The following is a 115,343-nucleotide window of genomic DNA, read 5'->3' as shown; positions in this document are numbered from 1 at the left end:
CGTAATGGTGCTAATACAGCATATGAATGCCTTACTAAGATAAACGCTAATACAGGTGATCTTAACAATGCTGATCAATTCAGAGAACTCGAAAAAGTAAGTTATGTAACCTCTGCAACAAGATTACTATTTACAGGACCAGAAAAAGTAATAGTTTTAAATACTCCATCTGCAAATGTTGAAATCAAATACTATCAATATAATCCGGTATCTAAGCAATTTGATATCGAGATAAAGAGCACCAATATTGGACCTGTCGAAAATCCTACTAACGCTAATATAGAAACCGTTTTATTGAATTTCTATACCCAAGAAAACATCCCATTTTCAGAAGGGATTTATAAAGTAACTATTAATACACAAGAGGAATACTTGTATTTCAGATTAGAAAATGACTGGAAACCATATTTGGGGCTAATTGACATTCATAATGATACTTTGGCAAGCACAGAAAAATACCGATTCCTAAAAGAAGACGGAACATTCTATATGATCGCTCCGGCTAATACAGAAATAGAAACACGTAACTATAAGATTCGATTTGCACCAGCACAGTATTTATTAAAGTATGTATGTAAAAGTAACAAGGTAACTAACATAACAGATGATGATGGTACTATCGAATTTGATAACCTGGGAGCAAATATATTTCGAAGCAAATTACCTGTGAGAATGAATGAAAAGGCAATTGATACGATCTCTGTTACTTACAATAACTCTGAGATACTGAAGAAAATGGAAATCCCAGGGCATGAGGATTTATCTATCCTGGATGGTGAAAATAAATATATAGTAAGCGAAACATTTTTGAATTTATAAAATAATTAAAATCACACATTATGGCTACAGTTTTTAAAACACCAGGTGTCTATGTTGAGGAAATACCAAAACTACCACCTTCAGTTGCCCAAGTAGAAACGGCAATTCCTGCCTTTGTGGGTTATACTCAGAAAGCAGAAAAACAAGGAGGCTCTCTCCTAATGAAACCAACCCGTATTTCTTCACTATTAGAATATAAAGCATTATTTGGTGGTGATAACCCAATAGATAACATAGAGGTTGTGGTTGATGAAACCAATAATTTTGCTGTTAGCAGTATAAGTATCGGAAATGATGTTCGATATTTAATGTATGATAGCTTACGATTGTTCTTTGATAATGGTGGTGGAGAGTGCTACATAGTATCTGTTGGTAAATATGACACAGCACCAGAGTATGGTGATGAAAACACTGTTCCTGCTACTGGATTAAGAGGAGGGGTAAAGGCCTTAGAGAAGTATGACGAACCCACCATTATTTTGTTTCCAGATGCCACTAATGTACTTAAAGATGGTAATGATGATGCAAGCTTCTATAGTTTGCAACAAATGGCTTTGGAGCAATGTGCAAAATTACAGGATAGAGTTGGTTTATTTGATTTAAAAGAAAATATTACAGGAGATCTTGATAACGCGATAGATAATTTTCGGAATAATATAGGAATCAATAACCTAAAGTATGGTACGGCCTATACACCTTGGGTTGTTGCTACCTATCCCAGAGAAATTGACTTAAGTACTTTTAAAGATAATATTGATGATTCAAACGGTGATGTCTCTTTAAAGGCACTTTCTTCAGATGGTGAACACTTATCTTTAATTGATAGCTATGACCTTGCAAATAAAGAAGGGGATTCGGTTATAGATATTGTTGTTACCATAAAAAGAGCTAATGAAAGTAGTGGAGCGTTCGATGATAATGTTCCATTGGTTGATATACCACCGTCATTAAAAGAAAAGTTTCTGGTTTATAAAAAAGCTGTAGATGCCGAAACCACTTCTGGACCCGCTAAAACGGCTTTAAAAGCATTATTTACCTTTTGTAGAAATACAATCATGGAGTTTCAAAAAGCCGCCGCCGCTTTAGATGCTGGTTCAAGTCAAATACTCAATGATGTAAATACCTATGCAAAATCTGTTAATATGTGGCGAGGTGGTGCAGGTGGAATTATTGCGATCGATAAGAATGCAGAAGTTTTGGCCCTAAATGATTTAGCGAATGAAGCTGCTGCAGAAGCATTATATACCACAGTGCCTGATCCAGCATGGCTCGGGGAAGCTATTGGAGATGTAGACCCTGTTACAGCAGGAACCTATGATGCTGCTACTAATGCAGATAGGGCCAAACAGGTGGCAAATTCTGTATTAGGTGAGTTTGAAAAACTAATTGCCTATGCAGATGCAATCACTAGTGCAGCAAATGGGTATAAAAAAGCAGCCCAAGATGCCTTGTATGAAAAACACCCGGTTATAAGTAATATTGTTAATCATATTAAGAAAAATATCAATACGTTACCACCAAGTGGAGCTATTGCGGGTATTTATGCCAAAGTAGATAATGCAAGAGGGGTATGGAAAGCTCCTGCTAATGTGAGTGTAAATTCTATTAGCGCGCCATCGGTGATGATTAGTCATGAGGAACAAGCCAATATTAATGTAGATGCCGTAGCCGGAAAATCGATTAATGCAATCAGAAGCTTTACTGGTAAAGGTAGTTTAGTATGGGGAGCAAGAACCTTAGCAGGCAATGATAACGAATGGCGATATATTAGTGTAAGGCGCTTCTTTAATATGGTCGAAGAAAGCTGCAAAAAATCTACAGAACCCTTCGTATTTGAACCTAATGATTCTAACACCTGGGTCAAAGTACAAACTATGATAGAGAATTTCTTAACTAACCTATGGCGACAAGGCGCTTTACAAGGAGCTAAGCCAGAACATGCATTTTATGTGGCAGTTGGTTTGGGTAAAACCATGTCTGCTCAGGATATTCTCGAAGGAAGAATGATCGTAGAGATAGGAATGGCAGTAGTACGACCTGCAGAGTTTATTATACTTCAATTCTCTCATAAACTAGCTGAGTCTTAAACCCAGTTAGCATCATAAAATATAAACAAATTCATAATTAAAAAAACAATAATCATGGCAGCATATCCATTACCAAAATTTCATTTCAGCGTCGACTGGGGCGGAAGTAAATTTGGCTTCAGCGAAGTCACAGGTTTAGATGTTCAGATTGAACCCATAGAATATAGAGATGGCAGCAGTCCAGAGTTTCATAAGATCAAAATGCCTGGGATGCAAAAGTTTAGTAACATTACTTTTAAACGAGGCACTTTTAACGAGAATTTTGACTTCTCAGACTGGATCGATACCATAAGCCTTAATCAGGTAGAACGAAGAGACATTACCATTAAGCTATTAGATGAAGGACATGAACCCGTTATGACTTGGAATGTAAAAAATGCATTTCCGATAAAGTGGCAACCAAGTGATCTTAAATCAGATGGTAATGAAGTTGCTATAGAAACCCTTGAAGTAGCGCACGAAGGGATGAAGATTCAAAAACCATAATCTAATCGTTTAATTGTAAATCGTGGCTAAAGAAAGTGTTCATACTGCTGGGGGATACTATCCTCCTGTTGGTTTTCATTTCAGGGTAGAGTTTATCAATATCGGCAATGATAACGACGTTCGTTTTCAAAGTGTCGGTGGGCTCAATATGGAGTTAGAGGTCGAAAACATTAAAGAAGGAGGCCAAAATCTGTTTGAACATAAACTCCCGGGGAGAAGTAAGTTTTCAGACCTCACCTTGAAAAGAGGCTTATTACTCGATTCTGATATTATCAAATGGATCAAAAACGCACTTTATAATAAGGAATTTGAACCTGTAGATATGAATATAAGCCTCTTGAACAGCGATCATACTGCATTACTAACATGGAAAATTTTTAGAGCATGGCCGCGAAAATGGAGTATTAGTGATTTAAATGCTACAGAAAACTCAATCATGGTAGAAACACTTGAGATCGTGTACAATTATTTTGAAATTGAAAAAGGATGATATGTCACTAGAAATAGGAAATCTAACCGTAAAAATATCGGTAAATCAAGGAAAGTCTGAAGGTGGAGATGGTAGTAGTACTCCTTTGACTGATACAGATGTGGGTAAAAAACCGCAGCCCGAAAAAATGGCCAAAGATATTGTAGAGCAGATTATAAAAATTATTGAAGATAAAAACGAAAGATAATGGCTAAAGGTCAATTAGAAAAATTAAAGATCATTGCATTCAAAAATGCAGATTACTCTGATCTGCCCAATGAGCAACAAACTTATACCGCCATGTTAAACCCAGAGACGTACACTTTAGATTATAAGGTAGAGTATCAGGATGGGCAAGGACAGGGAGCTAGTAGTGCGCAGCAAAAATTTACCGTTACAAAACCAAAGGAAGCTAACTACGAATTGTTATTTGATAGTTCAGGAGTTATTGATGGCAACCCAAGAGAGTCAATAGAGGATGACATCAATGAGTTTAGAGATTTGCTATTAAAGTATGAAGGAGAAATTCATGAACCTAAGCATTTTCAGATCATATGGGGGAGCCTAACATTTAAAGGTAGATGTACCGGGCTAAATATCAATTTCAAGCTTTTTAACTCAAATGGTAAACCTACACGAGCAATTTGCAAAGTTTCATTTATTGGTAGTGTCGATGATAAGTTAAGAACTGCAGAAGAAAAAAAGAAATCTCCCGATATGACGCATTATCGAACGCTCAAGGCTGGAGATACTTTACCCATGATGTGCTATAAAATATATGGGAATTCGGGTTATTATTTACAGGTAGCACAAGTAAACAAGCTTTCGAGTTTTAGAAACCTTTCTCCTGGTACAGAAATCTTTTTTCCACCACTTAAGAAAAATACACCTGTAGCATGAGCGAAGTTAATGCCATACCAAGTACAAAGCCTAAATCGGTATCAACATATACGATACTACTCGATGGCAACAAAATATCTGAGCAATTTAGAGTAATGAGTATTGTAGTACAGAAAGAAATAAACAGTATTTCTAAAGCAACAATTTTATTACAAGACGGATCGGCTGCAGAGCAAGGGTTTACATCTAGTAATAGTGAAGAATTGGTTCCTGGAAAACAAATCGAAATCCAAGCGGGATATCAAAATGATGAAGAAACTGTTTTTAAAGGAATCACCATAAAACATAGTATAAAAGTTAGAAAAAGTGTTTCGGTTTTGGTTATCGAATGCAGACACGAAGCTATTAAGATGACTACCAAATTAAAGAATAACTATTTTCATGAGTTAAATGATTCTGACATTGCAGATCAACTTTGTAGGAATCATGGTCTTAGTTTAGATAGTGATTCTTCAGAAATTACCCATAAAGAGATTGTACAGTTTAATTGTACCGATTGGGATTTTATGGCTTGTCGAGCCGAAGAAAATGGATTTTGGATTACTACAGAAGAAGGAACCAAAGTAACGTTTAAAGCCCCAGATTTTAATCAGGAACCAATCCTAACATTGGCTTATGGAGGTACCATTAAGGAACTGGATGCCGAAATTGATGCACGATATCAATATGAAGCACTAAAATCTATTAGTTGGAATCCGGCAAATCAAGAAACCATCAATAGTGAAGCACAAGACCCATCGGTTCCCGCAGCAGGAAATATATCAGCTACAGATTTGGCTGGAGTTGTTGATAACGACCAACTAGAAATAAGACATATGGCTTTATCTGAGGCAGAGCTTCAGAATTGGGCAAATAGCATATTAAAAAAACAACGGCTCTCCAAAATAAGAGGTAAGCTTAAAATCGATGGTATTCATACCCCTAAACCAGGAGGAATGTGTGATTTACAGGATATTGGCGAACGTTTTGAAGGGAAAGTAATGATTTCTGGCGTGAGACATCATATTGAAAAAGGAAATTGGGAAACTTTTATTCAGTTCGGAGAATCTCCACAACGATTTGCAGAGAAATTTGAGATAGAACAACCTCTCGCTTCGGCTCTTTTACCGGCAGCACAAGGACTACAAATAGGGGTGGTTACAAATTTAGAAGACCCAGATGGAGAAGAAAGAATTCAAGTAAGGTTACCTATGGTACATGATAGCGATGATGGAGCATGGATGAGATTATGTGCACTAGATGCTGGAGAAAATAGAGGATGGGTTTTTCGACCCGAAATAGGAGATGAGGTAATAGCAGGGTTTCTAAATTCTGACCCCAGATATGGTGTTATCCTCGGAAAAGTACATAGTAGTAAACATACTGCACCTTACGAAGCAGCAAATGATAATCATGAAAAAGGATATCTGTCCAGAGAAGGACTAAAACTTTTGTTCGATGATGATAAAAAAGTAATTACAATTGAAACATCAGGGGGGCATAAAGCCATCCTTGATGATGATGACACCAGCATTACATTAGAGGATAGTAATGGAAATAAAATTGTAATGAACAATGAAGGAATCGAAATAAAAAGTATAAAAGATATAAAACTAGAAGCATCTGTAGATATTAAGATGGACGGAGGAGCAAATGTCGAGATCGGGGGTGGGGCAAATGCAAAATTAGAAGGAGGAGCAGGAGCAGAACTTTCATCGGGAGGTTCTACTGCGGTAAAAGGAAGTACAGTAATGATAAATTAAAAAATATGGGAGCACCAGCAGCAAGAGTAACAGATTTTCATGTTTGCCCTATGGTAACAGGAGTAGTGCCACATGTTGGCGGTCCGATTTCTATGGGTAGCGGTACCGTAATGATAGCAGGAATGCCTGCCGCACGCGTAGGGGATATGTGTACTTGTGTAGGTCCTCCAGATACAATAATGGCAGGATCTGGAACAGTAATGATAGAAGGTAAACCAGCAGCCAGAATGGGTGACTCGACAGCCCATGGAGGTACAATTATATTAGGAGCACCAACAGTTTTGATCGGATAAGAATAAAATTATGAATAAAGCAAAAGACTTTATAGGAGTGGGTTGGAGTTTTCCTCCAACATTTAATCGAGAAAAAGGCCAATTAGAAACCACAGAACTATTTGATGATATCCAGAAAAGCTTAGAGATATTATTAACAACAAGACCTGGAGAAAGAGTAATGCAACCAAAATATGGTTGTCATATGGAAACCTTATTATTCGAATCGTTAGATACGGGGACTAAAACCATGATCAAAGAACGAATAAGAATTGCCATACTATATTTTGAACCGAGAATTGAAGCAAAAAAAATTACACTCGATGATTCCAGACAAAACGAAGGAGTATTATTGATTTCAATAGAATATATCGTTAGCTCCACAAATAGTAGATTCAATTTTGTATTCCCATTCTATAGTGAAGAAGCAACCGAAATGAATATTTTAACTACAAACCATCCATTAGCTGTATAAAATGAGTGATTGTCCTGAAAATAGAAATCCACTAATTCGAAATGGCACTAGCCAAGGACAACGAGTATTGTCAAAACTCAGTCCATCATCTGTAGAAATAATTGATAAATCTACGGAAGATTGGATGGTATGGGCAGGTAAATTTTCGGATAATATTAGATATACGGCATTAAATAATGCTGCTGTTGGAACAATGAAACCTTTTTTTACTTCCAATATTAGTGCGCAGTTGGCATTGGCCGCAAGCTATCCTCCCGAAATGTTGTCACAGTATATCAGAGAAATATTGTTGTATATAGAAACAGAAGATACTGGACTTAAAAAAGCATACACCTATCTTTTTGATATCATTTTCTCGTATTTTGTTATAGTAGATAAGTTGTTTCAATTAACCCAAGAAGATAAAGAATATAATAGCATTCTTCTTAATCATATTCAGGCAAAATTATTACCTCTGGAGCACAGAGCTTTTGCGTATTATAAAGCATCTTTAGCAGGAACTCCTGCTCAAAAATTAATAGTAAATAGTACTTCAATTGATTTGAATATCTTTCATGAGCCAATTACAGGGCATGAAGAAGCTATTAATTCTGGATTGTCCGGTCTTGCAGGAAAAAGATATTTGGATTCATCAGATTTTAGTACCTATTATAGTGCTATTTCTTCAGATCCTTCAATCTTTGGAGGTTTGTCCGGTTTTGCTAAAAAAATAAAGTATGTAAGCCAACATAACTTCTTTACCAGTATTTTGGATGAGATTAGCGCTTCGGCAACATTTATCAGTAAACTTTCTCAGAAGTACCTTAATACATATTTAAGTGACTGGCCAAACCATCAGCCAAATTATGCACTTTATCTCGCTTGGTTAGAACTTCTGGATGCCACTAAGGGGCATTTGAATGAACTTACAGGACGACATCTTGATTTTTATTACAAAAATGTTTTGCAACTTAAACCTCTGTCGCAATCTCCGGATAAGGCATTTTTAACGTTAGAGTTAAATAAAATAACCTCTTCTTATGCGATAAAAGGTGATACACTATTTATAGGCCCCAAGGACGATACAGGTAATACTATTACTTACAGCAGTAACAAAGAGACAGTTCTTAATAAAGCAAAAATAAAGCATTTGTCTGCTCTGTATTTTGGCGAAGCAGAAGACAACATTGGAAGTCAGATAAATAACAAAAGATTATTCGCAGCCCCCATCATCAATAGTGCAGATGGATTAGGAGAAAAATTAGAAGAAGATGTTATCGCATGGCATCCATTCCATATTAAAAAATATGAGAACGCAGAACTAGCAGCTATTACTATGCCCAAAGCTGAAATTGGTTTTGCAATTGCTTCACACTTTTTAAGGTTAAAAGAAGGTTTGAGAACTATTACTATGGAAGTCTTTTTGGGAAAAAACGTTTCAACAACTAATTTTAACTACAAGGCATATATTACAACGGAAAAAGAATGGCTGGAAATTGATTTTCCAGACCTAAAAAAAGATACGCTTGATGGTAAAGTGGGATTCACTTTTACATGTACGATACCTGCAGACAAAGACCCAATTGTAGCATACAATAAAGATACGCATTTGGGAAGTCTTACTGCTACAGAACCGGTGTTAAAAATTGTATTAGAACACCAGGATGATCAACCGTTTATTTATGATGAATTAGCTAGCACTGCGGTTAGCAAAATTAAATTGACGGTTAATGTCGGTCAGATTGAAGGTTCATATAATGAAGACGGAATTAAAAATTTAGAATTGCACAATGACTCGAATCCATTGAATCCTTCTAAACCTTTTCATCCTTGGGGACCAGAACCCACAATTGGTAATTCCTTTATTATAGGTAGTGATGAGATATTTTATAAAAAAGGAGCTAAAATTAAATTTAACTTCGATTGGAAAGATTATCCTTTAAACGATGATGGTAGCATTAACTTATCAGCTATAGATCACGACCCTAAGAGTTCGATAAAATATATTTCTTTTCGCAGTACAAATAGAAAAAGTACGGGTGATGATGGTTATGTTCCAAAGGTTGAGATCCTAAAACTAAGTAAAAATAAATGGGTGTCCTTGTATGATGATAAACAGGTATTTAGGGTTAGCAATGATGCAGAATCCGAGATTGTTTCTAAAACTAGCTTGAACATTAACTTATCATCCAATACGCATAAAGATTTATTTCTAAATAAAGATCAATCTTGGAGATCTTATAGTGCTAATTCTAATAAAGGCTTTCTAAAAATCAAACTCAATAATGACTTTGGGCATAGAGATTATTATTTGGCATTACAAAGTTTTTTTAAGCTTAATGATGATAACGCTACTGCACCTGCGTATCCTTATAACCCAACTTTGCAATCGTTCTCGGTTAGTTATGAGGCAAGTTGTACATCACAATTATCCAACAAAGATAAATTTGATGACAGGCCGTTGGAATTTTTTCATATTGGCCCTTTTGGTGATAGCGAACAACATAAGATATTGCAAAATCGACCAATAAAATTAGTAAGCAAATTAATCAGAAGAACAGACGGGATATATAAGTCTCAAGGTAGTTTATTGATTGGTATAGAGAATATACAACCAGGAGATACTCAGGCAATTTTGTTTCAGGTACAAGAAGGTAGTGAAGATCCATTATTAGAAAAGCCAGAAGAACACCTTATTTGGGAATATTTAATGGCTAATAATGTTTGGAAAAAATTTGATGATGATAGTATTGGAGACAATACCAGTGGTTTGATCGAGTCGGGTCTTATAAATTTCATTATCCCTAAAAATGCAAGTCTTGAGCATACCGCTTTTGAAAATGGGCTAATATGGATCAGGTGTTCTGTTAAAGAAGCTCCTGATGCTGTCTGCAAAATAGTTGGTATTTATCCAAATGCAATAGAAGTACAAAGAATTATACCCGAGAAAACAGCATATGAATCTATGATTTCATCTCCTGGTGAAATCAAGAAATTATTTACTCCCGAGGCTAAGATTAAAAAAATTGAACAACCATTCACAAGTTTTGACGGAACTCCTATAGAGAATGATGAAGCTTTTTACTTAAGAGCTTCAGAACGATTACGTCATAAAAATCGGGCAATTACCATCTGGGATTATGAGCGTCTGGTACTACAGGCATTTCCCGAAATATATAAAGTAAAATGTCTTAATCACACAAAAATTGGAGGATCATTAAGCGAAGGTAATTTGGTCTATAATGAAGTAGCACCTGGGAATGTTTCAATAATTACAATTCCCAATTTAGCCAATAGAAATGATATTGATCCACTAAAACCATATACCAAAAAAAGCACATTAAAAAAGATTGAAGAATTTCTTAATGAACGAACCTCATGCCAGGTTAGCATTCATACAGCACAACCTGACTTTGAAGAAGTCAAAGTGAAATGCACAATAACGCTTAGAAATGAATTTCCGGATATTAATTACTACAAAGAAGTAATCCAAAAAGATATTACCAATTTCTTAAGTCCATGGGCGTTTGCTTCTGATACTGATTTAAATTTTGGAGGTCGTATTCATCAATCTGTGTTAATCGACTTTATTGAAGAATTACCATATGTAGATTTTCTAACGGATTTTGAGTTATTCCATATAAAATCATCTGGTGAAATCACTAAAGTAGATGAGGCCGTTGCTTCAACAGCAAGATCAATACTGGTTTCTGTTCCTGCAATTAAACATGATTTGCATGTAATTCTTAAAACTATTAATACAACCGAAGCAATAGATTGTAACGATGAATGAGCACATTACCATATTAAAAAATCCCGGTTTTAGGGAAAGTGAAGATTATATAGCTCTTCGAAAAAAAGGTATTGAACTAATTGAAAAATTAGGAAGCACGTATTGGACAGATTATAATATTCATGATCCGGGAATTACATTACTAGAACTTCTTTGCTTTGCTCAAACAGAAGTTGGTTTTAAACTTGGTTTTTCAATTGAAGATTTGTTGGCCTATCAAACAAACCAAGAAGTGAAATGGGATGATCAATGTTTCTATACTGCTCGTGAGATATTAACAATTAATCCTTTTACCAATAATGACTGGCGTAAAGTGCTAATTGATCAAATCGGAATAGCAAATGCATGGATGAGTTGTACTCCTTGCCCTTGTCATCCAGATTTTTATGCAGATTGTAAAGAAAGTGAGTTAACCTATGATGAAACAGAACATCCAATAGTGATAAAAGGCTTTTGGGATGCTTTATTAGAGTTGGAAGTAGATTCTCAATATGGAGATTTAAACGGAGGAAAAATCTTTCATCAATTTGGCTTTGATACGAACAAACATAGAGCAACTGCAGAAATTAGATTTAGTCCTTGGCACAAAGCGCAATCAGATCTGGGTCTAATGAATATAGTTCAGGCGAATGAAATAATTGCCATAGAGTTAACCAACTATCATTTAGATGTATCCGATGAGAAGTTCTACAGAGCTCTTAGAGATCCTTTAAGAATTGATGTAGACTACAAAGTCACCACATCTGATGGAGTAGAACATATTAATCTCTTAGAACTACCTGTAAAAATTTGGTTCAAAACAGATGATGGAAGAGCGGCAATTAAAAAAGCAGATATAAAAACGGTTTTTGAAGACGTCAATCAAACGGGACCTTTTAGTCAATATTTATTTCAGCTTAAGAAGGCCAATGAAGCTGTCAAAAAAGCAAAAAAAACTTTAAATATACATAGAAATTTGGCCGAAGATTACTGCAAAATATCAACAATCCCAATCGTAGACGTTGGGTTATGTGCAGACATAGAAATGTCGGCAGATGTAGATATTGAGGTAGTATTAGGAGAGGCTTATTATCTAATAACTGAATATCTAAATCCTGTAGTAAAATTTTATACGTTAAGTGAATTACTATCGGATGGAAAATATACAGAAGAGATATTTCACGGGCCTAAATTGGATCATGGTTTTATACTTGATGAAGAACTAGATCATTCGAATTTACGAACCACATTGTACACATCAGACATCATTAATATTTTGATGGATGTTAAAGGAATAGAGGCCGTAAAAAATATAACACTTACACGATATGATGAAGCCGGAAAATTGGTTGAATCTCAACCTTGGGAACTAAAAATAAAATCAGGACATCAGCCTCGATTATACATTCATGCTTCTAAGGTTTTAGTCTTTAAAGATGATTTGCCATTTCTTCCGTTTCAGGACGAATTGCACGATACGTTGCAAATGTGGAGAGGTATACGACAACAAAATAAAGTGATACAAACTGACAATGACTTAAAGGTGCCCGAAGGAGAATATTTAAATCAGAAAGGACATTACCCTCTTCAATATTCATTACCAGAAACCTACGGAGTGGGTATCCATGGTCTAAAAGAACCTTCAACCATACAAAGAAAAGCTCAAGCCAAACAGTTAAAGGCATATCTGTTGTTATTTGAACATTTATTTTCAGTATATCTCAAACAATTAGAACGATTCAAGGATATATTATCTATTAATCCAACGATTTCGAAAAGTTATTTTGCCAGTTTGTTTAGTGAGAAAGAAATGAAAGGAGTCTCAGATTTATATGTAAATATTGATGATAGCGGTTTTCATGATTTATTAGAAAACAGAAGTCAATTTCTGGATAGACGAAATGGGTTTTTAGATCACTTACTGGCACGGTTTTCAGAATCATTTAGCGAATATGCTCTAATGCTTTATCAGGCATATGGATCAGAAGAAAAGGCCGAAGAAGAACTTGTTTTCGATAAAATTAATTTCTTAGAAAAATTCCCTGTTATTTCCTCTAATCGTGCGAAAGCAATTAATTATAAGGATGAAACAAAAGTTTGCGATATAGAAAATTCATCTGGATTAAGTGAGAGAATAAAAGTAGTATTAGGGTTAAACGGCGCAAATTCATTCATTAGATACCAGGTCAAAAAAAATACTGATGGTAAATGGAATGGAAACTGGTTCTTAGATGATTATGAAGGAGAGAATATACTGGTTGGCAGTGAGTTGATAGACATAGATCAAGAATATGATTTACGAAATCAATTAAAGAAAGCTGTTAATCTGGCAATAGAACAATTAACATTAAAAACGCATCTCAAGGTTATTGCAGAAGGTCCAGAATTTGCAATACAATTAGAAGATAATAATGGAGATTTGATAGCATCTGGACCTACTACCTTCCCGTTAGAACCTGATGCAAATACACAAAAAAATAGTATAGAGGCATTTATTGATCAAATAGTTCTTAGCGAAAAAGTATACGTTGTAGAACATATTCTATTACGTCCACGCAATCTTCCGTCCCTTACCATTCCAGAAGGCGATTCGTTTCTTCCCATTTGTATCCCAAAAGACTGCAAGGTATGTGGGGAAGAAGATCCTTATTCCTTCAGAATAACAGTGGTTTTAAATGGGGAACAAGGCGTATCTAATAGCGGAATTGCCTTTAGGAAGTTCGCAGAAAAAACAATTCGTATGGAAACTCCAGCACATTTGGGTGTCAAGATTTGCTGGGTCTCAGAAGAACAATTACAAGAATTTGAAGAAGCCTATTGCAATTGGTTATTAGAGTTAGCAAAGCCTGAATCAGATGAAATCATTTTGCACGATAGACTAAAAAAAGTACTAGAAATATTTAAAAATTTAAAAAGTGTTTACCCTCAAGCCACCTTACATGATTGTGAAGATGGGGATGATGAAAACAGGGTTAGGTTAAATAGCACTATCATTTAAAAATTATTATTATGGGGCAATCTATTCAACATGATCGGTATCCAAAATTTGTAGCAGATCAAGTGCTTACAGAGAAAAGCCTTAATCAGATGTTTGGCTATTTGGAGGAGCAACAACGACTTACCAGAACTACCTTAATTGGTATTGGAGTAATGTGTGGTATGCAAGTTAGTGTAAATGCAAGTCGGACGGCTTTAACAATATCGCAAGGCGTTGGAGTGACTTCAAAAGGATATTTGGTACCTTTTCCCGAAACCACGTATACATTTTATAATGATGAGTTTTCTGCCGAGCAGGAGTTCATGTACCCTCCTTTTATAAACGCTATAACTAAGAAACAAAAGTTCCCGCTGTATTTGTTACATAACAATGGAGCTGCAGAAATAAAAAAAACTATTAATGCTAGTTTTCTTGAGGACAAAGCGGTGGTTATTTTTGTTGAATTACTGAGGGTGGATAACAAAAATTGCGACCCTGATTCTTGTGATGATAAAGGTTGTACGGTAGAAGTAACACATAGACCACTATTGGTTGATCTTGAGAATCTAGACGAACTCATATTTAGTGGTGCAAATAAAAAACCATTTTTGCATGAGCCATCATGTGTAGAGTGGCCTTCGATAAAGATGCCCAGGTATAATGTACCTAGTACACTATTGCTTAGTTCTGAAGAAGTGTTGAAGAACTTTCTTAAAGTATTGGATAGTGGTTTTATCTTAGAAATTGAAAAAATACTAGAGGCTGCTTACAGTTCATTTGGATATTACATAAAAGATGAATTTCCTAGTAATCCATTTTCAGGACTTAAAAATAAGTTCAAATTTTTGTTTGATGGAAGCCTAACAGCTCAACAATTACTTCATGTACAGTATTATTATGATTTCTTCTCAGATTTAATTTATGCTTATGAAGAGCTGCGAAAAATGTGTAATGAATGTTTAATCCTTTGCAGTCCTAACCAGGATTTATTTCCTAGACATTTGATATTAGGAAATGCAATTTCTTCTGAAGACGAATTTAGGCATCACTGGATTCAATCTCCTGCTTTTTCTTGTAATTGCTGTTCAGAAGGAAAAATAAAATTCTTATTAAAAAAGATAGCGCTATTAATTAAGAAACTGGAAATTCCATTCTCATCATTTACTGAAGATCGAAGAACTGTAAAAGTTACACCTAGTAACTATGGAGATATCACTCTTTCGGATAAAGCAATACCTTATTACTATGATATTGTAAATGGACCAGATGAATTGTATAATCACTGGAATTTCAAAAAAACAAAACTCAAAAAAGGAGATACTAACTTATCGTATGATGCAAATAAATATGGAGCAAATAAATATATCAAAGATCCTTTAAGCTATGATATCGAACCATACAATTTTTTTAGAGTTGAAGGGCATTTGGGCATGAATTGGAAAAGTGCCTTAGCTCAAGTCAATAAAGTGAAAAATGAAAAACGACTGCCCATTGATGTTGTGGCATTGAATGGGGATGTATTTGAACTTTTTAGAAGTCTATTGTCGAACAAAAATAGCTTAGCCGAAATTATTTCGGGCAATAAGGATATTGTTGAAGAATTGATATGCTATTTTGCTGATATAGAATCACAATATGATGCACATGCAGCCGAGTTGAGGTGTACAATACTTAAAGTAATGGTGTATTTCTACAATTTACCCGTTGTGGCTGGCACACCTATAACAGAGACCAATAATTTTCCGGAATCGGATATGGTCAGAAAAAAATTCCCAAATTATAAAACAAAAACAAATACATATGGAGAAGCATTTGATAAATTCTATGCCCCATTAAAAAATGCAGAGTACATTACTCCATTGGCATTTAGCACTACAATAGGATTTGCGGGTATTCCTGTAGCAGCAAATAATCAGATATTTTTACTCAACCCGGTCTATCTCATGTATTATTTGGAAAAAATTCATGAAACACTAGCAGATGGTTTGGTAGATCTCAAAATAAATGTACTTACTCAAAGATTAGAAGATGCCTCTAATGTTGCGGCTTACATGTTATTATTAGTTGATAATCTCTCGGGTAGTGATAATAATATAGAATTACCTTCTTTATGGGAAGAAAGCCTGGCAGCTGTGACATGGATTTGTAAAGCGGATGTGTTTAACGTACTTTATAGAAATTTCCTTTTCAACTATGCGCTTTTTATAACCAATCAAACATTTGCAATGTATGCTTTTAGAAATAGTGGGATACAGCATAAAGCAGGGGTGACTACCGGAGGTACTTTTATATTAGTATATAATGATAAACGAGAAATAAGAACATCAACAATTACGGGCACTATAACCGATGTTACAGGAGCTTCTTTACCAGGAGCAAATATAATTGTAAAAGGCACGACACAAGGCACAACCTCTGATTTTGATGGTAACTATTCAATTACTGTATCAGATCCGGATAAGGCAGTTTTGGTCGTTTCTTATGTTGGTTATCAAACAAAAGAAGAACAAGTTAAAGGTAGAAGTAATGTTAATATAACACTGGCAGGAAGTTCAACAGTTGTAACTATTGATGAATTTGCCGCAGCCGAAAATGTGTCAAGAGCTGCAATAGATACTGCATCAAGAGATTTCAGAGAATTTGTAAGCGCTAAAGAATATAAGAGAGCAGCGAATACGAGTAATCCTATTTCGGAGGTAAGAAATAGTAAATCTGTAAAAGGCCTTGAATTTAACAGAGTTTTTGAGGAGTTTGAAACCTTGCAAAAGAGTGATAGGCTAACAAGCGATGAGTTAAAATCGCTGGTGAATCAATTTCCTGATGGTACAGTAATTGCAGATTTTTTTGTTCCTAATATGTGTAAAGCATCCTGTATGCCCATGAATTTTCTGGTTATTGGAGGTGAGACAGAACCTGATCCAATTGATATTCGATTAGAAATAGAAAAGAGAGAGTATTGTGATGATGATGATACACCCTATCCTATAATAGCAGAACCAGAAGGGGGTGAGTTAGAGATAGATGGTACTATGGTGAGTACTAATGAATTTATACCATACAATTTCAAAGCTGAAAATAGCGCTTTTAGAGAAGTTGAGATCACGTATTACCCAAATGAAGATAGTAAAAAAAGTATAACAGTGAAAGTTTATAAGAACCCAGAGGTTTCTATTGCTGCTAATCTTATTGATCGAGTGAAACACATCATCGAGTTTGAAAGTGCGACAGAATTTGTAGATAGTTATTTTTGGGATTTCGGAAATGGGCAAACTTCAACTGAAAAAAAACCGGGACCTATTACTTTTGAAAGCTTTCCGGCGACAGTAACATTAAAAGTGGTAAATGGTATTTGTGATGCATCCGAAACGGTAACGTATAATTTCCAAAATGAAGGTCAAACAGAAACCAGACTATGTACTCCAATAGATGAAATTGCAGCAGAATTTAAAATTCTTGATAAAAATAGTACCGATAAATTTAAAAGTGGAGAGCAATACATAGCCTTGAAAACCATATTCATTGACAAGTTTTCAAGTATTCAGGCCTTACCTCAGAAAGAGCAATTCAAACTGTTAACAGGACAAATGCCGGTCTCTACAATTTTAGAAATCCTTAAATCTCTGAATTCGACTATAACTTCTGATTCAAAGCAAAGAAGGTCTGCACTTTTATTATATGAAATTTTATTAAAACTAACCATGTTCTATGCTTGCTGTCAAAAAGCAGATGTAAACAAGGCAAAAGTAAAAACAGAAAAAGTACTAGGTATGATGATCCGGCAGATAAATTCCTGGAGAAACTCTATCAAATTTACAAATCCAGAAAAGAAAATCTTAGATAGTATGAAAAAAATAACCACTGGGGAACTTACTAAGACTTCTTCAGAGACACCAGATAAGACGACTTATATTCAATTACTAAAAAAATTAGATGATGTATTAACACAATTATTATCCTAGTGGCAAAGAATCATATACATAGAATACATAATGCATTCATTGAGTTTGATTTCAAAACTCTTACGAGTGATGAATTAAAAGGAAATGATTTTGTGGATTGGGCAAAAAAAAATGTCCTGGAAACTATTGATCACCATGCCAATAATTTGACAGATATTCATACCATTATTCATATTCCTGAAATAAGTATAGAACTAAATCTTAATGTAGAAGATCACTTTTTTAAGGATGATGAAGATTTACTTTCTGTGATTAGTGACCAAATTCTTAGTGCTTTAAAAAAATCAATACACCAAAATCAATCTTCAAAAGTTTCTATAGAACAATATAGTGCCAATATTGTATTAGAATACATAATAAGTGGCCAGATAAACCAATATTATTCTAATGAGAAATGGAACGATCTGGTCGCTACTTTTTTTGAAGAGATTATTGCGAATAAAGAATTATACATGCGATGGCAAAATCGGATACAGAATAAGAGTGTATTTGTCAGGTTTTTTGAACTCGTACAAATTAGTGAGTTGAAAGAATTTATAAGGAAATGGTTAGGAGAAAAAAACGCATTAAAATGGCTTACTGCGGTAATACAATTACAGGTTGTTAATCCAGATTATTTATGGCCCATTAATCAGGTTGATTTTTATTTTAAGATCTTTAGATTGTTACCTAAAAGCGAAATGTCGTTATCGTTAACACTACAAAAGGTTATTAGACAACAAATTAAACAATCAAAAGCAGCTATAGTTAAGCTTAAAATCCCAAAACAAATTGAAAAAGAATTGTCTGCAATCTTTGATCATAGTGATATTAAAAGAGAATTAAATTCTCTTGCCATTGAAGAATATAGTGTTGGTAAAGATCCTTCAAATGAAAAAAGTACAGATAAAGAAAAAAACACAAGTGAAGAAGTTATTATAGATGTTAAAGGGGATAGCGCATATGTAGGTCAGGCAGGACTTGTTTTGTTAGCTCCGTTTCTTTCAATGTTTCTAAAAAACCTGGGGTATATCGACACAAAAGCAGGAGTGTTAAAACAACAAGAAATACCAATGTTGTTTCATTATATAGCAACTGGAGAAACCACAGCGCCAGAATGGAAACTAACCTTACCAAAAATCTTATCTGGATTAAAACCCGGACAACATTGTGATACCGAAATAAAATCAAATAAAAAATTAGATTCTCACATAAACGAACTATTAGATTCTGTTATTGGGCATTGGGAAGCGTTAAAAAATACAACTCCGGATGGTCTAAGAGAAACCTTTTTAATTCGGGAAGGAGAATTAAAATTCAAAAATGGATTTTACTATTTATATATAAAAGAGCAAACAGTAGATATTTTACTATCCTATGTTTCATGGAACTATACGACCATAAAGCTAGATTGGATGCAGAATATTCTATTTGTAGAATGGAATAAAAATTAGAATTTGTTTTCTACAACAGCAGATAAGACAGCGAAACCCTCTGTGAGCGTACAACGCAAGACAGAACAAACTTTTTTTGGATCTCAAAAAGAGCAGAGGACAACTGCGTCAGAACCTACCTTTTTTAAGCCAGCCATTCAGACCAAATTACGAGTGAATCAACCTAATGATGTCTACGAAAAAGAAGCAGATCTTGTAGCAGAAAGAGTGGTAAATATGTCGGATCAGCAGGTTGGTTTGCAAAATACTGCTCCTCCCGAAGTGCAACGTCAGGAAGAAGAAAAAGAAGAAGAGGAAACTATCCAGACAGCTGCTATTTCTGTACAAAGAATGGCAGATGAAGAACAGGAAGAATCTCCTTCTATACAAACCAAACAATACACTTTTATACAAAGAGAAGAGAATACAGATATGCAAGCATCATCTAGTGATGAGGAAGAATCCTTGCAGAGATATTCGAATGAGCGGTCACCTTCTATGTATCATTCAGATGTTATACAAAGAAGTGGCCGCGGTCCGCCCGCTACGGGTGTGCGATTTCAGAATCAATTGCACAATTCAACTTCAGGTGGCCGACCCATGTCTAAATCGGTCAGTAGTTTTATGGAATCCCGCTTTGGGGCAGATTTTAGTGCAGTAAAAATACATACTGACACGAGCGCTCAGCAAATGAGTAAGCAAGTAAATGCACATGCTTTTACTTACGGAAATCATGTCTATTTCAATAGCGGAAAATACGATCCGGATTCAAGTTCGGGTAAAACGTTACTTGCGCATGAGTTAACACATACCATTCAGCAGGGAGCATCTCCTGTTGCCCAATCCAAAGTACAGCGAAAACACGCATTCACAGCTGTACAGAAAAAGTCTATTCTTCAAAGACAAGTAGCACCACAACTAACAAAAGCTGTAGAACTTGCAGAGGGTGAAAAAGGAAAAGTTATTGCCAATAAAGAGGGGGCAGATGGGTATCGTTACGGTTGGGAAAGATTAATGGAGTATTTTGAAACCACCTTTGGAAAGGACAAAATAGTCTCACAACCAACAGGCGAAAAAAATATAGTTCCTAGAATAAATATCAAAAAACAATCCAAATTCAAAGGAAATATTATTGATCATAATGACAAACTCGGTGTAGGAATGAGAGATGCTATGCCTAGTTGGTGTGGTATATTTGCTTTCTGGGCATTAAACAAAGCCGGTATCCCTATGCCTAAATGGCAATTAGGAGTACCATTTATCCCACCTGAAGCAGCTTATCCACCAGGTTATACTCCAAAACCAGGAGATTTGGCATATAAAAAACTACGCTCTCATTACGGGTTGGTTGTAGGTATGGAAGGCACCAATCGTGTAAAAAGTGTAAATGGAAACACAGCTGGTGATGATAATTTAGGTGGTGAAATCCAAGTACAAACCCACGATATTAGTAACTGGCAAGGCTTCTTTAATCCGATGGTGGCTAAAACCGGAAATTTAAGAGATCCAGAACACGGTGATAAGGATACCAAACCTAAAACCCTGGAAGAACTACTTAAACTTAAGTATGGCGTAAACCGAAAAGCTGAGAACGAAAACGAAGAAGAAGAAATCCAGGCTAAACCAGAAGAAGATCAGAAGGAAGAAGAAATCCAGACCAAAAAGGATGGTGTTAAGAAAGAGGAGGAAGAGGAAATCCAGACTAAACCTGAAGATGATCAGGAAAAAGAGAAAGATGAAGAAATGCTTCAGGCAAAATCTGAAGAGCCAGAAAAAGAAGAAGGCGAAGAAACGATACAGAGAACTGAAATTGGTAGCCCAGGAGGGTTTGCTTCAAACGGGGTAGAGTACGAATCTGATGATAGTGCTGCAGACATACAAACCAAAGCAGAATCGTCGTTAGCAAGCCAGGTGAAAACCAAATCGAATGGTCCAATGATACAGGGTGGATGGCTTGGTGATGCCTGGAATGCTGTGTCAGGATTAGCCTCTGATATGGCGGATCTTATAGAAGAAGGAATCGATAAAGCCAAAGATTTCTTGATCGATAAGGTGCTGGATTTTGTTGGAGAAATACCAGGATACACCCTATTGACCTATATTATGGGTAAAGACCCAATTAAAGGTACCAAGGTAAATAAAACACCGCTTACATTATTAGATGCTATATTGGATATTATTCCAATAGGAGGGGATACCGTGAAATGGGTATTGGATTATTTTAAGGCTACAAATCCGGTAGCAAATTGGTTATTTGATTCTGTAAAACATTTTTCGGGCCTCATAGAAAGTGTGAAATCGAAGTTTGCTAGTTTCTGGAATAGATTAAGTATCAAAGATGTTGGTAATCCCGAACGCGTTATGAATGATGTGGCAAACTTGTTTCAATCTGTGGTTACACAGGTGGTTTCATTTGTGGATGATGTAGGAAAGGATTTCCTAAGTACGGTCAAAGATATTGCTGTTACCAATCTGGTAACCGTGGTTAAGAAATATTTCCCAAATGCTTATGATCTACTAACGGTAATACTTGAGGAAGATCCAATAACCAAGAAACGAGTTGACCGAAATGGAACCAATATTCTTAATGCCGGATTAAAAGTGTTAGGAGATCGAGGAGCACAAATAAAACGCCAGATGATAGAGAATGGCATCTTCGAAAAATGCGCTGGCTGGATCGATAGAAGTATAAATCTGATGCTTTCTTTGGTATCTGATGTTAAAAATATTTTTAGTACTGCTTGGGAACTCATTTCGTTTAAATCACTTTTCACTCCAATAGAAACATTTAATAAAATAGCAGAAGCATTTACAACACCAATAAAACGAATTTCATCTTTTATTACAGATGCAATGATAGAATTATTAGCCCTATTGAGAGAGGTGCTAGTATCAAAATTAAGTGATTTTGCTAAGAAACAGAGAGGGTACTTCTTGGTAACCGTATTGATTGGTAAAGATCCGTTTACTGGTAATAAGGTAAGAAGAAACACAGAAAATATCATTCATGGATTCTTTAGCCTTATGGATGGTGGAGAAGCGCAGTTCCAGCAAATGAAGGAAAGTGGGAAAATTGATCAAATGACCCAAAAGGTTAACAAAGCAGTCAAGCGTCTTGGATTCACGGTCGAATATGTTCTCGGACTCTTCACAAGTTTATGGGAATCCATGAGTTGGAAAGACTTCCTTAATCCGCCAGGCGTTTTCGTGAAGATCTTTAACACTTTCAAATCACCAGTAATACGACTAGTGAAATTTATCATCACTATTGTAAAAATTGCCATTGAAATAATGCTCATTGCTATGAACTTCCCGTTTGATACGGTTAACAATATTATACAACGTTCTCTCGAGGCCTTTGGTAATATAAAACGTGATCCTATTGGATTCCTGAAAAATATACTTAAAGGTATTAAGCAAGGCTTTGTACAGTTCTTTGATAATATTCTCAAGCATTTAATGAGTGGATTAGCTACCTGGTTATTTGGCTCACTAGGTGGTTTAGGTATTAAAATGCCTCCTGATTTCAGCTTCAAAAGCATACTTAATCTTGTGCTTGAGATTTTGGGGATAAGTGTAGATAAAATAATGGAGCGCGTATGGATCAAATTAACCGAGCAAATAGGTGCTGAGAAAGTCGCTAAGATTAAAGGAGCTATAGATAAATTAACGGGTATTTGGGCTTTTGTAAAAGACGTTATCAAAAGAGGACCAATAGCTATTTGGGAATATGTGCAGGAGAAATTAAGCGAATTATGGAATATGGTGTTGGATGCTGCCAAAAACTGGATCATGACCAAGGTTATAGAATCAGTTATCACCAAATTGTTAAGTATGCTAGATCCAACAGGAATCATGGCTGTAATCAATAGTGTAATTGCCATTTATAAAGCGATTCAATCCTTTATTGAGCACCTCAAGGCAATGCTAGAGATCTTAAATTCATTTGTCAATGGTGTGGCAGAAATCGCTGCAGGAAATATTAAAGTAGCTGCCGATTTCTTAGAAGGAGCCATGGCAAAAGGAGTTCCGGTATTGATAGGCTTCCTGGCAAACCAGGTAGGTTTAGGGGATATAGGTAAAAAATTGGCAGAGATTATTGGTAAAGTAAGAGAGAAAATTACCGAAGGTATAGATTGGTTGGTAGGTAAAGCATTAAAAATCGGAATGCCAATTATAAATGGTGTACTTAAAGCTATCGAATTTGGAGAAGGTTTGGTCGAGAAAGGAAAAGAGAAATTGAAAGATATAGCCTCTAAAATAATAGGTTGGTTTAAGTTTAAAGAGAATTTTAAATCGAAGGATGGAGGAAGCCATAAACTATTTATAAAAGAGGTAGGAGGTAAAAAAATATTCTATGTTGCCAGTGAAGAGACTCCAGTTGAGAAATTTTTGAAAGATAAGTCAGGAAAAGAAACTGATACGACAAAAAAAGCAGCTATAACAGGAGCATTAAACTATTACCAGGGAACAGTTGTTACAAAAGAAAAGGATGTGTCAACCAAGGAGGCAGAATACATAGCAGAGCCAGATAAAAAGAAAACTAGAGCAAAAAGATTTCAATATCAAAAAGCTACACAGGAATTAAGATCTATAATGCAAACATTTGCAAACAAATTATCAGATTTAGATTTTGGAAATGAAAATGATGCAACGGTTAGAACAAAAATCAAAAAAACCAAAAAAGGAGCAAGAGCTGGAAATGTTACTGCGTGGCCACTAACTCATTTGCCAGGTGATTTTATAGGATCTTCTCCAAAGCAGAACCCTCCAGGATGGACTGCACATGCACAAGATGCTTCTGACAAATGGGTGCGAGGTCATTTATTGAGTGAACACCTTCATGGTCCAGGTCTAAATTGGAATTTAACTCCAATTAGTCAAAGTGTGAATTCTGGTATGGAAGGAGTGGAAAGTGCAATGATTCCAAGAATTAAAGAACAAGATAAATTCTTTTTTTACATTACTAATGTTACCTATGATGATTCCAGAACTGATGAAAACGTTAATATTCCTACAGACATAAGCATTGAGTCTGGTGAATTAGAAAGAGAAGAAGGGAAGGATGATTCGTTTATCAAGAAAGATACTAATACTGTACCATTCACTGTTGGTATACCTACGATGAGTGGTCCTCCTAATTTAAATAGTATAGGTAGGCCGACTATGGAGATTAAAGGAATTAACTCCCGCTTGGCAAGGGATATTCTAAGTTGTAGAGATAAGTTTCAAGAAACACATGGAGGGTTTGATGATTTGCCTGACCTTATTAACAAACTACAAATGTTTTATGCTGGAACTCTAACACCAAAAGATGGCAATTATCCAAAAAAATGGCTTAGTGAGTTATCTAATGATCACATTACGAGTCTAAATACTATAATAAATACAAATAATGTTATTACTATTTCATGATATGAGGAGTACTATACAAAAATTCGATAAGCTATTAATTGATATGAAAAGGAATCCTTATTTAAGAGTAAGTAATGGGTTAATAGGAAAATCTACAAACATCCGTTTGAAAGAAATTATACTTAAAAGTATTGATTTTAAATTGAATGAGATGATACATGAATTTTACGATTCGATTTCATCTGTTAAAATAAGATGGGAATGTGATCTAAATGCCCATTCAGAGATTCAGAAATATGATAAAAATGATGAACAATTATACGGAGAAATAAATATAAATACCTTAGGTAAAATGGTACTCTTTGATAGTGCTCTTGATAATGAGTATTGGACTGCAAATTTCGAAAAAGATGGTTGGGAAGACCTCAAACAGTTCAGAGTTTTTGAAAAACATGATGAATATAGGAAGGTAGGTTTCTTAATCGAAAACAACTTCATAGATACAAATCTATATTCTCTTGAAAAAGGAGCTACAGGCTTTAGCACATTTCCATTAAATTTTGAAGAATATCTGGATAAACTAATTGAATTCAAAGGTTTTTTGGGATGGCGTTATAACATCATTGATACGAAAGGAGAAGACTACAAGCGTATGATTTACTATTTAAACCAAATATTCTAATTAAAGTAAGAAATCATGAAACATAAATCATTTAGAAAACGAAGGGTAAAAAAACAACAACCTTCTAAGAAAAAGCAACAGAACGATAATTTCTTTGAATCACAAGTACAGCGCAAATGTGAAAAATGTAAGGATGAAGACAAAAAAGAAGTGCAAAAGAAATCTGATGGACAATCAACTACAGCTTCTAAGAACTTCTTTGGTTCTTATATGAATACTATCGATAGTAAAGGAAGTTCATTATCAAAAAACAATCGAGCATTTTTTGAAAGCAGAATGAATGATAATTTTGGAGATGTAAAATTGCATAACGATAAAGAATCAGCTAGTGCTGCCAAAGAAATTGGAGCTAAAGCCTTTGCATGGCAAAATCATATTGTAGTTAATAGTGAGTATTACAAAGAGGGGAGCCTGGAAGGAAAAAAACTATTAGCTCATGAATTAAAACATATTCAGCAGCAAAAAAACGGAAAACATATAATCCAGATGATGCCCGAAGAAGATGCTACAGAACCTGCAACAAAAGAAGAGGAAGAAGTTGCAGAACCAACTACAGAAGAAGGAGTACAACAAACCTCTGCGGCCGATTCTGAAACAATGGAGAAAGAGGCCGAGCAAGAGGAAGAGATGATAATGGTTCCAGAAAGTATTCCAGATTTTCAAACTTTTGGGAAAGCATTTGCCAAAACAGCCTATGCAAATTCTGTAACTTTTGAAGGAAGAACAGATGCTACTTTTGATGGTGGTACAGGTTCGACAAGAAGTTTAAGTAGAACACCCTCAGAAGATTGTGTGAATTGTGCAGAGGGGGATTGCTGGCATTATACCGGGCAGTTACAAGTAGATTATAGTGTATCTACCAATATTACGTTACCAGATGTTCCCGAAGGGCTAACAGAGTGTCAACATGAAAGAGTAAGAAATGCAATCGATAACGTCCTGTCTCCTCATGAGGATGATCATGTAACTGCTTTTAACCAATATAATGGTAGTGTAACATTACCTATCGATTACACAGGATGTAGTGCTGGTATCCAGGAGTATGTAGAGAATTTGCATCATATAAATGCAGCTTCAAGAGAAGCAAGAGTACAAGCGGCCAGCGATGCTTTGGACCCATTTCATGTTGCTGTAGATTTGGATTGTGAAGACGAATCAACTCCAGCTCCTACACCAGACGCAGAGCAATAAGGGGCAAAACACTCTTTTTTAAATATCAAATATGCAGTATCTTGAACAAAATACGTGTTAGCAATATTGTGCTCTATATTGCCAAGTAAGTAGCAATACACTTTATATATTAAGATATGCAAGGAATAAAAGGTAATCTGAAAATAGTTCCCTCTTATGAAGACGATTTTGATAAGTGCCTCGATTCATTAGGTAAAATATTAATAGAGCGAATTACTACAGCCCATAAAAATTCGGAAATCGATCTGGCAAAATATGATGATATTTCGTTTACACCAGTTTTGGATAAGGTTTTACAAATAAACGATGCTTTTTTATTTGAAGAAAAACTGGTGCTTTTATTAGGTATTGCTCCTTATATCAGACCTGGGTTTCTTGAAGATATTATGGCTCAAGCACTTCCGCAGGGAGGTGAATTTATAGCTTTTGGAGGAGTAAAAGGACAACATCATCGAGGTATTTTACCTACAGGAGAAACTGCACTTTTTTTATTAGCAGGTATGAATATCTCTAAAAGATTACATTTTCAGAAAATATTTGGTAGTGATGCTTTATTTGCCAAGTACGGATTATTACAAGTAGATTCTGTGTCAAATAAGGAGCCGAATATGAGTGGACGCCTCACGCCAGACGCAGATTGGTTAGAGTTAATCTTATTAGGGCAAGAAGCTGCACCAGTTCACAGTATAGAATTTCCTGCACGCAAAATCTCTACTTCTATGTTATGGGAGGATTTAGTATTGCATCCTCAAACCAAAGATCAAATAAATGACATTCAAGTTTGGATGAATCATCATGATAAGATATTTAAAGACCCTACATTCGGAAGGAAAATCAAGCCAGGATACCGAGTCCTTTTTTATGGTAAACCAGGAACCGGAAAAACCTTAACCGCATCCTTATTGGGGAATAAGTTTGATATTCCGGTATATAGAATTGATTTATCATTGGTAATATCAAAATATATAGGCGAAACCGAAAAACACATCGAATTAGTGTTTTCAAGAGCAGAGCGTAAACGTTGGATTTTGTTTTTTGATGAAGCAGATGCGCTATTTCATAAAAGAGTTGGGGTCAATACTTCTAATGATAGAGCAGCAAATCAAGAAGTTTCTTATTTGTTACAACGTATTGAAGATTTTGAAGGGCTTCTAATTCTAGCATCTAATTTCAAAAATAACATAGACGATGCTTTCTTAAGACGATTTCATAATATTATTCATTTCCCTATGCCAGGGACATCAGAAAGGTACAAATTGTGGGTACAGAGTATTCCAGGTGATATGAAATGTAATAGTGATATTGACTGGAAAGAAATTGCCGATAAATACGAAATTACAGGTGCAGAAATTATTAACGTAATGTATTATGCTTCTTTAAAGGCTTATTCTAGGAAAGAAAATATAATACTTAAGAATGATGTTTATGAAGGAATTAAGAAAGAGCTTAAAAAACAAGATAAGGCTTTTTCCTATTAGGAGACTTTCCACTTTTACATTTCAAAGATTTCGTCTTTTTGACCTTCAGTTGAACCTTTTCGATGAAAATTTAGGCTTTAGAGGTTCAACGTTGGGTGACCAATGTCTAAATTTAAGCCTATGTTCTCTAAAATTAGGCTTCCTGCACTCAATTTTGAAACCCTAACCTCTAAATTTGAGACTCTCTTGTCTAACCGAACGTCTTTTTGACCCACCGAAAGGTCTTTTTCATCTATTCTTCTGCATTATTCGACTTTGGAGCACTTTTGGTACGATTAAAAAACTGTTTTAGCTCGGTTACTTTTTTGGTAAATTCAATTCGGAGATGGTATAACACATCAAAATACCATTTCTACATTGCATCATGCTCTAGATGATACAGATCTTATTCTTGATTTTTATCCCTTATTATCACTCACTTTATAGCGCTAAACTCACCTGTTTTTACGGTTTAAAAGTAAAAGTTTTGTTGGAATATTTCCTATAAAAATTGGAAATATTCCAAATAAACAAAGTAATTTTGTAGTAGCAATTTTTAGTAAGAATTAGTCAGTTTTAGGTTAAAAAAAAAGAAGTCAGTGATGAAAAACAAGAATTATGAATATGATGTTGCGCTTTCTTTTGCTGGAGAGAATAGAGCATATGTAGAGGAGGTTGCGAATAGCCTCAGGATAAGAGGAATCAAAGTGTTTTATGACCTATTTGAGGAAACAAACTTATGGGGTAAAAACTTATATGAATATTTATCCGAGATTTATCAAAACAGGGCAAGATATACAGTACTATTTATATCAGGGTTTTACAATCAAAAATTATGGACCAACCATGAGAGAGCCTCTATGCAAGCAAGGGCATTTCAGGAAAGTAGAGAGTATATTCTGCCAGCTAGATTTGATGATACAGAGATTCCTGGGATATTGAAAACTGTAGGATATATTAACTTGAAAGATAGAAGTCCAGACGAGTTTGCGGGGCTGATCGAAAAAAAACTAAAAAAAGATCAAACCTTTTTGAAAAGTAAATGGTCAAAAATTTCTACCCTGATCAATCCAAAACCTTTCATTTTTACTATTAAAGTGGTAAATGAAAAAGAAGAATCGATTAAAAATGCCAAAGTGGTCTTAGTCGCTAATAATTCTACATATCTTGAAGGGTTTTCTGATGAAAAAGGATTGGCACATTTTATTATTCGAACACGTAAATTATATACTGTGCTTATTGCTCATCCAGAATATCCGGCAGTACTATTCAAAAATATTAACCCAAAGGAGGATATAGAAGTAACTATTGAAAAATTAAAAGGATCAGGTTCTGTAATCCTTAATAAATCTGGGGAAACACCAGGGATTATGGGTAGGATAAAACCTGTGTTGAAATCAAACAATAGAATATCATTATATGCCGACAACATAGCGATTGAAGGGGGGCAACATCAACCTTATGATATTGAGTTAAATAAATCAATAATTTTAGAAGATAATGGAGGAAATAGTATACATTTAACCTTCAGATTCTTTCAAGGGAGAATCGCTTTAATCGATTATTGTAAACACAAATTATCTTAATTATGAAAAGAGTAATCATCTTTTTTAGTTTTATTTTGTTTTTGGCTTGTAAAGAACAGCCAAAGGAAACAGCAGAAACACCTATTGTCGAAACTGCCAAGGAGGAAATTAAAAAACCAGAGGATAGTTTTGGAATTGTAATTCATGGTGGAGCAGGAACTATCTTGAAAAAGAATATGACTCCAGAAAAAGAAGCAGCTTATAAAGCTAAACTCGAAGAAGCAATAAAAGTAGGACATACCATTCTTAAAAATGGAGGGACCAGCCTTGAAGCTGTTGAGAAAACGATAAATGTCCTTGAGAATTCTCCATTATTTAATGCAGGTAAGGGAGCAGTATTTACTAATGAAGGAACTAATGAATTAGATGCTTCTATTATGGATGGTAGTAACCTTAATGCCGGGGCAGTAGCAGGAGTTAAAACTGTTAAAAACCCAATCAATCTAGCTAGAGAAGTAATGCTTAATTCTCCTCATGTATTATTATCAGGTAGTGGAGCCGAATTATTTGCTAAAGAAAGAAACCTTGAGATTGTTGATCCAGCATATTTCTTTACAGAAGACCGCATGAAATCGCTAGAGAGAGTAAAAGAAAAACTAAAAAACAAAGAAGCAAATAAAACCACGGCTTTTTATGACCCCTTTATAAAAGACTCTAAATTCGGGACAGTTGGCTGTGCTGCATTAGACAAAAATGGAAATTTAGCTGCAGGAACCTCTACAGGAGGAATGACTAATAAAAAATGGAATCGTATAGGAGATTCGCCGATTATTGGAGCAGGAACATATGCTAATAATGCAACTTGTGCGGTCTCAAGTACAGGGTGGGGAGAATATTTTATACGAGCGATGGTGGCACATGATATTTCAGCATTAATGGAGTATAAAGGGCTTTCTCTTGAGGAAGCTGCCAAAGAAGTAATACAGAAAAAGCTTACCGATCTTGGTGGTACAGGAGGAATTGTAGCAATAGATAATAAAGGTAATGTAACTATGGAATTTAATACTGCCGGAATGTATCGTGCAACAATGAACGCTACCGGAGATCTTACTATAGGAATTTATAAAGAATAATTCTCCTGTTTTTAATTTTAAAAATTTACCCTCCTATACTAAGGAGGGTTTTTTATTTTGAAGATATTGTAGAGCAAAAATTCACTATTTTCTGGGGGAAATAGAACCAAAAATCTCATTACTTTTATCCAATAATTACAATTGTATAAATGATAAGCTGATGAAAAGAATATTGATTTTTGTAATAATCTGTATGATGAATAAAGGTATGGCTCAAAATAAAGAAAATATAGTTGGTTTATATGCATTAGGCTCTCATTCTCCAGAAGGAGGAAGTCATCTGTTTGTTTTAGAAAATGGCAAATTTGTGATTACTTATTTTGGAGGTGTGCAGGTGGGAAGTTGGCGTATAGATAAAGATCAAACTTTTTTGTTTACCCCAGACACTAAGAAAAATGAATTCGAACTTTATGGGAGGTATAATAAAAAGATACAAGACAGTTTAAAGATCTTTTTTACAGGTTTTGAAGAATCACGAAGTTTTATGAGTCTAAAAAAATCAAAAGATGATCACTATATCATGAAACAGGTATTTAATGATGACGCTAACTGTTTTGGTTATCCTTATGTAGAAACTTTTAAAAAGGATTCTGATTTGATTTCTTTTATGGCCATAAATGAAAGAATGAATACGGCTATATATAATTTTAATATCAAAGGATTTAATGATTTTATAGCTTGTTTTTTTACTAGAGAAAATGAGGTGTATCCTTTTTATACTACATTAAAAGACAACAAACTATACATAGATGAAAACGAATATTCAGAAAAACGCCCTTTGCCAACAGAAGGAGAGGATATAGAATTTATTAGAGCAATAGCCAATAAGAATACTTCTGAAAACGCGCTCTTTTATAATCCTTCATATAATCCCTTTAAAGAGGACATAAATGCAAGCCATGTTTTTGACAAAGAAAAGCAAGCATATATTATTCCGGGGTTTTATAAAGAAGGAAATGAGGATAGAACAGATGACGAAGCATTTTTCGATATATCGATCATCTATAAATATGAATTGTGTACAGGTACTTTTGCTAAATCAGTCAATTATAAAATTGAAGATAAACCTATTTTTCAGGTTAACTGTAAATAAGTGAATTTATAGATGTTGGATAAGTGTCAAAAAAGACAGATTATAAAGGATTAAAAAATAAAATTGAAATTTACAACTTTAAGCAGATTGAGATGGTGTAGAATACAGTTAATAATTACTACCTTTAATCCGCTAAACATCGACTAATATGAAATTATCACGAATTCTCTATCTGTTACTTTTTGTAGCATTCGCATTTTCTTGTAAAAAAAAAGACGATCAATCTATAGCTGAGGCAAATGCTTCAGAATTAAACAAATATCAAGAATATATCTCAGATGTATCTTCGGGGGTAATTTCGGTTTTGGATAATGTGTATGTCGTATTACAAACACCAGTAGAAGGTTGGGATGATAATCAAGAACTACCAAAAGATATACTCACTGTCTCACCAAAAGTAAAAGGTAAAATTATTGCTGTAAATAATCGAACTATTTCTTTTCAACCAGAAGAAGGGTTTGACGAGGACACAGCTTACACTTTTACTCTAGATCTAGAAGAATTAGTTAAAGATTTTGAGGACGATCTAGATGAAGAATTTGTTTTTACAGTGAAAACATTAAAGCAACAGTTTTCGATAATTACTGATAATCTTCAGTCGTATAGTAAAGATTGGCAATATATAGATGGAACAATAACATCTAGTGATCAAATGAAATTTGATGTTGCAAAGCAACTTATTACTGCTTCGCAAAAAGGAAAGAAAGTAGCCGTAAAATTTAGTGAATCCATCGATAAAAGCCGTCAGTTTAGTTTCAGAATAGATAGTATTCAACGTTATGAAGAAGATTCAGAAGTTACTATTAAATGGTCTGGTAAATCTTTCGATATAGACACAGAAGGCGAGGATGTATTATCCATTCCTGGGAAGAATAATTTTTCTATAATTAGTGTTTCGGTTGCTAATGTAGATAATCAATATGTAGAGATTAATTTTTCTGATCCACTTAAGAAAAATCAAAACTTTAATGGTCTGGTTACCATCTCTGGAGCCAAAAACTTAAAATATACTGTACAAGGTAATGTTCTTAAAGTATATCCAAAACAAGAGCTTAAAGGAACATTAGAGGTAACTGTTTTTGAAGGAATTAAAAGTACAGATAACTATAAATTAAAGAACACATATACCGAAAAAGTATCTTTTCAACAACCAAATCCAGAGATTCGCTTACTGCAAAGCGGAGTGATTTTACCGACTTCGGATAATCTGAAATTTAATTTTGAAGCGATCAACCTTCGTGCTGTCGAAGTACAGGTAGTTAAAGTCTTTGAAAATAATGTCCTTCAGTTTTTACAAAACAATAACCTTAACGGTTCTGGTGATTTAAGAAGTGTAGCAAGACCAATTGCCAAAAAACTAATTAATCTTCAGGAGAATCCATCTTTAAACCTTAGCAAATGGAATGCTTTTGCAATTGATTTAAAAAAGCTCATTACACCAGATCCTGGAGCAATCTATAGAGTCGAACTAAATTATCGTAAAGCATATTCGCTTTACAAATGTGATGGCGCGGCTACAGATGATACTCCAATCGATGAATTAACAGATAATTATGACGAAGAAGAGGAATCTAGTTTTTGGGATAGCTCTCAATATTACTATGATGATTACTACGATTATAATTGGGAAGAAAGAGAAAACCCATGTAGCACTTCTTACTTTAGAGATAAAAAGATTAGTGCAAATGTATTAGCTTCTAATCTGGGAGTAGTCGTTAAAAAAGGGCTTAATAATGCATATATGGTTACGGTTAATGATATTATTACTACCAGTCCTGTATCAAATGCAAAAGTAACTTTTTACAATTATCAGCAACAAGAGATGGGAGTGGCGACTACCGATGCAGAAGGAATAACTGGTTTTGATGCAGATCGCCCGGCATATTTTGCTATTGCCCAATCCGGAAAACAGCAAACCTATGTAAAATTAAATGATGGGAATGCATTATCGGTAAGCAAATTTGATGTTTCTGGAGTGAGATTGCAAAAAGGAATCAAAGGATATATTTACGGAGAACGTGGTGTTTGGCGTCCTGGAGATACTTTATTTTTGTCTTTTATGCTTAATGATAATGCAAATAAATTACCCAAAGGACACCCAGTAAAATTTGAATTACGTGATCCATATGGTAAAGTAACTTACCAGGAAACAAAGACTAATGGGATCAACAATTTCTACAAATTTGTTGTACATACTTCTGATGAAGCGCCTACCGGTAATTGGCAAGCCAAAGTTAATGTTGGGGGAGCTAATTTTAGTAAAACACTTAAAATTGAAACCATAAAACCTAATCGTCTTAAAATCAAAACGACTTTTGATGATGAAGTTTTGGGAGTTAATAAAAACATACAAGGTAATCTCGAAGTATTATGGTTGCATGGCGCAATAGCAAAAAACCTGAAAACAGATATAAATGTTCGATTCAATCCAAAAACAACCAGTTTTAAAACCTTCCCGGGATATGTTTTTGATGATCCAACCCGTAGGTTTGGAACTGAGGAACAAGAAGTATTTCAAGGGCAAATTTCTAACGAAGGAAAAACGAGTTTTAACCTTAGGCCAAAACTAGAAAATAAAGCAGCAGGAATGCTAAAAGCTTCTTTTATTACGAAGGTATATGAAAACGGGGGAGATTTTAGTACCGATGTGATTAGTAAAGAATTTTCTCCATATAGTACCTATATTGGAGTAAATGTTCCTAAAGGAGACAAAGCACGAGGGATGTTGTTAACCGATACAAAACATAATTTTGAAGTTGTCTCTGTAGATGACAAAGGAAACCCTAAATCGGCCAAAGACCTTGAGGTCTTTATCTATAAAGTCGATTGGAGATGGTGGTGGGATACATCAGAAGATAATCTGTCTTCTTATAATAGAGGATCATATCATAACGAAGTATTCAAGACCAAGGTAACAACTAATAGTAATGGTAAAGCCAACTTTAATTTTGAATTAAAATACCCAGAATGGGGAAGATACCTAGTAAGAGTAGTAGACCCAAATGGAGGACATGCTACCGGAAAAATAATGTATATCGATTGGCCAGGTTGGGCTGGGAAATCACGTAAAAATGATCCTTCGGCGGCAACAATGTTATTGTTTTCGACAGATAAAAACACCTATAATGTTGGAGAGAAAGCTATTGTAACCTTTCCGTCTAGTGAAGGAGGAAGAGCATTAGTGACAGTAGAAAACGGTACCGAAGTACTATCTTCACAATGGGTAACTCCGCAAAAAGGAGAAACGAAGTTCGAATTACCCATCGAAGAATTATACACTCCCAATGTGTATATACATATCACATTATTACAACCACATGCAGATACAGCAAACGATTTACCGATACGTTTGTACGGGATCGTTCCAATTTCTGTTGAAGACCCAAATACTAAGGTGCAACCTAAGTTAACAATGCCAGATGTATTACGACCGGAAGAAACAATCACGCTGAAAGTTGGAGAAAATAATGGTAAACCTATGACCTATTCTATTGCTATCGTAGATGAAGGTTTATTAGATTTAACACGATTTAAAACACCAAATCCCTGGAATAGTTTTTATGCACGTGAAGCACTCGGAGTAAAAACCTGGGATGTATATGATGATGTAATTGGTGCCTATGGAGGAAGCATTAATCAGGTATTTAGTATTGGTGGTGATGCAGAAGCGGGTGGTAGCAAATCAAAAAAAGCGAACCGATTTAAACCCATGGTTGTCTTTGAAGGGCCATTTGAACTTAAAAAAGGAGAGACGCGTGCTCATAAAATTAAAATTCCAAAATATGTAGGATCTGTACGTACCATGATTGTGGCTTCAGATGCCGAAAAAGCAGCTTATGGTAGTGTAGACAAGACTACACCAGTACGTAAACCACTAATGGTTCTGACTTCGATTCCTCGTAAAATTACTCCTGGAGAAAAAGTAACCATACCGGTTACCGTTTTTGCAATGGAAAATAAAGTGAAAAACGTAACTGTTACTTTAAAACCTAACAAAGGATTTACAGTAATTGGTGAGGCACAACAAAAACTATCATTTCCTCAACCCGATGAGAAAATGGCCTATTTTGATATCGAAGTGCTAGAAGGAGCTTCACTTACAGATATCGAAGTAGTGGCTAGTGGTGGTGGAGAAAAAGCATCATACAAGGTTCCAATCAATATAGTGAACCCAAATCCAATGACAACAGAAGTTACATCGATTGTTTTAGAACCTAATAGTGAACAGGAAGTAGATTTTGCAGCATTTGGAATTGATGGAAGTAATAGTGCAACAATTGAGTTCTCATCATTACCACCAATGAATTTTGAAAGTAGATTAAGTTATCTAATTCGTTATCCACATGGTTGTGTTGAACAAACAACTTCAGCCGCATTCCCACAATTGTATCTTGGTGATGTATTCAATTTATCATCTGATAAAAAGCAGAAAATACAGAAAAATATAGAAGCCGCAATGTATAGGCTAAAACGTTTTATACAACCTAATGGAGGAATGTCATATTGGCCTGGATATAGTAACCCTAATGATTGGGGAACAACCTATGCTGGTCATTTCTTGCTAGAAGCAAATAAACAAGGATACGTATTACCAATAGGCTTTAAAAGTAACTGGATTAATTACCAACAGCAACAGGCTAAACGATGGAGAAGTGGTAATAATGATCTGGCGCAAGCCTATCGATTATATACATTAGCTCTTGCCGGTAGTCCTGATCTATCTTCAATGAACAGGTTAAGAGAGACTTCGGGATTATCTAATGATGCCAAATTGAGATTAGCCGCAGCTTATGGATTAATTACTCAGACAAAAGCAGCAAACCAATTGCTTAATTCGGCAAATATTGATTTTCAGCCCAGAAATAATAGTCACTATACCTATGGCTCTACCAGTCGAAATCGAGCAATGGCACTAGAGACACTTGTAGCTTTGGACCAAAAAACGAAGGCTCAGAAAGTAGCAGTAGATTTGGCAAAAGAATTATCTTCTAAAAACTGGATGAGTACACAAACTACATCCTACGCATTAATGGCAATGGCAAAATATGCAGCCTATGTAGGTGGGAAAGGAGTAAACATAAACTATATTCTTAACGGGAAATCAACAAATGCCAATACAGATAAAACATTAGCTACCTCTGGTGAACTCTCTATTCTAAAAGACAATAAACTGATTCTTAAAAACAATAAGGATAACACCATTTTTGTGCAAATTGCAACAAGCGGAATTCTACCTGTCGGTCAGGAAAAAGTAATTCAAAGCAAGTTTAAAGCAATTGTAGATTATAAAACAAAAGATGGTAATATTATTAATCCGATACTATTAACTCAAGGAACAGATTTTGTGGCAGAAGTAACCATTACGAATACTACTGGTTCTAAAGTAAAAGATATTGCATTAACCGAAATTTTCCCATCTGGGTGGGAAATAGTCAATACTCGATTTACAGATTTCGGATCGTTTAAAGCCAATGCAGTAACACATACCGATATACGTGATGATAGAGTAAATTTCTATTTTGATCTAAAACCAAATGAAAGTAAAACGATGACCATTTTATTAAATGCATCCTACCTGGGTAAATATTATCTGCCAGGTATCCAATGCGAAGCGATGTATGATAATAGTTATTTAGTAAGAAGTAAAGGGAAATGGGTTGAGGTAGTGAAGTAGATGAATGGGTTTTGATTTATAAATAAGCTCTTTAACCTAAATAAAATGTTACAAATATTATGAAAAAATACCTGCTTAAATATATCATGCTCTTTGTATTAGGGTTGTACTCTACTCAATCCTTTGCTTGTGATTGTGACTGTGATGGGGACTGTTCATTTTCTTCAGTTTCAACAGGAGGGTTTGTTGCTTTGGTAAAAGTAATTGAGTATTCTGAATTTTTAGAATTTGAAGATGATGGGAAATCGAAGAAAATGCCTTTGGCGATGAAAGTAGAAGTTATAAAAAAATACAAAGGTGAAGATACCCGTAAAATCATACAGATTTGGGGGGATAACGGAATGCTATGTCGGCCATATACTGATTATTTTAAAATTGGGAACCATTATTTAATTGCGCCAAACAAAATCTGGAAGAATTCTGAAAATGGAAAAAAAGGAGATTATGATTTCTTTGCATGTGAAGTTGGTTTTTTGGATGTTGATCTCAAAAAAAAGATGGTCTATGGAGCATATGCTAAAAACATAAATAAAATTTCATTTTCTAAAATAGAAACCATTTTAAATAAATAAAAATTAGCTTGATGAACTAATGATTTTAGAACAAGCGATTTTATATATAAAACCAGGAGAATCAGAAGCTTTTGCCAAAGCTTTTAAAGAAGCTCAAAAAATCATTTCTGCTATGAAAGGATATATCAGGCATGATGTATTGAAATGTATAGAAGAAAATGATAAATATTTACTGTTGGTTGAGTGGGAAACGATAGAGGATCATGAAACAGGTTTCAGAAAATCTGAAGAGTATCAGGAATGGAAAAAATTATTACATCACTTTTATGACCCTTTTCCTGTAGTACAACATTATGCATCTATATTATCCTGATATTGCAAAGTGGGTATTTTAACTTAACCATAAAGCAACGTACTGTTTTTTTTATTACCATTGTTGAAAAATCGAAAAATATATGAATACTAAGTTTTATAAGCTTTTACCAGGCCTTTTTTGCTTGATAAGTATTTGTTCCTGTAAGCAACAATCGGTTTCTGTAAATAAGATCTCAGCAATTCAACAAAAAATTGATTCTACAATAATTGCAGATAAAGCTATAGATTCATTTATTGCACCTTTCCGAGATCATTTGAATAAAACTTTGGATGCTACACTGTGTATTGCTCCAGTAGATTTCACTAAACACGATAGAAAATTAGAAAGCAAATTAGGGAACCTTACAGCAGATATTTCTTTACATCAGGTAGAACCGATTTTCAAAAAAAGATATAATAAAGAAATTGATTTTGTATTATTAAATCATGGAGGTCTGCGGGCACCAATACTCAAAGGGCCGGTAACTGCAAGAACAGCCTTTGAAGTAATGCCTTTTGAAAATGAATTGGTAGTAGCAGAATTATCTTATGAAAAAGTACAGGAGCTAGTTTCTTATTTGATCGAAAAACAACAAGCGCACCCTGTTTCTAATTTACAACTCAGTATTGTAAAACAATCAAAAGAAGTACAAAAGTTAGCTATTAATGGAGAACCATTGCAAAAAGATAAAACCTATTTAGTACTTACTACAGATTATTTGCAACAAGGAGGAGATAGTATGAACTTCTTTAAAGATCCTATACAGTTATACAAAACAGATTATAAATTTAGAAATGCACTAATCGATTATTTTAAATCAATAGACACCATAAAAGTACAACTGGATAAAAGAATGAGATATGCAGAATAGGAGAAGATTTATACAGCAAATAGTATCAGCAACAGCTTTAGCTAGTTTAGGAGGGGGAAGTTTAGTGTCCTGTGTTAAACCAGCATCAAAAAAGATAACAGTACTACATACCAACGATGTACATAGCCAGATTGATCCTCTACCAAATAATCATTATAAATACCCAGGATTAGGAGGATTTGCCAGAAGAGCATCGATTATAGAAAAAGTACGAAAAGAAAATCCGAATACTATTTTATTAGACGCAGGGGATATTTTTCAGGGCACTCCATATTTTAATTATTATGGTGGGGAAATTGAATTTAAACTAATGTCAAAACTAAACTATGATCTTGCTACCATTGGAAATCATGATTTTGATAACGGGATAAATGGAATACTGAACCAATTACCTAATGCCACTTTTGATTTTGTATCAGCCAACTATGATTTTAAAAATACGGTGCTAGATGGTATCGTAAAACCATATAAAATATTAGTTAGAGAAGGGATTAAAATCGGAGTTTTTGGTTTAGGAATAGAGTTGGAAGGTTTAGTGAATAAAAATTTATATAAAGAAACCCAATATCTCGACCCTATTGAAATTGCTCAAGATATCACAAGGGTATTAAAAGAAGATCAGCAATGCGATCTTGTAATTTGCCTTTCTCATATTGGGTATGAGTATAAAAATGCTAAGGATAAAATTTCTGATCTTCACCTAGCCAAAAAAACAAAAGATATTGATCTGATTATAGGAGGTCATACGCATACTTTATTGCCGAAACCAGCAGTTGTAGATAATGTGGCAGGAGAGAAAGTACTTATTAACCAATGTGGTAAAAGCGGGGTTTATATGGGACAAATTGATTTTTATTTTGACACCAACGGGAATAAAACAGCAGAAGGAAGATCAATAGAGGTTTAAAATGCTTTTTTGAATAATATATAGATTCATCCATCATACACATTGAACTCATCTTGACTTTTTGTTTTTAACCGAAAATGAAGTGAAATTTGACCAGATGAGATACTTTTTGAAAGTCATAGCAGGGCCTACGGCTAAGAAAAGTAACGAAATATGGGTGAAATTCAACCATTTTTTAGGAAATAGAAAAAGTCAAGATGAGTTCATTGCTTAAAAACATAAAAAACTACATAAAAACCCATCCAAAACGCTTCTTAATTCTTGGAGTAGTGTTAATTGTATATTATTTTTTATTACCAAGACCATTATTTGATGATCCAACTGCAACAGTAATTGAGACCAGAAACGGTGAATTATTAGGTGCTAAAATTGCAACCGATGGGCAATGGCGTTTCCCCGAGACCGATAGTGTGCCCGAAAAATTCAAACGATGTATCATTGCATTTGAAGATCAGCAGTTTTATCGACATTTAGGATTTAATCCTGTTGCGATGGGAGAAGCAATTATCGAAAATAGTAGTGCAGGTAAAGTGGTTAGAGGAGGAAGTACTATCACTCAGCAGGTTATTCGTTTGGCACGAAAAGGTAAAAAACGTACCTATTTTGAAAAACTAAAAGAATTAATACTGGCTACGCGACTGGAGTTTGGAGCTTCTAAAGAAAAGATTTTGAAACTATACGCCTCTCATGCTCCTTTTGGGGGTAATGTAGTAGGAATCGATATGGCAGCTTGGCGTTATTTTGGATTACCAGCCCATCAATTATCCTGGGCAGAGACAGCAACACTTGCAGTACTACCTAATGCACCTTCTTTAATCTACCCTGGAAAAAATCAAATTAAATTATTAAAGAAAAGAAACCGATTGCTTCTTACGCTTTTAGAAGAAGAAACCATTGATTCATTAACATATCAACTATCAATAAGCGAAACACTACCTAAGAAGCCTTATTTTTTACCACAAACAGCTCCGCATTTGTTAGAAAGATTAGCCAAAAAGCATCTAGGTAAAAGAGTGCAAACTACAATTGATCCAATACTACAAAAACAGGTTAACCGAGTGGTTAAAAGGCATTATGAGGTATTAAAACAAAATGAAGTACATAATATGGCGGTTTTGATTTTGGATGTTGATACCAGAGAAGTACTAAGTTATGTAGGAAATTCACCAACAGATAAAACACATCAAAAAGATGTAGATATTATCGAGGCAGGGCGTAGTACAGGAAGTACATTAAAACCATTATTATATGCCGCGATGATGGATAAAGGAGAATTGTTACCAGAACAATTGGTCTCTGATATTCCTACAGTAATTTCGGGGTATAATCCCAAGAATTTTGATGAAGGCTATAGTGGTGCTGTTGCAGCAAATCGAGCTTTGGCACGTTCTTTAAATATACCAGCAGTTCGATTGTTGCAAAAATATGGCCTACAGAGATTTAGAGATGAAATGAACGCATTTCAAATTAGAGATTTGAAATATGGGGCTGACCACTATGGATTGTCATTAATTGTTGGAGGAGCAGAAGGAAACCTTTGGGATCTTAGTAAAACGTATGCAGGTTTTGCAGGTACGTTAAATCATTATCAAAGTACCTCTAGTGAATATTTTACTCGAGAATTTACCGAACCAATTGTTTTGACTGAAAGGGAAGTGGATTTTGGCAAAAGAACACAACAAAAACCAGTATATGGCGCTGGTAGCATCTGGTTGACCTTTGAAGCTATGAAAAAAGTAAACAGACCAGAAGGTGATGAAGCATGGGAGTTTTATGATTCTTCTAGAGAGATTGCCTGGAAAACAGGAACCAGTTATGGTAACAGAGATGCTTGGGCAATAGGTGCTAGCCAAAAATATGTAGTAGGTATTTGGGTTGGTAATGCCGACGGAGAAGGTCGACCAGAACTCACAGGATTAAATTCGGCTGCACCTGTTTTATTTGATGTGTATAACCTATTACCAAAATCTAAGTGGTTCCCTGCTCCTTATGATGATCTGATTACTGTTACGGTCTGTACTAAAAGTGGTTTTTTGGCGGGTAGCAATTGCCCAACCAAATTAATGGATGTTCCCGTTTCTGAAACCAGAACCAAACCTTGTCCATATCATCAATTAGTACACTTGGACAGGACAGGGCAATACAGAGTAAATTCTTCTTGCGAACCTGTTGGTAATATGATTCATGAATCTTGGTTTGTTCTACCTCCGTTGCAAGAGTATTTTTTTAAAACAGGTAATTCTCGTTATCGTTCCTTACCACCATATCGACCTGATTGTATAAAAGAATCTCAGGAACGAATGGATTTTATTTTTCCAAAACCTAATAGTAGTGTATATTTACCCAAAGGATTTGATGGTAAAACTAATGAGGTAATTCTTAAAATTGCACATACAAATCCCGAAACCCGTGTGTTTTGGTATATAGATCATCAATTTGTTGGCACAACAAAGCAGTTTCATGAAATGCCTGTAGCTCCAAAACCAGGAATGCATATTATTACCGTTTTAGACGAAAAAGGAAATGAATTAAAACGGAAAATAGAAATCAAAGATTGATTTTGATTTAATCCCGTAATTCTTCTGTTTTTTTCACGTAAATAACCTCATAATGAGATTGTTAAGAAATATATAAAATACTGCAATTTTGTGTTAAAATAATAAAATTGTTAAATTTTGAACAATTGTCTTGTTATCTTAGAATCAACATTTTACAAACTAGCTAGCGTTAATTATTAACGTATAACTCAAACTTAACTCTTAAAACCAATGAAAAATGCAATTTTATTGCTTGTCATATTTTTATGTTCAAGCATTACAGCCTATTCCCAAATAGGCCAAGGAGGAGAACCTTTGTTCTCGAATGAACGTATTTCAAAATCAAGCCAAATTCCTGGTGTCACATTACCTAAACTGGATGTAGCTAAACTACTAAAAGAAGATGCATTAGAATCAAGTAAAGACGTACCAATGCGTTTTGCGTATGCTCATCAAACGAATCTTAATCCAAAAAATTCTGGAAAATGGTATACCAATTCGAAAGGTGACCGGTATTGGCTGATTGAGATTGAATCTAAAGGAGCACTATCACTTAACCTTACCTTTTCGAATTTCAAGATTCCTGAAGGAGGTAAATTATTTGTCTATAACAGAGACAAATCTGATGTTCGCGGAGCATTTACTTCTGCTAATAATAAGAGCTCAAAGCGATTAGGTTTAGCTCCTGTAAAAGGAGATAAAATTATAGTAGAATATTTTCAACCAGCTCAGGTAAAACAACAACCAGATTTAAATATTTCTACTGTTGCTCATGATTATAGAGGTATAATGAACATGGCAAAAGACTTTGGACAATCTGGATCTTGTAATAACAATGTAGTTTGTTCGGAAGGAGATCCATGGAGAGATCAAATTAGATCTGTTGCATTAGTAATTTTAGGAAACGGAACCAGATGGTGCTCTGGATCCTTAATTAATAACACAGCTAACAACGGAACTCCATATTTTTTGACAGCAAATCACTGTACATCAGGCCGTGACGTGACCAATTGGGTTTTTGTGTTTAACTATGAATCTCCCGGGTGTACCAATAACTCTGATGGATCCACAAGTCAGTCTATTTCTGGTTCGCAGATGATGGATAGCGGATCGAGTTCTGATTATGCATTATTAAAACTGTCTTCTACACCACCTTCAAGTTATAATGTATATTATTCGGGATGGGATGCCACTGGAAGTATTCCTACTCAAACTACGGGTATTCATCATCCTAGAGGTGATGTTAAAAAAATATCATTTGATAATGATGCATCTTCTATTTCTGGATATTTAGGAGGTTCTGGAAGTACACATTGGCAAGTTACTGATTGGAATGACGGAACCACAGAAGGAGGGTCTTCGGGTTCTGCTCTTTTTGATCAAAATAAAAGAATTGTTGGCCAATTACACGGGGGATATGCTGCTTGTGGTAACGACAGAGGTGATTGGTATGGACGTTTATCTGTAACATATCCAAATATTTGCCAGTGGCTGGCTCCTGGATGTACTACCAAAATAGTGGATGGACATAACCCTGGGAGCGGTGGAGATACACAGGCACCTTCTGCTCCTGCAGGATTAAGCGCCTCTAATGTTGCAGCAACCTCTGTATCACTTTCATGGAATGCCTCTACCGATAATGTTGGTGTGACTGGATATGATGTATATCAAGGAAATTCAATTGCTACATCGGTAACAGGTACTTCAGCAAATATTACTGGACTAACGGCTAATACAGCATATCAATTTAGAGTAAAGGCCAAAGATGCAGCTGGAAACATTTCTGGATTTAGTAGTACAGTTAATGTAACCACTACAAGTGGTGGAGTTACCTATTGTTCTGCTAATGGAAATAATGCTTCTGAAGAATATATTAGTAGAGTGCAACTAGGGTCTATTGATAAAACTTCTACCGCAGGAAGCGGAGGATATAGTGATTTTACATCAGAATCTACAAATCTATCCAAAGGAAGTTCAAATACGATTACGGTAACACCAACCTGGACAGGCACGACATATAATGAAGCATATAGAGTTTGGATAGATTATAATCAAGATGGTGATTTTACAGATGCCGGAGAACAAGTCTGGACGCAATCTGCTACCCAAAACACAACGGTAAGTGGAAGCTTTACAGTACCTTCGTCTGCTACCAATGGAACGACTAGAATGCGAGTTATTATGAGGTATAATACATCTCCTTCTCCTTGTGGATCATTTAATTATGGAGAGGTCGAAGATTATACTGTTGTGATTGGTGGATCGGTTGCTGCAAAACAAAATAATAATGTAACACTTTATCCTAATCCGGCCAGAGATATACTTAATGTATCATTCAACTCAGGGTCTGAAGAAGTCTCGTATTCGGTAATAGATATTTTAGGAAAAACAATTATCTCGGAAACAGGTAAAAATAGATCGACTATAAATGTCGGAAGTTTAAAACAAGGAATCTATTTCCTGAAATTTAGCGATGGGAACAATCAATATACTAAACGTTTTGTGAAGCGATAAAGTCAAACTAGCTAGCTTAGTATGTAAAATATGAAAAAGAGAGTGAGATTCCTTAGTTTTATCAGGAACTCACTCTTTTTAATTTACTTATCTCAAAGGAAACCCTTTTGCTGCCCACCACGGATGTATTTCGATAATTAGACGGCCGGATTTTACCATAGGATCCATGTTAGCCAAGCTATCTGCCATTTTTTGTGTTGGTGTATTATAAATTGTGATCCCGCGAATATCACCATCATCCCCAAAAGGCCCCGAAATATCAGCGTATCCTTCTTTATACATTCTACCAAGATGTCCAAGGTGTAATTTTTGCAAACTATCTGCTTCTTCCTTATTTTGAGAACGATTAGGTCCTTTTTTTAAGAAAGCAATAAAATATTGTTGCATAATCACAGTATCTCCAGTTTCTTCATCTATATAATCAAAGATCTTAAACCCGTCTTTTTTCAACTTTTCCTTGATTGATTTTGCTGAAGGTTTTATTTCTTCAGTAACCTCTTTTGTACTCTCTGATTGTGGGATGCTTTCTTCTTTAGACTGCTGTTTACAGGAGAAAAAGAATAGTAATGCAAAAAATATGAGTAGTTTTTTCATTTTAATGAAGCTTTTAGTCATTTCTGGTGTTAAAATAATGAATTTTACTCGAATTGGATAGTGTCTCAATTTTGTAACCAAAATATAATTAGATAGTGATTTTAAATGTAGTCCCCTTACCAAGAGTACTTTCTACATGAACCTTAGCATCGTTCATATCTAAAAAATCTTTGGTGATCAATAAACCTATACCTGTACTACTTTCTCCTCCTGTACCTTCTTTTTTATGAGTCTTATTGTATTCAAAAAGCCTATTTAATTCATCAGGGTTCATACCGATTCCTGTATCTTCGATTTCAATGAGATGTTTGGTTTTGGATTGACGTAGTCGTACTTGAATTTCTCCTTCTTTTTGAGTGTATTTTATAGCATTAGAGATGATATTTCTTAAGCTGGCTAAAATCATATTCTTATCCGCATGAATATAGGTGTCATTGGTAAAATAATGTGTAGAAAACGTTAGGTTTTTTAGATTTATAATAGGCTGAAAATATTCAGTAATGTTTTCAAATAACTCGATAATACTGAATAGAGATTTTTCTGGTTTTAACGCTAATAAATCATTTTTAGACCAACTAATAAGGTTTTCCAAAGTAAAATGAATAGAAGTGGTATTTTGTTCAATAGATTTTATAATTTCTTTTAATTGAGTTTTGTCATAGCTTTCAAAATCTTCTAATACTAGTTTCAGAAGTACATCCATAGTTCCTATTCCTCCTCTTACATCATGTGATATTAGAGACAGGAATTTTGATTTCATGATATTAAGTTGTGTTAGTTGAGTGTTTCTTTTAGAGAAAGAATAAAAAAGTAATACAAGTAAAGAGGTGAATACTACTCCAGCTATTAGAATGATTAAAGGGTAAGATGTTCTTTCGTTTTTTATATATGTAATTGTAGGATTGGCGACTAACACCCATTTTTTCCCCCATAAAATTGGTAAATCAAATTGATGTGTGAAATTTATCTGGGTATCGACTTGTTTAGATTGATAGGTAAATAAGGTATCTTTAGAAATCCCGCTTTTTTGATTTAGTAACGACATCTGAATTTCTTTAGATATATTGGTGTTATTAGCAGCTTCAAAGATTTTCGAAAATTTGAAAACCCCAAGTACAAATCCTTTAAGGTTTTTTGGGTCGTAGTTTTTTTGGGATTCATTTTCAATAAAAATAGGTAGAAAAGCTAAGCATCCTTCTGGATTTGTTTTTTCTTGCACTAATTTCACATTTCCACTAATAAGGGGCTTACCCAGTAATTGTGAGGATTTAAGAGTGTTATACCGCTCTTTTTCTGAAGCTAAGTCATATCCAAAAGCATTTTTATTTTTTGTGAAAGGATCAACATAATAGACAGGAAAATATTCTTTTCTGATTTTTGCATTTACCAATTGATTAAAGCTGTCTTTTTCTGAAAAGCTAAAATCAGAGAATTCTTGTTGATGCTTTTTCTCATAGAATGATCTCATTTCATGTTTTACCCAGGGAACCCATTCTAAAGCCAAAAAACTACTATTTCTTTTACGTATAGATTGAGATTCTGTAATAAACATATGATAACTAGGAATCTCGTTTGATTTGAATAATATGGCTAGTGTGTGTAAGGACTCTAGGTTTAACTCGAATTCTCTGTGCAGAGATGCTGCAAATTGATCAACTTCATTCTTGAATTTGATTTCAATTTTTTTTTGCTCTAGGATATAATAGGATCTTGCCAAAAGTATTGAGAGTGATAACCCTATAGCCCAAATAACAGGAATACAATATTTAGAATCAATAAGGGATTTTAAATAATACCGTTTTCTTTTCATAATTTTTAGAAGCTCAATAGGTCTTTTATATTAATGGGGTTGTAGTAATAAAAAGAAGAACTCTTCAGATGTTTTGAAAAGGAATATAAGCTTCAGAATTCTCAATAGGGGTAACTTTCTTAATAGGGATAATTTAAAGATAGTAATTATTAAGTTGATTATGATGAATAGAAGATGTAAATTTTATTTTTTTTATTATTGATTTACAGTTGTTTATGTTGTGTTATTGTAGTAACTTTAATACAAACATTATATCCCTATTATTCTAATGTTTTACCTTACCCTGAGACCGGTTTTTTAATATCAAAATATTAAAAACAAATAACTACAATGATAGTTGTTTTAGGCTACCTCATTAATAAATTTCAATGTCAAAATTTCATATAATGCTGTAATGACAATACGATGAAAACAAGTTCTGTATATATAAAAAAAAATGTACTTAATAATGATCTTATTACAATAGTAAATGATAATGGATATTTTGTTGAGTCAAACCCTCAGTGGTCTGTTTTATTGGGATATAGTAAAAAGGAATTGTTAAGTATTCCTTATTTAACTTTGGTGCACTATGAAGATAGGAGTAAGGCCAAACAAGCAATCAAGAACCAACTACAAACCCCTAATTCTAAACCATTCATAGTTAGACTTATCAGTAAAATGGGAGATATAATATGGTTAGAATCTATTATAACCAAGATAGGATATGAAGAAGGCTTTTTACTTATCGCAAAAGATATAACTCAAAAAAAGACAGAAAAATCTTCAATAGAAGCAGATTTAATTGCTCTTAAACTTAAAAATAGACAATTAGAAGATTTATTTAATTTAAGTCAGGATTTAATAACCATTTCAAACCCAGAAGGGTATTTTACCAAATTAAACCCGCAATGGAGTAAAATTATGGGGTATACCGAAACAGAATTAATGGATAAGCCTTACTTAGCATTTGTACATCCAGATGATCAACAAAATACTGTTGCAGAAGCAGCAAAACAATTTGATGGGACTACCATATTTAACTTTAGGAATAGATACCTTACTAAAGCAGGAGAAATTGTTTGGTTAGATTGGAACGCCACTGCATTAGATCATACCGGAGAAGTATTTGGAATTGCCAGAAATATTACAAAAGCCATTAGACAAGAACAAAAAATAGAAGCGACATTACAGGAATTGATAGCAAAAAATAAGCAATTAGAGGACTATGCCTATATTACTTCTCATAACTTAAGATCACCAGTGGCTAATATTTTTATGCTTACCAAATTTTTGGAAGAAAGTACGCTTACCGAAGAGCAAATGAATTATACAGATATGATCAAAAACTCTGCAGAGGTACTTAATAAAACAATGAAAGATTTGATAAACGTTGTGCAGATTAACGAATCTACAGATATGACTATTCAAAATATTTCTCTTCAAGAAACATGTATAGAAGTAAAAAGGCAATTAAGTGCAAAAATCATGGAGACTCAGGCAAAAATCATTACTGATTTTAAAGTTGAAGAAATTTCCTATTCGATTGCTTATTTAAGAAGTATATTTCTTAATCTTATTTCAAACTCACTAAAATACTGCTCTTCCAAAAGAAAGCCTGTCATTCATATTTCTTCTGAAAAAGTAAATAATAGAATTCAACTAATATTTAAAGATAATGGATTGGGAATTGACTTAGATAAATATGGAGATAAAGTATTCGGGTTTAGAAAAACGTTTCATAAAAATGCTAGTGCTAAAGGACTAGGGCTTTTCATAATTAAATCTCAAATTGAAGCCTTAAAAGGGACAATAGCTATTGATAGCGAACTTGATAAAGGAACTAAATTTACTATAAATATTGTATTATGAGTAAGGAGAACCATATTTTATGTCTTATAGATGATGATAACATTCACCAGTTTATCATAAAAAAAATCGTACATAAGCTTAGCCCTAATCAAAAACTACTTGTATTCTCTAACGGAGAAGAGGGTATTAATTTCATAAGATCAACAATTGGGAAAATAGAGAAGTTACCAGATTTAATTTTACTAGACATAAATATGCCTGTTATGGATGGCTGGGGATTTCTGGAAGAATTTGTTACAATCACTCCAGAAATTAAAAAAGATATTATTATTTACATCTTATCATCGTCTGATAATCCAACAGATACAGAAAAAGCTAAAGAATTTGAATTGGTTTCTGGATATCTTATTAAACCTATTAATGAAGATCAATTAGAGTCACTATTAGAAAGTGTCTGACTTATACATTAAGTTTCTAGTGTCATCAAACTAATATCTATGTTAGATAACCATAACCCCACCAAGTATATTTGTATTTGATGGGAGTTATTCTTTATCATGTATACTATCTAGAGGTGTATACCAATCCAAATGAAAAAACAGATTCTTTATTATAATTTCTACCATCTAGAGTAGTGCCGTAACCAGCAGAAACACCTAAAGCGTTTTTGTAAATGGGAACATAAAAATCGAAAGAAAGATTAGTGAAATCTACTTCGGTTTCGGGTAAGATAGCGGGCCCTCCTGCATTGCCAAATTCTGGGGTGCCAATATCATATCCCGACATAGAGTTTTGTATGTCAAGTTTAGCATGTACATAAAGAAATTTATTATAGTACCCTATTTTGGCACTGTACAACATAGCATTAGGAATATCAAAATCATTACTGTTACGTATACTATATCCTAATTGTAGTTCACTAAAAATTTTAAACGGAGTGGTATATTGAAATATAGCAGAGCCATTAACAGTGGTAGCTTCATTACCTAGAGAAAGTACGCCTCCTCCTTTATAATTCCCTACAGGAAATGTTACTCCAGAAGCACCTCCTAGAGTTATTAGGGAAGAGTTGTCAAATTTTTTCCCCAGAATTTTGGCTTTTAGAAAAATCCCTAAATCCTGAATACCATCTATCTGTGCTACATTTTGAACGGGATCAAGTGCTCCATCTTCACTTTCGACACTAATATATGGTAAGGTAACGGTTGTAGATAACCAGTTTGTGATGGCATATTGGCTATAAAAAGAGATGATAGATGAAGAAATTTCTCCTAAACCAGCAGGGTTTCCTTCAGATAATGTAGACCCTCGATAGAACTGATCATAACTTTTGTATCCATAACTCGGCGCTAACGTAAAAGAATTCTTTTCAGGATAAAATCCATTTACAGGAACTTGTCCTATCGCATTTAAAAATGGAAAAATACATAATGTGATCCCTATTAGGGATCTTTTAGATTTGTGCAACATAACTGTAATTTTGGTTAATAAATTAGTAGGCTTAGCCGTGCTTATTCAGTTCACCTTACCAATATTACATGTTACTCTTTTGTTAAGATTTACTAAGACAATGTTAATAGAAGTCAAAAACCTATTGACCTTACTTTTTTACCATAAAAAGTGTGGTTTTTACTTGATTGAGAAAGAATATCGAGACGTATACTTGTTTAACAAAATGATAATTAATATAATACTTTTATTTTTATATATTGATAACAATGTTCTTTGAATCCTTCATTTTCGGCATGTTGTAATGACATTATCTTCATGCAAAACTCGTCTTTGTTTATCCAAAAAACGCTATCTTCTTCTTGTGAATGGAACCATCCTTGAAAATTAATCATCAACCTTAATACATACTTGTTTTTTTCTATATCAAATAACTGTAGATCTGTTGGTGCCAAAGTTTGCCCATCTATAGAAGCGGTGATCATTTTTTTCCAATTTGGCGAAATAATTGGTTTTTCTGCAAGAGTATCTTTTCTGGCCGTAGCCTTATTAATTAATAAATGTTCACTATATCCTATATAATCTCCTCGAATCACATAGACGTTTAAACTATCTATAGCTCCTAAATAATGATAAGACGCATCACCCATATCTTTTTCTCGTATATCTAGCAATGTAATAACGCCCTGATCAGTAGGCAAATCTATTTTTCCATTGTTTTTTTTAATCTCTAACGTATCTTCTCTAACCGTTATGAAGTTGTTTTGTCTTTGTTTTAACTCTTCATAAGTTTTTTTTGAGATTAACTCTAAAATAAGATATTTATCTATATCACTATCCTTATTATAGGAACGAGTAGAGTTTAAATCAGTATTAGATAATCGATATGGCATTGGGTTTTCTCTGGTTAAGAATCCATCAAAAACATAGCCTTTTATACTGGTGGTTTCTTTTGAATCTATTAATACCCATTTACCATCAATTGTTTTTGTGCCTTCTTTAACCTGAAAAGTTTGATGAGTCTCTTCAATAATTTTAACTGGAGTCCCGTAATCCAAAGTACTTATCTTTTCGGCATTAATATCAGGCTGTTTTCGTACACTAAGCCCGTTAATAGCTGTTACATAATGAAATATAGTATTGTCAATTTTTTCTGAAGATGCTTCTATGTTGTTTTGACGATCATTTTTATGCTCATCCCGTTTATCTTTTGTACTACTACTATCTTTACAGTTCAAGAAAGACATAACAATAAGTAGTAACATGATCAGATTTAAAAGCTTCCTCATTCTATTAGTTTTTAAAATATTTTAAAGTAAAAGATGATTTACCAGGTTTTGTATGGCTTTTTACTTAATTGAGAATTATAATATCTTCTATCACCTGTAACTTCTTTTCCTAACCAATCTGGTTTTAGGAATGTTTCATTTTCATTGTCTAATTCAATTTCGGCTATGATGAGATCTTTGTTTTCTCCAAAGAATTCATCGACTTCGTAAATGTGATTTCCCAGAGGGATTTCATATCGTATTTTTTCTATAATTCCTTTTTCACATAAAAGCATTAATTGCTCTGCTTCTGATACATCGATTTCTTTTTCCCATTCAAATCGTGAAGTCCCCGAAGTGTTACCAATTCCTTTTACGGTGATAAAGGCATATTCTCCTCTGATTCGTATACGAACTGTTCGTACTGGATCGGTATTTAGAAATCCCTGTATGATGCGAGTACTTTTTTGTGCTTCATTTTTAAACGTTTGAGAGGTAACCAGGAATTTACGTTCGATTTCAATCATGATTAATTATTCGATTATTTCAGAGGATGTGGAAATGTTTTTATAATCAGAGATAAAGATATTATAATTTGAATGATCAATATCTATTATTTTTGTAAAGTGGAAGAGTTGGGTACATATAGAAAAATCATACATGTTGATATGGATGCATTCTATGCTTCGGTAGAGCAGTTAGATAATTCCGAACTTAGAGGAAAGCCGTTAGCCGTTGGCGGAGGAGGAAAACGAGGCGTGGTTAGTGCGGCCAGTTATGAAGCTCGTGTATTTGGCGTACGATCTGCTATGCCTGGTTTTAAAGCGAGGAAACTTTGCCCAGATCTGATTTTTGTTCGACCTCGATTCGATCGGTATCAAGAAATTTCTTCTCGAATCAGGAAAATATTTTTTGAGTATACAGATATGGTAGAGCCTTTATCACTAGATGAGGCCTATCTGGATGTTACCGAAAATAAAAAAGGTAATCCCAGTGCAACGCTTATTGCTCAGGAAATTAGAAAACAGATTTTTGACGAGATAGGATTAACTGCTTCTGCAGGAATATCGATCAATAAGTTTATTGCCAAAGTAGCAAGTGACTATAATAAACCTAACGGACAAAAAACCGTAAACCCTGAAGAAGTAATCGAATTTCTGGAAGATCTGGATGTTAAAAAATTCTATGGAGTTGGTAAAGTCACCCAGGCTAAAATGTATCAAATGGGGATTTATACAGGAAAAGATTTAAAATTAAAATCAGAAGAATTTCTTACTCAGCATTTTGGTAAATCAGGAGGGCACTACTACCGTATTGTAAGAGGAATTCATTTAAGCGAGGTAAAACCAAATCGCGAGCGCAAATCCCTGGCAGCAGAACGTACTTTTAGCGAAAATATAGCTTCAGAAATTTATATGCTCGAGCGGTTAGAAAGTATTGCAGAAGAACTTCAAAAACGTCTTAAACGAAGCAAAGTTGCAGGTAGAACAGTGACTCTAAAGATCAGATATAGCGATTTTACATTACAGACCCGCAGTAAAACATTACCCTATTTTGTAAGTGATACCGATATTTTATTAGAAACTGCAAAAGAGTTATTGTACCAAGACAAAATGAAAAATTCTGTGAGGTTATTAGGGATTTCGCTCTCTAATCTCAATACTGGTAAGGAGAAAAAAAAGGAAAAAGAAAAAGAAGAGGTAGAGATTATTCAGTTACGGTTTGATTTTTAAAACTATATTAAAATAACTTTATTTAGTATAAAAACCACTATTCTCCATAGTCCTACTGAGCTTACCGAAGTACAATTCTTCTTTCGGTCGAATTACTCTAATGGATATGATTTTAGATCAAATTTTACACAAAATCTCTGCTGCTCGTTTTAACGTTTCTTCAGTTTTAGCAAAGCAAAAACGTAGTACGTTATCATCTTTCTGATTTAAGTTAAAAACAGATACCGGGATAGATGCAATTTTATATTCTTTGGTTAACCTTTCAGCGAAAGCGATATCACTTTCATTAGTAATAGCAGAATAATCTAATACCTGAAAATATGTCCCGGATGCAGGAATAAACTTAAAACGAGAATCGGTAATCATAGATAGGAAAAAATCTCGTTTTTGCTGATAAAAGTCCGGAAGGGAAAGATAATGCTCCGGAACTTTTAAATATTTGGCCAAGGCATATTGCATAGGATGACTACTAGAAAAGACATTAAATTGATGTACTTTTCTAAATTCTGTCATTAATTCTTTTGGAGCCAGGCAATACCCCATTTTCCAACCGGTAGTATGAAATGTCTTTCCGAAAGAAGCAGTAATAAAAGCACGTTCGGCTAGTCCAGGAAATAATGCAGCGCTTTGATGTGTCTGGTCATCAAAAATGATGTGTTCATATACTTCATCACTTAATAAAATAATATCTGTGTTCCTTATTAGTTTTTCTAACTGAAGCATATCTTCTTTAGATAAAACACTACCACTGGGATTATGAGGTGTGTTTATAATAACCATTTTGGTTTTAGAAGTGATTTTAGATGCCACTTCTTGCCAATCAACGCTAAAATTAGGAGCAGTTAATTGAATCGGAACGATCGTTCCGCCAAATAATTTGATTGATGGCTCATATGAATCATAGGCAGGTTTAAATATAATCACTTCATCTCCAGGATGTATAAAAGCCGAAATAATAGTAAAAATAGCCTGTGTAGCACCAGAAGTTATAGTAATATCGGTTTCGGGATGGTAATTACTGCCATATAGCGAGTTAGTTTTTTCAGTAATAACTTCTCTTAAAGAGAGCAATCCAGGCATTGGTGCATATTGGTTATATCCATTTTGCATGGCTTGAGTTACCAAATCAATTAGTTTTGGACTTGCTTCAAAATTGGGGAAGCCCTGAGACAGATTTAATGCTTCATGTTTATGAGCTAATTGACTCATCACCGTGAATATAGTAGTGAAAACCTCTGGAAGTTTGGAATTGATATTTTGCATAAGGTAAAATTAGCATAATTGTAAAAAAAAGTATTGTTTTTTGTTTAAAGTTAATCCTATATTTCAAACGTTTTAGTGCTTAGCTATATACAAAGCCTCTTTCTTTTTTATATTCATTATAAATAGCGAAATAAACCCAAGGTAAAGCTTGGCTAAAAAAGCATTGAACCCTATTTTTGCTTCACAACTAATTAAACATTTTAAATAATGGGTGGATTGATAAAATCTTCAATAGCTAGAAAAGTTGCGATGGCGCTTTCAGGACTTTTCTTAGTTTTTTTCTTATTACAACACTTTACTATCAATTTTACTTCAATTTTCAGTGCAGATACGTTTAATGAGCTATCTCATTTTATGGGTACAAATCCGTTAGTTCAATTTGTATTGCAACCTGTTTTAATTTTTGGAGTAGTGTTTCATTTTGTGATGGGGTTTGTATTAGAAATCAAAAACAAAAATGCCAGAGCGATTAAGTATGCAAAATATAATGGAGGAGCTAATGCTTCTTGGATGTCTAGAAATATGATTTATTCTGGATTAGTGATTCTTGCATTTTTAGGATTACATTTCTATGATTTTTGGGTGCCAGAAATAGTACATAAATATGTAGAGTTTGCCCCAGAGGATCCTACACGATATTATTCAGAATTGCTACATAAATTTGAAAGCCCGATTCGTACTGGGTTATATGCGCTTTCATTTGTGTTTTTAGCATTGCACTTATGGCATGGATTTGCATCTTCGTTTCAATCTGTTGGGTTTAATAATAAATACTCGATAGCGGCAACCAAGTTTGCAAAGGCTTTTGCAATAGTAATTCCTGTAGGATTTATTATTATTGCTATAGTGCTTCATTTTACTCATTAAAAACACCACTAGTATGTCAATTTTAGATTCTAAAATACCTGAAGGTCCACTGGCAGATAAGTGGACAAATTATAAAAATAAAATTAACCTGGTTAACCCTGCGAATAAACGAAATATAGATGTTATCGTTGTTGGTACAGGATTAGCAGGAGGAAGTGCGGCTGCTACATTGGCCGAACTCGGATATAATGTAAAAACATTCTGTTATCAGGATTCTCCTCGTCGTGCACATTCGATTGCAGCACAAGGAGGAATTAATGCAGCAAAAAACTATCAGGGTGACGGTGATTCTGATTACCGATTGTTTTATGATACTGTAAAAGGAGGAGATTATCGTTCTAGAGAGGCTAATGTATATCGATTGGCCGAAGTTTCAGGAAATATTATCGATCAGTGTGTGGCACAGGGAGTTCCTTTTGCACGTGAGTATGGTGGATTGTTAGATAATCGTTCTTTTGGAGGAGTATTAGTATCCAGAACATTTTATGCCAAGGGACAAACAGGGCAGCAATTACTTCTTGGTGCATATTCTGCAATGAATCGTCAAATCAATAGAGGAAAAATACAAGCTTTTAACCGTCACGAAATGTTAGATTTAGTGAAGATTGATGGAAAAGCTCGTGGAATTATAGCTCGTAATCTGGTTACCGGAGAAATAGAACGTCATTCGGCTCATGCTGTAGTATTGGCTAGTGGAGGATACGGAAATGTATTCTTCTTAAGTACCAATGCAATGGGAAGTAATGTTATGGCAGCATGGAGAGCACATCGTAGAGGAGCTTTCTTTGCAAACCCTTGTTATACCCAGATTCATCCAACTTGTATACCTGTATCAGGAGACCATCAGTCTAAATTAACGTTGATGTCTGAGTCACTACGTAACGACGGACGTATATGGGTGCCAAAAAGAAAGGAAGATGTAGAAGCAATACGTGAAGGTAAATTAAAACCAACACAGTTGTCAGAAGAAGAAAGAGATTACTATCTAGAACGTCGTTATCCAGCTTTTGGTAACCTGGTGCCACGTGATGTAGCTTCGAGAGCAGCAAAAGAACGTTGTGATGCCGGTTTTGGAGTGAATAAAACAGGAGAAGCTGTATATCTTGATTTCGCATCAGCAATCCAACGATACGGAAAAGAAAAAGCATTGACCTCGGGTATACATAACCCTTCTAAGGAAGAAATTACGAAGATGGGAGAGGAAGTTATCGAAAGTAAATATGGAAATCTATTTCAGATGTATGAAAAGATTGTAGATGAAAATCCATATAAATCTCCGATGATGATCTACCCTGCAGTACATTATACGATGGGAGGTCTTTGGGTTGATTATAACTTACAAACCACCATACCAGGATGCTATGCTGCAGGAGAAGCCAATTTCTCTGATCACGGTGCAAACCGCCTTGGTGCATCAGCATTGATGCAAGGACTAGCAGACGGATATTTTGTATTACCATATACGATAGGAGATTATTTATCTCAGGATATTCGAACAGGAAAAATCCCAACAGATACGCCAGAGTTTGATCAAGCCGAAAAAGAAGTGAAAGATCGTATCGAGAAGTTAATGGCTGGATCAGGAGAGCATTCTGTAGATTATTACCATAAGAAATTAGGTAAAATCATGTGGAACAAATGTGGAATGTCTCGTAATGAGAAAGAACTGAAAGAAGCTATCGAAGAAATCGCAGTATTACGTGAGGACTTTTGGAAAAATGTAAAAGTTCCTGGAACAATCAATAGTATGAATCCAGAACTGGAAAAAGCAGGAAGAGTAGCTGATTTCTTAGAATTAGGAGAATTATTTGCCAAAGATGCATTAAATCGAAATGAATCTTGTGGAGGACATTTTAGAGAAGAATCTGTAGAGCAATCTGGAGAACAAAAAGGAGAAGCTCTTAGAGATGATAAAAACTTTAAGTATGTAGCAGCGTGGGAGTACAAAGGAGAACCTAAAGATGCACAACTCCATAAAGAAGACTTGGTCTTCGAAAATATTGAATTAAAAACACGTTCTTATAAATAAAAAGCTATGAATCTTACATTAAAAATATGGCGTCAAAGTGATGCTAATTCCAAAGGAAAGTTAGTAGACTATAAAATTTCTGGAATAGAAGGGGACATGTCTTTTTTAGAAATGTTAGACGTGTTAAATGAAGACTTGATCAATAAAGGAGAAGAACCTGTAGTTTTTGATCACGATTGTAGAGAAGGAATCTGCGGTGCTTGTTCATTACAGATCAATGGAGAACCTCATGGGCCAGACCGTTTGATAACTACCTGTCAATTACATATGCGTAAGTTTAATGATGGAGATACGATCTATATAGAACCATTTAGAGCTAAGGCATTTCCGGTAGTAAAGGATTTAATGGTAGATCGTTCTTCTTTTGAGCGTATACAGCAGGCAGGAGGATATATTTCTGTTAATACTTCAGGAAATACACAAGATGCAAATGCTATCCCTATTCGTAAAGAAGATGCAGATGAGGCTATGGATGCAGCAACCTGTATTGGTTGTGGTGCTTGCGTAGCAGCTTGTAAAAATGCTTCGGCAATGTTATTTACTTCAGCTAAAGTTTCGCAATTTGCGTTGCTACCACAAGGTCAGGTAGAAGCTACAGAACGTGTACTGGCAATGGTAAACCAAATGGATGAAGAAGGATTTGGTAACTGTACTAATACAGGTGCCTGTGAAATTGAGTGTCCTAAAGGAATATCATTAGAAAATATAGCACGTATGAACCGTGAATATTTAAAAGCAAGTATGAAAGGATAGTTATTTTCTTTACGATTATAAAATAGAAACCGAAGTAGTATACGCTTCGGTTTTTTTAGTACATAATTTTTTTAAAATATTGATAATAAGCTATTTCATAGTAATTATTGATCTCAATTGGCCGTTTTTAAGCATTTAAAGTTGGATTTAAGCCAGTTTCTTTATGAAATAAGACTAATTCTTTTAAATTGTCAAAAAATAGCGATATGCTCACCAAAATCATATTTTTGAGTATGGTGTTTATTCATTTATTTCTTGGGCTTGGATAGGTGTGTTATCCAGTGTGAGTGTTGTATCAATTTTTTTCTCTTGATATTCTTCTATTGCAAAACCTTTTTTGATAACTACAGCATCATTTATTATAAATGGTTTAGGCATCATATTTTTATTTCTCGGTGGGATTGAGAAATGTTCATTGGTAAGCAAATCGTATGAAGATTCATATAAAACAAATTTTGGTAGTGAGTCCTTATGAAACTGCATTTGTAATTCTAACGGTTGATTTTTACTTACATAATAAGTAAGCAGATTTTGACTCCATCTTTTTGTAAATGCATTGTAGGTTTTGCCATTGGAGTAATCAAAATCTATTGCGGTTTCACCATTAACTCGTAAAGCGTTAAAATTAAACAGGGTTTCGGTATATAAATCAATCCTTTCGATATCTCGTTGGGGAGCAATACATAACTCCAGATGTCTCAGGTTTCCGATTATAGTATCTTTACTAATGTCTAATTTTGGTTGTCTTATGCTTTTGATAGGAGCTTGATTGGCATAAGCAAAAGATCTTCGATATTTACTTTGTAGCGTGTTTACATTATAAGTTTCGGCAATATTTTCTTCTGGGTTAATATAATTTTGTGTCCAAGAATCAAGAATATTATCATAAGAAGCCCACACAGCCTTGTTTTGATCAGCATCTAAGATGTAGACAAGACTATTAGGTTTTTGCCTTTTTTCTGTAAAATCTGATTTTATATGAGCAGCAATAAAGAAGACTAAACTTAGGAGGAGGCATAAATTCCCAAATAAATTTTTTCTTTGATAAAACCCAAAAATAGGGATTAATGCGCCAAATAATAGAACCGATAACACAGAAGAAACAAAAAGGATTTTTAAACCCAAAGCTACAGGAAAAGCCGCAATAAAAGGAGATATAATAAAGATAGCAGGTAACGCCAAAACAACCATTAATACTGAATTAGGTCTTTTTTGACGAATAAGAACAACTAATGATATCAATCCAAATAATACAACAATTATAAAATAACTGGCCCCTTTAAGATATAAAGCCGCCATGGTACAAATAACCAACCAAATAAACAATGGCCCTATAAGTAAACTGGCTTGATTTTTACTTTTACTAAGTTTGGCATATACTTTAAAACAAATAGCAATTGATAATAATACAAAAACGGTGATATATTGATAACCATTATACGTAAACCCATGTTGAATTTCATTATAATGAGGATAGATGATCTTAATCAGTTGCCATCCACTAAAAGTTAATCCTCCTGCAAATATCAGGCATAAAAGAAAAGCACCTAATCCTATTAAAGCTTCTTTGAAATCTATTCGATATGCAAATTTTCCGTAAAAAATTAGTACTATAAATAAGATAATTGCAATAATTAATAAAGCATATATCCAACTAAAAGGGTATTTAACAAGATTAAAGATCGGAGCATTAAAATAAATGTAGTCTCGATCAGACTTAAGCACACTTAGGTCGACCTCAGAAAAATAAGAGAGTAAAGGCATTAAGTAGCTTCCTTGATGTTGTAATGTGCTTAGATCTAGATTTTGCCATGTGTCATTGGCAGTATGGTAATCAAAATGATCATCTATAAACGCAAAATTGAAGCCTTCGATATCTCCTTGTTTTCTTAAAACCGTAAGATCGGTATCGTTGGGCAGCATTTTGTAAATACTATATGCAAGAGAATTAGTAACAGGATATTTTACACCAGCTTTAGAGAATTCATCAATCATCTTTCCATTCTTAGCATTAGTTTCTATAAGCATATAAGAATTTCCACCGCTTCCTCTGGCTTCAAAATTAAGAGCAAGTCCAACATTTTTGGCCCAGGGATGTTTTTTTACAAAAAGATCTGCTCCAATAAGCCCAAGTTCTTCTCCATCGGTAATACAAATGATAATATCATTTTTAGGAACCTTATTTGTCGCCAAATATGCTCTGATTCCTTCTAGGATAGTTGCAACACCACTACCGGCATCACTAGCTCCGTATGAAGAATGCGGCGAACTATCATAATGAGACATAAGTACCAGCGACTTTGTAGAATTACTACCCTTAATCTTTGCGATGATATTTTTGGGTCTGCTTATTGCTCCGCCGTTAGAAACAGAAATGCCCTCTTGAATTTCGGGTTGTAACCCTAGTTTTTTTAATTCATTCAGAATGTATGTTTTTGTTTCTTCATGTGCCGAACTACCCAAATAGTGAGATTGTTTAGAGATATTTTTTACATGTTCTAAAGCACGAAGTGTAGAGAATTCCTGTTTAGAAGTCTTGAGATCTGTTATTTTTTGTGGCCTACTGCTGTAAAATGTGTAAACTAATGAAATAAAAATGAGGAGCAACGTAAGTAAAGAGGGAAACTTTCGCATGTGTGAATATTGGTTTAGGCTAAAGGTAAGAAATAAGCTACAATTATTAAAAATATACCTTCCGAAATGATACTTGATGATTTCATTCAATAGTTAAAAAATGATACAGTTAAAGGTATGAAAATTAGATTTTAATTACATTAAAATGAAAGTCTAACTTGATTAAGTTGTTGTAAATCACTATATTTAAGATTCACTAAATCACTAGATATTATGGGAATAATCAGTTTTCAAGGAGCTCGCTCTAAGACGAAGAAGCAGGATGAGACACTAATAAAAGTCTCTGATTATATGACAAGAGATTTGATTACATTTAATCCTGATCAATCGGTTATGGAGGTTATCGAGACATTAGTAAAGCATAAAATATCAGGAGGGCCTGTGGTTGATGATAACAATCAATTATTAGGTATTATTTCTGAAGGCGATTGCATTAAACAATTAAATGAAAGCCGTTATTATAATATGCCTATTGAAGATGCCAGAGTAGAAAAATTTATGGCTAAAGACGTAGAAACAATAGATGGTAATCTCAATATTTTTGATGCAGCCAACAAGTTTTTACAGACCAAAAGAAGACGTTTTCCCATTTTGGAAGATGGTAAGTTAGTTGGGCAAATTAGCCAGAAAGATGTAATGAAAGCAGCATTAAAAATGAATAGCCAAAATTGGAGAAACCGATAACCAAGCAATAATAGAAGCTAAGAATAACGGATTTAGTAACCTTTATTTATTATCAGATCCCGTTATTCTAGTTTCGAAACCATCAATACTAACAGCATTCTTTTCTTTTCGATAATTCTCTAGTCGCTCCTCTCCTTGTTTTTCGGACCAGGATTTTAATTGTGTTCTTTCTTCTTTAAAATCCATAAACGGAACAGCATATCCACAAGAAGTTTGTACCATATCTACCTGCATTTCAATAATTTGTCTTGAACCTATAATCTTAGGGAATAAATGAATATAATTATAATATGTTTCATCTTGTTTATGAGATATGCTAGCAGTTCCGTAAAGCCTTAAGATTAGAGGTTTCCCTTCAAAAGCACAGAATAGAATAGTCATTCTATTATTTTTTATGACATGGGCAGCAGTTTCGTTTCCACTTCCTGTAAGATTTAACCATACAATTTTGTTTGGTCCAATAACCCGAAATGTATCCATTCCTTTAGGAGAAATATTAACCCGTCCTTCATTTGCTGCTGTTCCTACAAAGAAGACTTTTTGTTTTGCTATAAAATCTTTTAATTCTGAACTTATCTCTGTTAATATTTTTGCCATTTTCTTATGATTAGAACCTATTTTGGTCAGAGAATAGGGTTAATTTAATTTCTTTTTACAATTGCATAAAAATCATTTTCTAACGGAAGATATCCTTGATCATACACAAAATAATAGGTGTTTCCGGTTTTGGTAACATAGATACTAGTGAAATGCTGAAAATCAAATCCCTTGGCCATCAGTTTTGTCTTAGTAGTTTTAGTTTTATCCCTTGGATTTAATTCTTCGAGAATGCGATAGTTTTTACGCAATAGATTATTGATATTACGGATCAGATTTTTACTGTCCTTATTGAGTTGATTATTATATGCATTACGACAGTAATCACCACAGAACTTTTTATCTGCTCGACCAACGATTTTATCACCACATACTGGGCATTCTTTTTGCATCAGAATATAATTTGATATGAAGATACGATAAATATCCGTTTACAAATGACTAATACTAAATATCAAAAGAAAATATCTTGCGCTAATCTGTAAGTGTTGGCATGTGCTTCTATTATGGTCTTGATATCTGGAGAATAACCGCCACCCATAGAACACATAATCGGGATATCGAGATCTTTACAGATCTGAAGCACAAATCGATCTCGTTCTGCACAACCAACCAGTGAGCATCCTAATTTTCCTAATTTATCGGTAGATAAGATATCTACACCACTTAAATAGTAGATAAAATCTGGTTTCTGATCTTTAATGAGTTGGGGGAGCGTTTCTTTTAGGATTCTTAGGTATTCCTGATCTTCAGTTTGATTAAGAAGTTCGATATCCAGATCTGATTTTTCTTTTTTGAAAGGATAATTGTTCGCTCCATGCATCGAGAAAGTAAATACAGTCTCATCGTTTTCGAATATTTCTGCAGTTCCGTTACCTTGGTGTACATCGAGATCTATGATCAGTATTTTTTTTGCTAAACCATGTTGCAAAAGATATCTGGCCCCAATTGCCTGATCATTTAATAGGCAAAATGCTTCCCCACGATCTGTATACGCATGATGAGTGCCACCAGCTATATTCATGGCGATACCATGTTGCATAGCATATTGTGAAGCTTTGATAGTACCATCAGCAATAATTACCTCACGATTGATAAGCTCTTTGGATAGCGGAAAACCAATTTTTCTGGCTGCTTTCGGGGCTAATGATAATTCGATAAGACTTGTATAATAATCTTTTGTATGAACCGCCAGAATAAGTTGTGGATCCAGAATTTTGGGTTCAAAGAAGTTCTCTTCTTTACAAGTCCCTTCATAAAGTAATTGTTTAGACAATAACTCGTATTTAACCATCGGAAACCGATGCTTTTCTGGCAAAGGATGCGTATAGATCGGGTGATATGCTATTTTGAGCATATAACTTAACTAATAACTGCCCCGGGGTTTACTCCATCCTCGTCAGGATTTAAGAATACGAGTTTTCCCTCAGGTGTTTCGGTCATTAAGATCATTCCTTCGCTTTCTACCCCACGCAATTTTCTTGGGGCAAGGTTAACCAATACAGTTACTTTCTTACCCACGATTTCTTCTGGAGAAAAGTGCTCCGCAATACCTGAAACGATCGTTCTGGTGTTGATTCCTGTATCTACTTTAAGTACCAAAAGCTTTTTGGCTTTGGGCATCTTCTCGGCTTCGATGATAGTCCCAACGCGAATATCTAATTTGGTAAAATCATCAAAAGTTGCTGTGTCTTTTTGTGGTTCTACCACTTTATTTTCGGCTTCGTTAGCTTTTTTAGTTGCTTCCAATTTGTCTAGTTGTTTTTGGATTTCGGCATCTTCGATTTTAGAAAACAGCAATTCTCCTTTCTCAATTTGATGTCCTGCCGGAAGAAGTACCTCTTTTGTTACAATTTCATTCCATTTGGATTGCTGATCGAGTTTCGAAAAACTGAGAATTGATTTTAATTTTCCTGAAGTGAATGGTAGAAATGGTTCTGATAATGTTGCTAATGCAGAAGCAATTTGCAATGCAACATACATTATAGTTTTCGTACGCTCTTCGTTTGTTTTAATCAATTTCCAGGGCTCTTCATCTGCCAGATATTTATTCCCTAATCGAGCAACATTTAATAGTTCCTGGCTTGCTTCTCTAAATCGATATCGTTCTATAGAACTTGCGATAACCGAAGGATAGGCTTTAAGCTCTGCTAAGGTTTGCTCATCAACTTCAGAAAAAGCATTTGGAGCAGGTACTACACCACCGTAATATTTATTGGTTAATACAACTACTCTATTAATAAAGTTTCCGAATATGGCAACCAATTCATTGTTATTTCGTGCCTGAAAATCTTTCCAGGTAAAGTCATTGTCTTTAGTTTCAGGAGCATTGGCAGTTAATGCATATCGCAATACATCCTGTTGATCAGGAAATTCTTCAAGATATTCATGTAACCAGACTGCCCAGTTTTTTGATGTAGAGAGTTTATTGCCTTCAAGATTTAAAAACTCATTTGCAGGTACGTTTTCGGGTAGGATGTAACTTCCTTCCGCTTTGAGCATACTTGGGAAAATAATACAGTGAAAAACAATGTTATCTTTTCCTATAAAGTGAACTAATTTTGTGCTTTTATCTTTCCAATAAGGTTCCCAGTCTTTTCCTTCTCGTGATGCCCATTCTTTGGTAGAAGAGATATATCCTATAGGAGCATCAAACCAAACATACAATACTTTTCCTTCTGCACCAGCTACCGGAACCGGAATTCCCCAATCCAAATCACGTGTTACTGCACGAGGGCGTAATCCATCATCTACCCAGGATTTGATTTGGCCATATACATTGGTTTTCCAATCTTTTTTATGCCCGTCGAGAACCCATTCTCTTAGAAAACCCTCATATTGATCTAGAGGTAAAAACCAATGTTTGGTTTGTTTTAGAATAGGCTCTGCACCAGAAATTGTTGATTTAGGATTGATAAGATCTGTTGCATTAAGAGAGCTACCACAATTTTCGCATTGATCACCATACGCCTCTTCGTGACCGCACTTAGGGCAAGTACCGACTACAAATCGATCTGCCAGAAATTGATCGGCCTCTGGATCGTATAGCTGTTCTGATGTTTCTTCTATAAATTTACCATCATCGTATAGTTTCTTAAAAAACTCTGAAGCGGTTTCATGATGAATAGGAGCAGAGGTTCTGGAGTAATTATTAAATGAAATTCCAAAATCTTCAAAAGACTTTTTTATAATGGTATGATACTTATCAATAATTACTTGCGGAGAAACCCCTTCTTTTCTTGCACGCATAGGGATAGCAGCACCGTGCTCATCACTACCACAAATAAAAGCAACATCATTGCCGGTCATTCTAAGGAAACGCGAGTAAATATCTGCTGGGATATAAACTCCTGCCAGATGACCTATGTGAATAGGACCGTTGGTATATGGTAAAGCTGCTGTAATTGTATATCTTCCCGTCGTGCTCATAATGCTAAAAAATAAGGCACAAAGGTAATAAAAACACTTGCAAAATGTAACCCTGCATCATCCAATTATTTTGAACGAATGCAGGGATTGTATTCATCTATTTTATGAAATCAAAATTGATTTACTATAATTGCCATTATTGGTCTGAATCTGATATACATAAGGACCAGTACTTAGCCTTGTATTTGCAGATTGTTTTACATCGATAACATGTTCTCCTTCTGTTAACACCTCATTTCTTAAGGTAGCTACTTTTTGTCCTACCACGTTATAAAGTGCAATATCTACATGGGTGGTTTCGGGATTTGCAATATTTATATAGGTTTGACTGTCACTATAGGTAACGATGTGAGTAATTCCTTCTCCATCGATAGGGATATTAGGATTAATACCAGAGCAATTGAATCCTAAATCTAAGGATTCAAAAGAACTACCCAGAAGGACTCTTCCTACAGTATTTTCGTCAATACATAACCAATCTTTCATTACCGTGGCATACACTTGTCTAAAATCGGTAGTATTAAATACATTACCTCCACGAGTTAAGTTAGATAAATCCGGATGTTCTCCGGCAAAGCCACTTCCATTAAGAGCAGAGCCAAAAAACATGGTTGGTGCAGCAGTACCATGATCTGTTCCCAGAGATCCATTTTCTCTAAATCGTCTACCAAATTCAGACATAGTCATAGTAAGTACTTTGTCGTCCCATCCTGCTGCGGTAAGATCTTTATAGAAGTTACTCACGGCTTCAGAAAATGAATTAAGAAGCTCCTGGTGTCTTTGTATTTGATTGTTATGAGTATCGAACCCTCCTAAAGTCACTAAATATACTTTGGTTCCCAGGTTTCCTTTGATTAATCTAGCAATTATACTTAATTGTCTACCCAGACTATCATCAAGATATCCTCCAAAATCGGTAGATCTTTCATAAGCAGAACTAATTACATCGGCATAGGTAAATGTAGTATTCGTAACTTCTCTAAGATGTCGTACTCTATCGTCATACGTACATTCGCCCAGACCATCTAAGCTATAGGAAGTACCATTTTCTGCAATTTGCAATAACCTTCTGGGATCAGAAACGGCAAAAGAGAAGTCATTCTCTGGTCCTTTAAAAATTAAGTTCCCTATACTGCCTATCTGTATAGAAGGAGGACTAGCGGGTGGATTAAAAATATAATCAGGGTAAATTTCTTGAAAATATCTTCCCATAAAACCGGTTCTGTCTTCTTCTTCTAAATTAGTATTGGCATAGATATCAGAACCTCTAAAATGAGATAAAGATGAATCTTCGTATCCTACACCATGAACAACTCTCATTTGACCATCACCCCAAACACTTTCTAGCTTATTCATTGGTTTTGGCATGGCATAATCATCATCAAGTGTAATAAATTCACTTGGAGGGATTTTTATAAGAGGCCTGGCATTGGCATAAATATCATAATCATAAACAGGGATGATAGTATTAAAACCATCATTACCTCCTTGTAATCTAACAAGGATTAGTATATTTTCATTTGGTGCCTGACTAAGGGCTATTGACAATGGAGAAGGTCGAGAAACCGAAAGAGGTGTGTTCCCTAGCATCATAGATCCTCCACCTACCAGACCTAATGCCTGAAGGAAAGATCTTCTGTTCCATTTTATATGATCTTCGGTATTACAAGATCCGTCTTTTTTTATATTCTTGGAGTGATTAGTTTCGCACATAGGATTTTATTTAAGTTGGAATTCTGGGATTTCTGCAACGTAATCTAGTAAAGCAGCAAATTGCTGAGGTACTTGAGGAAAACCTAAGGTCCACGTACCATCTTCATAGTAATTGTCTGGGATACCATCAATTTTGAAAGCCCCTAAGGCTTCAGCAAAAGTAATGAGATCATTAATCCCTCTTGGAAAGAAATAATTTAGAATAGTTCTTACCACAAGATCTACATCTGCGGTGGACACTAACAGATTTCCATCGCTTTGTTCGCCGATTGGCATTCCTACTAAAAAATCTCTAAATTGTTCCTGATTTTGACTCCATGTGCGACTTACAATATATCGAATACTTTCCCAGCGACCGATCAATAAATCGGGGCTAATCCAGTCATCATCACCTTGCCAACCTTCAACATCTATTGGGTTTAATACGTCTTGTCCCAATGTGCGTACTGTATTTCGGTAAAAATCGATATGATCTACATCTGCAGGTAGTGCAAATCCTAATTCATTAAAAAAACTTATGTTTAAATCACATGGGCTTTTGATAATTGCCCCTATAGCTTCTATATTAAAAAAATGTTCACTTTTAAATAACTGGCGCAGTACAGCTGCTATCTGATAACCACTTGTAATAAAAGTTTGTACCATTTGGGCAACAATAGCATCATTACAGGTAGGGCTTACAAAATAGGTGTACAGTTTTGCGCAAATAAAAGTTGCAACTTGATTGCTTCTTTGTTGAAATAAAATATTAACAACATCGTCATAGGTCCAGTTTCCGGTCTGACCGAAAATAGTTTTAGACTCATTGCTAAACTGTCCCGGGTCAAACAGAATATCACCCCAGGTGATATCATTTGTATTAACGTATCCTGTTAACGCTTTTGCCGTTTCCTGGATATCGTCTTCTGTATATCCATTATCTACACCAAGAGTAAAAAGTTCATACAACTCTCGGGCATAATTTTCATTTGGTCTATCTCTTATATTTTCATCACCATTAAGATATACCAACATGGCATTCGATATACCTATATCGTATACAAAATCTCTAAAATTCCCCAAAGCGTGTATTTGAAGAAGATTGTAATACTGAGATTGATACGCGGGGCTACGATAGGTATCATCTTCGGTGACAAAATGATTACTCCAAAATAAGGTAAGACGTTCTCTTACTTTGTTTTGAATCAAATCATTTATCATTTGATTTTTTCCTTGGGTTCGATAAAACCCTATATCGTTATTGGGGTTAGCTGTCTCGGCAGCTTCAAATTGATCTCTATTCCATAAACCCCATGCTGGAGGGGGAGTGGCATTTAGAGCAATAGCATCATCAATAAGCTGATCAACCAATGCAGAAGGATTGTTTTGAGCCAAAGCAGCCAGAACCTCTGCTTTTGATGCTCCAAAAGCAATTCTACGATACAAATGATTTATTTTGCTTACGTTCCAGGGGTTACCTGGAGAAGGCACATATTCTGCTAGGGAAGCAAGATTACATGAAGTATCCGACATCATAGGCAATAGGGTTTAAAAGTAGAGTAATGGGGACAAAATTCCTTACAATATAATAGATTATAACGAAAGTATTTGTTAATTAGTATCTCAAAATTGAAAAAAAACAAAAAATGAACCTTATAAGAAGTCGTTGCTGTCTATAAGATGAATGTTTTTTATCATGATAAATCTATTGCACTACTATTAAAAAAATAAACTCAAGAGTGAAAATACTAGAACCAGATTTTGTTAAAAAAGGAGATAAAATTGCTATTGTTTCTACAGCAAGAAAGATTAATTTAAAGGAAATAAGAGAAGCAGTAGCGCTATTAGAAAAATGGGGGTTAGTCCCCGTGATTGGTTCAACGATTGGAAAAGAAGAAAATCAATTTGCGGGATCTGATCAGGAACGAGCATCTGATTTTCAAAAGATGTTAGATGATAAGGAAATTAAAGGGATTTGGTGTGCAAGAGGAGGCTACGGAACCGTAAGAATCATCGATAAAATTGATTTTTCAGATATGTTGAAATCCCCAAAATGGATTATAGGATATTCTGATGTTACTGTGCTTCACTCTCATCTACATAAACTAGGTATATGCTCGTTGCATGCGCCTATGCCAATAGATATTCATAAAGGAACAGAGGCGTCGATAGCCTCGTTAAAAGATACTGTTTTTGGTAAAAAAGTTAAGTATAACATTTCTTCTTCTAAAAAAAATATTGTAGGAAGCTGTAGAGGTTGGTTAATAGGAGGTAATTTATCTATTTTATATTCTCTATGTGGTTCTGCGTCGTCTATAAACACTTCTGGCAAAATTTTATGTATAGAGGATCTCGATGAGTATCTTTATCATATCGATCGTATGTTACAAAACCTTAAACGCAATGGGTATTTCGACAATTTATCTGGATTGATTGTCGGAGGAATGACCAAAATGCATGATAATAATGTTTCCTTTGGCAAAAAAGCCAAAAGGATTATTCTCGATATTGTACAGGAGTATGATTTTCCGGTAGTGTTTAATTTTCCAATGGGACATGTTGAGGATAATAGAACTTTGATTATGGGCGCAGAAGCTTTTTTACAAGTAGATAAGGATCAAGTAACATTAGAATATATATAGTAGGTATGGCAGAACATAATGCTCTGGGTAAAAAAGGAGAAAAGATGGCAACTGATTTTCTTATCGAGAAAGGATATGAAATTCTAGAACGAAATTATAGATATCTGAAACATGAGGTTGATATCATCGCCAGAAAAGAAAATATTGTCGTAGCAGTAGAGGTAAAAACGCGAAGTACTCCCGAATTTGGTAGCCCTCAGGATTTTGTAAAACCTAAACAAATACAATCTCTGGTCAAGGCTATTGATCATTATATAACAGATAATGACTTGGATGTAGAAGTACGTTTTGACATCATTGCTATTATAGAAAATAAATTAGGCACCAGAATAGAACACTTAGAAGATGCCTTTTATCATTTTTAATAGTGCAATTGTACCCAATCGGTCGAAAAATATTTGGGATTAGAATAGTTTTACATAAAACTTAATACCTTCTTTATGCAGCCTTTCGAATTTATTGATATGGTCCTTTTTTTAGGAATAAGTCAGGGGGTATTTTTAGCAGTGACTATTCAGATCATTCAGAATAAGAATAGACTTGCAAATAGAACATTATCTTTAATGTTGATCATAGCTTCGATAATGTTAACAGGTCGATTTTTCTTTACTATTGAAACTAATAACGAAATTTTCTTTAGACTTGCTCTCTTCGTAGACATATTGGTATTTGTATTTGGTCCTTTATTATACCTTTATTATCGAAGGTTAATATTTAATGAAAAATCAAAATACACATTACACTATGCGTATTTTATTCCTGCAGCGGGAATGTTAGTATATCATTTTTGGACATATCAATTTTCTTATGATGGATTTGTTTTAATGGTTCAAAATGGAAGTCTTACCCTATCTTTTTTAATTATAGAAGCTGTTGGAATTCTTTTCAATCTATATTTTGGACGTCGGTGTTTTCAATTATTAAGAATATACCAAAAAGAAGAAAAAAACAATTTATCATATTCTCAACATCTGGTAGGATATCTTAGTGCAATTTTGATTATTGGGAGTTTGTTTTTATTGTTGTGGATAATAAGCTTTGTGTTGGCGTATGGATTTAATATGTATTCCTCATTTTTAAGCTACAATGCCATATGGATAGCAGTTTCGGTTTTTGTTTATATCATAGGTTTTTATAGCTTAAAACAACCCGATATTTTTAGAATACCTTTATACATAAAAAAACAGATTAAAAGGAAAGAACGGCTTGATGATGAAATGATTAAAGACATAGAAACTAGGCTAGAAAAACTTATGATTAATGAGAAAATTTATCTGAATCATAAGCTTACTCTGGTTGATCTGGCGAATCAATTAAATACATCAACAAATAATGTGTCATGGCTTCTTAATAATATTCATAACAGTAGTTTTTATGATTATGTAAATCAATATAGGATAAAATCGTTTATAGAAAAAATCCAGAATGGTGAGCATCATCATCATACGCTCCTTGCACTATCAATGGATTCTGGATTTAACTCTAAGTCTACTTTCAATAAAACATTTAAAGCAATTGTTAATGATACGCCAAGTAATTATATCAAGAAACTAAATACAATCTAATGTTACTAGATTGGTTAAGTTGTACTCAAAAGATCGATCAACATTAATCTATATCAAAGAACTAGTAAATCTGCTTATATTTATCCTAAAACAAAAACGAAGTTTGTAGATAAACTAACGTTAACAGCAATTGGAGTATAATTAATCTCTATAAAGATTGAATAAAACAATATTAGATTTTGCAATTATTGCCAGTGGTCTTATAGGATATTTTATAAGTATCTCATTAATTACTACTTCTTTTTATAAGAGTCGTGCAAATAACTACCTTTCCTTCTCTCTATTCTTACTAACAAGTTTGACCTTATTAGGTAGATATGGTGCGGGAAATGCCGTTTTGGCATTCTTAAACTATATCATGTTGGATTTTCTAGTTGCTGTTACTTTATTTACATATTTTCTAATTCAAATTGAACATAGGTACCTTAAAAAGAAATGGTATAAATGGCTATACTTTCCTTTCTTTAGCTCTTTGATTATTGAAATTATTCTTCATTTAGATTCTATTTTCAATCTTTATAATTCAGATTTTGCTGTTCAGGTATTTTATATTAAGAATTATACATCGTTTGCCTACAATCTATTTTTAATATTTTGGGGGAGAAATTTAATAAAGAATTCTAATACTATTTCAAAAGAGAAAAGACGCTGGTTGTTAAGATTAAACTTTTTGATTATATGCATTATTGCAAGTTGGCTTTTGTTTATACTATTCAATTCAGAATATGTTGTAAATTTTCTATGGATAATCATTTCTTTTTTTTCGTGGTGGATATTGTATTATGGAGTGTTCAAACTCCAGATAGTAGCACAAAAAGACGAAATACATGAATACTTAGCTTCAAAAAGGACAAATGGCACTCAAACAAAAAAGAAAATAAGCGAAACCACTGTTTCTAAAATTATTACCCAGTTGCATATATTAATGGATGAGGAAGAGTTATACAAAAATCCACTTTTAAGTAGATTAGATCTAGCCACTCGATTAGGAACAAGCGAGGGGTATTTGTCACAGATTATAAATCAGGAACTCAATAAAAGTGTCATTCAGTTTGTAAATGAATATCGAATTGAAGCTGCTAAAAATCTATTGCATGACCCTGTATTTAATAAATACTCTGTTGAAGCTATTGGTATGGAAGCTGGTTTCAAATCTAACAGTGCTTTCTATAATACTTTCAAAACCAGTCTGGCAATGTCCCCGGGAGCCTTTAGAAAGCTTCAAAAAACCTCCTAATTCGTAGAATTCCATTGTTTTAGGAATTCTTCAATCCCAAAATTACTTTTTTATTTTTTTGAATAACATACTTTCACATCAGAAAATCAAAAACATAATTTTAATGAAAAACGTCTTCAAAATATTATTTATTATTCTTTTTACTTTATCTACAACAACGATTCATAGCCAAACCGATAATGGTTGGACGATCATGTATTATGCTGCTGGATCAAATTCTTCGGAACTAGATCTTCTACAAAATATAGAGAAGATGATTGAAGGAAAACAATCGAAAGGCTATGAGGTAATTACACTAATAGATAGAATCGAAGGGTATTCTAAAGATGCAAAGACTCTAGGTGAAAATTTTACGGACACCAAACTTTATAAATTCGAAGCTAACAGCTATCAAGAATTATCAGGAAAAGAGATCCTGCCAGAATTCGAAAAAGAAACATCCTATGAAGCTAATATGGGGGATGCTGATCTATTAAAACGGTTTATTATATATTGTAAGAAATATTATCCTGCCAAACATTATATGTTGATTCTGCGATCACATGGAAATGGCTGGCGCATGTGTCCAGACAGAGAAGCAGGAATCGATGATGCGCTACATTCTACCGAAATCAGTGAAGTCTTATCTAATGATGAATCGGTAGATATATTAGGATTTGATGTATGCTCGATGGCGGGATTAGAAAATTTTTATGAATGGAGGCCCAGCGAGACTTCTTTTTCTGCGAATTATATCCTTGCTTCGGCTCCTGTGTCAGCTTCATGGGATTATAAAAGTATATTTAGTCGCTTACAAACAGATGGAAAAACCAGTAAAGAGAATAATTATTTTGAATCAGGAAAAGAAAAAATCCTTAATCCATTCAAAATGACCCCAGATCAATTCTCGAAACTCCTGATAGAAGAAATATATGATAGTCAAAAATGGTGCTCCTGGGGATTATTTGATAATACTAAGATTACTGATGTTAAGTTAAAAATAGACGAATTAGCAAGACTACTTTCTGTAGAAAAAAATGCTGATATATACTCCATTATAGAACAGGCTTCTGGATATTACAATGAAAAAGGTGTTGAAGAAGTAAAACAAGAAGTAGCCTTTCCTTATATAGATGCTTATGATTTTGCACAGCAAATAGGCAATAATCAAAAATTAGATCAAATAACCAGAGCGAAAGCAAGTGAAGTTTGTGAAATCATAGATCAATTGGTATTATACTCGTATTATGGAGGTAAAGGTCCTCTACCAAAAAAAGATAATTTTGAAGAAGGAAAAAATGGCGTTTATATAATTGCTCCTCAGGGCAATAAGGTGTACCCTCCAACTGGGAAAACTTTTTGGAAACATTCAAAAAAATGGTTTAGTCCATATGATCAAAAGCATATAACAGGCGCTTATGGTTTATATGACTGGTGTAGTGATGGCATGAAACCAGAAAATGAAAAAGTAGATAACTTTTACGAATATTTAGACTTTCTTTTTACAAAATAAGAATAACTTCATTTTTATAGATAGTAAGCTATACGTTAGGATATACTTTCCTTTTTAAAAGTGCGATATGATCCATTCGGTCGAAAAGTATAAGATAATATGGTAGTTTTGTGGTAACCAGTAATTATTTGTTAATGCAATCTTTCGAATTCATCGATCTTATACTTTTTTTTGGGATAAGCCAAGGTGTTTTTTTAGCGGTTACTCTTCAGATTATTAAAAACAAAAACAAAGCAGCAAACAAAACCCTTTCGATTATGCTAATGCTTTCTGTTTTTATGCTTTTGGGCAGAATGATTTTTTTTAAATTTTTGACTGCAAGATTATTTCAATGGGCAATTCTTATTGATTCGGTGATTTTCTTATTTGGACCACTATGTTATATATATAGTAGACGATTAATATTTTCTAAAAATGACACATTTAGACTTTCTCGGTCTCATTATATACCTGTAAGCTTTCATCTTTTATTTTCGTTTTACATTTTTTCTTTTAACGGAGATGAGTTTTTGGATAATTTATCGGCGGGATTCTTTAAAACACCTTTTTTAATTATTGAAGGAGCAGGAATTGTTTCTAATATATACTATTGGATTCTTAATGTGAAAATTTTAAAGACATATATTCATAAAGAGAAAAACCATGTTTCTTATACTCAAAGTTTGGTGTCGTTTTTGAAATTTTTTCAAATCTCAATCTTTATTGTCATTACGGTTTGGATGATCAGTTTTATCTCGATGAACTTTTTTAATTATTCTATAAAATTTATTAATTATAATTCGGTTTGGGGTACAATCTCAATATTCATATTTGTAATCGGATATTATAGCCTTAAAGAGCCAGAACTGTTTAGAATATCATTTCAAAAAGAAAAAACAAAATCACAGCAACGTTTACCACAAGATCAGATTATTTTAATAGGAAAAGAATTAAATACCCTGATCGAAAAAGAAAAGATTTTTCTAAAACCTGATTTAACGCTTCGAGACCTTTCTCTGCGATTAAATACTTCTACTCATAATATTTCATGGTATCTTAATCATGTATCAAAAAGTAACTTTTATGATTATATTAATCACTTTAGGATACAGGAATTTTTATCGAAGATAGATAATAACGAACATCTTCATCATACGATACTTGCCATTGCCATGGAAGTTGGTTTTAATTCGAAATCTACTTTTAATAAGGCATTTAAATTAGAGGTTAAGGATACACCAAGAAATTACATTAAAGGATTAAAGGCGGCTTAAAATAAGTATGAATTGATCCAAACCGTCGATTTTTATGAAGTGCCTAAATATTTTAGAGCAAACTTAAAAATCATTCAACATGAAAACATGTATTAAACACATTAGTATAAAAGCAGTAATGCTTTTTGTTTTATCCTCGATATCAATCACACTAATTTCTTGTTATGGAGATGGATTTGATCCAGACCTCGAGGTAGAAACCGTAGTTTCTCCTTTTTTTGGTAATGATGCTGTTAGTGTAGATAAATACGGCAATATTTATGTCTCTGAGTTTGGTCAGTTTGCAGGAGCAAATGGCAATGGAACGAGGGTTTTTAAAATATCCAAAAATGGTGATGTTACAGAATTTGCATCGAACTTAACGGGTCCATTAGGGAATGCAATTGACCTACAAGGTAATCTATATGTCGTTAACAGTAGTGGTGGTGGATCAGGAGATATTCTTAAAATTACACCAGACGGAACACAAACGATATTGGCGGTTATTAGTGGTTTCCCATCGGGGCTAACTTTGGATCATGATAATAATCTATATGTATCAAATTTTGGAACCCCAACAGTTCATAAAATCACTACAGAAGGAGAAGTAACCGTATATGCATCAGATCCTAAATTAGCAGGTGGTGTAGGGATCGATTTTGATCGTAAAGGAAATTTAATTGTTGGCAATTTTGCTACCGCAGATGTTTTATCTATAGATCCAGAAGGAAATGTATCTCTTATTACGACTATTACCGATGCTGTGGTTAATGGTTTTGGAATTGGTTATATAACCGTAGTTAGAAATTCAATTTTTGCAACCGGTATTGGAGTCAATAAAATATTTAAAATTTCTATGGATGGTACAGTAGAGGAGTTTGCAGGTACCGGAGATGCTGCTCAAACCGATGGATTGCTTAAAGAAGCATCGTTTAATGGTCCTAACGGGATTACTTCTGATCCATTACGTACAGCAATTTATATATCAGAATTTGGAGGAACAGGAGGAGTGAGGAAAATTAAATTTTATTAAAATAACCCGTTGTGCATTTAGGAAGATTATTACGAAAAAAGCGTCAGTTCGAGTGTTTTGTCGTAATGGAATGGAGACAAAATGTATCGAGAATAGCTTTTTTAAGCTAAAATCCTCGTCATCCAGCTCGATACACTTCTCCTAAAGTCGAATCACTCAAATTGAATGCACAACAGGTTAAAATATTACAAAATTGATGTTAATAGGTTTGATTGTATACAAAAGGTCGATTCGTAATATTGATACATCTTAAATTCGGGACCAGCCAAAAAAACAACCACTCAGAAATATGGTATGTGGTTGATATCAGGTTGATCAATATCATTAATTATTCATCTTAAAACTATATCATTATGTTACAATCAATTTTAAATCAAAAAGGTGTACACATGCTAAACAAAGATCAGCAAAGATCAGTTAACGGAAAGGGAGGTATAAACTCAGTTTGTCATTCTGGTAACGATTGTGATTTTGGTTTGGTATGTGCGGGTTGTTATTGCAGGCCAATTGGCGGTGCAATTTGATAGAAAAAGCAGTGAGATTAATTCAATTTTAAGTAATAGCGAGTATTTAAAATTAGTAAAGGCGGGAATCAATGAATTCTCGCCTTTACTAATTTTTCTGCAGTGTAATTAGATGCTTACACCATTGCTTTTAGGATGCTTAAGATGAGTAATAAAGCTGATAAGATTAGACTTTTCATAATATTTAAGGTTTATGGATAAAAAGGTTTACTATGTCATAGGCATGTTTAAATAAATCAGATGAAGAGCCACTTCGATTCATAAGTAAGGAAATACTAATATTGTATTCTGGGAATAAAATTAATACTGATGTGGATCCTAGTGCCGTTCCCCCATGATGAATAATTTGTGTTCCTGATAATCCTTCTATCTCAGATTCTAAATTATCATTACGCCATCCAATAGCATAATTTTGTGTATTGATTTGCCCGTTTTTTAAAACTGTAGGTTGTATAAGAGTACGCATGGTCTCTTTTCTAAATAATGTATGGTTTAGAAAAGCGTTTCCTAGCGTTACCAGATCTGTTGGCGATGCTAAGAATCCACCACCAGCCCATTTATTACTGTTATTAACTTTAAAAACTTCTTTGTATTTTTTGTTTTCAATATCATAGAATTTAGAAAGATACTTTGAGGGATTCATTTCTTTTTCAGCTTCAATATTTATCCCCAAAGGATCAAATACAGATGCTTTCATAAAATCCGGAAAATCCTTTTTTGTTGCTCCTTCAACCATTGCACTGAGTAATGTATAGTTATATGTACTATAACTAAAATCTGTACCAGGCATAAACAATAGGTCGTCATGATTAAATATGCCAACGCTTTCTTCTACAGAAGTGTATTCATCATTATTATAATGTTCCCAAATGGGGAAACAAGAACAGATTCCGTAATTACGTATTCCCGAAGTATGAGAAGCAAGTTGTCTTAAGGTTATTTCTGAAAGCGTTTTACTGGCATACGGGACAAATTCTTTGACTTTAGAATCAAAACTGAGTTTTTTGTTTTGAAGAAGAACTCCTAATCCAATTGAAGTCACTGCTTTTGAAGTACTACCAATCCTAAATTTTGTTTTTAAACTCACTTTTTTGTTTTTTTCTATATCCTCATAACCAATGGCATTGGCCCAAACTATTTTACCGTTTTTACCAACGGCAACAGAAATTGCAGGTGTTTCTATACGAGTAAATATATCTAAGAGAAGGCTATCTGCTTTTTTTGAAATCGAATCTCGATGTTGTACTACTGGTTGTAATTTGGTGTTTTTAGGAAAAACAGACCAGCCCAAATTATATATAAAGATTGGTTCTAACAGGTAAAAAAGTAATGGAAGAACTATAACCAAAATAAGGAGAGTACATATTTTTTTCATGCTAAATATTGATTTAAAATTAAACAAAGGAATTCCTGTCATTGCGTAAATGGCTCAATGCTATTGGTTGGATATTCCAGAAATGATTTTTAAGAATTAATCAGGTGCGATTTCTTTTTGCTTTGCTTTTAGCATTTGAGAAACTTTATAAAGTAGGATGATTTCTAGAATTATTGTAGGAGTAAGTAAAACCAATCCAATAAGAGATAAAATAATGGTAACCATAAAACCATAGGTAATGATTTCAAAAATGCCCGTCACAGTGGCAAGTGTTCCTAGGCCATTTTGCAGACGTAATATCGATATCCCAAATAATATTCCAATAACACCATAAGTTACTGCTTCGGCTCCCAGAACGAACTGATAATCAAAATCAACAATGTATAGTGATAGAATATCATAGATATAAAATAATACTCCAATAAAAATAAAAATGAATGCAGTAATTCGTAATAAGTAATTTTTAAAAATCTTTCCGGTGAGGATGAATCCTCTTGTAAATAGAATAACCGAAGCCAGCATGCCTATTTTTAATACAATATAGACAATATCATTTGTAACCATTAGATCTTCGGTGTATCTGTAATAGTCTACAACAATTTCTGCAAATCCAAGAATAAAATATACAATCCCACTGATCCATGCGATAGAAAGTTGTTTGATTAGAAAACCAACTTCTTTGCTATCATCTATATCGAGAAGAAATAATTTTTTAAACTCTTTAGCTACTCGAGATTCTTCTGTTTGTATTCTTTCGAGGTCATAATCCAGTGCTGATAAAATAGTTTTTATAGTATAACTTCTTGGAGTTACGTCTCCAGCTTCAATACGCTGGATTGTACGAACACTAATATTACATTGTTCTACCAGTTCTTCTTGGGTAAGTCCTTTAGATTTTCTGAGTTCAGAAATTTTTTGACCTAATTCTGGCTGTTTCATGATTTGATTAATTTTCATTTTGTTCAGCAATATTAGTTCTCAGAAATAGGTTCTCAAATTTTTTAGTTTGTATTTCACCCGACATTCACCCGACAATCCAGATATAGCAATACTTCTCAAGGATTTGTAAAAGAATCTCTAGAATCCGAAATATAGGAATTATTCTATTGAATGTATTATGATTTTTTTTAGAAATTACTTTTTATGGATAACATACTTGTGTTTTTAAACACTTTTAAGGTTAGAGATAGCGGCAGTTATGCTAATAGTAATTCTTGTATGTTTTTGGGAAAGTGAATTTAAGGGTATTGATTATTGGTGATGATAATAAGGGGTTGGTAGTTATGCAAATTATTGATTGATTTTAAATACAGATTAAGAACGTTTAAGAGAATACTATGCTGTTATTTTTAGCGCCCTTAGGTAACTTTTAACTTCAATGTACATTGCTTCTTTACTGTATACATCATCAATATTATTATAGCAATGATACCCAAAAGAATAATTCATAGAAAACTCTTCTATATCGATTAATTCTGGATTGTTTTTATAGTTTTCTATTTCTTCTGTAAACCTCTTCTTTAGGTTTGAATAATTTATTGCATATAGTTTATTAGTATTAAAACCATCTATCAATTGACTAACTCGATTATTTATCTTTTGTAGTTGTTTCCAGGAATCTTTTAAAAAACTAAATTCTTCTCTTGTACTCATAATCAATGTTGGTTTATTATTATGATAAAATTAAAAAATATATACTTCGTTAAAAGGTGTTTGTCGGTAAAACACATTAAAACTATCGTTAAAGTGTTATTTTTTATCGACGGATGGTTTTTCTGGATTAGAAAAAAATGTGAAATCAGTGCAGAAATTTTAGATTTCTATAAAAAAGGAGTAACATTTATTTCGGTTAAGACATTTATATTTCGAAGGTATTTATATCATAGAAAACATATTATGAAGAAATTATTATTTTTAGCGTTACTCGCCATTATTGTTAGTTGTTCAAAAGATGATGAGCCCGTAATTAATTCAGATACAAATAACGAAACCGACCCTGTAAATGATAGTATCACTTACTTTACTTTAAAGGTAAATGAATTTTATATCGGTGAAGTAGTGAATTCGGGTTACCTTATTCTTAATGATAACGAGGGAAATATTTTGGCGCACACCCAAATAGAAAATAATAAAGAATACATTTTTAAAGCAAAAAAAGGAGAAGAAAAAGAATCTTTTACAGTTTCTAGATTTATACACAGAAACAGAGAATCTTCACAAGTTAATTTTTTAAGCTCCTTTTTTAATATTAAGAAAGGAACAACTTGGAATTTTGAAGGTTATCAAACTAGTAGTGCTATCACTAATGCTGAGGGAGCAAATAAGGGTTCGAAAAGTTTCTCCTTGAAAATTCAAAATATTAGTGGACATAATAGTGTGCAGATATCGTCAACCCAAGGAGGTATTAGCCGTTCCTCTTCAGAAACTTCCAATTCAATAGATTATGATCCTATTACATTTAATGAGAACCAAAATAAATTTTTAATTACTGTTCATTTCGAGTCAGAAAAATCAAAATATTTTTTTATCGATAATGTACAAGATCAACAAGAAATTATTGTTGATGGAAGTGAGTTAAAAGAATTCGATTCATATATTCCTATTAGTTTACCAAACGACGGTAATACTTATTCTAAAGATTTGAGCGCTAATCTTGCCCCAGAAGAAAGATTTTCAACAACTTGGTTTAGCCAAATTGAAAGTGAGGTAGCATCTAATTTTGGTGTCTTTGAAAATTTTCATGATTTTGAGATATATATAAGTACATCAAATACTGCAGAAAATTATAGTTATTTCTATAGTAGAAACTCTCCTACACTTGAAGCTGTAATTATTTCACCGTACAATACGGATTTCGAACTAATCAATAGTTCTGTAAACGCTTTTGAGTTTACAGGGAATCAAAAATACACTACAAAACGATCATCATGGTCATATCGATTTAATGATTTTGTAGAGAAAAAAATTCGTTATGATAGCTGGAGTTTCCGAAGTAATGAGCTTGCATATCAAACTACGCCAAAACTACCACAGGAGTTTTTTGATCTCTATTCTCATTTTAAAATAGAAAACTTGGAATATGAAGAAACCATTTTTTCAAACGGTTTTACTTATGAAAATCTTTTTATAGATGTGAATTCTTCTGAAAATGGTGGTACGAAGTTTACAGAATCATTGACTTTTAAAAATCCTGATTACAATAATAAGTCCTTTAAAAAGAATGAAGATTTTGAAAAAATTATTAAGGAGCTTTCAAAACTATAATTATTAGTTTTACTAAACCCATTGATACTCTTAAGTAACATGAGTTCGATAGAAAATCATATCGAACTCATGTTACTTATTATTACGTTTCAATATCAATCTTAGGTTGTAACGGTTGCAATACATGCAATGCTTTATCTACTGTGGTAATGTTTTCAAAGGTTAATAATAAGCGTAACCCGTTTCTGGTGTTCTTTTCTTTCATCTTACAAACTCCGGGATTTTTTTGTACAAATTGCAATACATATGTAAATGCCGGACTTTGATAAAAACCAGATTGTTGATCACTAATGAAATAGCCAATCAATTTATCTTGTTTCATAATAATTTTTTCTAACCCAATAGATGTGGCAATCCATTTGATTCGAACCGAATTTAATAAATCTATTGCCTGATCGGGTAATTCGCCAAAACGATCTATCAATCGTTTTTCATACTCCTGCAAGTCTGATTCTTTTTTGATCGTATTAAGCTCGGTGTATAGACTAAGACGTTCGGTAATATTGTTGATGTAATCATCTGGGAATAACAATTCGAAATCGGTATCGATCTGTGTGTCTTTTAAATATACCCTGTCTGTGGCTTCTTCTTTATATAATTCTGCAAACTCATTTTCTTTGAGTTCTTCGATGGCTTCATTTAGGATTTTTTGGTACGTTTCGAAACCAATTTCATTAATAAATCCACTCTGTTCTCCTCCTAATAGATCCCCTGCTCCACGAATTTCGAGATCTTTCATCGCAATATTAAAACCACTTCCCAGTTCAGAGAATTGCTCTAGTGCTGTAATACGTTTACGCGCATCTTCGGTCATAGCAGAATAAGGAGGAGTGATAAAATAACAAAACGCTTTTTTATTACTTCGGCCTACACGTCCTCGCATTTGGTGTAGATCAGAAAGTCCAAAATTATTGGCATTATTGATAAAAATGGTATTTGCATTCGGGACATCTAATCCGCTTTCTACAATAGTGGTAGAAATCAATACATCAAACTCTCCGTTCATAAAAGAAAGCATAAGACTTTCTAGTTTTTTTCCATCCATCTGCCCATGGCCAACACCTACTTTGGCATCAGGAACTAAGCGTTGTACCATCCCCGCAACTTCTTTAATATTTTCGATTCTGTTATGAATAAAAAACACCTGACCACCACGTTGGATTTCATAACTTACAGCATCCCGTATTGTTTCTTCGCTAAATCGTATTACGTTAGTCTCAATGGGATAACGATTGGGAGGCGGAGTAGTAATGGTAGATAAATCCCGTGCTGCCATAAGGCTAAATTGTAATGTTCTTGGGATTGGTGTAGCGGTTAAAGTTAGCGTATCTACATTTTCTTTTATGGTCTTGAGCTTATCTTTTACCGATACTCCAAATTTTTGTTCTTCATCAATAACCAATAATCCGAGATCTTTAAACTTAACATTTTTGTTAACCAGCTGGTGAGTCCCAATAATGATATCTACTTTACCTGCTGCTAGATCTTCGAGAGTCTCTCTTTTTTGTTTTGCTGTGCGAAAACGATTTATGTATTCTACTGTTACCGGGAAATCTTTAAGACGTTCTCTAAAGGTTTTTGCATGTTGAAATGCAAGAATAGTGGTGGGTACCAGAACGGCTACTTGTTTTCCATTATCAACGGCCTTAAATGCTGCCCGAATAGCGACTTCAGTTTTACCAAAACCAACATCTCCGCAAATAAGCCGATCCATTGGGCGCTCACTTTCCATATCGGTTTTTACTGCTTCTGTAGCCGTACTTTGATCAGGAGTATCTTCATATATAAAAGAAGCCTCTAACTCATGTTGTAAATAACTATCTGGGTTATACTGAAATCCTTTTTGCAGTTTCCGCTTTGCATATAACTGAATTAAATTGAAAGCTATATGTTTTACCCGAGCTTTGGTCTTTTGCTTAAGTGTTTTCCAGGCTTTAGAACCTAATTTATATATCTGCGGAGGCTTACCATCTTTACCATTAAACTTCGAGATTTTATGAAGCGAATGTATACTTAAGTAGAGCACATCTCTTTCTCCATAAATTAGTTTGATAGCTTCTTGTTTTTTACCTTCTACATCTATCTTTTGTAATCCGCCAAATTTACCAATCCCATGATCGATATGAGTTACATAATCACCTACATCCAGATTGGTAAGTTCTTTTAGAGTGATCGCCTGTTTTTTGGCATATCCATTTTTGAGATTAAATTTATGGTAGCGCTCGAATATCTGGTGATCTGTATAGCAGGCAATTTTACGATCGTGATCAATAAACCCCTGAAAGGCAGAAAAAACAATAGTTTCGTATTGTTTTACATCAAGGTCTGCATCATCAAAAATATCATGAAAGCGCTTTGCCTGTTGTTCACTTACACAGAAGATATAGTTCTTATAACCCGTTTCATGATTCTCATTCAGATTTTTGATCAGTAAATCAAATTGTTTATTGAAAGAAGGTTGAGGTTTGGTGTCAAATTTTATGGCATAATCTGCTTTGGTAATAGGGCGGTTACCAATTTCGATCAATGCAAACTCTAATAATTGCTTTTTGATAAGCTCTGAAGTAGCAAAAAGCTCTGTTGGGGTACCATGTTTGATATCCTTTGAAAGCGTTTTGAAGGCCTCTTCGGCTTTTTCGAAATTTTTATCAATTCTGGCAGAAAGAAGGTCGATATCTTTTGTGACAATTACTGTTTTTGAAGTAATATATTTTAAGAAACTCTCTCTGGTTTCTTGCAATGCTTTGTTCTCGACATTTGGGATGATAGAGATTTTTTTAATTTGATCTGTAGATAGTTGAGTTTCTACATCAAAAGTTCTAATACTATCAACTTCATCGCCAAAAAATTCGATTCTATAGGGTTCATCATTACTGAAAGAAAACACATCTACAATTCCTCCACGAACCGAAAATTCTCCAGGTTCGGTAACAAAATCTACTCTTTGAAACTGATATTCGAATAATACTTCATTTACAAAATCGAGTGAAAGCGTATCATTAATATTAATTTTTAAGGTATTTTTTTCGAGTTCTTTTCGAGTTACTACTTTTTCGAACAATGCATCGGGATAGGTAATAATTAATGCTGGTTTTTTCCTAGAATTGATGCGATTAAGTACTTCGGCTCTTAGTAATACATTTGCATTATCGGTTTCTTCAATTTGGTAGGGTCTACGATAACTCCCAGGGTAAAAAAGTACATTTTTATCCCCAAGTAGTTGTTCGAGATCATTGAGATAATACGCAGCCTCTTCTTTGTCATTAAAAATGCAGAGAAATGGTTTTTCGGCTTGGGTAAAGCTGTTTTGAATAATAAATGATAATGATGATCCAACACCTCCTTGCAGATGTATTTTTGTTTCAGGCTGGGCAATAGCTTTTCCCAGTTTCTGCATTTGCCGAGACTGTAAAAAGGTTTGCGAGATTAAGGTTGCACTCACGTAGCAGATTTTGAAACAAATATAAGAGCTATTCGATTTCTGGCAAAGGGATTTTAAATTTCTATGTTAGAATGTATTGCGTGAGGGATAGTAGCGGCATCCTTTTGTCTGCTGTATTTTGCAATCCAAGCTGTTATGTTCTGGTAATTATTCTTTTAAAACTGTTCAGGGATTTTTTATAAACAAAAGATATAGCAGATAGCCCGACCCGAGGGGCACGCCAAAAAAATGTATTTAATCTGTTTTAACTTACATTAACCAAATTGTGCTAGTAATCGATTAAAATCTGTTTCAGAATTGTATACATTAGAAGAAACTCGAATGGCATTACCACGAAAAGAAATAAATATATTTTCTTCTTTTAGTTTCGTTTTTAATTTTTCTAAATCGATATGATCTGGTAAATAAATACCAAAAAGATGATGTGCTCTATGATGATCTTCTTCGATAAAACAACCTAAGTTTCTAAGCTGTTGTATGGCAGTTGTAGAGATCGTTTTACAATATTGCTGGATTGCTTCTGGTGACCATTCGATTAATTGTTCTATAGCGCGAATCAACATTGGGGTTAATACAAAATTACTAGATTCTCCAACCGAATATCTGGCAGCCTTTTCCTTATAGCGATCTTCATATTGGGTTAATCTGGTAAAATCCTCACTGTTATAACGATTCATCCAGTTATGCTCTATAGGTGTTCCTTCATTAAAAGCATCTCCATAATATGCTACTCCAGTAGAATAAGGACCAAGTAACCATTTATATCCTGCACAAATTAAGGCATCGGGTTTAATTTCTGAAACAGAGAAAGGAAGTGCTCCTACACTTTGAGTCCCGTCAATGATTAAAAAAGCATTTACATCTTTAGTCTTTGCCCGTATTGTTTTTAGGTCAAACAATGTACCATCTGCCCAGTGTACATGAGACATTGCTACAAGAGCAGTTTTTTGGGTAATCGCGTTCAGGATATTCTGATTCCATAGTGCACCTCGATCTTTAAAACTTTTTGGAGGTTTGATTACCGTTATAGAAGCACCATGTTTACTTGCCACCTCTTGCCAGACATATACATTACTGGGAAATTGCTCATCAACTACTATAATCTCATCTCCAGGGTTGATATGGATATTATTAGCAGCATTAGCAATACCATAGGATACCGAGGGGATAATAGCAATGTTTCTATAATCGGGGGCATCGACCAAAGTAGCAAAACGTTGTTTTAAGATCTCTCTTTGAGTAAAAAAATCTTCTGGCATGATTTCATTAGGTCTGGCTTTTTGGATAACAGTGGCAAGACCAACTTCGGTTACAGATTTTAATTGAGGAGCCATATACGCTCCATTTAAATAAGTGATATTGTCTGATAGATCAAAGAGGTGTTTTTGATGTTGCATGTATTATGTCTGTTATTGAATAGAAAAAAGCAATGAGTATTGCTTTTTGTAAAGGTAGATATTAGAAATATGTGATGATATCGATCAAAGTTAAAACTATCCTAATTATATGAAATTTTAGTTTCGTTAATCAAAAAGTAGCATAAAAGTATAAAATTGAGTCTGCTCGGATGATCAATAAAATAAGGACATAGAGGCCTTTTTTTAAACGATAAGAAAAAATATTAAAAAAAAGCGATTTTTTTTTGCCAGTCCCGAAAAACGAAACTGGCATGCTTTATTATTGCACTATAAAACAATTGCAATAATGACAAATCCAATTTTAAATCCTGATCAGGGTAGGACTAAGTCGGGATGAAATTTTGGACTATGTAGGGTAGGGTTACCCCTTTTATTTTTCAGCTATTAGCTGATTTTTTGCAATTCTTAAAATTCTCCTGTGCCTTGGCATGGGAGGGTTTTATTATCGTAATGTACAAAGAAAATAAATTTTTGATAAGATATATTAACAAAAGTAGCAATGAATTAAGTTTTTGTTAACAATAAAAAGTTCAACATATAGGAATACCTTAAGGTTTCTATATTTGCTCCTTCTTTTTAATGCTTTAGAAAAGAAGATGCATGAAGTAAGATTATTGTATTAAAAGAGATAAAAACAAAAAGAAATGAAAAAAACAATTTTAATACTTGCTTTAACAGGAATACATTTTGGAATGAATTCACAAGCAATAATTGCAAATCCTCAAGATACTGGTAAAGAAGGAGGTGAAGTGAAATTGATGAATAGTAATGCGAACTATAATCCTTGGCATATTGATAACTACGAAGGGTTTTTTAGATTACATCATTCTGGAGCAGCACATTTATTGATGTCTCCTAATGGTAACTTAGGAGTTGGAACATATACTCCAACATCTAAATTACAGGTAGAAGGTCAGGCAAAATTTGGAATGTCTGGTGCTTTAACTGCAGATTGGACATATCAGGCTAATTGGGGAGGTAATTCTAATAATTGGGCAGGATATATTGGATTTAATGCTTATAGAAATAATGATGACACCAAGGATTTCTATTATGGGACTAATAAATATACATCCAAAGGTGTACTTGAAGGATCTAATCATGGGTTTAGGTGGTTGTTTAGAAAAGATACAGCACATGATTCTGATGGTCAACATATACTTACAGAAACTATGCGTTTAACAAGTGATGGTAATTTGGGAATAGGCACCACTTCACCAAACTCTAAACTCACAGTAAAAGGAAAAATTCATGCCGAAGAGGTGAAAGTAGATCTTAGTGTTCCTGCACCAGATTATGTGTTTGCCAAAGCATATGATCTGTTAACAATAGAAGAAGTACAACAACATATTAAAGAAAAAGGACATTTGCCTAATGTTCCTTCTGCAACCGAAATGGAGAAAAATGGTGTAGCGCTAGGAGTTATGAATATGAAGCTTCTTGAAAAAATCGAAGAACTTACATTGTATACCATTGCACAAGAAAAGAAACTGAAAGAACAGCAAAAAGTAAATAAATCGTTAGAGAATCGATTGAAAAAAATAGAAGGTTTATTATTGAAATAAATTTAAAACTTTAAATAATAGAAAAATGTAAACAAAAACAAAAAGCGAGATCAAAATTACCTCGCTTTTTTACATTTTATGTACCAGTCCCGATGAGAGTGGTACGATCCTATATCTTCTCATGGCTTATCGGTGTATAGCATAACTAGAAGAAGCAGGTAGTTGTTTTATAAAATTAATAAATGGCTTAAAGTTTAATCCGAATTTAATGTATAATGTTTTCATGTTTTATCATTTTTAAATTAGTAATACATCTTTGGATATAGTATAAACAATTGCCGTGCCAAAAAAACAAAAACTCTGTAAAGTAAAGAATAACAAGGGATTGTAAGTGTTGGTGTTTTTGAGAATGGATCAATAATACGATTGGAGATCTTACTTTTTTCTAAAGAATTCATAATAATCTCAATACAACTAAATTTAAAATCATTTTAAGAATGCTTAGAGTACGTTGTGAGATAGAGCAGCGTGGTGATTATTTTTTGTCAAATTCACTATAGTTTCGGGGTGTAACAGATTTTCTATTACATAATGAGGATTTAAACTAAAAAATGACAATTATTAATTTTAAAAGGTATATAGTTTAGTTATATTTGCGGCAAATTAAACAAAAGTATACAATGTCAATATCTGATTTATTTGATAGCGGATTTCAGAAAAGAAACCAGGACCATTTTGCAGCAATTGTAAAAATAGCAATGAGTGATGGAGTGATTACTGACGAAGAGAAGGCTTTTTTAGATAGATTAGCCACCAGACTGGGTATTTCTGAGAATGATTACAAAGAAATTTTAAAAGATTATAGTACACATCCTATTAATCCTCCTACAAGTTACGAAAGAAGACTTGAGCGATTGTATGATTTGTCTAGAATGGTTTATGCAGACCATGTAAAAGGTGAAGGGCAGGTAGTTTTATTAGAAAAACTGAGTATTGGGCTAGGATTTAATCCAGCAAATGCAAAATACATTGTTGATAAAGCCTTAAGCCTGGTTGATCAGGGAGTAGATAGTGATACTTTTGAAGAAGAGGTTAAAAATATGAATAGATAATAAGGATCTATTTTTAAATAATAAAAAAAGGCAGCTTAATCGGCTGCCTTTTTTGCTATTTGTTTAGTGATTTTATAAATCAATTCTTCTTGCTCGAAGGGTTTGGCTATAAAGTCATCCATTCCGGATCGTATACATTTATCCCTGGCTGCATCATTGGCTTTTCCAGAAAAACCAATAATAGGTACTTCAGAAATAAATTTGTCTCCATAATTGTTACGAATCATATGCGTGGCCTGATATCCATCGATTTTAGAAACGGTAAGATCCATTAAAATCAAGTCATATTTGCGTCGCTCTATATAATTAATAGCTTCTTCGCCATTAATAGCGATGTCGACAAAAAAGTTACCTTGTGAGATCAATACCTTCATAATTAGATATTGTGTTATTTCTTCATCTTCTACGACCAGAATTCTGTATTTGGTTGCACTTTTTGGCAATTTATATTTTTTCTTTTTTCGTGCTGGGGTCGTTTTTATGATCTCAAATTTAAATGGGAGTTTTATATTAAATGTAGTCCCTTTTTCTGGCTCACTGGTTACTTTTATTTCTCCATTTAAAAGATCTACCAGGTTTTTTACTATTGCGAGCCCCAGACCAGTCCCAGAAATTCGTTTGTCGAGATCAAAACGAGTAAATCGTTCAAAAAGATAAGGGATGTTTTCTTCCATAATCCCAATCCCAGTATCTTCAATTTTAAAATTAAGACTTAGTTTATTGGTACGCTGATAATTTTTGGTTACCGAAAACATTACTTTTCCTTCTTCAGTAAATTTAAAAGCATTGGTTAGGATATTATTTAAAATCTGATATATCCTGGTTCTGTCTCCGATAAGATATTCCTGAATGCCCGGATCTATAGTAGTCTCAAAAGTAATTTGTTTTTCTTCGGCTACCTTAGCATAAGATTCACGAAACCCATCTATTAAATTGTGAAAAGCAAAACGTTCTTCTACAATTTTTAGTTTTCCTGATTCTATTTTAGACAGATCAATCATATCGTCTATAAGAGCGTTAAGATGCAGGCTTTCTCTTTTTATAATCCTGGCAAGTTCTTCTTGCTCAAAGGTTAGTTTGGTTTTTTCTAGGACTTCTACAAACCCTAATATACTTGTGAGAGGTGTTCTTATCTCATGATTGATATTAGCAATAAAACTATTCTTAAATTCTTCTTTTTCCAGAAGATATTTGTTTTTAAGTTCGAGTTCTTTGGCTAATAAAATGGATTCATTTTTTTGCTGCGCTATTTGATTCAGGTCTTTATATTTTCCTGTGTAATCAAAAAGAATAATTATGATTTCTTCTTTTTCAAGAGTAAATGTGATGTCGCAAATCTTTTCTATTTCACCATCTTCTAGGTGAATACACGGAAAGTTTAATGCTTTTTTACCAGAAGAGGTGTTTTTTTCAAATTCTCGCAGGATTTCAAAAAAGGGATGAGCATCAAAAATTAATGTACCTTTTTTCCAATTAAAAAAAGTATGATCACTTTCTGTAATGATATTATCATAAGTAACATGAATGATTTGTACTTGTGGATTAAATTGCGAATGGTCGTTTTGATGTTTCGTCATACTCACTTGGTTATTTCTTCTGCCAAATCTAAAAAGAAACTCTCGACATTTTTATTTGTTTTAGCACTGGTTAGACCATCAAAAGGAATGTTTTTTTCGGTAAGTTGACGCCTGATTTCTTTTTCATTAACCAGGTCGAGCTTATTACCTAATACTCGAGCAGGTACTTTGATGTAGTTTTCTTTAAGGTATTCTAGATCTTTGGTAAGCGTTGCATATGTTTCTTCTCTGGTAAGATCAAAGACATAAATAAAGGCGTGCGAACCAAGAAGATATGATTTTCTGGTGTCTTCTATACTAATAGAATGCCCTTCTGTATCCCAGATGATCATAGATAATTCTCTACCATCGGGTAGTTGTATCAATTTCTTTTTTATTTGGACTCCAAGGGTTACCTTGTATTCTTCAGAAAATTCGTTGTCCATAAAACGTCTGAATAGAGACGTTTTTCCGACACCAAAGTGTCCTAAAAGGACTACTTTTTTAGACAATTTCATCTGCAAAATGTTTTTTTAATTTTTTAGTAAAAAGGGTACTGTTTTCTAAGTCTTTGCTAGAAATATTATTTTTGGCAAAATCTAAAATCTGATCTTCCAGAACTTCTTTAAACATCATGGTATATGCTCCAGAAATTACCGCAGCTACATAATAAGAATAAAAATTTTGTATGTGTATAGTATACAATTCATATTCTATGAGTTCTAAATTTTGATTTCCTCCTTCAAAAGCATCTTCAACAAAACTTTTTATTGCCGTAAGCATTCCGGCAACCATTTCTTTATCTATGGTGCCTTCTGATAATGGGCTGTAATCTGCAATTAGTATACCAGAGTTTTTTTCGATAACAAACATTTGGATTAGCCTTGGTTTTGCGTAATCCGTTATAGCAAGATCTCCTTCGCTAACTCCCTGAACCTTGGCTTTGGTTCTTCTAAACCAGTTTCTAAAGGAAAATGCTTTTTTTGTTTTTCTGCTGATGTTTTCGCTCAATAATTTCATTTCATGAGCGATATATTTCTTGATCATTTTACCGATAATAGGAAATAAAGCTTCTACCACGGCATCTTGAGAGTTTTTAATTTCTTCTCGTAACGTTTCTGTAATAGTTGGCCCCAGGGTTTTAGGGATTTCCTGCACAAATTCTTCTAGTTTATCATCAATAATAGGATCAACTTTATGGGAGAGTTCTTTTTTTTGATGAACAATTTTGGCTAAATCATCAACTTTTTGAGCAATGGAATCGGCAAATTCGTGTTCTTCTGTAAAAAGAAGTTCTTTAAGAATTTTAAGTTTATCCTGCTCTTCCATACTTTTGGATAGATTGGATTATTTTTGGTTGATTTTTTCACCTAGGTTGATAAGGAGATCTCCCAATGTTTTTTTATCAACTTTTTTAGCATCCAGCATATCGGTTTTGTCAGCTAAATTATCTTCTAATTCAGTGATTCTGATATTTATATCTGTACTTAAGTTGTCGATTGCTTGATTTAACTCTTTACGAGTATCATCGATAAAGTCTTCTAATTCTTTCTTTTTTGAAGTAATTTCTTTTTTTACTTTTTCAAACTCTGAATTATAAGCTGCAATATTTTCTCCAAAGATTAGATTCTTTATCGCTTCTATTTTTGAAGAAGGGTCATCAGCAACTTTTTCTTCAACAGCTTTATTTTCTTTAGCCATTTTAATCGGTTTATTAGATTCTTAATTATGAACTTACGTAAAATTAACATAAAAACGTTAAAAAAGCCGCTATAATGGCGATAATGTTAATTTTCTCAATTCAAAATCTTAATTCTTTTAAAAAGATTGTGTTGTACGTTTTATTTTTAAATTTTGGGGTGAGGATATACCGAAGTTTTTTAAAAAACAAATATTCGATATACAAGGATAGTAAAAAATAAGGTTATTTTGATCTATTTAGACTTATTTCATAAATGACTCTACTTTTTCGACCATATTTTTACTACCACAAATAAAAGGAGTACGCTCATGTAGTTGAGTTGGTTTGATATCCATAATTCGTCTGTATCCATCACTAGCTTTACCTCCAGCCTGTTCTGCAATAAAAGCCATAGGGTTACACTCGTATAAAAGACGAAGTTTTCCATTAGGAGATTTTGAAGTACTTGGATACATGTAAACTCCTCCTTTTATCATATTACGATGAATATCACTTACCAAAGAACCAATATATCGAGAAGTATATGGACGATCCTCTTTTTCTTCCTGACAATATTTAATATAATCTTTAATCCCTTGTGGAAAATGTATATAATTTCCTTCATTAACCGAGTATATGTTGCCGTCTTCTGGAAATTTCATATTGGGATGTGATAAATAGTATGTTCCTAATGCAGGGTTTAATGTAAAACCATTAACACCATGACCTGTAGTATATACAAGCATAGTAGAGGTTCCGTAAATGATATATCCTGCTGCCACTTGTAAATTACCGGGCTGTAAAAAGTCATCCAGGGTTACAGGAGTTCCTGTAGGGGTTATCCTGCGATAGATAGAGAAAATAGTTCCCACAGAAACATTAACGTCTATATTAGAACTTCCATCCAAAGGATCCATAAGTACTACATAGTTATTGCGATGGTCGTTTTTTTGCCCTTTTATAGTAATGAATTCATCGTTTTCTTCAGAAGCAATTCCGCATACAATTTCTCTATTTGTTAGTGTATTGATAAAGGTTTCATTAGCTAACACATCTAGTTTTTGCTGATCCTCACCTTGTATATTGGTTTCTCCTGCAGCTCCTGTAATATCTACTAATCCTGCTTTGTTTACCTCGTGATTCACCATTTTTGCAGCTAATCGAATAGAGTTGATCAAACGAGAAAGTTCTCCACTAGCATATGGGAAATCTTTTTGGTTTTCTATTATAAATTCTCCTAAGGTTTGATTTCTTCTTGTCATTTATGGTGAATTTTAGTTGCTGCAAAAGTATTATTTTTTAGGTAACTATAACGTTTTCGGAGGTTTTAATTATTAAACTTCATTAAGAATTGTAAAAACATATTATGTGACCACATAACATTAGAAAATTGTCTGATTTCTAGTTCATATTTTATAGTTTTGATAAACTTTTTTTTATGAATTATGTGATTAGAGATGCCAAGGAGGAAGATATGACTCAAGTACTGGGTTTAATCCAGGAATTGGCGATTTTTGAAAAAGAACCTGATGCAGTAGAAATAACTGTAGAAGAGCTTATACGTGAAGGTTTTGGAGATCACCCGCTTTTTCATTGTTTTGTGGCCGAGGTAAAGGATGAAATAGTAGGAATAGCTCTGGTGTATTATCGATTTTCTACCTGGCAGGGACGTTCTGTTCATTTAGAAGACCTTATTGTTAAAGAATCTATGAGAGGAACTGGTTTGGGTAGTGCGTTATACAAAGAAGTACTAAAATATGCCCAATCAAAAGGAGTGAGAAGAGTAGAGTGGGTTGTTTTGGATTGGAATACTCCTGCTATTGATTTTTATGAAAAAAGCGGAGCAAAGCTTTTAAAAGATTGGTACCTGGTTCAAATGGATCAGAATGGGGTTAGTAAATTCATATCAGAATCATAATGCTTTCAAAATAAGATTATCTAATTTATTAAAGAAACACTTGGTTAATGAGAATTTTTAAATTCGGAGGAGCATCTGTAAAAGATGCTAATGGAGTGAAAAATGTACTTAATGTACTTGATAAAACAGGATTTTCTAATCTTGTTATTGTTATTTCTGCAATGGGTAAAACCACTAATGCTTTAGAACATATTGTCGACTTATACATTAATAATAACAAGGAACTTAAAATATCGCTTCGGGATCTCGAGGTATATCATAACGAAATTCTGGAGGCACTTTTTGAAAACAAACAACATCCTGTTTTTAAAAAAATTGAAAGACTTTTGTTAGATATGCAAACCACGCTAAATAGAAATAAATCAACTCAATATGATTATGTCTATGATCAAATAGTACCTTATGGAGAGTTAATTTCTACTACTATTGTAAGCGAATATCTAAATCATAAGGGGTATCAAAATAAGTGGTTAGATGCACGAGATTTTATTAAAACAGATACAGCTTATAGAGATGCCGAAGTAGATTGGCAAACTACTCAACACCTGATACTCGAGAAGGTCAATAAAAATAGCCTTAGTATTACCCAGGGATTTATTGGGTCTGATGAGAATAATTTTACTACGACTTTGGGCAGAGAGGGGAGTGATTATACTGCCGGGATTTTGGCGTATTGTTTAAATGCAGATAGCGTAAGTATCTGGAAAGATGTGCCTGGTGTTCTTAATGCAGATCCCAGGGTGTTTGATAAAACTCAATTACTGTCTCATATTTCTTATGAAGAAGCTATAGAACTTGCGTTTTATGGAGCATCTGTAATTCATCCAAAAACAATTCAACCTTTACAACGTAAAGAAATACCACTATATGTTAAGTCGTTTCTTAACCCTGTCGATCAAGGTACTTCTGTAAAGAAAGGTCAACCATTAGATCCTCACTTACCTTGTTATATTGTAAAGAAAAATCAGGTTTTAGTCTCACTTTCTTCTTTAGATTTTTCATTTATTGTCGAAAATAATATTAGTGAGATCTTTAGCCTTTTTCATCAATATCATATAAAAGTAGATCTGATTCAGAATTCTGCAATTAGTTTTTCGGTATGTCTTGACGATAAGTTTGACCATTTTGAAAAACTTTTAGGGAAACTTAAAGCAAAATTTAGAGTTACTTATAATACAAATGTGTCTTTATTTACAATTAGACACTTTACAAATGAAGCGATTACCTCTTTAGAAAAAAATAAAGATATTTTGCTAAAACAAATAACCAGAGAGACTTATCAAATGGTATCCAGAGATTAGTGATATCAATTCAAGGATTTTGCTATATTTGCAGTTAGCGCAAATTGTATTTAATGCCCATAGTCACAGCAAGAGAAGTAGCCGCGGGGCTCAAAATGGATAAATTTGGTTTTATAGGCACCTTTATTGGTTGGGTGATTCTTAAGGCTACCCGATTATCAAAAGTAAATCGTCAATACGATAGGATAAGCCACTTAAAAGATTTAGACTTTTTAACTAAAGGTTTAGAAATACATAATGTGAATTATGAAATTCCTGAAGAAGACCTAAAAAGACTACCTAAAGACGGAGCTTTTATTACCTTGTCGAATCATCCATTGGGAGGACTTGATGGTATTTTATTGCTTAAACTTATGTTAGAGCATAGGTCTGATTATAAAATAATAGCAAATTTTTTATTGCACAGTTTTTCACCATTGAAGCCTTATATAATGCCTGTTAATCCTTTTGAGGATAGGAAAGAGGCAAAGTCTAGTCATAAAGGAATTAAGGAAGCTATTTTACACCTTCGTGAAGGTAAACCACTTGGGATTTTTCCGGCAGGAGAAGTATCTACTTTTAAAGAAGGTAAGAATTATGTAGATAGACCGTGGGAACCTAGTGCAATGAGACTAGTTCAAAAAGCAAAAGTTCCTGTAATTCCTATATATTTTCATGCTCGTAATAGCAGGCTTTTTTATCGTCTGGCCTCGATAAGTGATATTTTACGAACAGCCAAATTACCGAGTGAACTTTTTTCTCAGGAAAATAAAGTTATCAAAGTACGAATTGGTAATCCGGTTTCGGTAAAAGATCAGGAGGAGCATACTAATCTTGAGGATTTTACGAACTTCTTACGTAAGAAAACGTATATGCTAGCTAATCCTTTTGAGAAAAAGACATTAAGAGAATCGATTCCTCAAAATTTGAAATTACCAAAATCACCTAAAGAAATAGCTGTTGAAGGTAATATCAATGCAATAGAATCTGAGTTGCAATATTGTAGAGATCATGACAAACGATTATTGATAAGTAAGAATTATGAAGTTTTTCTGGCGAAGAAAGAACATATTCCAAATGTAGTTCATGAAATAGGGAGGCTTAGAGAAATTACATTTAGAGCAATTGGCGAAGGAACTAATAATTCGTTGGATTTGGACCCTTTTGATGAATATTACCACCATATGTTTCTATGGGATAATGAGGCTAAAAAAATGGTTGGAGCATATCGTATGGGAATGGGCTCACAGATTTATGCCAATCGTGGTATTGATGGATTTTATCTTCAGGATTTATTTAGGTTTGAACCAGAGTTACATAAAATGATGAATGAATCTATCGAAATGGGTAGAGCCTTTATTATTAAAGAATATCAACAACGTCCTATGCCATTATTTTTACTTTGGAAAGGTATTGTGCATTGTACACTTCGTTTCCCAGAGCATAAGTATCTTATAGGAGGAGTTAGTATTAGTAATAAGTTTAGTAATTTTTCTAAATCTCTAATGATAGAGTTTATGAAATCTCATTATTATGATCCTTATGTAGCGCAATATGTTAGGCCTAAAAAAGAATTTAAGGTAAAGCTAAAAGATGCAGATAAAGATTTTGTCTTTGATGAAAGTAAAAGTGATCTCAATAAATTTGATAAAATTATCGATGAAGTAGAGCCGGGAAGTCTTCGTATTCCGGTTTTAATTAAAAAATATATTAAGCAAAATGCTAAAGTAGTAGCATTTAATGTTGATCCATTATTTAATAATGCGGTTGATGGTTTAATGTATATTCGTATTGCCGATCTCCCCGATAGTACTGTAAAACCTGTTATGGAAGAATTTCAGGCAGAATTAGAGCAGAAGTATTTTAAAAACGGTGATAAATAAGATTCTTGATACACATTGTTTTTAAGATTAGATTTTTTTGATAATTTTTTCTCGTTTAGTCTTTAAAAAAGCAAAAATTAAAGTAATTTCAGTAGTGTTTCGAATTGACTTAATTAACTAGGTTATGGTTATTGAATACATATATTTTGCTATTGCTCTTGTTGGGGTTTTATTCTTCTTCTATGTAATGCGTAGAGTTTTTAGATGGTTGCAAAAAAAGGCTAGTGCATTAGAGACTAATATTTTTTTTAGTAGTAATAAGGCTGTTCAATTTTTTAAGTTTATCACTCCAAGAAGAGAACGTCATATTCTAAAGGTTGTAATTAGGCTATTTAGAATAACCGTAAGTGTTACCTTTTTGATTTTATATCTTCCTTTTATGTTTAGTTTGGTTCCGCAAACCAAGGTATATGCAGATACTGTTTTGGGATATATAAAAAAGCCATTGTTATTTCTGTATGATGGTATTATCGGATTTATTCCTAATTTATTTTTTATAGTTGTTATTTTTTTTATTACTAAGTACTTACTTCGGTTTTTAAAATATGTTACGAATGAGCTAGAACAGGAAGCCGTTCGATTAGAAGGCTTTCACGCAGATTGGGCGCGCCCGACATTTAATCTGCTAAGAGTTATTATTATTGCTTTTGCGGTAATTATAATTTTTCCATATATACCAGGTTCAGATTCTCCGGCATTTAAGGGAGTATCTATCTTCTTCGGAGTATTATTTTCTTTGGGATCTACTTCTGCTATTTCTAATATCGTAGCGGGAATTGTAATTACGTATATGCGACCCTTTAAAGTAGGAGATCGTGTGCAAATAGGAGATACCATAGGAGATATTACAGATCGAAGTCTATTAGTGACACGAGTAAAAACTATTAAAAATTTAGATATTACTATTCCTAATTCTTCTATTCTGGGAAATCACATTGTTAATTTTAGTAAAAATGCTATTGATGATGTTGGAATTATATTACATACTTCGGTTACTATAGGATACGATGTTCCTAGTAATAATGTGTTGAAAGCTTTAATAGAAGGAGCAAAAAAAACAGATTTGATTTTACCAGACCCTTCACCATTTGTATTGATTAAAAGCCTTGATGATTTTTATGTAAACTATGAAATCAATGCATATACCAAAACTCCCCAAAAAGCAGCATTGATTTATTCGATGCTACATGAGAATTTAAAAAATGCACTTCATGATGCCGAAATTGAAATATTGTCTCCTCATTATCAAGCAATAAGAGATGGCAATGTATTAACCGTACCACCAGAGAATATTCCCGAAAATTATGCGAAACCTGGATTTAAAGTAGAAAAATAATCGATTTTATTTTTTCTAAACATATGTAGAGTATCAAGAATGTGATTGATATTATTTAAGAAAATTTTAAAAAAAGGGCAGCACAAAAGTTAACTTTTGTGCTGCCCTTTTTTTATTTATCCAGAGGGATATAACCTACAAGATTTATAGATGTATCGATTTAGAAACGCTATCAGATAGTTCTAAGTTGTGTTTATTACGATACCGTTTTTGGTATATTTTTCTCTACAAAATCTTCGCAATATTCTTTAATCTGATTTCTGGTTTTTGTAAATGCGATATGGATTTCTTCTTCTGTACCTTCTACCTTTGATGGATCAAAGAAATTATAATGCAATCGTTCTGCCTTACCAGGGAAGAAAGGACATCTTTCTTTAGCATTATCACACACGGTAATAATGAAATCAAATTGTATATCTAGATATTCGTCTAGATTATTAGAGGTATGAGTAGAGATATCAATACCATCTTCTTTCATAATAGCTATTGCTCTGGGGTTTACTCCATGAGTTTCTACTCCTGCACTATAAATAGTTGCATTGTCTTTGGCAAAATGCTTTAAATATCCTTCTGCCATTTGACTCCTACAAGAATTACCTGTGCATAATACTAAAATATTCATAAGTGTTTTTGTTTTTAGTTACTCTCTTTTTAGAAGAGAATTTGTGGTGTTTATTGTGGTTATATAATTATTTTACTTCTCCGTTCCAAGAGGATATTATCGTGCCAGATATGATCTAATTTTGCCACTTTTTCTCGATATCCTATTTCTCTAAATCCTAAAGATTTATGTAAATCAATACTCGCTTTATTATTTCTAAATACCCCAGCCTGTAGAGTCCAGAATCCAGCTTTTTCGCTTTCTTCAATTAATTTGGATAAAAGTAGTTTACCTATACCCAAACCCCTACATTTTAGTGTTATATAAATGCTAACTTCTGCTACTCCTTTATATACTTCTCTTTTCGAGGTTGGGGACAGGGCGGCCCAGCCTGCAATAGTATTTTTACTAATAGCCTTGATTCTACAGGGTTTTAAATGCGAAACATCCCATGCTTTCCAAGTAGGTACCTGGGTTTCAAAAGTGGCAATTCCTGTATCAATTCCTTCTTTATAGATTGCAGAGATCGTGGGCCAATCCTTTTGGGTAAAATATGCTATTTTTATTGGGGTATCCATCTAACAACAACCACTACCTGGGGCGCAAGAAGCAGCTTCTTCAGTATTAGTTTCTGTAATCCCACATACTTCTTTTGCTTTACAGTCTGTAGGATTTACAGTAAGTTTCAGTATTAATTGATCTTTTTTGATTTCAAAATCTGCAATGTGCAATTGTGCGGTATGAAACATAGTATTTCCATATTCTATTTTTACTATAGCGTCCATTTCATAAGACTTCATCTTTCCTACCTTTCTTAATATTGCCAGAGCTTTATAGGTACTCATATAATCTGATTTACCTAATTCACTTGGGCTTTCCCATAGTTGAATAATAGTTTCTTTCCAGAAATCGGTACCAGCGCCGCAATCTACGGCATCTACGGTAATATGTTTTACTTCGGTAATATGGTAATTAGTCCCTACCAGCATTCCCGGAGCATATTCGAATAATAATGATTTATCTTGATGCTCTGCTAATAGAGTTATAAAGTCTGATGTATTCATGATTTTTAATGATTAATAAAGTTTAACAACAATTTTTTTTGGTGGTATTAAAAAATGAATTTAGATTTTTTTGCAAAGCAGTCCATCGATCGATATCGATACAGTAACACATGCTTTTGCCCTCGATTTCTCCTTTGAGTAATCCTATGCTTTTTAATTCTTTAAGGTGTTGAGATATCGTAGCTTGTGCCAATCCTATTTCTTCAACCAAATCATTACATATACATGTATTTTGTTTACTGATATATTGAAGAATAGCAATACGTGCAGGATGCCCTAATATTTTGAAGAACTGTGCCAATTCATTTTGTTGTTGATCAAATATTTGCGTCTTGGTAATTCCCATAATTAATATTATAATATCGCAATATTACGATAACAAAATGAAATAAAAAAGCCAGAAGTTAAAATTTCCAGCTTTTTATTATTAGAACCAAGGCTTTCTACCCACTTGATATGTTTGATAAAACTCGTCATCAGATTTTGTTAAATACATAATCCCTTCTACAAGACCGATAATTGATGGAACGTATATAGTTAATATTCCTATGCCTAAACACATTAGAGGAAATGAGATTAAAGTTATTCCCAGTAGAATAAAACCTTCTTTTTGGTATCCTAAAATGAATTTATGAACTCCAAGCCATCCTAGAAAAATAGCTAAAATACCAGCAAGAACTTTTTTATTATCTGCAGAATTAACAAGTTCTTTAGCCTCTTCGGCAAAATCACTGGCTGCTTCTTTGGCATCATTAGCAAATTCTTTTGCTGCTTCTGCCGCTTCTTCTGCTCCTTTTTTTATATCGTCCCCTAGGTTGTTGTTTTCTTCACTCATGTTGTTAAAATGATTTATTAGTTTGGAGAAAATTACAAAAAAATATCAATTAAAAATCAGAAGATTAATAAGAATATTTGTAGGTGCTAATTATTAGTATATAGGATAACTATAGTAGGGTAAATTTTGATAAGTCATATTTATTGTTATATTTGGTATAACAACTTTGAATAAAAAAACAAACACTAACCTTTTAAATTTGAAAACTATGATATGGGGAATCTCATTAATCGTTTTAAGTATTCTTGCAGTACCATCATTACTATTATCTAAAAAACCAAATGCAAAAGAGCTTTTAGAGAAAATTGAACCTTACCAAGGTTGGATTGGATTTATATTTTGTATTTGGGGTATTTGGGGTATTATTTCTGCAATTTTAAACCTGGGGTGGCTTACAACATATCCTATTTGGTGGATAACCTTGTTAGCAGGAAATATTGTTTCTGCAACATTAGGATTTATGCTTGGATTTGGTCTCATCAGTAAATATTTTTTATCCAAAAGTGAAGAGGCAAAAGAAAAAGCAAATCGCCTTAGAGAAAAACTAGCTCCCAAACAAGGTAAGCTAGGTATCATAGGAATAATAGTTGGCTGCTGGATGATTGTAGCATCTCTTTTATTCTTTATGTAATATTCTAAATGAAATTATATATAAAAAAAGGTTGGCTACATAGCCAACCTTTTTTGTTAGAGTTTTACAAGAATGCTTTATCGACAGGTTCCCAAAGCTCAATTTTATTACCTTCGGGATCTACAATCCATCCAAATTTACCATATTCATATTCTTCTACTTTATCAATAACAGTTACTCCTTCACTTTTAAGAACTTCGAGAAGTTCGGTTAAGTTTTCTACTCTGAAATTCATCATAAATTCTTTCTTACTTGGGGCAAAATAAGTGGTGTCGTCTTTAAAAGGACTCCATTGTGTAGAACAATCGTTACCTTCTTTGTCTTTCCACCAGAATGTACAACCATAGTCATCTGTATTAAAACCTAGATGATCCCTGTACCAATCTTTTGTTTTTTTTGGATCAGCCGTTTTAAAAAATATACCTCCTATTCCTGTTACTCGTTTCATAGTTATATTGTTATTTGTTTTTTACTTTAGATTCATACATTGCAATCCATTCTTGCGGAGTCATTTTACTAGATAGTTCTGCGATCAATTTCATCGGAATCTGATCGATCTTTTTGAAACGGATACAACTTTTACCCATATCTAATTTTGTTTTTACATACTTAGGGTATTCACCAACAAACCAGTCCATTAATTCGGGATTTGCATAAATACCACTATGATAAACTGCTATAAAATTCTTCTGCGAAGCAATATTCATAAAGGGTAAAGGTAATTTAGGATCACAGTGATACCCATCTGGATATAAGCTATGCGGTACAACATACCCTATCATACCATAGCTAATCTCTTCAGAAAATCCTTTAGGAAGATTGTCTTTTATTACTTTTCTAAGCATACTCATGGCTTCCTTTCTTTCTTCAGGAATAACTTCTATATACTCATCAGGTGTTTTGGCTTTGTATTGCATACTATTTTTATTGTATTATTTTTTTAATTACCTGGTATTGGTTTACGTTGTAGTATTAGTGCTGAAATTAATGAAATTATAAATCCAATCAGAAATACCGTTGCAAACATTAAAAAGAAGCTCATAAACCTGTTAGAAAATAGCTCTTTTTGAGCCTCTAACTCTGCCAATTTAGTTTCAAGTTCGGCCTGCGGGAGAGAATTTTTCATTTGCTCAACGTAATGCGAATAGTATTCTGTCACAAAATCTGGATTGATGTATTTGATATAAATTACATCTAATATCCCAAATGCCAAAGCAGCAATAAGAGTGATGAGTATACCTATCAATAATGCTTTTCCGAAGGAAACAATACCATTATTTTCTTTATCCCGATAATGTTTAATGCCAAGGAACACAAAAAGTAACGATACTATTATACCGGCATATCCAATTACTTCTTGAATAGAGTAATCCAGATTTTTCCCTAAAAACCATCCTGCAAGTGCTAACAGACATATAGAAACTGCACTTCGTAACCCATAACGTATAATTGTATTTTTCATTGATTTATATGTATTTATTGTTAGACCCAAATGTAAATTTAGGCTAATAAATAGCATTCATACTAAAGTATGAAATTTAGAATATATGAGGTTGAAATACTTTAAAGAGGTATAATTTGTAGCTCTTTTGCAATTTGTATAGCCTGAGTACGTCTTTTCGCATCTAGTTTTACCAGCATATTAGAAACATGAGTTTTTATAGTGCTTTCTGAAACAAAAAGTTTTTCGGCTATCTCTTTATTTGATAATCCCATAGCAATCTGACATAAGACTTCATACTCTCGTTTACTTAATCCCAGTTCTTCAATTTTTTGATAATTTATTTCCTGTGTGGGCTTTTTCTTTTTGTGCAGAATTCTTCTGTTTATTACAATACCAATTACAAAAAAAATAACCGCGATTATGGCAATTATGGTTTCTATCGATGTATCTCCTGCAATAACACTGTATTTACTTAACTGAAAAAGAGCTAGTATTGCCAGAACTAAAGCTGCAAAAGTAAAAATTGTTTTCTTCACTCTATAAATGTAGTAAAACTGAAATTTAATTTGAAAGCAAATCAATTTCCTGTTGAAGATTTTCTTTCGCTTTCCCTTCAAATTTTTTGTAGAAATATTCAGATTTAAAGATGGCCTGCATATGTATAAAATGATTTAAAACTTTGATTCTTCCTTTGTTGTACATAAAATCAGGATAGTATTTATATTCTTTCCTTACGTTTTTGTAATAAGTCTCATAGTTTTTCCAATCGCTTCCTAATATAGAGAGATCAGCATCGGTAAAATAGTTGATGTCACTGCTTTCAGAATTGTTGTGCCCTTTGGTGGCCAATATCATATCAGAGCAAAGCGTGATGCGGTTTTTGTCTATCGATGATGAATTTAGCACTTCTATTGCTTTCTTTGCACTTTGTTCTTCATTATCCTGTTTTAGGATATTATAAATATAATCATGATAAAACAATGCAAATAAAACCATATCCCAATCTTTGATTTTGTTTTTGACTTCAACCAAATTATGATACAGATGGTCTAGATGTGAAAGATTATGATAGTATCTGGCCTTTTTACTATGTTGTTTAACAATATCGCCCCACAAGGACTCAATATATTCTGAATCTTGAGTGTAGTTTGATAATAATGTAGTAAATACTTGTTTTAACAAAACTCGGCTTTAATTTTATCAACGATTGTCTGTGCTAATTTTTCTTTAGACTCTACAGTCCAACCAGCAACATGTGGACTTAAGATCACATTATTCATTTTAAGGAGTTTCTTAAATTCTTTTGGCATGTCATTTTCTGAAGTAAATAAGTTTTCAAAAGATGATTTTTCGTATTCTAAAACATCTAACCCTGCTCCTAAGATTTTTCCTTCTTCTATACCTTTGACCAGATCTTTGGTAACTACACTTTTTCCTCTGGCAGTGTTGATCAGCCAAAATGGTTTTTTAAATTTATTAATAAATGTTGTGTCGATCATGCCAATTGTTTTAGGGGTTTCTGGGGTATGAAGGCTTAATACATCGGTCTTTTCAAAAAGTTCATCAAGTTCTACTTGCGTTGCATCAATGTTTTCTACATCATCTTTAATGTCATAGCAAATAACTTCGACTGCAAAACCACGTAGTTTTTTGGCAAAGGCTCTACCCATATTACCATACCCGATAATACCCACCGTTTTTCCATCTAGTTCTACACCACGATGCTCTTCACGAAGCCATTGTCCGTTTCGTACACTATGATCTCCATTATTTAATTTATTAAATAACGATAATATCATTCCTAATGCATGTTCGCCCACAGCATTGCGATTCCCCTCTGGTGCGTTAAATAGTTTGATCCCTAGTTTCTCGGCATGTTGGATATCAATATTTTCTAATCCGGCACCTATTCGACCTATAAATTTTAGGTTTTTTGCTTTGTCTAAAAATATTTTGTCAATTTTAAATCTACTACGAATGATAATCCCACTATAATTATGAATTTTGGATTCGATTTCTTCTTTTGTAGAAGTATAATCTTCATCATTTTGAAAACCAACTACTACAAGTTGACTTAAAAGTAGAGGGTGATTTGTATCGAGGTGAAGTATTTTCATATATTTTGTATAGGTTTTCAAAATTAGTTAATAAAAGATTAGATACAGTATCTTTGGTAATAATCAAACCGTATTTTAAGACTATTTAACTTGAAAACAGAAAAATTTATACTACTATTTCTCTCGTTTGTAAGTATTACAGCACTTTTCTCGCAGGAGGTTGATACTACCCTGGTTCGTCTCACATCTGCATTAGATATGGCTATAGAAGATACAACCAAGGTAAAGGCAATGTTAGAGCTTGGCGAATACCAGCTAAAGCGGGATTTTAGTTCGGCTGAAGGTTATTTTGATCAAGGATTGACATTGCTCGGAAATAAAACAGAAAACCATTATCAAAAGTTTAGAACGGCATTGTATGTACAGTTGGGTGTGGTGCATAGGAGAAAGGCAGAGTATCCAAAAGCGATTGAGTATTATGTAGAAGCATTAAAGTATTATGAGCAAAATAACAATGTTTCAAAAATAGCTGATGTATACCATAATATGGCCTTAGTATATCGCTATCAAAAAGAACATCGAAGAGCTATAGAAAACTACAAAAAAGCAATTGCATTAAAAGAAAAAGTGAAAGATACGTTTGGGATGGGTGCTGGATACAATATGCTTGGAGTTTCTTATCGACAAAATAAACAACTGGATTCTGCTCTAATTTGTTATCAAAAAGCAGAAGAATTGTTTACCGCAATCAATAGTAAAGAAGATTTACATGGGGTATATGGTAATTTGGCAGTATTATATGGTATTCAAGGAAAATATAACCAATCTATACCTTTAAAAAAGGCAAACTTAGCTTATTATAAGAAAATAGGAAAACGTCTTTCTATATGTGTGGAGTATTATAATCTTTCTGAAGACTTTAAAAAAATGAAAGATTGGCCAAACTGTTTGAAGTATACAGATTCTTCGTTACAGGTAGCTTTAGAAGAAGGTTTTGCAGAACGAATATCTGTTGCTTATCGAAGAAAAAGTTTCGTTAATGCCAAGATGGGTGATTTTGAAGATGCTTATCAAAACTACCGCAAATTTAATAGAAAGTCTGATGAAATTTTTAATCTGAAGAATGCCAAAAAGATGCAGGCGTTGGAGTTGAGTTATCAATTTGAAAAAGAAAAACAAGCAGATAGTTTAAAGTTTGCTCAACAAAAGCATGAAGTTGAATTGATAGCCGAAACGGAAGCTTCAAAAAAAAGACTATACTTTATTTTGCTTATGATCTCAGTTCTCGGTGCCATGATAATCGGATATTTAGTACGACGTAATTATATCCAGAGGTCAAAAGTAACCCAATTAGAATTTGAAAATCAAAAAGCTATTCTTGATCGGCAAATTAAAGCGAAAGAAGAAAATATAAAGCATCTTATTGCCGATAACAGTATGCGCCTTGCATTTAAAGAAGAGTTGCTGAATAAGATAAAGAATGAAATCATTGATGAAGACCCTAAGAATATGATTACTGCGTTAAACTCTTTGACGACTCAATTACAAAGACAAATTTCTACAGAAGGAAAACTTTCGGGACTTCAAGAAAAAATTAATGATGTAAATCAGAACTTTGATAATGCGCTAAAAAAATTATACCCAGATCTTACAAAAGGTGAACGTGAGGTATGTGCATTACTACGACTCAATTTATCTATCAAAGAAATTATGACCGTTCGCGATGTATCTTCAGATTCAGTAAAATCAATGAGGAGAAGGATCCGTAAAAAAATGAAAATACCATCAGATATAGAACTCGAAAAATTTATTAGGAGTCTGGTTTAGATGTCTCATACGTAGCCTTACGTATTTTAGGGTTGAAAAGGCCATTGACACATTTTGCCACCTGGATATTTTGGAACAGATCGAGCTTGTAAATACTATTGTATAAAATCTTTTTTATATGATAGAATCATTACTTGCCTTTACTGTTACTGTCCTTGTCATTGCGTTGGTTATTATTGGATACCTGCAATACAAAAATTACAAGTATCGAATAGATGTTAAACGTGTAAAACACGATAATTTAATTTTGGATCAAAAACTAGCTATCAAAGAAGAAGAAATTAAAGAGCTTTTGTTTGATAAAAATCAGCAATTACTTTTAAATGAAAACATCATTCGAAAACTGAAGAGTGAAGTAATTACTACAAACACCTCTGAAGAAGCACAAAAATTATGCTTATTAACTGCACAATTACAATTTCAAATAGCATACGAAAAGAGATTGACAACGGCACTTCAAAAAACAACAGATATTAATCAAAGTTTTGAAAGCAAATTAGAAATATTATACCCCGAACTTACCCCTCATGAACGCGAAGTATGCACCTTATTTTCACTTCAATTATCGATGAAAGAGATTATGAAAATTCGAAATTTATCTCTAAATGCTATTCAATTGATTCGAAAACAAATCCGGGAAAAAATGAATATCCCTATCGAAATCGAGCTTGAAAAGTTTATCCGGGAGCTAGCTTAAATGAATGATCGTTATTGCTCTTTTCTTTTATTACACTAAGCTTGTAGAAGTGTAGTTTTCAATAGGCTTAAGCCGATCAATTATAAAGCTTCATACACTCTATATGTATCCTTCACTTATTTTTTACTGAAATAGGTAAATGACACCTTTTGACACTGTTTAAACTATCTTAAAATCAGGTATCTGTAGTATTTTTGTTTCATTGTCTAATAAACCCCAGAATATGATAAAACAACTACCCTTCGTTTTAACAGTCTTTTTAGTATCCTTTAATAGTATCATTGCACAGGTTGGAAACCAATCCACAGGATCTGCAATCACTCCAGCACAATCTATAACAGATCATACACCATCTCCATATGACGGCACAGTAACTTATACACCGGGTGATTTATTGACGACTGGAGACTGGAATCTTTCTATAGGGTCTGGTGCTGGTGCTTCTTTAACTTCTGCTTTTAGTAATGTATTAATAGGCGGTATGGCCGGAGCATTATTTGAAGATACAGGTGTTAATGATAATATTGTAATTGGAAACTTTGCGGCGGATCAAACACTAGATGCTTTTGATAATGTATATATCGGGAATTATGTGGCAAGAAATGCTACAAACTCTGATAATGTGATTATAGGTCATCGCGCAGGATCAAATCTAACAAGTGGAAGGGATAATACTATTGTTGGAGAAGAAGCTGGACGTAACCTTATCGATGGAGAAGATAATGTACTCATTGGTGAAGATGCCGGGTATGAGTTAACTACAGGTGATGACAATTGTTTTGTAGGAAGTAGAGCTGGAGCAAAAACAACTACAGCTAGTGGCAACACTTTTGTTGGTGGAGAGGTTAAAAGTTTCACACCATCAACTCTGGGTAATGGAGTTGATTATGATTTTAGTACCATTGGTGGAGCAGTAGGTGCATCAAATACGACAGGTGAAGCCAATACGTTTATAGGTTCTGGTGCCGGTCTGGATAATGTTGATGGTTTTGCAAATACTTTTCTAGGGTATGCAGCTGGAGCTAATAGTCAACATGCAGATGGAAATACATTTATAGGCTATGGTACAGGTTGGGATAATAATAGAACCAATAATAGAAATGATGCCAATAGAAATACCTATATGGGAGTACTTACTGGAGGCACCAATAGAGAAGGATCTGATAATATAGGGATAGGTTGGAAAGCTGATTTTGCAGGAAATGGTGTCAATGGATCTTCGGATAATCGAAATCAACGAAATATCTTTTTAGGGAATTCTGTATCAGTTTTTGGAGATGATCAAGTGATTATTGGTCATCAAGCTCGATCAACAGGTAATAAGGGATCAATCACTATAGGTGCATTGAGCAGTACAGGAGGTTCTTATGCAGCAGCAATAGGGTATGATGTAGATGTTGCTCAAGCCAATACCATGGCGCTCGGAGGAAATACTGCTACTAATCGAATGAGTGTAGGAATTGGTACTGTAGCGGCCAATCCAAATGCTTCTTTAGAGCTTGCCGATACCGATAAAGGTTTTTTAATAAATAGAGTAACTACAGCACAACGTACGGCTATGGAAACTGCTGCAGCAAGTGGTAACCCTTTGGCGACTACTGAAGCAGGAATGCTCGTATATGATACTGATCTTTCTTCTTTATTTGTATGGGATGGCACACAATGGGTAAATTCGACCATAGATACCAACACAGATACCGATGATCAAACGATAGATGAATTTCAGTTAAATGGCGATGATCTCGAATTATCCTTATTAGACGATGCAGAGGCTACTAAAACGGTTGATCTTTCAAAATATTTGGATAATACTGACAGCCAGGAGCTTTCATTGGCAACTAATACCTTAAGTATTTCTGGCGGAACAACTACAGTTGATCTTGCAGGATATTTGGACAATACCGATAGTCAAGAACTTTCTTTAGCGACAAATAGCTTAAGCATTTCTGGTGGAACAGCTACAATTGATCTTGCAGGATACCTGGATAATACCGATACACAGGATTTAACTTCGGCAAATTTAAGTGGTACTAACCTAACGATTGCTATAGAGAATGGCGCTTCAGTATCGGTTGATTTAGCACCTGTATTTTCTTCACTAACATCAAATCTTGATGATGCACAAAGTGAAATTGTAGATTTGCAAACCGAAAACACCGCACAACAAGTCCTTATTAATGATTTGATTACTCGTATTGAAGCTTTGGAGAGCAATGTTGTTGGTGAAATTAATAAAAGTAATACACCGATTTTATATCAAAATATTCCTAATCCGTTTAATGGTACTTCGTCTATCAAATATTACCTGCCTACCGGGATTAATAATGCTACGGTTGTGTTTAGTAATTCAGTAGGACAGGTGGTATCTACGGTAGCCATAAAACAAAGTGGTGATGGAGAACTAAATATTAATAGTGATGGCCTGGCTGCAGGAACCTATTTCTATACCTTATACATAGGAAGTCGAAAAATCGATACTAAAAAGATGGTGATAGAATAGATTAAATGCTATGTCACATCGAGTGATCCGACCAAAGGAGGATTGTATCGAGATGTAATAGGAACAAGATAGTTCAATCAAAGTCCTCGATACAATTTTTCTCCACTATATTATAAAAAACCACTCGAACTGATGAAGTATATACTTCACATAATCACATACGTATCCCTACGTACTTCTTTCTAAAACAGGATAATGACACCTTTTGACACCGTTAAAATTGTCTCAAAAACAAGGCTTTGCCCTATTATTGCAATTGTGTTTAAAACCCCTTTAATATGAAAATAAGATTACTTTATGTGGTTTTTTTATGCTTTAGTTTTTCGACATATGCTCAATATACAGCTATTCCAGATCCTAATTTTGAAACGGCATTAAATGCCTATGACGATATTGCTAATGATAATCAGGTCCCTACTGCAAATATTGCAAGTCTTACTACATTAGATATATCTAATAGTAATATTTCTGACCTAACCGGTATCGAAGATTTTGTATTACTAGAGACATTGCAAGTGCATAACAATAATATTTCAACAATAAATCTTAGTACTTTGGTGAACCTGATTGCTTTTAGAGCTACTCGAAACCAATTAACCGCGTTAGATGTAAGTAATCAACCTGCTTTGGAAAGTCTTATTGTAGATGGAAATTTGATTGAGACATTATCAATAAACTCTACTGTTTTGACGATTTTGCAAATCACAGGAAACGAATTAACAACTTTAGATACTTCCGGATTTCCACTTTTAAGACAATTATTTGTAGGAGGTAATGATGTAGATTCTTTAGATTTAAGTCTAAATCCAGCGCTAGATAGGTTAGAATGCCAAAGAACTAATATTGTTTTTCTAGACCTTTCGATGCTTCCAAATCTTGAAAATGTAAGAGCATTTAACACAAACTTGAAGTTTTTGAATGTAAAAAACGGGAACAATACAACTATCCAACAGTTTGAAGTTCACAACAACCCTGATTTAGAATGTATTCAGGTAGATAATGCAGCAGATGCTAATGCGGGGTTGAATAATTATGCGGGATGGCAAATAGATGCAGCTACCTCTTCTTATGCAAATCAGTGTCTTACCAATGTACCTGATGATAATTTTGAGCAAGCTCTAATCGATGCTGGATATGACTCAGGACCCTTAGATAATTTTGTGCCTACCGCTAATATTGCAAGTGTAGAAAGCTTTAATGCTGGTACAGGAGGAGCATTGTATAATAAAGGAATCACCGATCTTACCGGTATCGAAGATTTTGCTTCTTTGATACAACTATGGTCTGAAGGAAACCCTATAGAAAATATAGATGTAAGTGAAAATATTAACTTAGAAATTTTGACATTTATTAATTCGGAGTTAGGCGGTTTAGATCTTACTTCGAATACAAAATTGAAAAGGATAGCTGTTGGGAATTGTCCATTAGCAAATATAAATGTTACAAGTAATACAATGATGACACATATAGTCATCTGGAACACCATATTATCAAGTATAGATATAAGTGCAAATACAGCAATGACCAATTTGTCTATTTCAGACAGTCCCATAAGCAGTATAGATCTTAGTACAAATACTGCACTAGAAAGATTATCTCTTAATAATACTCAATTAACAAGTATAGATATAAGTAATAATACGTTACTAATAGATTTAAAGCTGGATACTAATCCCATTGCTGGTTTAGACCTAACTACAAATACAGCACTAACTTCTCTATCTGTTGAGAATAATCAATTCACAAGCATAGATCTAAGTAACAACATTTTGTTAACAGAATTGGAGTGTAACAATAATCAGTTAACCAGTTTAGACCTTAGTACCAATATAGAATTAATAGAATTATATTGTAACAATAATGCATTAACAAGTTTAGACCTAAGTGCCAATGATAAAATAGAATATGTAGAAATCAATGATAATCAACTCACATTTCTAAATCTAAAAAATGGAACTAATGAGACGGCAGATCTTGATTTTTTAACAGCTATAGGAAATCCTGATCTTCGTTGTATCCAGGTAGATAATGCAACCGCTGCAAATGCTGGAACTGGTAGTTATAGTGGTTGGATAAAGGATGCTGCAGCATCATATAGTGAAATGTGTACAGATTGTGCTGTAGACGGTGTAACTATTTCCTCACAAGCAGAGTTAGATGCCTTTATTACTACCTTGGGAAGTTGTAATACAGTTAATGGAAATCTTATTATAAGACGAGCTAACGATGTGACAGATCTTTCTGGTTTAGCAGGTATTGAAGTTATTAATGGCTTTTTAAATATTGGTGATAGTGACATGATAACAAACCTTACAGGATTAGAGAATCTACATACGGTAACCGAAAAAATAGCTGTATTTCGTAATGATGCGCTTAATGATATTACTGCACTTTCAGGAATCACAAACCCTGTTAAAAGACTTTTTGTATATGATAATGTGATGTTGACTGATATTTCTACAGTATTGAATTTTACCATAACCGAAGTTGTAAACATACGAGATTTAACTCTCAATCACGCATTGGTATTTCCTAATGTAACAACCTTAACAGGATTGAATTCGCCTATTGACAGACCGGGATCGATAACATTTCAAGACCTTATAGTGGCAGGTCCAGGTATTAGCTTTCCCAATCTTACGTATATCGAAAATGTTTTTACGATGAGAAATGTAGAAGCTAGTACAACGTCATTTCCTTTACTAACCGAAGTAGGATTAAGTTTCTCAATATCTAATGTAAATAGTACAGTGTTTAATTTTGATTCGATAGAGACCTTGGGCAATTTTTCCCTTGATAGAACTAGTCTTACTGACCTTTCGCCGTTTGCTACAGTAACATCTATTGGAGGGCAGGTTACTATTCAAAATAACCCAAATCTAACCAATCTTGAAGCTTTTAGTAATGTATCTGCTGCTGAGGTGTCCCTTACAGTGGATGGTAATGTTTCTTTAACCAGCTTAAATGGGTTAGAATTTATTTCTGGAACAATTGGATTGATCACTATCGAAAGAAATTCTGTATTAACCAATATTGATGCCTTACAATCGATAACTTCTACACGGTATTTTCGAATTAGAGATAATTTGATCCTTGATAATGTAGATGGATTACAAAATCTTACTGAGACTACAGAAACCGACATGGGAGCGTTTTTACAATCAACCATATCAGGTAATGCGATAACTTCGTTGAATCTTACGAGCCTGAGAACAGTCGCAAACCGGTTCAATATTGTAGAGACCGAGGTAACTAATTTCTGTGGGTTATATCCCTATGTTACCGATGGTGATGGGCAAACTACTCTTAATCTTACAGGAAGCTCCTTTACCATTTCTGATGTTTTAACTTGTGAAGATGTTTTTAGTTGTCCACTATATAGTTTGCCATCAGATAATTTTCAAATTCAAGCATTTAGTGAGACCTGCTCAGATAAAAATAATGGGATGATCACTATTGCAGCTGCTGAAGCATTATCCTATATCGCTACAGTAGATGGAAATACTTATGATTTTACATCAACACAAGAGATTGGTGATTTGACACCGGGCACGTATACCATGTGTATTGCTATCAATGGGATTACAGATTGCGAGCAATGTTTTGAATTAACGATTGAAGAAGGCGAAACACTAGAAGGGAAGACAAGTATACAAAGGGATGCTACGGGTAAAAAAGTAGTTGTGGATATTACTTCTGGTACAGCTCCTTATACGGTAACAATCAATGATGAGGTGATTGGAGCGTATAATGCAAATACTTTTTCATTAGATGTTGATCAATCAGGAATATTAGCAATCCACTCTAGCCTGGCTTGCGAAGGAAAATTATCAACCAAGATAGAAGGTTCTGATGCCATTACTGCGTATCCTAATCCTACAGCATCTTATATAGAACTCACCCTTTCTGATCGTATAGGAGATAATAGTACTATCGAGATGTATAATGCACTAGGTATGATGGTCTCTTCTGGAGTGTATAAGACTGCAGCAAATAAAGTAAAGATATCTATGGAAGATATGCCAGTAGGAATCTACTTTATTCGTATAGATGGATCAGCTTCACAACCCCTTAAAATCGTAAAACAATGAGAAATTTCTATATCGCAATATTAAGTTCATTATTTCTGTTTTCCTGTAGTGGAGATGATAATACGGTAATTCCTATAGTAAATACAGTTCCTTCGATACCGAGTTTGGTATTTCCTACCAATAATCTGGTATGTACTAATTTTAATCTGGAGTTTGATTGGGGAGCTGCTGTGGATAGTGATGGAGATTCAATACGTTATACGATCGACATTGCTACAGATACTAGTTTTGGCACTATTTTGTTTACGGCTACCACTAATGAAACGATCCAAACATTTACTTTAGAAAAAGGTACTACTTATTTTTGGAGAGTAAAGGCAAGTGATAGTGCGGGTAATGAGAGTGAATATTC

89 protein-coding genes (2 of these 89 cut by a window edge) are annotated in these 115,343 nt (G+C 33.8%); 55 read left to right on the top strand and 34 right to left on the bottom strand.

The features are described 5' to 3' along the window. From Z053_RS0115080 to Z053_RS30215, 27 genes are all read left to right on the top strand, one after another. Positions 1–819 carry the 3' portion of a hypothetical protein gene (locus Z053_RS0115080; RefSeq protein ID WP_025665843.1) on the top strand. 420 nt of this gene lie to the left of the window's left edge, so the window shows 819 of its 1,239 coding nt (coding positions 421–1,239); its start codon lies off the left edge, out of view; it ends in the stop codon at positions 817–819. Between the two features lie 20 nt (positions 820–839). Further along, entirely contained in the window at positions 840–2,906 is a 2,067-nt protein-coding gene (locus Z053_RS31945) for a phage tail sheath family protein (protein WP_025665842.1), read from the top strand. 54 nt (positions 2,907–2,960) lie between these two features. After that, entirely contained in the window at positions 2,961–3,392 is a 432-nt protein-coding gene (locus Z053_RS0115070; protein ID WP_025665841.1) for a phage tail protein, read from the top strand. Between the two features lie 22 nt (positions 3,393–3,414). Beyond that, positions 3,415–3,882 carry a phage tail protein gene (locus Z053_RS0115065; protein ID WP_025665840.1) on the top strand — a complete coding sequence of 156 codons (468 nt, stop codon included), beginning with the start codon at positions 3,415–3,417 and terminating at the stop codon, positions 3,880–3,882. Between the two features lies 1 nt (position 3,883). After that, the gene (locus Z053_RS0115060) at positions 3,884–4,069 is read left to right on the top strand and encodes a DUF5908 family protein (protein WP_025665839.1); all 186 of its coding nucleotides are present in this window, start codon (positions 3,884–3,886) and stop codon (positions 4,067–4,069) included. Then, the gene (locus tag Z053_RS0115055) at positions 4,069–4,761 is read left to right on the top strand and encodes a CIS tube protein (RefSeq protein WP_025665838.1); all 693 of its coding nucleotides are present in this window, start codon (positions 4,069–4,071) and stop codon (positions 4,759–4,761) included. Before Z053_RS0115060 ends, Z053_RS0115055 begins: the two co-directional genes overlap by 1 nt. Next, positions 4,758–6,503, top strand: coding sequence for a type VI secretion system tip protein VgrG (gene vgrG, locus Z053_RS0115050; protein WP_025665837.1), 1,746 nt, complete (start codon positions 4,758–4,760; stop codon positions 6,501–6,503). The genes Z053_RS0115055 and vgrG overlap by 4 nt, the downstream gene beginning before the upstream one ends. A 5-nt stretch (positions 6,504–6,508) precedes the next feature. Then, positions 6,509–6,796 (top strand): PAAR domain-containing protein, encoded by a 288-nt coding sequence (locus Z053_RS0115045; protein ID WP_025665836.1) that lies wholly within the window; start codon positions 6,509–6,511, stop codon positions 6,794–6,796. A 10-nt stretch (positions 6,797–6,806) separates the two neighbouring features. Then, complete coding sequence (locus Z053_RS0115040; RefSeq protein WP_025665835.1) at positions 6,807–7,250, top strand: GPW/gp25 family protein; 444 nt, start codon at positions 6,807–6,809, stop codon at positions 7,248–7,250. A gap of 1 nt (position 7,251) precedes the next feature. Next, positions 7,252–11,022 carry a baseplate J/gp47 family protein gene (locus Z053_RS0115035; RefSeq protein ID WP_025665834.1) on the top strand — a complete coding sequence of 1,257 codons (3,771 nt, stop codon included), beginning with the start codon at positions 7,252–7,254 and terminating at the stop codon, positions 11,020–11,022. After that, positions 11,015–13,999, top strand: coding sequence for a hypothetical protein (locus Z053_RS0115030; RefSeq protein WP_025665833.1), 2,985 nt, complete (start codon positions 11,015–11,017; stop codon positions 13,997–13,999). The genes Z053_RS0115035 and Z053_RS0115030 overlap by 8 nt, the downstream gene beginning before the upstream one ends. A gap of 11 nt (positions 14,000–14,010) precedes the next feature. Then, positions 14,011–17,937 (top strand): PKD domain-containing protein, encoded by a 3,927-nt coding sequence (locus tag Z053_RS31940; RefSeq protein WP_025665832.1) that lies wholly within the window; start codon positions 14,011–14,013, stop codon positions 17,935–17,937. After that, complete coding sequence (locus tag Z053_RS0115020) at positions 17,937–19,370, top strand: contractile injection system tape measure protein (protein WP_025665831.1); 1,434 nt, start codon at positions 17,937–17,939, stop codon at positions 19,368–19,370. The genes Z053_RS31940 and Z053_RS0115020 overlap by 1 nt, the downstream gene beginning before the upstream one ends. A 3-nt stretch (positions 19,371–19,373) precedes the next feature. Next, entirely contained in the window at positions 19,374–24,764 is a 5,391-nt protein-coding gene (locus tag Z053_RS0115015; protein ID WP_025665830.1) for an eCIS core domain-containing protein, read from the top strand. 1 nt (position 24,765) lies between these two features. Then, positions 24,766–25,386 carry a hypothetical protein gene (locus Z053_RS0115010; protein ID WP_160170103.1) on the top strand — a complete coding sequence of 207 codons (621 nt, stop codon included), beginning with the start codon at positions 24,766–24,768 and terminating at the stop codon, positions 25,384–25,386. A gap of 15 nt (positions 25,387–25,401) precedes the next feature. Next, the gene (locus Z053_RS0115005) at positions 25,402–26,577 is read left to right on the top strand and encodes an eCIS core domain-containing protein (RefSeq protein ID WP_025665828.1); all 1,176 of its coding nucleotides are present in this window, start codon (positions 25,402–25,404) and stop codon (positions 26,575–26,577) included. A 116-nt stretch (positions 26,578–26,693) separates the two neighbouring features. Next, positions 26,694–28,055, top strand: coding sequence for an ATP-binding protein (locus Z053_RS0115000; protein WP_025665827.1), 1,362 nt, complete (start codon positions 26,694–26,696; stop codon positions 28,053–28,055). 581 nt (positions 28,056–28,636) lie between these two features. Continuing rightward, a complete protein-coding gene (locus Z053_RS0114995) occupies positions 28,637–29,620 on the top strand; it encodes a toll/interleukin-1 receptor domain-containing protein (protein ID WP_025665826.1) in 984 nt (327 codons plus the stop codon). Between the two features lie 2 nt (positions 29,621–29,622). Beyond that, complete coding sequence (locus Z053_RS0114990) at positions 29,623–30,693, top strand: isoaspartyl peptidase/L-asparaginase family protein (RefSeq protein ID WP_025665825.1); 1,071 nt, start codon at positions 29,623–29,625, stop codon at positions 30,691–30,693. A 160-nt stretch (positions 30,694–30,853) separates the two neighbouring features. Beyond that, entirely contained in the window at positions 30,854–31,786 is a 933-nt protein-coding gene (locus tag Z053_RS0114985) for a hypothetical protein (protein ID WP_152538317.1), read from the top strand. A gap of 148 nt (positions 31,787–31,934) precedes the next feature. After that, positions 31,935–37,460 (top strand): alpha-2-macroglobulin family protein, encoded by a 5,526-nt coding sequence (locus tag Z053_RS0114980; RefSeq protein ID WP_025665823.1) that lies wholly within the window; start codon positions 31,935–31,937, stop codon positions 37,458–37,460. A 59-nt stretch (positions 37,461–37,519) separates the two neighbouring features. After that, complete coding sequence (locus Z053_RS0114975; RefSeq protein ID WP_025665822.1) at positions 37,520–38,032, top strand: hypothetical protein; 513 nt, start codon at positions 37,520–37,522, stop codon at positions 38,030–38,032. Between the two features lie 19 nt (positions 38,033–38,051). Next, positions 38,052–38,345 (top strand): antibiotic biosynthesis monooxygenase family protein, encoded by a 294-nt coding sequence (locus Z053_RS0114970; protein ID WP_025665821.1) that lies wholly within the window; start codon positions 38,052–38,054, stop codon positions 38,343–38,345. Positions 38,346–38,427: 82 nt separating this feature from the next. Continuing rightward, complete coding sequence (locus Z053_RS0114965) at positions 38,428–39,198, top strand: 5'-nucleotidase C-terminal domain-containing protein (RefSeq protein WP_025665820.1); 771 nt, start codon at positions 38,428–38,430, stop codon at positions 39,196–39,198. Next, positions 39,188–40,105 (top strand): bifunctional metallophosphatase/5'-nucleotidase, encoded by a 918-nt coding sequence (locus Z053_RS0114960; protein ID WP_025665819.1) that lies wholly within the window; start codon positions 39,188–39,190, stop codon positions 40,103–40,105. Before Z053_RS0114965 ends, Z053_RS0114960 begins: the two co-directional genes overlap by 11 nt. Positions 40,106–40,302: 197 nt before the next feature. Then, positions 40,303–42,663, top strand: a complete 2,361-nt coding sequence (gene pbpC / locus Z053_RS0114950; protein ID WP_035096250.1) for a penicillin-binding protein 1C — start codon at positions 40,303–40,305, stop codon at positions 42,661–42,663. Between the two features lie 210 nt (positions 42,664–42,873). Next, positions 42,874–45,156, top strand: coding sequence for a GEVED domain-containing protein (locus tag Z053_RS30215; RefSeq protein WP_025665817.1), 2,283 nt, complete (start codon positions 42,874–42,876; stop codon positions 45,154–45,156). Between the two features lie 87 nt (positions 45,157–45,243). Here the strand turns inward: Z053_RS30215 and Z053_RS0114940 are convergent, their stop codons facing one another. After that, on the bottom strand, positions 45,244–45,750 hold the full coding sequence (locus Z053_RS0114940) for a YciI family protein (RefSeq protein WP_025665816.1): 507 nt from the start codon (positions 45,748–45,750) through the stop codon (positions 45,244–45,246). 88 nt (positions 45,751–45,838) lie between these two features. Continuing rightward, positions 45,839–47,560, bottom strand: coding sequence for a CHASE domain-containing sensor histidine kinase (locus Z053_RS0114935; protein ID WP_025665815.1), 1,722 nt, complete (start codon positions 47,558–47,560; stop codon positions 45,839–45,841). Positions 47,561–47,965: 405 nt separating this feature from the next. Between Z053_RS0114935 and Z053_RS0114930 the strand changes: the two genes are divergently transcribed. Further along, positions 47,966–49,411, top strand: a complete 1,446-nt coding sequence (locus Z053_RS0114930) for a sensor histidine kinase (RefSeq protein ID WP_025665814.1) — start codon at positions 47,966–47,968, stop codon at positions 49,409–49,411. Continuing rightward, entirely contained in the window at positions 49,408–49,809 is a 402-nt protein-coding gene (locus Z053_RS0114925) for a response regulator (protein ID WP_025665813.1), read from the top strand. The genes Z053_RS0114930 and Z053_RS0114925 overlap by 4 nt, the downstream gene beginning before the upstream one ends. 106 nt (positions 49,810–49,915) lie before the next feature. Here Z053_RS0114925 and Z053_RS0114920 read toward each other — a convergent pair whose 3' ends face one another. The 3 genes from Z053_RS0114920 to Z053_RS0114910 all read right to left on the bottom strand — a co-directional run bounded on the left by Z053_RS0114920 (position 49,916) and on the right by Z053_RS0114910 (position 52,595). Next, entirely contained in the window at positions 49,916–50,821 is a 906-nt protein-coding gene (locus Z053_RS0114920) for a hypothetical protein (protein ID WP_025665812.1), read from the bottom strand. Between the two features lie 212 nt (positions 50,822–51,033). Continuing rightward, entirely contained in the window at positions 51,034–52,089 is a 1,056-nt protein-coding gene (locus tag Z053_RS0114915; protein ID WP_081748277.1) for an SH3 domain-containing protein, read from the bottom strand. 38 nt (positions 52,090–52,127) lie between these two features. Then, on the bottom strand, positions 52,128–52,595 hold the full coding sequence (locus Z053_RS0114910) for a CYTH domain-containing protein (RefSeq protein WP_025665810.1): 468 nt from the start codon (positions 52,593–52,595) through the stop codon (positions 52,128–52,130). A 72-nt stretch (positions 52,596–52,667) separates the two neighbouring features. On the opposite strand from Z053_RS0114910, the gene dinB reads away from it, so the two are divergent. Next, on the top strand, positions 52,668–53,801 hold the full coding sequence (dinB, locus tag Z053_RS0114905) for a DNA polymerase IV (protein ID WP_051476069.1): 1,134 nt from the start codon (positions 52,668–52,670) through the stop codon (positions 53,799–53,801). Positions 53,802–53,918: 117 nt separating this feature from the next. Here the strand turns inward: dinB and Z053_RS0114900 are convergent, their stop codons facing one another. Then, on the bottom strand, positions 53,919–55,064 hold the full coding sequence (locus Z053_RS0114900; RefSeq protein WP_025665808.1) for a methionine aminotransferase: 1,146 nt from the start codon (positions 55,062–55,064) through the stop codon (positions 53,919–53,921). Between the two features lie 207 nt (positions 55,065–55,271). Here Z053_RS0114900 and Z053_RS0114895 point away from each other — a divergent pair, with 207 nt between their 5' ends. The 3 genes from Z053_RS0114895 to Z053_RS0114885 are packed head-to-tail and all read left to right on the top strand — an operon-like array spanning position 55,272 to position 58,713. Then, positions 55,272–55,931, top strand: a complete 660-nt coding sequence (locus Z053_RS0114895) for a succinate dehydrogenase cytochrome b subunit (protein WP_025665807.1) — start codon at positions 55,272–55,274, stop codon at positions 55,929–55,931. A 13-nt stretch (positions 55,932–55,944) separates the two neighbouring features. After that, positions 55,945–57,960, top strand: a complete 2,016-nt coding sequence (locus Z053_RS0114890; protein ID WP_025665806.1) for a fumarate reductase/succinate dehydrogenase flavoprotein subunit — start codon at positions 55,945–55,947, stop codon at positions 57,958–57,960. Positions 57,961–57,966: 6 nt separating this feature from the next. Then, positions 57,967–58,713: a succinate dehydrogenase/fumarate reductase iron-sulfur subunit gene (locus Z053_RS0114885; protein WP_025665805.1), complete on the top strand. Its 747-nt coding sequence runs from the start codon at positions 57,967–57,969 to the stop codon at positions 58,711–58,713. Positions 58,714–58,953: 240 nt separating this feature from the next. Here Z053_RS0114885 and Z053_RS0114880 read toward each other — a convergent pair whose 3' ends face one another. Further along, positions 58,954–61,347 (bottom strand): M28 family peptidase, encoded by a 2,394-nt coding sequence (locus Z053_RS0114880; protein ID WP_025665804.1) that lies wholly within the window; start codon positions 61,345–61,347, stop codon positions 58,954–58,956. A gap of 213 nt (positions 61,348–61,560) precedes the next feature. On the opposite strand from Z053_RS0114880, the gene Z053_RS0114875 reads away from it, so the two are divergent. Further along, the gene (locus Z053_RS0114875) at positions 61,561–62,031 is read left to right on the top strand and encodes a CBS domain-containing protein (protein ID WP_025665803.1); all 471 of its coding nucleotides are present in this window, start codon (positions 61,561–61,563) and stop codon (positions 62,029–62,031) included. 42 nt (positions 62,032–62,073) lie between these two features. On the opposite strand, the gene Z053_RS0114870 is transcribed toward Z053_RS0114875, so the two are convergent. The 6 genes from Z053_RS0114870 to Z053_RS0114845 form a co-directional block, all read right to left on the bottom strand. Then, positions 62,074–62,628: a pyridoxamine 5'-phosphate oxidase family protein gene (locus Z053_RS0114870; RefSeq protein WP_025665802.1), complete on the bottom strand. Its 555-nt coding sequence runs from the start codon at positions 62,626–62,628 to the stop codon at positions 62,074–62,076. A gap of 44 nt (positions 62,629–62,672) precedes the next feature. Further along, positions 62,673–63,020: a hypothetical protein gene (locus Z053_RS0114865; RefSeq protein WP_025665801.1), complete on the bottom strand. Its 348-nt coding sequence runs from the start codon at positions 63,018–63,020 to the stop codon at positions 62,673–62,675. A 62-nt stretch (positions 63,021–63,082) separates the two neighbouring features. Next, positions 63,083–63,985: a histone deacetylase family protein gene (locus Z053_RS0114860; RefSeq protein WP_025665800.1), complete on the bottom strand. Its 903-nt coding sequence runs from the start codon at positions 63,983–63,985 to the stop codon at positions 63,083–63,085. Between the two features lie 5 nt (positions 63,986–63,990). After that, the gene (gene metG, locus Z053_RS0114855; protein ID WP_025665799.1) at positions 63,991–66,057 is read right to left on the bottom strand and encodes a methionine--tRNA ligase; all 2,067 of its coding nucleotides are present in this window, start codon (positions 66,055–66,057) and stop codon (positions 63,991–63,993) included. 102 nt (positions 66,058–66,159) lie between these two features. Then, a complete protein-coding gene (locus tag Z053_RS0114850; RefSeq protein ID WP_025665798.1) occupies positions 66,160–67,770 on the bottom strand; it encodes a DUF1501 domain-containing protein in 1,611 nt (536 codons plus the stop codon). 6 nt (positions 67,771–67,776) lie between these two features. Then, entirely contained in the window at positions 67,777–69,285 is a 1,509-nt protein-coding gene (locus Z053_RS0114845; protein WP_025665797.1) for a DUF1800 domain-containing protein, read from the bottom strand. A 209-nt stretch (positions 69,286–69,494) separates the two neighbouring features. Here Z053_RS0114845 and Z053_RS0114840 point away from each other — a divergent pair, with 209 nt between their 5' ends. The 8 genes from Z053_RS0114840 (at position 69,495) to Z053_RS31540 (ending at position 77,474) form a co-directional block, all read left to right on the top strand. Then, the gene (locus Z053_RS0114840; RefSeq protein WP_025665796.1) at positions 69,495–70,391 is read left to right on the top strand and encodes a S66 peptidase family protein; all 897 of its coding nucleotides are present in this window, start codon (positions 69,495–69,497) and stop codon (positions 70,389–70,391) included. Between the two features lie 5 nt (positions 70,392–70,396). Beyond that, positions 70,397–70,756, top strand: a complete 360-nt coding sequence (locus tag Z053_RS0114835) for a YraN family protein (RefSeq protein ID WP_025665795.1) — start codon at positions 70,397–70,399, stop codon at positions 70,754–70,756. 75 nt (positions 70,757–70,831) lie between these two features. Continuing rightward, on the top strand, positions 70,832–71,956 hold the full coding sequence (locus tag Z053_RS0114830; RefSeq protein WP_025665794.1) for a helix-turn-helix domain-containing protein: 1,125 nt from the start codon (positions 70,832–70,834) through the stop codon (positions 71,954–71,956). A 157-nt stretch (positions 71,957–72,113) separates the two neighbouring features. After that, positions 72,114–73,193, top strand: a complete 1,080-nt coding sequence (locus tag Z053_RS0114825; protein WP_025665793.1) for a helix-turn-helix domain-containing protein — start codon at positions 72,114–72,116, stop codon at positions 73,191–73,193. Between the two features lie 103 nt (positions 73,194–73,296). Then, positions 73,297–74,685, top strand: coding sequence for a clostripain-related cysteine peptidase (locus Z053_RS0114820; RefSeq protein ID WP_025665792.1), 1,389 nt, complete (start codon positions 73,297–73,299; stop codon positions 74,683–74,685). A 134-nt stretch (positions 74,686–74,819) separates the two neighbouring features. After that, positions 74,820–75,938: a helix-turn-helix domain-containing protein gene (locus Z053_RS0114815; protein ID WP_025665791.1), complete on the top strand. Its 1,119-nt coding sequence runs from the start codon at positions 74,820–74,822 to the stop codon at positions 75,936–75,938. A gap of 79 nt (positions 75,939–76,017) precedes the next feature. Then, entirely contained in the window at positions 76,018–76,950 is a 933-nt protein-coding gene (locus tag Z053_RS0114810; RefSeq protein WP_025665790.1) for a virginiamycin B lyase family protein, read from the top strand. Between the two features lie 353 nt (positions 76,951–77,303). After that, positions 77,304–77,474, top strand: coding sequence for a hypothetical protein (locus tag Z053_RS31540; RefSeq protein ID WP_160170102.1), 171 nt, complete (start codon positions 77,304–77,306; stop codon positions 77,472–77,474). A gap of 184 nt (positions 77,475–77,658) precedes the next feature. On the opposite strand, the gene Z053_RS0114805 is transcribed toward Z053_RS31540, so the two are convergent. The 3 genes from Z053_RS0114805 to Z053_RS0114795 all read right to left on the bottom strand — a co-directional run bounded on the left by Z053_RS0114805 (position 77,659) and on the right by Z053_RS0114795 (position 80,502). After that, positions 77,659–78,849 carry a serine hydrolase domain-containing protein gene (locus tag Z053_RS0114805; protein ID WP_025665789.1) on the bottom strand — a complete coding sequence of 397 codons (1,191 nt, stop codon included), beginning with the start codon at positions 78,847–78,849 and terminating at the stop codon, positions 77,659–77,661. 96 nt (positions 78,850–78,945) lie between these two features. After that, a complete protein-coding gene (locus tag Z053_RS0114800) occupies positions 78,946–79,806 on the bottom strand; it encodes a helix-turn-helix domain-containing protein (protein ID WP_025665788.1) in 861 nt (286 codons plus the stop codon). Between the two features lie 378 nt (positions 79,807–80,184). Then, the gene (locus Z053_RS0114795) at positions 80,185–80,502 is read right to left on the bottom strand and encodes a hypothetical protein (RefSeq protein ID WP_025665787.1); all 318 of its coding nucleotides are present in this window, start codon (positions 80,500–80,502) and stop codon (positions 80,185–80,187) included. 243 nt (positions 80,503–80,745) lie between these two features. Between Z053_RS0114795 and Z053_RS0114790 the strand changes: the two genes are divergently transcribed. Continuing rightward, positions 80,746–82,113 (top strand): hypothetical protein, encoded by a 1,368-nt coding sequence (locus Z053_RS0114790; protein ID WP_152538316.1) that lies wholly within the window; start codon positions 80,746–80,748, stop codon positions 82,111–82,113. An 82-nt stretch (positions 82,114–82,195) separates the two neighbouring features. Here Z053_RS0114790 and mfd read toward each other — a convergent pair whose 3' ends face one another. Both mfd and Z053_RS0114780 read right to left on the bottom strand, forming a co-directional pair. Then, a complete protein-coding gene (gene mfd, locus Z053_RS0114785; protein ID WP_025665785.1) occupies positions 82,196–85,555 on the bottom strand; it encodes a transcription-repair coupling factor in 3,360 nt (1,119 codons plus the stop codon). A 254-nt stretch (positions 85,556–85,809) separates the two neighbouring features. Then, positions 85,810–86,952 (bottom strand): aminotransferase class V-fold PLP-dependent enzyme, encoded by a 1,143-nt coding sequence (locus tag Z053_RS0114780; RefSeq protein WP_025665784.1) that lies wholly within the window; start codon positions 86,950–86,952, stop codon positions 85,810–85,812. A 665-nt stretch (positions 86,953–87,617) separates the two neighbouring features. On the opposite strand from Z053_RS0114780, the gene Z053_RS30210 reads away from it, so the two are divergent. After that, complete coding sequence (locus Z053_RS30210; protein WP_025665783.1) at positions 87,618–88,538, top strand: tail fiber protein; 921 nt, start codon at positions 87,618–87,620, stop codon at positions 88,536–88,538. 620 nt (positions 88,539–89,158) lie between these two features. Beyond that, the gene (locus Z053_RS0114770; protein ID WP_025665782.1) at positions 89,159–89,590 is read left to right on the top strand and encodes a TerB family tellurite resistance protein; all 432 of its coding nucleotides are present in this window, start codon (positions 89,159–89,161) and stop codon (positions 89,588–89,590) included. Between the two features lie 35 nt (positions 89,591–89,625). Here Z053_RS0114770 and Z053_RS0114765 read toward each other — a convergent pair whose 3' ends face one another. The 5 genes from Z053_RS0114765 to fbp form a co-directional block, all read right to left on the bottom strand. Then, positions 89,626–91,167, bottom strand: coding sequence for an ATP-binding response regulator (locus Z053_RS0114765; RefSeq protein ID WP_025665781.1), 1,542 nt, complete (start codon positions 91,165–91,167; stop codon positions 89,626–89,628). A 2-nt stretch (positions 91,168–91,169) separates the two neighbouring features. Next, the gene (locus Z053_RS0114760) at positions 91,170–91,664 is read right to left on the bottom strand and encodes a Rab family GTPase (RefSeq protein ID WP_025665780.1); all 495 of its coding nucleotides are present in this window, start codon (positions 91,662–91,664) and stop codon (positions 91,170–91,172) included. Then, positions 91,651–92,475 (bottom strand): hypothetical protein, encoded by an 825-nt coding sequence (locus Z053_RS0114755; protein ID WP_025665779.1) that lies wholly within the window; start codon positions 92,473–92,475, stop codon positions 91,651–91,653. Before Z053_RS0114755 ends, Z053_RS0114760 begins: the two co-directional genes overlap by 14 nt. Positions 92,476–92,493: 18 nt before the next feature. After that, on the bottom strand, positions 92,494–92,847 hold the full coding sequence (locus tag Z053_RS0114750) for a fructose 1,6-bisphosphatase (protein ID WP_025665778.1): 354 nt from the start codon (positions 92,845–92,847) through the stop codon (positions 92,494–92,496). Between the two features lie 243 nt (positions 92,848–93,090). Continuing rightward, on the bottom strand, positions 93,091–94,089 hold the full coding sequence (gene fbp / locus Z053_RS0114745) for a class 1 fructose-bisphosphatase (protein WP_025665777.1): 999 nt from the start codon (positions 94,087–94,089) through the stop codon (positions 93,091–93,093). Between the two features lie 176 nt (positions 94,090–94,265). Here fbp and Z053_RS0114740 point away from each other — a divergent pair, with 176 nt between their 5' ends. The 4 genes from Z053_RS0114740 to Z053_RS0114725 all read left to right on the top strand — a co-directional run bounded on the left by Z053_RS0114740 (position 94,266) and on the right by Z053_RS0114725 (position 99,244). Beyond that, complete coding sequence (locus Z053_RS0114740) at positions 94,266–94,745, top strand: GNAT family N-acetyltransferase (RefSeq protein WP_025665776.1); 480 nt, start codon at positions 94,266–94,268, stop codon at positions 94,743–94,745. 47 nt (positions 94,746–94,792) lie between these two features. Further along, entirely contained in the window at positions 94,793–96,046 is a 1,254-nt protein-coding gene (locus Z053_RS0114735; protein WP_025665775.1) for an aspartate kinase, read from the top strand. A gap of 53 nt (positions 96,047–96,099) precedes the next feature. After that, positions 96,100–97,908 carry a GNAT family N-acyltransferase gene (locus tag Z053_RS0114730; RefSeq protein WP_025665774.1) on the top strand — a complete coding sequence of 603 codons (1,809 nt, stop codon included), beginning with the start codon at positions 96,100–96,102 and terminating at the stop codon, positions 97,906–97,908. 124 nt (positions 97,909–98,032) lie between these two features. After that, positions 98,033–99,244: a mechanosensitive ion channel family protein gene (locus tag Z053_RS0114725; RefSeq protein ID WP_025665773.1), complete on the top strand. Its 1,212-nt coding sequence runs from the start codon at positions 98,033–98,035 to the stop codon at positions 99,242–99,244. Positions 99,245–99,440: 196 nt separating this feature from the next. Here Z053_RS0114725 and Z053_RS0114720 read toward each other — a convergent pair whose 3' ends face one another. The 5 genes from Z053_RS0114720 to Z053_RS0114700 all read right to left on the bottom strand — a co-directional run bounded on the left by Z053_RS0114720 (position 99,441) and on the right by Z053_RS0114700 (position 101,744). Beyond that, positions 99,441–99,866 carry an arsenate reductase ArsC gene (locus tag Z053_RS0114720; protein WP_025665772.1) on the bottom strand — a complete coding sequence of 142 codons (426 nt, stop codon included), beginning with the start codon at positions 99,864–99,866 and terminating at the stop codon, positions 99,441–99,443. Positions 99,867–99,925: 59 nt separating this feature from the next. Next, a complete protein-coding gene (locus Z053_RS0114715) occupies positions 99,926–100,423 on the bottom strand; it encodes a GNAT family N-acetyltransferase (RefSeq protein ID WP_025665771.1) in 498 nt (165 codons plus the stop codon). Then, positions 100,424–100,909, bottom strand: coding sequence for a DUF6428 family protein (locus tag Z053_RS0114710; RefSeq protein WP_025665770.1), 486 nt, complete (start codon positions 100,907–100,909; stop codon positions 100,424–100,426). It lies immediately after the preceding gene. Positions 100,910–100,931: 22 nt separating this feature from the next. After that, positions 100,932–101,255 carry an ArsR/SmtB family transcription factor gene (locus Z053_RS0114705; protein WP_025665769.1) on the bottom strand — a complete coding sequence of 108 codons (324 nt, stop codon included), beginning with the start codon at positions 101,253–101,255 and terminating at the stop codon, positions 100,932–100,934. A gap of 81 nt (positions 101,256–101,336) precedes the next feature. Next, positions 101,337–101,744 carry a TM2 domain-containing protein gene (locus Z053_RS0114700; protein ID WP_025665768.1) on the bottom strand — a complete coding sequence of 136 codons (408 nt, stop codon included), beginning with the start codon at positions 101,742–101,744 and terminating at the stop codon, positions 101,337–101,339. A gap of 208 nt (positions 101,745–101,952) precedes the next feature. Here Z053_RS0114700 and Z053_RS0114695 point away from each other — a divergent pair, with 208 nt between their 5' ends. Next, positions 101,953–102,375 (top strand): hypothetical protein, encoded by a 423-nt coding sequence (locus Z053_RS0114695; RefSeq protein WP_024769902.1) that lies wholly within the window; start codon positions 101,953–101,955, stop codon positions 102,373–102,375. A 64-nt stretch (positions 102,376–102,439) separates the two neighbouring features. Here Z053_RS0114695 and Z053_RS0114690 read toward each other — a convergent pair whose 3' ends face one another. The 6 genes from Z053_RS0114690 to Z053_RS0114665 all read right to left on the bottom strand — a co-directional run bounded on the left by Z053_RS0114690 (position 102,440) and on the right by Z053_RS0114665 (position 105,936). Beyond that, the gene (locus tag Z053_RS0114690; RefSeq protein WP_025665767.1) at positions 102,440–102,823 is read right to left on the bottom strand and encodes a VOC family protein; all 384 of its coding nucleotides are present in this window, start codon (positions 102,821–102,823) and stop codon (positions 102,440–102,442) included. A 10-nt stretch (positions 102,824–102,833) separates the two neighbouring features. After that, entirely contained in the window at positions 102,834–103,292 is a 459-nt protein-coding gene (locus Z053_RS0114685; RefSeq protein ID WP_025665766.1) for a DUF1801 domain-containing protein, read from the bottom strand. A 23-nt stretch (positions 103,293–103,315) separates the two neighbouring features. Continuing rightward, positions 103,316–103,837 (bottom strand): DUF4199 domain-containing protein, encoded by a 522-nt coding sequence (locus tag Z053_RS0114680; protein WP_025665765.1) that lies wholly within the window; start codon positions 103,835–103,837, stop codon positions 103,316–103,318. Positions 103,838–103,938: 101 nt separating this feature from the next. Next, positions 103,939–104,355: a response regulator transcription factor gene (locus Z053_RS32150; protein WP_025665764.1), complete on the bottom strand. Its 417-nt coding sequence runs from the start codon at positions 104,353–104,355 to the stop codon at positions 103,939–103,941. A gap of 25 nt (positions 104,356–104,380) precedes the next feature. Next, positions 104,381–105,001, bottom strand: coding sequence for an HD domain-containing protein (locus Z053_RS0114670; RefSeq protein ID WP_025665763.1), 621 nt, complete (start codon positions 104,999–105,001; stop codon positions 104,381–104,383). Further along, the gene (locus Z053_RS0114665; RefSeq protein WP_025665762.1) at positions 104,995–105,936 is read right to left on the bottom strand and encodes a 2-hydroxyacid dehydrogenase; all 942 of its coding nucleotides are present in this window, start codon (positions 105,934–105,936) and stop codon (positions 104,995–104,997) included. Before Z053_RS0114665 ends, Z053_RS0114670 begins: the two co-directional genes overlap by 7 nt. A gap of 90 nt (positions 105,937–106,026) precedes the next feature. Between Z053_RS0114665 and Z053_RS0114660 the strand changes: the two genes are divergently transcribed. The 5 genes from Z053_RS0114660 to Z053_RS0114640 form a co-directional block, all read left to right on the top strand. Then, positions 106,027–107,703 (top strand): tetratricopeptide repeat protein, encoded by a 1,677-nt coding sequence (locus tag Z053_RS0114660; RefSeq protein ID WP_025665761.1) that lies wholly within the window; start codon positions 106,027–106,029, stop codon positions 107,701–107,703. A 118-nt stretch (positions 107,704–107,821) separates the two neighbouring features. Beyond that, a complete protein-coding gene (locus Z053_RS0114655; RefSeq protein ID WP_025665760.1) occupies positions 107,822–108,400 on the top strand; it encodes a helix-turn-helix transcriptional regulator in 579 nt (192 codons plus the stop codon). A gap of 223 nt (positions 108,401–108,623) precedes the next feature. Further along, positions 108,624–110,900: a T9SS type A sorting domain-containing protein gene (locus Z053_RS0114650; protein ID WP_025665759.1), complete on the top strand. Its 2,277-nt coding sequence runs from the start codon at positions 108,624–108,626 to the stop codon at positions 110,898–110,900. 278 nt (positions 110,901–111,178) lie between these two features. Continuing rightward, positions 111,179–114,991 (top strand): T9SS type A sorting domain-containing protein, encoded by a 3,813-nt coding sequence (locus tag Z053_RS0114645; RefSeq protein ID WP_025665758.1) that lies wholly within the window; start codon positions 111,179–111,181, stop codon positions 114,989–114,991. After that, positions 114,988–115,343, top strand: the 5' portion of a protein-coding gene (locus Z053_RS0114640; RefSeq protein ID WP_025665757.1) for a fibronectin type III domain-containing protein. The gene runs 328 nt beyond the window's last position; only the first 356 of its 684 coding nucleotides appear in the window; it begins with the start codon at positions 114,988–114,990; the stop codon falls past the right edge of the window. Before Z053_RS0114645 ends, Z053_RS0114640 begins: the two co-directional genes overlap by 4 nt.

The sequence above is a fragment of the Aquimarina megaterium XH134 genome (genome assembly GCF_000520975.1).
In the GTDB taxonomy this organism is placed as follows: domain Bacteria; phylum Bacteroidota; class Bacteroidia; order Flavobacteriales; family Flavobacteriaceae; genus Aquimarina; species Aquimarina megaterium.
The sequence above is the reverse complement of the archived record's forward strand: the minus strand, read 5'-3'. Positions and strand labels throughout refer to the sequence as shown.

Excerpts from the sequence above, each read along its gene's own strand:
- Z053_RS0115055 (WP_025665838.1), top strand. The coding sequence starts at position 4,069 with ATGGCTAAAGGTCAATTAGAAAAATTAAAGATCATTGCATTCAAAAAT.
- Z053_RS0114845 (WP_025665797.1), bottom strand. The coding sequence starts at position 69,285 with ATGATGTCGGATACTTCATGTAATCTTGCTTCCCTAGCAGAATATGTG.
- Z053_RS0115010 (WP_160170103.1), top strand. The coding sequence starts at position 24,766 with ATGAGGAGTACTATACAAAAATTCGATAAGCTATTAATTGATATGAAA.
- Z053_RS0114715 (WP_025665771.1), bottom strand. The coding sequence starts at position 100,423 with ATGGATACCCCAATAAAAATAGCATATTTTACCCAAAAGGATTGGCCC.
- Z053_RS0115060 (WP_025665839.1), top strand. The coding sequence starts at position 3,884 with ATGTCACTAGAAATAGGAAATCTAACCGTAAAAATATCGGTAAATCAA.
- Z053_RS0114810 (WP_025665790.1), top strand. The coding sequence starts at position 76,018 with ATGAAAACATGTATTAAACACATTAGTATAAAAGCAGTAATGCTTTTT.
- Z053_RS0114900 (WP_025665808.1), bottom strand. The coding sequence starts at position 55,064 with ATGCAAAATATCAATTCCAAACTTCCAGAGGTTTTCACTACTATATTC.
- Z053_RS0114970 (WP_025665821.1), top strand. The coding sequence starts at position 38,052 with ATGATTTTAGAACAAGCGATTTTATATATAAAACCAGGAGAATCAGAA.
- Z053_RS0114850 (WP_025665798.1), bottom strand. The coding sequence starts at position 67,770 with ATGTGCGAAACTAATCACTCCAAGAATATAAAAAAAGACGGATCTTGT.
- Z053_RS0114790 (WP_152538316.1), top strand. The coding sequence starts at position 80,746 with ATGAAGAAATTATTATTTTTAGCGTTACTCGCCATTATTGTTAGTTGT.
- Z053_RS0114985 (WP_152538317.1), top strand. The coding sequence starts at position 30,854 with ATGAAAAGAATATTGATTTTTGTAATAATCTGTATGATGAATAAAGGT.
- Z053_RS0114820 (WP_025665792.1), top strand. The coding sequence starts at position 73,297 with ATGAAAAACGTCTTCAAAATATTATTTATTATTCTTTTTACTTTATCT.
- Z053_RS0114770 (WP_025665782.1), top strand. The coding sequence starts at position 89,159 with ATGTCAATATCTGATTTATTTGATAGCGGATTTCAGAAAAGAAACCAG.
- Z053_RS0114650 (WP_025665759.1), top strand. The coding sequence starts at position 108,624 with ATGATAAAACAACTACCCTTCGTTTTAACAGTCTTTTTAGTATCCTTT.
- Z053_RS0114885 (WP_025665805.1), top strand. The coding sequence starts at position 57,967 with ATGAATCTTACATTAAAAATATGGCGTCAAAGTGATGCTAATTCCAAA.
- Z053_RS0114740 (WP_025665776.1), top strand. The coding sequence starts at position 94,266 with ATGAATTATGTGATTAGAGATGCCAAGGAGGAAGATATGACTCAAGTA.
- Z053_RS31940 (WP_025665832.1), top strand. The coding sequence starts at position 14,011 with ATGGGGCAATCTATTCAACATGATCGGTATCCAAAATTTGTAGCAGAT.
- Z053_RS30210 (WP_025665783.1), top strand. The coding sequence starts at position 87,618 with ATGAAAAAAACAATTTTAATACTTGCTTTAACAGGAATACATTTTGGA.
- Z053_RS0115040 (WP_025665835.1), top strand. The coding sequence starts at position 6,807 with ATGAATAAAGCAAAAGACTTTATAGGAGTGGGTTGGAGTTTTCCTCCA.
- Z053_RS0114920 (WP_025665812.1), bottom strand. The coding sequence starts at position 50,821 with ATGTTGCACAAATCTAAAAGATCCCTAATAGGGATCACATTATGTATT.
- Z053_RS0114705 (WP_025665769.1), bottom strand. The coding sequence starts at position 101,255 with ATGGGAATTACCAAGACGCAAATATTTGATCAACAACAAAATGAATTG.
- fbp (WP_025665777.1), bottom strand. The coding sequence starts at position 94,089 with ATGACAAGAAGAAATCAAACCTTAGGAGAATTTATAATAGAAAACCAA.
- Z053_RS0114720 (WP_025665772.1), bottom strand. The coding sequence starts at position 99,866 with ATGAATATTTTAGTATTATGCACAGGTAATTCTTGTAGGAGTCAAATG.
- Z053_RS0114910 (WP_025665810.1), bottom strand. The coding sequence starts at position 52,595 with ATGATTGAAATCGAACGTAAATTCCTGGTTACCTCTCAAACGTTTAAA.
- Z053_RS0114780 (WP_025665784.1), bottom strand. The coding sequence starts at position 86,952 with ATGCAACATCAAAAACACCTCTTTGATCTATCAGACAATATCACTTAT.
- Z053_RS0114960 (WP_025665819.1), top strand. The coding sequence starts at position 39,188 with ATGCAGAATAGGAGAAGATTTATACAGCAAATAGTATCAGCAACAGCT.
- Z053_RS0114695 (WP_024769902.1), top strand. The coding sequence starts at position 101,953 with ATGATATGGGGAATCTCATTAATCGTTTTAAGTATTCTTGCAGTACCA.
- Z053_RS30215 (WP_025665817.1), top strand. The coding sequence starts at position 42,874 with ATGAAAAATGCAATTTTATTGCTTGTCATATTTTTATGTTCAAGCATT.
- Z053_RS0114730 (WP_025665774.1), top strand. The coding sequence starts at position 96,100 with ATGCCCATAGTCACAGCAAGAGAAGTAGCCGCGGGGCTCAAAATGGAT.
- Z053_RS0114965 (WP_025665820.1), top strand. The coding sequence starts at position 38,428 with ATGAATACTAAGTTTTATAAGCTTTTACCAGGCCTTTTTTGCTTGATA.
- Z053_RS0114940 (WP_025665816.1), bottom strand. The coding sequence starts at position 45,750 with ATGAAAAAACTACTCATATTTTTTGCATTACTATTCTTTTTCTCCTGT.
- Z053_RS0114760 (WP_025665780.1), bottom strand. The coding sequence starts at position 91,664 with ATGAAATTGTCTAAAAAAGTAGTCCTTTTAGGACACTTTGGTGTCGGA.
- Z053_RS0114990 (WP_025665825.1), top strand. The coding sequence starts at position 29,623 with ATGAAAAGAGTAATCATCTTTTTTAGTTTTATTTTGTTTTTGGCTTGT.
- Z053_RS0114915 (WP_081748277.1), bottom strand. The coding sequence starts at position 52,089 with ATGAGGAAGCTTTTAAATCTGATCATGTTACTACTTATTGTTATGTCT.
- Z053_RS0115005 (WP_025665828.1), top strand. The coding sequence starts at position 25,402 with ATGAAACATAAATCATTTAGAAAACGAAGGGTAAAAAAACAACAACCT.
- Z053_RS0114835 (WP_025665795.1), top strand. The coding sequence starts at position 70,397 with ATGGCAGAACATAATGCTCTGGGTAAAAAAGGAGAAAAGATGGCAACT.
- Z053_RS0114700 (WP_025665768.1), bottom strand. The coding sequence starts at position 101,744 with ATGAGTGAAGAAAACAACAACCTAGGGGACGATATAAAAAAAGGAGCA.
- Z053_RS0114680 (WP_025665765.1), bottom strand. The coding sequence starts at position 103,837 with ATGAAAAATACAATTATACGTTATGGGTTACGAAGTGCAGTTTCTATA.
- Z053_RS0114645 (WP_025665758.1), top strand. The coding sequence starts at position 111,179 with ATGAAAATAAGATTACTTTATGTGGTTTTTTTATGCTTTAGTTTTTCG.
- Z053_RS0115070 (WP_025665841.1), top strand. The coding sequence starts at position 2,961 with ATGGCAGCATATCCATTACCAAAATTTCATTTCAGCGTCGACTGGGGC.
- Z053_RS31540 (WP_160170102.1), top strand. The coding sequence starts at position 77,304 with ATGTTACAATCAATTTTAAATCAAAAAGGTGTACACATGCTAAACAAA.
- dinB (WP_051476069.1), top strand. The coding sequence starts at position 52,668 with ATGATCAATATCTATTATTTTTGTAAAGTGGAAGAGTTGGGTACATAT.
- Z053_RS0114735 (WP_025665775.1), top strand. The coding sequence starts at position 94,793 with ATGAGAATTTTTAAATTCGGAGGAGCATCTGTAAAAGATGCTAATGGA.
- Z053_RS0114690 (WP_025665767.1), bottom strand. The coding sequence starts at position 102,823 with ATGAAACGAGTAACAGGAATAGGAGGTATATTTTTTAAAACGGCTGAT.
- Z053_RS0114725 (WP_025665773.1), top strand. The coding sequence starts at position 98,033 with ATGGTTATTGAATACATATATTTTGCTATTGCTCTTGTTGGGGTTTTA.
- Z053_RS0114800 (WP_025665788.1), bottom strand. The coding sequence starts at position 79,806 with ATGAAAATTAATCAAATCATGAAACAGCCAGAATTAGGTCAAAAAATT.
- Z053_RS0114750 (WP_025665778.1), bottom strand. The coding sequence starts at position 92,847 with ATGGCTAAAGAAAATAAAGCTGTTGAAGAAAAAGTTGCTGATGACCCT.
- Z053_RS0115035 (WP_025665834.1), top strand. The coding sequence starts at position 7,252 with ATGAGTGATTGTCCTGAAAATAGAAATCCACTAATTCGAAATGGCACT.
- Z053_RS0114995 (WP_025665826.1), top strand. The coding sequence starts at position 28,637 with ATGAAAAACAAGAATTATGAATATGATGTTGCGCTTTCTTTTGCTGGA.
- Z053_RS0115045 (WP_025665836.1), top strand. The coding sequence starts at position 6,509 with ATGGGAGCACCAGCAGCAAGAGTAACAGATTTTCATGTTTGCCCTATG.
- Z053_RS0114935 (WP_025665815.1), bottom strand. The coding sequence starts at position 47,560 with ATGAAAAGAAAACGGTATTATTTAAAATCCCTTATTGATTCTAAATAT.
- Z053_RS0114805 (WP_025665789.1), bottom strand. The coding sequence starts at position 78,849 with ATGAAAAAAATATGTACTCTCCTTATTTTGGTTATAGTTCTTCCATTA.
- pbpC (WP_035096250.1), top strand. The coding sequence starts at position 40,303 with ATGAGTTCATTGCTTAAAAACATAAAAAACTACATAAAAACCCATCCA.
- Z053_RS0114685 (WP_025665766.1), bottom strand. The coding sequence starts at position 103,292 with ATGCAATACAAAGCCAAAACACCTGATGAGTATATAGAAGTTATTCCT.
- Z053_RS0114890 (WP_025665806.1), top strand. The coding sequence starts at position 55,945 with ATGTCAATTTTAGATTCTAAAATACCTGAAGGTCCACTGGCAGATAAG.
- Z053_RS0114980 (WP_025665823.1), top strand. The coding sequence starts at position 31,935 with ATGAAATTATCACGAATTCTCTATCTGTTACTTTTTGTAGCATTCGCA.
- Z053_RS0114865 (WP_025665801.1), bottom strand. The coding sequence starts at position 63,020 with ATGCAAAAAGAATGCCCAGTATGTGGTGATAAAATCGTTGGTCGAGCA.
- Z053_RS0114795 (WP_025665787.1), bottom strand. The coding sequence starts at position 80,502 with ATGAGTACAAGAGAAGAATTTAGTTTTTTAAAAGATTCCTGGAAACAA.
- metG (WP_025665799.1), bottom strand. The coding sequence starts at position 66,057 with ATGAGCACGACGGGAAGATATACAATTACAGCAGCTTTACCATATACC.
- Z053_RS0114815 (WP_025665791.1), top strand. The coding sequence starts at position 74,820 with ATGCAATCTTTCGAATTCATCGATCTTATACTTTTTTTTGGGATAAGC.
- Z053_RS31945 (WP_025665842.1), top strand. The coding sequence starts at position 840 with ATGGCTACAGTTTTTAAAACACCAGGTGTCTATGTTGAGGAAATACCA.
- Z053_RS0114895 (WP_025665807.1), top strand. The coding sequence starts at position 55,272 with ATGGGTGGATTGATAAAATCTTCAATAGCTAGAAAAGTTGCGATGGCG.
- Z053_RS0114665 (WP_025665762.1), bottom strand. The coding sequence starts at position 105,936 with ATGAAAATACTTCACCTCGATACAAATCACCCTCTACTTTTAAGTCAA.
- Z053_RS0114765 (WP_025665781.1), bottom strand. The coding sequence starts at position 91,167 with ATGACGAAACATCAAAACGACCATTCGCAATTTAATCCACAAGTACAA.
- Z053_RS0114975 (WP_025665822.1), top strand. The coding sequence starts at position 37,520 with ATGAAAAAATACCTGCTTAAATATATCATGCTCTTTGTATTAGGGTTG.
- Z053_RS0114880 (WP_025665804.1), bottom strand. The coding sequence starts at position 61,347 with ATGCGAAAGTTTCCCTCTTTACTTACGTTGCTCCTCATTTTTATTTCA.
- Z053_RS0114860 (WP_025665800.1), bottom strand. The coding sequence starts at position 63,985 with ATGCTCAAAATAGCATATCACCCGATCTATACGCATCCTTTGCCAGAA.
- Z053_RS0115030 (WP_025665833.1), top strand. The coding sequence starts at position 11,015 with ATGAATGAGCACATTACCATATTAAAAAATCCCGGTTTTAGGGAAAGT.
- Z053_RS0115000 (WP_025665827.1), top strand. The coding sequence starts at position 26,694 with ATGCAAGGAATAAAAGGTAATCTGAAAATAGTTCCCTCTTATGAAGAC.
- Z053_RS0114755 (WP_025665779.1), bottom strand. The coding sequence starts at position 92,475 with ATGGAAGAGCAGGATAAACTTAAAATTCTTAAAGAACTTCTTTTTACA.
- Z053_RS0114925 (WP_025665813.1), top strand. The coding sequence starts at position 49,408 with ATGAGTAAGGAGAACCATATTTTATGTCTTATAGATGATGATAACATT.
- Z053_RS0114930 (WP_025665814.1), top strand. The coding sequence starts at position 47,966 with ATGAAAACAAGTTCTGTATATATAAAAAAAAATGTACTTAATAATGAT.
- Z053_RS0114870 (WP_025665802.1), bottom strand. The coding sequence starts at position 62,628 with ATGGCAAAAATATTAACAGAGATAAGTTCAGAATTAAAAGATTTTATA.
- Z053_RS0114655 (WP_025665760.1), top strand. The coding sequence starts at position 107,822 with ATGATAGAATCATTACTTGCCTTTACTGTTACTGTCCTTGTCATTGCG.
- Z053_RS0114875 (WP_025665803.1), top strand. The coding sequence starts at position 61,561 with ATGGGAATAATCAGTTTTCAAGGAGCTCGCTCTAAGACGAAGAAGCAG.
- vgrG (WP_025665837.1), top strand. The coding sequence starts at position 4,758 with ATGAGCGAAGTTAATGCCATACCAAGTACAAAGCCTAAATCGGTATCA.
- Z053_RS0114710 (WP_025665770.1), bottom strand. The coding sequence starts at position 100,909 with ATGAATACATCAGACTTTATAACTCTATTAGCAGAGCATCAAGATAAA.
- Z053_RS0114830 (WP_025665794.1), top strand. The coding sequence starts at position 70,832 with ATGCAGCCTTTCGAATTTATTGATATGGTCCTTTTTTTAGGAATAAGT.